This window comes from Enterobacter hormaechei subsp. hoffmannii (genome assembly GCF_001729745.1).
In the GTDB taxonomy this organism is placed as follows: domain Bacteria; phylum Pseudomonadota; class Gammaproteobacteria; order Enterobacterales; family Enterobacteriaceae; genus Enterobacter; species Enterobacter intestinihominis.
In genome coordinates, this window is record NZ_CP017186.1 from 56,473 (window position 1) to 170,911 (window position 114,439).

110 protein-coding genes and 5 tRNA genes (2 of these 115 running past the window's edge) are annotated in these 114,439 nt (G+C 54.3%); 60 read left to right on the forward strand and 55 right to left on the reverse strand.

Annotated elements, in window-relative coordinates; translation table 11 throughout:
• Both BFV65_RS00265 and nlpA read left to right on the forward strand, forming a co-directional pair.
• On the forward strand, positions 1–662 hold the end of the coding sequence (locus tag BFV65_RS00265) for an MDR family MFS transporter (RefSeq protein WP_032626657.1). Its footprint begins 838 nt before the window's first position; the window shows 662 of its 1,500 coding nt (coding positions 839–1,500); its start codon lies off the left edge, out of view; it ends in the stop codon at positions 660–662.
• A gap of 229 nt (positions 663–891) precedes the next feature.
• A complete protein-coding gene (gene nlpA / locus BFV65_RS00270) occupies positions 892–1,692 on the forward strand; it encodes a lipoprotein NlpA (RefSeq protein WP_058677108.1) in 801 nt (266 codons plus the stop codon).
• A gap of 18 nt (positions 1,693–1,710) precedes the next feature.
• On the opposite strand, the gene BFV65_RS00275 is transcribed toward nlpA, so the two are convergent.
• The gene (locus BFV65_RS00275; RefSeq protein WP_058677109.1) at positions 1,711–2,391 is read right to left on the reverse strand and encodes an EAL domain-containing protein; all 681 of its coding nucleotides are present in this window, start codon (positions 2,389–2,391) and stop codon (positions 1,711–1,713) included.
• A gap of 76 nt (positions 2,392–2,467) precedes the next feature.
• Complete coding sequence (locus BFV65_RS00280) at positions 2,468–3,088, reverse strand: LuxR C-terminal-related transcriptional regulator (protein WP_015570093.1); 621 nt, start codon at positions 3,086–3,088, stop codon at positions 2,468–2,470.
• A gap of 569 nt (positions 3,089–3,657) precedes the next feature.
• Between BFV65_RS00280 and BFV65_RS00285 the strand changes: the two genes are divergently transcribed.
• Positions 3,658–4,293, forward strand: a complete 636-nt coding sequence (locus tag BFV65_RS00285) for a LuxR C-terminal-related transcriptional regulator (protein WP_032622107.1) — start codon at positions 3,658–3,660, stop codon at positions 4,291–4,293.
• A 6-nt stretch (positions 4,294–4,299) separates the two neighbouring features.
• Here the strand turns inward: BFV65_RS00285 and BFV65_RS00290 are convergent, their stop codons facing one another.
• From BFV65_RS00290 to BFV65_RS00305, 4 genes are read right to left on the reverse strand one after another with little or no spacing between them, the layout of a single operon-like run.
• On the reverse strand, positions 4,300–5,364 hold the full coding sequence (locus BFV65_RS00290; protein WP_069596117.1) for a fimbrial protein: 1,065 nt from the start codon (positions 5,362–5,364) through the stop codon (positions 4,300–4,302).
• A 15-nt stretch (positions 5,365–5,379) separates the two neighbouring features.
• Positions 5,380–7,872, reverse strand: a complete 2,493-nt coding sequence (locus tag BFV65_RS00295) for a fimbria/pilus outer membrane usher protein (RefSeq protein ID WP_069596118.1) — start codon at positions 7,870–7,872, stop codon at positions 5,380–5,382.
• A gap of 15 nt (positions 7,873–7,887) precedes the next feature.
• On the reverse strand, positions 7,888–8,580 hold the full coding sequence (locus BFV65_RS00300; RefSeq protein WP_063147050.1) for a fimbrial biogenesis chaperone: 693 nt from the start codon (positions 8,578–8,580) through the stop codon (positions 7,888–7,890).
• 52 nt (positions 8,581–8,632) lie between these two features.
• On the reverse strand, positions 8,633–9,217 hold the full coding sequence (locus BFV65_RS00305) for a fimbrial protein (RefSeq protein WP_022646579.1): 585 nt from the start codon (positions 9,215–9,217) through the stop codon (positions 8,633–8,635).
• 373 nt (positions 9,218–9,590) lie between these two features.
• On the opposite strand from BFV65_RS00305, the gene BFV65_RS00310 reads away from it, so the two are divergent.
• From BFV65_RS00310 to BFV65_RS00375, 14 genes are all read left to right on the forward strand, one after another.
• Positions 9,591–10,403 (forward strand): winged helix-turn-helix domain-containing protein, encoded by an 813-nt coding sequence (locus BFV65_RS00310; protein WP_022646580.1) that lies wholly within the window; start codon positions 9,591–9,593, stop codon positions 10,401–10,403.
• A gap of 18 nt (positions 10,404–10,421) precedes the next feature.
• The gene (locus BFV65_RS00315) at positions 10,422–10,892 is read left to right on the forward strand and encodes a FidL-like protein (protein WP_022646581.1); all 471 of its coding nucleotides are present in this window, start codon (positions 10,422–10,424) and stop codon (positions 10,890–10,892) included.
• Positions 10,893–11,119: 227 nt separating this feature from the next.
• Complete coding sequence (locus BFV65_RS00320) at positions 11,120–11,743, forward strand: common pilus major fimbrillin subunit EcpA (protein ID WP_003860995.1); 624 nt, start codon at positions 11,120–11,122, stop codon at positions 11,741–11,743.
• A gap of 45 nt (positions 11,744–11,788) precedes the next feature.
• A complete protein-coding gene (locus BFV65_RS00325) occupies positions 11,789–12,466 on the forward strand; it encodes an EcpB family pilus assembly chaperone (protein ID WP_022646582.1) in 678 nt (225 codons plus the stop codon).
• Between the two features lie 6 nt (positions 12,467–12,472).
• The gene (locus BFV65_RS00330) at positions 12,473–15,067 is read left to right on the forward strand and encodes a CS1-pili formation C-terminal domain-containing protein (protein WP_032622041.1); all 2,595 of its coding nucleotides are present in this window, start codon (positions 12,473–12,475) and stop codon (positions 15,065–15,067) included.
• On the forward strand, positions 15,045–16,643 hold the full coding sequence (locus tag BFV65_RS00335) for a fimbrial adhesin EcpD family protein (protein ID WP_023298989.1): 1,599 nt from the start codon (positions 15,045–15,047) through the stop codon (positions 16,641–16,643). The genes BFV65_RS00330 and BFV65_RS00335 overlap by 23 nt, the downstream gene beginning before the upstream one ends.
• A 6-nt stretch (positions 16,644–16,649) precedes the next feature.
• Positions 16,650–17,303 carry an EcpB family pilus assembly chaperone gene (locus BFV65_RS00340; protein WP_006812468.1) on the forward strand — a complete coding sequence of 218 codons (654 nt, stop codon included), beginning with the start codon at positions 16,650–16,652 and terminating at the stop codon, positions 17,301–17,303.
• A gap of 73 nt (positions 17,304–17,376) precedes the next feature.
• The gene (locus BFV65_RS00345; RefSeq protein WP_022646586.1) at positions 17,377–17,571 is read left to right on the forward strand and encodes a hypothetical protein; all 195 of its coding nucleotides are present in this window, start codon (positions 17,377–17,379) and stop codon (positions 17,569–17,571) included.
• Between the two features lie 23 nt (positions 17,572–17,594).
• Positions 17,595–17,780, forward strand: coding sequence for a hypothetical protein (locus BFV65_RS00350; RefSeq protein WP_001196016.1), 186 nt, complete (start codon positions 17,595–17,597; stop codon positions 17,778–17,780).
• A 67-nt stretch (positions 17,781–17,847) separates the two neighbouring features.
• Entirely contained in the window at positions 17,848–19,944 is a 2,097-nt protein-coding gene (locus BFV65_RS00355; RefSeq protein WP_069596119.1) for a peptidase domain-containing ABC transporter, read from the forward strand.
• Entirely contained in the window at positions 19,941–20,690 is a 750-nt protein-coding gene (locus tag BFV65_RS00360; RefSeq protein ID WP_069596120.1) for a hypothetical protein, read from the forward strand. Before BFV65_RS00355 ends, BFV65_RS00360 begins: the two co-directional genes overlap by 4 nt.
• Before the next feature lie 6 nt (positions 20,691–20,696).
• Entirely contained in the window at positions 20,697–21,947 is a 1,251-nt protein-coding gene (locus BFV65_RS00365; protein ID WP_023298992.1) for an HlyD family secretion protein, read from the forward strand.
• Positions 21,948–22,070: 123 nt separating this feature from the next.
• Entirely contained in the window at positions 22,071–22,523 is a 453-nt protein-coding gene (locus BFV65_RS00370) for an STM2901 family protein (protein WP_032646726.1), read from the forward strand.
• Positions 22,523–22,840: a DUF1493 family protein gene (locus BFV65_RS00375; RefSeq protein ID WP_023298994.1), complete on the forward strand. Its 318-nt coding sequence runs from the start codon at positions 22,523–22,525 to the stop codon at positions 22,838–22,840. The genes BFV65_RS00370 and BFV65_RS00375 overlap by 1 nt, the downstream gene beginning before the upstream one ends.
• A gap of 24 nt (positions 22,841–22,864) precedes the next feature.
• Here BFV65_RS00375 and BFV65_RS00380 read toward each other — a convergent pair whose 3' ends face one another.
• From BFV65_RS00380 to BFV65_RS00400, 5 genes are all read right to left on the reverse strand, one after another.
• Entirely contained in the window at positions 22,865–23,347 is a 483-nt protein-coding gene (locus tag BFV65_RS00380) for an Hcp family type VI secretion system effector (RefSeq protein ID WP_023298995.1), read from the reverse strand.
• Between the two features lie 262 nt (positions 23,348–23,609).
• A complete protein-coding gene (locus tag BFV65_RS00385) occupies positions 23,610–24,698 on the reverse strand; it encodes an AAA family ATPase (protein WP_023298997.1) in 1,089 nt (362 codons plus the stop codon).
• 145 nt (positions 24,699–24,843) lie between these two features.
• Entirely contained in the window at positions 24,844–25,803 is a 960-nt protein-coding gene (locus tag BFV65_RS00390; protein ID WP_063147053.1) for a YbgA family protein, read from the reverse strand.
• 102 nt (positions 25,804–25,905) lie between these two features.
• Positions 25,906–26,316, reverse strand: a complete 411-nt coding sequence (uraH, locus tag BFV65_RS00395; RefSeq protein WP_017383647.1) for a hydroxyisourate hydrolase — start codon at positions 26,314–26,316, stop codon at positions 25,906–25,908.
• A 99-nt stretch (positions 26,317–26,415) separates the two neighbouring features.
• The gene (locus BFV65_RS00400) at positions 26,416–27,141 is read right to left on the reverse strand and encodes a MerR family transcriptional regulator (protein ID WP_022646597.1); all 726 of its coding nucleotides are present in this window, start codon (positions 27,139–27,141) and stop codon (positions 26,416–26,418) included.
• A 117-nt stretch (positions 27,142–27,258) separates the two neighbouring features.
• On the opposite strand from BFV65_RS00400, the gene BFV65_RS00405 reads away from it, so the two are divergent.
• Positions 27,259–27,783, forward strand: coding sequence for a lipocalin family protein (locus tag BFV65_RS00405; protein ID WP_022646598.1), 525 nt, complete (start codon positions 27,259–27,261; stop codon positions 27,781–27,783).
• A 1-nt stretch (position 27,784) separates the two neighbouring features.
• On the opposite strand, the gene BFV65_RS00410 is transcribed toward BFV65_RS00405, so the two are convergent.
• Genes BFV65_RS00410 through BFV65_RS00435 form a run of 6 tightly spaced genes read right to left on the reverse strand, consistent with a single transcriptional unit; the run spans position 27,785 to position 33,820 of the window.
• Positions 27,785–28,792, reverse strand: a complete 1,008-nt coding sequence (locus tag BFV65_RS00410) for a fimbrial protein (RefSeq protein WP_069596121.1) — start codon at positions 28,790–28,792, stop codon at positions 27,785–27,787.
• Positions 28,792–29,310 (reverse strand): fimbrial protein, encoded by a 519-nt coding sequence (locus tag BFV65_RS00415; RefSeq protein ID WP_022646600.1) that lies wholly within the window; start codon positions 29,308–29,310, stop codon positions 28,792–28,794. Before BFV65_RS00415 ends, BFV65_RS00410 begins: the two co-directional genes overlap by 1 nt.
• Positions 29,301–31,826, reverse strand: coding sequence for a fimbria/pilus outer membrane usher protein (locus BFV65_RS00420; protein WP_069596122.1), 2,526 nt, complete (start codon positions 31,824–31,826; stop codon positions 29,301–29,303). Before BFV65_RS00420 ends, BFV65_RS00415 begins: the two co-directional genes overlap by 10 nt.
• Positions 31,827–31,849: 23 nt before the next feature.
• Positions 31,850–32,527 carry a fimbrial biogenesis chaperone gene (locus BFV65_RS00425; protein ID WP_022646602.1) on the reverse strand — a complete coding sequence of 226 codons (678 nt, stop codon included), beginning with the start codon at positions 32,525–32,527 and terminating at the stop codon, positions 31,850–31,852.
• A gap of 53 nt (positions 32,528–32,580) precedes the next feature.
• Positions 32,581–33,165 carry a fimbrial protein gene (locus BFV65_RS00430; RefSeq protein WP_022646603.1) on the reverse strand — a complete coding sequence of 195 codons (585 nt, stop codon included), beginning with the start codon at positions 33,163–33,165 and terminating at the stop codon, positions 32,581–32,583.
• Positions 33,166–33,217: 52 nt separating this feature from the next.
• A complete protein-coding gene (locus BFV65_RS00435) occupies positions 33,218–33,820 on the reverse strand; it encodes a helix-turn-helix domain-containing protein (RefSeq protein ID WP_022646604.1) in 603 nt (200 codons plus the stop codon).
• A gap of 834 nt (positions 33,821–34,654) precedes the next feature.
• Here BFV65_RS00435 and BFV65_RS00440 point away from each other — a divergent pair.
• From BFV65_RS00440 to BFV65_RS00450, 3 genes are all read left to right on the forward strand, one after another.
• Entirely contained in the window at positions 34,655–35,443 is a 789-nt protein-coding gene (locus tag BFV65_RS00440) for a winged helix-turn-helix domain-containing protein (protein WP_069596123.1), read from the forward strand.
• 1 nt (position 35,444) lies between these two features.
• Entirely contained in the window at positions 35,445–35,924 is a 480-nt protein-coding gene (locus BFV65_RS00445) for a YqeJ family protein (RefSeq protein WP_022646606.1), read from the forward strand.
• 242 nt (positions 35,925–36,166) lie between these two features.
• A complete protein-coding gene (locus BFV65_RS00450) occupies positions 36,167–37,048 on the forward strand; it encodes a GlxA family transcriptional regulator (protein ID WP_069596124.1) in 882 nt (293 codons plus the stop codon).
• 64 nt (positions 37,049–37,112) lie between these two features.
• Here the strand turns inward: BFV65_RS00450 and BFV65_RS00455 are convergent, their stop codons facing one another.
• Together BFV65_RS00455 and BFV65_RS00460 are read right to left on the reverse strand one after the other, a co-directional pair.
• Positions 37,113–37,412, reverse strand: a complete 300-nt coding sequence (locus BFV65_RS00455; RefSeq protein WP_069596125.1) for a helix-turn-helix domain-containing protein — start codon at positions 37,410–37,412, stop codon at positions 37,113–37,115.
• Positions 37,413–37,535: 123 nt separating this feature from the next.
• Entirely contained in the window at positions 37,536–37,877 is a 342-nt protein-coding gene (locus BFV65_RS00460) for a SymE family type I addiction module toxin (RefSeq protein ID WP_038415015.1), read from the reverse strand.
• Between the two features lie 136 nt (positions 37,878–38,013).
• On the opposite strand from BFV65_RS00460, the gene BFV65_RS00465 reads away from it, so the two are divergent.
• Both BFV65_RS00465 and BFV65_RS00470 read left to right on the forward strand, forming a co-directional pair.
• Complete coding sequence (locus tag BFV65_RS00465) at positions 38,014–38,205, forward strand: toxin-antitoxin system HicB family antitoxin (RefSeq protein ID WP_063137887.1); 192 nt, start codon at positions 38,014–38,016, stop codon at positions 38,203–38,205.
• A 40-nt stretch (positions 38,206–38,245) separates the two neighbouring features.
• Positions 38,246–39,811: an SIR2 family protein gene (locus BFV65_RS00470; protein WP_069596126.1), complete on the forward strand. Its 1,566-nt coding sequence runs from the start codon at positions 38,246–38,248 to the stop codon at positions 39,809–39,811.
• Between the two features lie 11 nt (positions 39,812–39,822).
• Here BFV65_RS00470 and BFV65_RS00475 read toward each other — a convergent pair.
• Positions 39,823–39,917: transfer RNA gene (locus tag BFV65_RS00475), tRNA-Sec, on the reverse strand.
• Positions 39,918–40,205: 288 nt separating this feature from the next.
• On the opposite strand from BFV65_RS00475, the gene BFV65_RS00480 reads away from it, so the two are divergent.
• Together BFV65_RS00480 and yicI are read left to right on the forward strand one after the other, a co-directional pair.
• Complete coding sequence (locus BFV65_RS00480; protein WP_048966544.1) at positions 40,206–41,597, forward strand: glycoside-pentoside-hexuronide family transporter; 1,392 nt, start codon at positions 40,206–40,208, stop codon at positions 41,595–41,597.
• Positions 41,598–41,609: 12 nt separating this feature from the next.
• Positions 41,610–43,928 (forward strand): alpha-xylosidase, encoded by a 2,319-nt coding sequence (gene yicI / locus BFV65_RS00485; RefSeq protein WP_069596127.1) that lies wholly within the window; start codon positions 41,610–41,612, stop codon positions 43,926–43,928.
• A gap of 129 nt (positions 43,929–44,057) precedes the next feature.
• Here the strand turns inward: yicI and BFV65_RS00490 are convergent, their stop codons facing one another.
• Both BFV65_RS00490 and xanP read right to left on the reverse strand, forming a co-directional pair.
• Positions 44,058–45,752: an AsmA family protein gene (locus BFV65_RS00490; RefSeq protein WP_063137884.1), complete on the reverse strand. Its 1,695-nt coding sequence runs from the start codon at positions 45,750–45,752 to the stop codon at positions 44,058–44,060.
• A gap of 118 nt (positions 45,753–45,870) precedes the next feature.
• A complete protein-coding gene (gene xanP / locus BFV65_RS00495) occupies positions 45,871–47,262 on the reverse strand; it encodes a xanthine/proton symporter XanP (RefSeq protein ID WP_015570053.1) in 1,392 nt (463 codons plus the stop codon).
• 225 nt (positions 47,263–47,487) lie between these two features.
• Here xanP and gltS point away from each other — a divergent pair, with 225 nt between their 5' ends.
• Complete coding sequence (gltS, locus tag BFV65_RS00500; protein WP_006812438.1) at positions 47,488–48,690, forward strand: sodium/glutamate symporter; 1,203 nt, start codon at positions 47,488–47,490, stop codon at positions 48,688–48,690.
• Between the two features lie 3 nt (positions 48,691–48,693).
• Here gltS and recG read toward each other — a convergent pair whose 3' ends face one another.
• Genes recG through gmk form a run of 5 tightly spaced genes read right to left on the reverse strand, consistent with a single transcriptional unit; the run spans position 48,694 to position 54,560 of the window.
• Complete coding sequence (gene recG / locus BFV65_RS00505) at positions 48,694–50,775, reverse strand: ATP-dependent DNA helicase RecG (RefSeq protein WP_069596128.1); 2,082 nt, start codon at positions 50,773–50,775, stop codon at positions 48,694–48,696.
• Positions 50,776–50,778: 3 nt separating this feature from the next.
• Positions 50,779–51,468 carry a tRNA (guanosine(18)-2'-O)-methyltransferase TrmH gene (trmH, locus tag BFV65_RS00510; RefSeq protein WP_032622047.1) on the reverse strand — a complete coding sequence of 230 codons (690 nt, stop codon included), beginning with the start codon at positions 51,466–51,468 and terminating at the stop codon, positions 50,779–50,781.
• A gap of 4 nt (positions 51,469–51,472) precedes the next feature.
• On the reverse strand, positions 51,473–53,587 hold the full coding sequence (gene spoT, locus BFV65_RS00515; RefSeq protein ID WP_022646616.1) for a bifunctional GTP diphosphokinase/guanosine-3',5'-bis pyrophosphate 3'-pyrophosphohydrolase: 2,115 nt from the start codon (positions 53,585–53,587) through the stop codon (positions 51,473–51,475).
• A gap of 19 nt (positions 53,588–53,606) precedes the next feature.
• A complete protein-coding gene (gene rpoZ, locus BFV65_RS00520; protein ID WP_000135058.1) occupies positions 53,607–53,882 on the reverse strand; it encodes a DNA-directed RNA polymerase subunit omega in 276 nt (91 codons plus the stop codon).
• Between the two features lie 54 nt (positions 53,883–53,936).
• Positions 53,937–54,560: a guanylate kinase gene (gene gmk, locus BFV65_RS00525; RefSeq protein WP_006177710.1), complete on the reverse strand. Its 624-nt coding sequence runs from the start codon at positions 54,558–54,560 to the stop codon at positions 53,937–53,939.
• 251 nt (positions 54,561–54,811) lie between these two features.
• On the opposite strand from gmk, the gene ligB reads away from it, so the two are divergent.
• Positions 54,812–56,482, forward strand: a complete 1,671-nt coding sequence (gene ligB / locus BFV65_RS00530; protein WP_032626596.1) for an NAD-dependent DNA ligase LigB — start codon at positions 54,812–54,814, stop codon at positions 56,480–56,482.
• A gap of 2 nt (positions 56,483–56,484) precedes the next feature.
• On the opposite strand, the gene BFV65_RS00535 is transcribed toward ligB, so the two are convergent.
• Positions 56,485–57,102 carry a trimeric intracellular cation channel family protein gene (locus BFV65_RS00535; protein WP_023299016.1) on the reverse strand — a complete coding sequence of 206 codons (618 nt, stop codon included), beginning with the start codon at positions 57,100–57,102 and terminating at the stop codon, positions 56,485–56,487.
• 205 nt (positions 57,103–57,307) lie between these two features.
• Positions 57,308–58,171, reverse strand: a complete 864-nt coding sequence (locus BFV65_RS00540) for a YicC/YloC family endoribonuclease (RefSeq protein ID WP_003860907.1) — start codon at positions 58,169–58,171, stop codon at positions 57,308–57,310.
• A 125-nt stretch (positions 58,172–58,296) separates the two neighbouring features.
• Between BFV65_RS00540 and rph the strand changes: the two genes are divergently transcribed.
• Positions 58,297–59,013 (forward strand): ribonuclease PH, encoded by a 717-nt coding sequence (gene rph, locus BFV65_RS00545; protein ID WP_015570044.1) that lies wholly within the window; start codon positions 58,297–58,299, stop codon positions 59,011–59,013.
• 66 nt (positions 59,014–59,079) lie between these two features.
• A complete protein-coding gene (gene pyrE, locus BFV65_RS00550; protein WP_023305206.1) occupies positions 59,080–59,721 on the forward strand; it encodes an orotate phosphoribosyltransferase in 642 nt (213 codons plus the stop codon).
• An 82-nt stretch (positions 59,722–59,803) separates the two neighbouring features.
• Here the strand turns inward: pyrE and slmA are convergent, their stop codons facing one another.
• From slmA to coaBC, 3 genes are all read right to left on the reverse strand, one after another.
• Complete coding sequence (gene slmA / locus BFV65_RS00555; protein WP_003860901.1) at positions 59,804–60,400, reverse strand: nucleoid occlusion factor SlmA; 597 nt, start codon at positions 60,398–60,400, stop codon at positions 59,804–59,806.
• Between the two features lie 121 nt (positions 60,401–60,521).
• Positions 60,522–60,980, reverse strand: a complete 459-nt coding sequence (gene dut, locus BFV65_RS00560) for a dUTP diphosphatase (RefSeq protein WP_032626594.1) — start codon at positions 60,978–60,980, stop codon at positions 60,522–60,524.
• Positions 60,958–62,169 carry a bifunctional phosphopantothenoylcysteine decarboxylase/phosphopantothenate--cysteine ligase CoaBC gene (coaBC, locus tag BFV65_RS00565; RefSeq protein ID WP_087878399.1) on the reverse strand — a complete coding sequence of 404 codons (1,212 nt, stop codon included), beginning with the start codon at positions 62,167–62,169 and terminating at the stop codon, positions 60,958–60,960. The genes dut and coaBC overlap by 23 nt, the downstream gene beginning before the upstream one ends.
• Positions 62,170–62,342: 173 nt before the next feature.
• On the opposite strand from coaBC, the gene radC reads away from it, so the two are divergent.
• From radC to mutM, 4 genes are all read left to right on the forward strand, one after another.
• Positions 62,343–63,008, forward strand: a complete 666-nt coding sequence (gene radC, locus BFV65_RS00570) for a RadC family protein (protein ID WP_022646621.1) — start codon at positions 62,343–62,345, stop codon at positions 63,006–63,008.
• A 217-nt stretch (positions 63,009–63,225) separates the two neighbouring features.
• Positions 63,226–63,462 (forward strand): 50S ribosomal protein L28, encoded by a 237-nt coding sequence (gene rpmB / locus BFV65_RS00575; protein ID WP_002436699.1) that lies wholly within the window; start codon positions 63,226–63,228, stop codon positions 63,460–63,462.
• Positions 63,463–63,484: 22 nt separating this feature from the next.
• A complete protein-coding gene (rpmG, locus tag BFV65_RS00580; RefSeq protein ID WP_003024094.1) occupies positions 63,485–63,652 on the forward strand; it encodes a 50S ribosomal protein L33 in 168 nt (55 codons plus the stop codon).
• 72 nt (positions 63,653–63,724) lie between these two features.
• Complete coding sequence (gene mutM, locus BFV65_RS00585; protein WP_003860879.1) at positions 63,725–64,534, forward strand: bifunctional DNA-formamidopyrimidine glycosylase/DNA-(apurinic or apyrimidinic site) lyase; 810 nt, start codon at positions 63,725–63,727, stop codon at positions 64,532–64,534.
• 2 nt (positions 64,535–64,536) lie between these two features.
• Here mutM and coaD read toward each other — a convergent pair whose 3' ends face one another.
• The 7 genes from coaD to rfaQ form a co-directional block, all read right to left on the reverse strand.
• Positions 64,537–65,016 (reverse strand): pantetheine-phosphate adenylyltransferase, encoded by a 480-nt coding sequence (coaD, locus tag BFV65_RS00590; RefSeq protein ID WP_069596129.1) that lies wholly within the window; start codon positions 65,014–65,016, stop codon positions 64,537–64,539.
• Positions 65,017–65,019: 3 nt separating this feature from the next.
• Positions 65,020–65,790, reverse strand: coding sequence for a glycosyltransferase family 2 protein (locus tag BFV65_RS00595; RefSeq protein ID WP_022646623.1), 771 nt, complete (start codon positions 65,788–65,790; stop codon positions 65,020–65,022).
• Positions 65,790–67,064, reverse strand: coding sequence for a lipid IV(A) 3-deoxy-D-manno-octulosonic acid transferase (gene waaA / locus BFV65_RS00600; protein WP_003860874.1), 1,275 nt, complete (start codon positions 67,062–67,064; stop codon positions 65,790–65,792). The genes BFV65_RS00595 and waaA overlap by 1 nt, the downstream gene beginning before the upstream one ends.
• Positions 67,065–67,130: 66 nt before the next feature.
• Positions 67,131–68,120, reverse strand: coding sequence for a glycosyltransferase (locus BFV65_RS00605; RefSeq protein ID WP_023299021.1), 990 nt, complete (start codon positions 68,118–68,120; stop codon positions 67,131–67,133).
• Positions 68,121–68,131: 11 nt separating this feature from the next.
• Entirely contained in the window at positions 68,132–69,232 is a 1,101-nt protein-coding gene (locus BFV65_RS00610; protein WP_046621790.1) for a glycosyltransferase, read from the reverse strand.
• 2 nt (positions 69,233–69,234) lie between these two features.
• A complete protein-coding gene (locus BFV65_RS00615) occupies positions 69,235–70,362 on the reverse strand; it encodes a glycosyltransferase family 4 protein (RefSeq protein ID WP_023299023.1) in 1,128 nt (375 codons plus the stop codon).
• Positions 70,359–71,429, reverse strand: a complete 1,071-nt coding sequence (gene rfaQ / locus BFV65_RS00620) for a putative lipopolysaccharide heptosyltransferase III (protein ID WP_081330534.1) — start codon at positions 71,427–71,429, stop codon at positions 70,359–70,361. Before rfaQ ends, BFV65_RS00615 begins: the two co-directional genes overlap by 4 nt.
• Before the next feature lie 150 nt (positions 71,430–71,579).
• Here rfaQ and BFV65_RS00625 point away from each other — a divergent pair, with 150 nt between their 5' ends.
• Complete coding sequence (locus BFV65_RS00625; RefSeq protein WP_023299025.1) at positions 71,580–72,533, forward strand: polysaccharide deacetylase family protein; 954 nt, start codon at positions 71,580–71,582, stop codon at positions 72,531–72,533.
• Positions 72,534–72,559: 26 nt separating this feature from the next.
• On the opposite strand, the gene BFV65_RS00630 is transcribed toward BFV65_RS00625, so the two are convergent.
• The 6 genes from BFV65_RS00630 to rfaD form a co-directional block, all read right to left on the reverse strand.
• Positions 72,560–73,771, reverse strand: coding sequence for an O-antigen ligase family protein (locus BFV65_RS00630; protein ID WP_023299026.1), 1,212 nt, complete (start codon positions 73,769–73,771; stop codon positions 72,560–72,562).
• Positions 73,759–74,658, reverse strand: coding sequence for a glycosyltransferase family 2 protein (locus tag BFV65_RS00635; protein ID WP_023305212.1), 900 nt, complete (start codon positions 74,656–74,658; stop codon positions 73,759–73,761). Before BFV65_RS00635 ends, BFV65_RS00630 begins: the two co-directional genes overlap by 13 nt.
• A 5-nt stretch (positions 74,659–74,663) precedes the next feature.
• Positions 74,664–75,773 (reverse strand): glycosyltransferase family 9 protein, encoded by a 1,110-nt coding sequence (locus tag BFV65_RS00640; protein WP_023299027.1) that lies wholly within the window; start codon positions 75,771–75,773, stop codon positions 74,664–74,666.
• A gap of 3 nt (positions 75,774–75,776) precedes the next feature.
• A complete protein-coding gene (gene rfaC, locus BFV65_RS00645) occupies positions 75,777–76,760 on the reverse strand; it encodes a lipopolysaccharide heptosyltransferase RfaC (RefSeq protein ID WP_069596130.1) in 984 nt (327 codons plus the stop codon).
• A 3-nt stretch (positions 76,761–76,763) separates the two neighbouring features.
• Positions 76,764–77,810 carry an ADP-heptose--LPS heptosyltransferase RfaF gene (gene rfaF / locus BFV65_RS00650; RefSeq protein WP_022646633.1) on the reverse strand — a complete coding sequence of 349 codons (1,047 nt, stop codon included), beginning with the start codon at positions 77,808–77,810 and terminating at the stop codon, positions 76,764–76,766.
• A gap of 79 nt (positions 77,811–77,889) precedes the next feature.
• Positions 77,890–78,870 (reverse strand): ADP-glyceromanno-heptose 6-epimerase, encoded by a 981-nt coding sequence (gene rfaD, locus BFV65_RS00655; RefSeq protein ID WP_022646634.1) that lies wholly within the window; start codon positions 78,868–78,870, stop codon positions 77,890–77,892.
• Positions 78,871–79,085: 215 nt separating this feature from the next.
• Between rfaD and kbl the strand changes: the two genes are divergently transcribed.
• Positions 79,086–80,282: a glycine C-acetyltransferase gene (gene kbl, locus BFV65_RS00660; RefSeq protein ID WP_015570030.1), complete on the forward strand. Its 1,197-nt coding sequence runs from the start codon at positions 79,086–79,088 to the stop codon at positions 80,280–80,282.
• Positions 80,283–80,291: 9 nt separating this feature from the next.
• The gene (gene tdh, locus BFV65_RS00665) at positions 80,292–81,320 is read left to right on the forward strand and encodes an L-threonine 3-dehydrogenase (RefSeq protein ID WP_017383610.1); all 1,029 of its coding nucleotides are present in this window, start codon (positions 80,292–80,294) and stop codon (positions 81,318–81,320) included.
• Positions 81,321–81,347: 27 nt separating this feature from the next.
• Here tdh and BFV65_RS00670 read toward each other — a convergent pair whose 3' ends face one another.
• Positions 81,348–82,262, reverse strand: a complete 915-nt coding sequence (locus BFV65_RS00670) for a hypothetical protein (protein ID WP_023305215.1) — start codon at positions 82,260–82,262, stop codon at positions 81,348–81,350.
• A gap of 15 nt (positions 82,263–82,277) precedes the next feature.
• Entirely contained in the window at positions 82,278–83,483 is a 1,206-nt protein-coding gene (locus BFV65_RS00675; protein ID WP_023305216.1) for a glycosyltransferase, read from the reverse strand.
• Between the two features lie 206 nt (positions 83,484–83,689).
• On the opposite strand from BFV65_RS00675, the gene BFV65_RS00680 reads away from it, so the two are divergent.
• Positions 83,690–84,490 carry a glycosyltransferase family 2 protein gene (locus BFV65_RS00680; RefSeq protein ID WP_069596131.1) on the forward strand — a complete coding sequence of 267 codons (801 nt, stop codon included), beginning with the start codon at positions 83,690–83,692 and terminating at the stop codon, positions 84,488–84,490.
• 11 nt (positions 84,491–84,501) lie between these two features.
• Here the strand turns inward: BFV65_RS00680 and BFV65_RS00685 are convergent, their stop codons facing one another.
• Genes BFV65_RS00685 through gpmM form a run of 3 tightly spaced genes read right to left on the reverse strand, consistent with a single transcriptional unit; the run spans position 84,502 to position 88,275 of the window.
• Positions 84,502–85,434 carry a divergent polysaccharide deacetylase family protein gene (locus tag BFV65_RS00685; protein ID WP_045308207.1) on the reverse strand — a complete coding sequence of 311 codons (933 nt, stop codon included), beginning with the start codon at positions 85,432–85,434 and terminating at the stop codon, positions 84,502–84,504.
• Positions 85,435–85,437: 3 nt separating this feature from the next.
• Entirely contained in the window at positions 85,438–86,697 is a 1,260-nt protein-coding gene (envC, locus tag BFV65_RS00690) for a murein hydrolase activator EnvC (RefSeq protein WP_236724051.1), read from the reverse strand.
• A gap of 33 nt (positions 86,698–86,730) precedes the next feature.
• Positions 86,731–88,275: a 2,3-bisphosphoglycerate-independent phosphoglycerate mutase gene (gene gpmM, locus BFV65_RS00695; protein WP_017383605.1), complete on the reverse strand. Its 1,545-nt coding sequence runs from the start codon at positions 88,273–88,275 to the stop codon at positions 86,731–86,733.
• A 248-nt stretch (positions 88,276–88,523) separates the two neighbouring features.
• On the opposite strand from gpmM, the gene BFV65_RS00700 reads away from it, so the two are divergent.
• The 5 genes from BFV65_RS00700 (at position 88,524) to cysE (ending at position 91,633) form a co-directional block, all read left to right on the forward strand.
• The gene (locus BFV65_RS00700; protein ID WP_003860840.1) at positions 88,524–88,955 is read left to right on the forward strand and encodes a rhodanese-like domain-containing protein; all 432 of its coding nucleotides are present in this window, start codon (positions 88,524–88,526) and stop codon (positions 88,953–88,955) included.
• Between the two features lie 11 nt (positions 88,956–88,966).
• A complete protein-coding gene (gene grxC, locus BFV65_RS00705; protein ID WP_003860837.1) occupies positions 88,967–89,218 on the forward strand; it encodes a glutaredoxin 3 in 252 nt (83 codons plus the stop codon).
• A gap of 31 nt (positions 89,219–89,249) precedes the next feature.
• Positions 89,250–89,717 carry a protein-export chaperone SecB gene (secB, locus tag BFV65_RS00710; RefSeq protein WP_003860835.1) on the forward strand — a complete coding sequence of 156 codons (468 nt, stop codon included), beginning with the start codon at positions 89,250–89,252 and terminating at the stop codon, positions 89,715–89,717.
• On the forward strand, positions 89,717–90,736 hold the full coding sequence (gpsA, locus tag BFV65_RS00715; protein WP_006812398.1) for an NAD(P)H-dependent glycerol-3-phosphate dehydrogenase: 1,020 nt from the start codon (positions 89,717–89,719) through the stop codon (positions 90,734–90,736). Before secB ends, gpsA begins: the two co-directional genes overlap by 1 nt.
• A 75-nt stretch (positions 90,737–90,811) precedes the next feature.
• Positions 90,812–91,633 (forward strand): serine O-acetyltransferase, encoded by an 822-nt coding sequence (cysE, locus tag BFV65_RS00720; RefSeq protein WP_022646641.1) that lies wholly within the window; start codon positions 90,812–90,814, stop codon positions 91,631–91,633.
• Positions 91,634–91,687: 54 nt separating this feature from the next.
• Here the strand turns inward: cysE and ppiC are convergent, their stop codons facing one another.
• A complete protein-coding gene (gene ppiC, locus BFV65_RS00725) occupies positions 91,688–91,969 on the reverse strand; it encodes a peptidylprolyl isomerase PpiC (RefSeq protein WP_006812396.1) in 282 nt (93 codons plus the stop codon).
• 85 nt (positions 91,970–92,054) lie between these two features.
• Between ppiC and rep the strand changes: the two genes are divergently transcribed.
• Positions 92,055–94,079 (forward strand): DNA helicase Rep, encoded by a 2,025-nt coding sequence (gene rep / locus BFV65_RS00730; RefSeq protein ID WP_022646642.1) that lies wholly within the window; start codon positions 92,055–92,057, stop codon positions 94,077–94,079.
• A gap of 52 nt (positions 94,080–94,131) precedes the next feature.
• Here the strand turns inward: rep and gppA are convergent, their stop codons facing one another.
• A complete protein-coding gene (gene gppA / locus BFV65_RS00735) occupies positions 94,132–95,616 on the reverse strand; it encodes a guanosine-5'-triphosphate,3'-diphosphate diphosphatase (protein WP_069597080.1) in 1,485 nt (494 codons plus the stop codon).
• A 6-nt stretch (positions 95,617–95,622) separates the two neighbouring features.
• Complete coding sequence (rhlB, locus tag BFV65_RS00740) at positions 95,623–96,891, reverse strand: ATP-dependent RNA helicase RhlB (RefSeq protein ID WP_022646644.1); 1,269 nt, start codon at positions 96,889–96,891, stop codon at positions 95,623–95,625.
• 144 nt (positions 96,892–97,035) lie between these two features.
• On the opposite strand from rhlB, the gene trxA reads away from it, so the two are divergent.
• From trxA to BFV65_RS00825, 17 genes are all read left to right on the forward strand, one after another.
• A complete protein-coding gene (trxA, locus tag BFV65_RS00745) occupies positions 97,036–97,365 on the forward strand; it encodes a thioredoxin TrxA (RefSeq protein ID WP_006812392.1) in 330 nt (109 codons plus the stop codon).
• Between the two features lie 341 nt (positions 97,366–97,706).
• Positions 97,707–98,966 (forward strand): transcription termination factor Rho, encoded by a 1,260-nt coding sequence (gene rho, locus BFV65_RS00750; protein WP_001054528.1) that lies wholly within the window; start codon positions 97,707–97,709, stop codon positions 98,964–98,966.
• A 242-nt stretch (positions 98,967–99,208) separates the two neighbouring features.
• Positions 99,209–100,312 carry a UDP-N-acetylglucosamine--undecaprenyl-phosphate N-acetylglucosaminephosphotransferase gene (wecA, locus tag BFV65_RS00755; protein ID WP_001050933.1) on the forward strand — a complete coding sequence of 368 codons (1,104 nt, stop codon included), beginning with the start codon at positions 99,209–99,211 and terminating at the stop codon, positions 100,310–100,312.
• Between the two features lie 13 nt (positions 100,313–100,325).
• Positions 100,326–101,372 carry an ECA polysaccharide chain length modulation protein gene (gene wzzE / locus BFV65_RS00760; RefSeq protein WP_022646646.1) on the forward strand — a complete coding sequence of 349 codons (1,047 nt, stop codon included), beginning with the start codon at positions 100,326–100,328 and terminating at the stop codon, positions 101,370–101,372.
• Positions 101,373–101,428: 56 nt separating this feature from the next.
• Entirely contained in the window at positions 101,429–102,559 is a 1,131-nt protein-coding gene (gene wecB / locus BFV65_RS00765) for a non-hydrolyzing UDP-N-acetylglucosamine 2-epimerase (RefSeq protein WP_032626559.1), read from the forward strand.
• Entirely contained in the window at positions 102,556–103,818 is a 1,263-nt protein-coding gene (gene wecC / locus BFV65_RS00770; RefSeq protein WP_023299034.1) for a UDP-N-acetyl-D-mannosamine dehydrogenase, read from the forward strand. Before wecB ends, wecC begins: the two co-directional genes overlap by 4 nt.
• The gene (rffC, locus tag BFV65_RS00775) at positions 103,815–104,492 is read left to right on the forward strand and encodes a dTDP-4-amino-4,6-dideoxy-D-galactose acyltransferase (RefSeq protein ID WP_046621722.1); all 678 of its coding nucleotides are present in this window, start codon (positions 103,815–103,817) and stop codon (positions 104,490–104,492) included. The genes wecC and rffC overlap by 4 nt, the downstream gene beginning before the upstream one ends.
• A gap of 4 nt (positions 104,493–104,496) precedes the next feature.
• A complete protein-coding gene (gene rffA / locus BFV65_RS00780; protein WP_032608214.1) occupies positions 104,497–105,627 on the forward strand; it encodes a dTDP-4-amino-4,6-dideoxygalactose transaminase in 1,131 nt (376 codons plus the stop codon).
• Position 105,628: 1 nt separating this feature from the next.
• A complete protein-coding gene (gene wzxE, locus BFV65_RS00785) occupies positions 105,629–106,879 on the forward strand; it encodes a lipid III flippase WzxE (protein WP_023305222.1) in 1,251 nt (416 codons plus the stop codon).
• On the forward strand, positions 106,876–107,955 hold the full coding sequence (locus BFV65_RS00790; protein WP_023305223.1) for a TDP-N-acetylfucosamine:lipid II N-acetylfucosaminyltransferase: 1,080 nt from the start codon (positions 106,876–106,878) through the stop codon (positions 107,953–107,955). The genes wzxE and BFV65_RS00790 overlap by 4 nt, the downstream gene beginning before the upstream one ends.
• Positions 107,952–109,304, forward strand: coding sequence for an ECA oligosaccharide polymerase (wzyE, locus tag BFV65_RS00795; RefSeq protein WP_017693948.1), 1,353 nt, complete (start codon positions 107,952–107,954; stop codon positions 109,302–109,304). The genes BFV65_RS00790 and wzyE overlap by 4 nt, the downstream gene beginning before the upstream one ends.
• A gap of 12 nt (positions 109,305–109,316) precedes the next feature.
• Positions 109,317–110,057: a lipopolysaccharide N-acetylmannosaminouronosyltransferase gene (gene wecG, locus BFV65_RS00800; protein WP_022646653.1), complete on the forward strand. Its 741-nt coding sequence runs from the start codon at positions 109,317–109,319 to the stop codon at positions 110,055–110,057.
• Positions 110,058–110,254: 197 nt separating this feature from the next.
• Complete coding sequence (gene thrP, locus BFV65_RS00805) at positions 110,255–111,640, forward strand: bifunctional threonine/serine APC transporter ThrP (RefSeq protein WP_023305225.1); 1,386 nt, start codon at positions 110,255–110,257, stop codon at positions 111,638–111,640.
• A 102-nt stretch (positions 111,641–111,742) separates the two neighbouring features.
• Positions 111,743–111,819: transfer RNA gene (locus BFV65_RS00810), tRNA-Arg, on the forward strand.
• A 67-nt stretch (positions 111,820–111,886) separates the two neighbouring features.
• Positions 111,887–111,962: transfer RNA gene (locus BFV65_RS00815), tRNA-His, on the forward strand.
• A gap of 21 nt (positions 111,963–111,983) precedes the next feature.
• Positions 111,984–112,070 (forward strand) — tRNA-Leu (locus BFV65_RS00820).
• 44 nt (positions 112,071–112,114) lie between these two features.
• Positions 112,115–112,191, forward strand: a tRNA-Pro gene (locus BFV65_RS00825).
• 539 nt (positions 112,192–112,730) lie between these two features.
• Here BFV65_RS00825 and hemY read toward each other — a convergent pair.
• Positions 112,731–113,930 carry a protoheme IX biogenesis protein HemY gene (gene hemY, locus BFV65_RS00830; RefSeq protein WP_032622057.1) on the reverse strand — a complete coding sequence of 400 codons (1,200 nt, stop codon included), beginning with the start codon at positions 113,928–113,930 and terminating at the stop codon, positions 112,731–112,733.
• 2 nt (positions 113,931–113,932) lie between these two features.
• On the reverse strand, positions 113,933–114,439 hold the final stretch of the coding sequence (hemX, locus tag BFV65_RS00835) for a uroporphyrinogen-III C-methyltransferase (RefSeq protein WP_022646657.1). 687 nt of this gene lie beyond the right edge of the window; only the last 507 of its 1,194 coding nucleotides appear in the window; its start codon lies off the right edge, out of view — the gene reads right to left on this strand; it ends in the stop codon at positions 113,933–113,935.

Consider the following 114,439-nt stretch of genomic DNA (forward strand, 5'->3'; position numbering starts at 1 on the left):
TTATCATCGGCATGTCCCTGTTTGGCTCGGTAACGTTCCTGCCGCTCTATTTACAGGTGGTGAAAGACGCCACGCCAACGCAGGCCGGCTTGCAGCTGATCCCCCTGATGGGCGGGCTGTTGCTCACCTCCATCATCAGCGGGCGCATCATCAGCCGCACCGGGAAATACCGTCTGTTCCCGATCCTCGGCACGCTGCTCGGCGTGGTGGGGATGGCGTTACTGACGCGCATTTCAATCACCTCCCCAACCTGGCAGCTGTACCTGTTTACCGGCGTGCTGGGCATGGGGCTGGGACTGGTGATGCAGGTGCTGGTGCTGGCGGTGCAGAACAGCGTGTCAGCCGATCAATACGGCGTAGCGACCTCTGGGGTGACGCTGTTCCGTTCCATTGGCGGGGCGATTGGCGTTGCGTTGTTTGGCGCGGTGTTCACCCATATTCTGCAATCAGGGCTGATCGACAGGCTGCCGGAAGGGGCGGAACTGCCGCGCGAACTTAATCCCGTTGCCATTCACCATCTGCCTGATGCCCTGCGTCTGGACTATCTGGATGCGTTCGGCTCGGCTATCCATGCGGTGTTTATGCTGGCGGCGGGGATTATGGTGCTGGCGTTTGTGCTGTCGTGGTTTTTGCGCGAAGCGCCGCTGCGTCGGCAGGCGTGAGGTTAGCGGTTCTGCTTGCGCCTGGACTACCGTAGCCTGATGCCCATCGCCCGGTGGCGCTACGCTTACCGGGCCTACACTTCGCCCGTTACGTAGGCCGGGTAAGCGCAGCGCCACCCGGCAACAGGCCGCATATAACTTAACCGTCTTACTGATTCCTTTTCGTTTTTTAGCCTGCCGTCTCGTTGTCGATATAGTCTTCAAAACCACTGTCGAAAGGAACTGTCTCGTGAAATTTCAGTTGAGTGCTCTGGTGCTCGCGGCCCTGCTGCTGGCAGGTTGCGATCAAGGCGGCAATGATGCCAAACACATTAAAGTCGGCGTGATTAATGGCGCTGAGCAGGACGTGGCGGAAGTCGCCAAAAAGGTGGCAAAGGAGAAATACGGTCTGGATGTTGAGCTGGTGGGCTTTAGCGGCTCGCTGCTACCCAACGATGCCACCAACCAGGGCGAACTGGACGCCAACGTCTTCCAGCATCGCCCGTTCCTTGCACAAGATAACAAGGCGCACAATTACACGCTGGTCGCCGTGGCCAATACCTTCGTCTTCCCGATGGCGGGTTACTCCCGAAAGATTAAATCGGTGTCTGAGCTGAAGGACGGCGCAACCATTGCGATTCCAAACGATCCCACCAACCTCGGCCGCGCGCTGTTGCTGCTGCAAAAAGAGAAGCTGATTACCCTTAAACCGGATGTGGGCCTGCTGCCGACGGCGCTGGATATTACCGCGAACCCGAAAAACTTACAGATTATGGAGCTGGAAGGGGCGCAGTTGCCGCGCGTGCTGGACGATCCGAAAGTGGATGTGGCCATCATCAGTACCACCTATCTTCAGCAAACGGGGCTGTCTCCGGTACATGACAGCGTCTTTATTGAGGACAAAAACTCGCCTTACGTGAATATAGTGGTCACGCGTGAAGACAACAAAGACGCCGAAAACGTGAAGGAATTTATCCAGTCCTATCAGTCGCCGGAAGTGGCGAAAGCGGCAGAGACCCTTTTTAACGGCGGTGCGGTGCCGGGCTGGTAAGCCACGGTAAGCTGGCCCTCACAGCGTTACGCGGGCATCGGTGCGGCTTTCGGGCCACAGAAAACCCTGGCCAGACTGTGCGCCAGACGTGCGGGCGCGCGCCAGATCCCGCGAATTCTCGATGCCTTCGATAAGAATTGATTGCGCGATACCTGCCCTGACCTCCTGCACAAACGGGGCAAGCGGCGCGCGCTCGCGCAGCGCTGAACGGTCAATTTTTACCCCATCCAGCGGCAGCGCAAGCCGCGCGAACGCCTCAGCCAACTCCCGGGTTAAATCGTCCAGCCAGATTTGCCATCCCGCCTCTTTTAACCGAACAAGCGTGGCATGAAGACGATGTTGCTCAGCCTTACTCAGCCGTGTGATGGTGAGAGGATCCTGAATTTCAATCGTTAACCGCTGCTGATGGCGTAACGCCAGCAACAACCGGATAGCGCGTTCGTCGAGAAGGTGTTCTGCCGGAAGGTTTAGCCAGTAAGCGTCCCGGACGGGTATCTGTAACAGGGTGTTGGCCTGCCAGAAGAAGATTTGCAGCGCGCTGCGCGAAGGCAGAGAAGCAAACAATATCTCCAGATTGACGTTATGGATCTCCACGAGAACTTCATGCGCGAACACCTGGCCCGAATGAAGATCGACAAGCGGCTGGAATCGCAGCCCTGAGATACGTTGCAACAGGGGAGAGGGAAGAACGGTATACATGGAACAGCCTTCAGGAAATGAAAAAAAGGTTCCCGCGGACACGGGAACAAAAGGCAAACGACACACGGTCAAATTCTTAATTCAGGATCCAGCGAATGCTCTGGTAAAACGAGGGGCCACGCACGGCCTTAAGCTTGTTCATGGCGTTGTTTTTATAAAAGTAAACCAGCCTGACGTTACACCCCAGCTGACGGGCGATTTGCTTGGTTTTGAGATTACAGGAATAGCCGCGCAATACGCTGGCCTCCTCGCTGGACAGCCTCGCCGGGGTGCGTAAGCGGGTAGTCATGCCTACGTTGTAACGACCAGACTCTTGCGGCGTCTGGCTCATCAGTATTTGCCACAGCGCTTTGATATCCCCCAGGGAGACTCTTTTGCTGATTACCCCATCAACATGTTTGAATTTCAAATAGCCGGCGGATAACGAATAGATATAGATCTTCGCCGTCACTTGTTTCTGTTTAATACAGAGAATGTCGTCATTCGTCGTCACCCGGAAATGACGCGTATTCAACGGATCATAAATGATGATATCAAAGAGTTGTTCACTCATAGCAAGTTCTTCGATATGGGTAAACCCATGGAAAATAACGTCGTGTTTTTCATCAGGCTCACGCTTTCCGAGCGATTGCAGGCCAATCATCGTGAATTCGCAGCTGTCAACAACGGCAACGTGAATTGTTTTTTTATTTTGCATTGGCATTCTCCTTTCGCTGAGTAAACAGTCCATATAAGAGAAAATGGCGGTTCGCACTCTCTTATTAAAAGAATGGCGAGCACTTTTTAAATAACGCGATGCGATGGCATCAATGTAAGCCAATACAAACCGTCGAGTAAAGCCGATGCCAATTATTAGAGGAAGATAAAATTGAAAAATGGTTTTAATGGTATATGCAATTGTTTTAATCTTCTAATAATATTCATGCCAGATTTTTATTCTGTGAATGGGCGGTTAATAAGCATCAGAAGGTTGATTGATGGGGTTTATCCACCGTTTTTTCAGTGGTTTACTGCTATTCCTGAAAGAAAAATTGTGATCGCGGCAGGGTTATCGACAAGGCTTTATCTGCAAGAGGAAACGGCGTGCAGAATAAAATAGAATTTTTTCTATAAATTTAATGTCCTTGTTCAGATTTTTAAGCCTGAGAAGGATAAAATCCTGGCGCGAAGAGGTTGTGAGTGGTGAGTACATAAACTATTATCATTTTCCTCCGGTCACGAGAATTTAGAAAAGACATGAATAATACTGAACGTATCGTAAGGGTAATGGTGTTTTACAAAATAAATATATTTAAAGAGATAATATTCCGGGCGCTCCATGATCTTTTACCCGATTACGTACTGAACATTACTCAGGTCGATTCCACTGAACAGGCGCTGGCGGCGGTCGCGGATAATAACGTGGATGTTTTCTTCACTGAATTTAATTATCTGCTTAATCATAAAGAGTGGAGTGCGGAGGTCAGCAGCCGTTTTACATCTTTATGTAAAACCCATCACGTCAGGCGTGTTCTGTTGGTGCCCGAGCTGCCTTACGGGCTGTTAAAAAAAGTTCTGGAGATGAAATTTGAATTAACCATCAGTCAGCAGGATGAATTGACTGAACTGAAAAAGGAATTACCCGCGTTGCTCATGGCGGACGGGCAAACACCGTCGATCTCTTCGTGGCTCAGGCGGGTAATGCGGTCCGGTTCCCGGGCGCGCTCCATCCTCTCGGCCAGAGAGTGGGAGGTGCTCCATCTTATCGTGGAAGGATTTTCAACGACGGAGATTGCCCGTCATCGAAACCGTTCGGTCAGTACCATTGCGACGCAGAAGCACAATGCGATGAAAAAGCTGAATCTTTCCAACCACAGCGAACTGATTAAGTATGTGCAAGCGGTTGGAAAGATGGAGAAATAGCTCACATCAGGGATAGATAATATTCAGCGTAGCCGATGTATTGATCTTACCCTGGCTCACCTGGGCGGGCGCCCACACATAATAGTACGCCGCCATCGGAAGGTTGAAATGTTCGTCCAGCGCCGCGCCAGCCGCCACGCTGAAAATCATCGTGGCGTTGCCACGGCTGGTGGTTGAGGTAGAGAAGGTCACCGGCGTTTGCGGGGCGTCACGTTTTATCAGGCGTAGCCCCACGCCCTGCGCCGCGCTACTGCTGCTGTCGATCAGCACTGAGCTGTCGGTTGAGAGCAGCTGCGTGCTGGACAGAAACATCTCAATTGCCCGATCGGAATTGCCGTTAACCCCGACGTTCTGACAGCTCATGTTCAGTGAGAAAGGCGTCAGCCCCGGCTGTGAGGATGCACTGAGCTGGGGAATGCCGAGCGTCGGCAGCGCTACGGTCAGCCCCGCATTATCAAAGGAACAGGTAGTCAGTTTTGGCGCGTATTTGATGATCATCGGCTGACCAAACATATCCCGGTTGTCGTAAGGCCACTTGAACCCGCTGAATAACCACTGCGCTATCTTGATGACCTGATTGATTGGCCAGGTGATGATTTCCCAGAAGGATAGCCCACTCATGTCGCTGACGAACAGAACGTCGCTCATGTTCGCTGTATCCCCCGTCAGGGTGGTGCCGCTCTGGTTAACGAGGGTGAAGCGAACCGTAAACGGTGTGTTCAGCTCAGACGCCGTATGGCTACCGCTGGCAGTCAGGGTTTTATTGGCCGGGGGATTGGTGATCTCCGCCCGCACCATATACTTGTTATTGCTGAATCCGAGGATGGTCGCGTATTTGCTGTCGGTCGAGAGGATCGGCGTGTAAGAAAATTCACTGTTACCCGTCGTACAGTTGAATGAGCCGCTGTACTGGGTGCTGAAGCTGCCGGTCCATGTGGGCGTGGCCGGGCTCAGCTTATCCGATAAATCAATGGTAATCGGTGTGCCATAAACGATGCTGCTGCCGGAGCAGGTGGCATAGCTCATCCCACTAATGCTGGAGAGGATCAGGAATATGAATGATCGTAACATTTTGATAATCCGTAATTAATGGCAAACCGCTGAGGGGCTGTTCAGCCCCCAGGCTGGGGCGGAGATTTCGCACTTCCCGCCGCGGAGATGCACGTTGAGCGCGCGTGGCGGCTGTTCAGCGCGGATATACAGTACGCTGGCCTGGCCGACATACCCGACAGATTCACCGTGTTCATCAAGCACTTCAGTGCCAAAAGGCAGCGGTTTGCCGTCGGCACGCGTCGCATGAAGTACCCATGACTGGCGTTTGTCGGTTTCGAAGCGGATATAGCTCACCGCCCCGTCGTAAGGGGCCACGTTAGCCATGTTGCCGATCACCTCCGCGCCAGCGCTGTTTTCCGTTTGCGATAACGTAATGGCGTTTTTGCGATACGGGGTGGCGTAAGGCACCAGCGCCACGCCATCGCGGTTCGTCATAATGCTTTCATCGCCGTTCACCATCAGTCCCTCCGCTTTTGGCGCATCGACGATAGTCATGGTTGTGCCGGTTTCGTTTGAGGCGAGAACGTGCCACGGGTAGGCCACCAGGCTTCCCCGTCCGCTGAGCCCGGTCTGGCGGTAGTCGGAGGATTCGCTGTAAGAGCCACCGAGTGTCGCGAAGTTCGAACGGTACGCGGCGTTAACGCTTGCCGCATTTTTACCCCCCCGCGCATTACTGCCGGAGAGGGTGTAGCTCAGTCGGTTCGACGCCAGCGCGTTCCCGCTCATGCTGATATTGCTCTGCTCGTAATGCGAATCGCTGGCCGTCAGGCTGGAGGTGATCCAGGCATTATTATCAAACAGCGAGAACGGCAGGCTGAGGGAGAGGTAAAGGCGCGTCTCTTCTTCACTGTCCCTGTTCCGTACCCGGCTGGCCGACAGGGTATAGCTGGCGCGGCCGATGGCGTTGGAATAGCCCATCTGGTATTCGCGCGTGGTTTGCTTTGAGTTCCAGTAATCGCGCTGTGTGCCGGAGACAAATACCGTGCCCCAGTTATTGAGCAGGCGCTGATTAAGGTTAAGCGTAAAGGTATTCTTGGGCTGCGCCGTGCGCAGGGCATCCCAGGTGCTTAGCGACATGTCGGGCGCAACGCCAAACCGATCTTCATAGTCGTCGTACTGCGCTCTCAGGCGCTGATACCCTTCGCGCGAATAGAGCGCGTCGCTGAAGCTGTAATAGCCTTTAGTGGAATAGCGATAGGCCGCCAGGGTGAAGTTGGTGGCGGTGGTATCGATAAATTTGCTGTACGACACGCGATAACTCTGACCGCTGCTGGTGCGATCCTGTAGGGTGGTTTTGGCGTGGGTGACATCAAACGAGACCGCGCCAAACGGAAGGTTCCACCCGGTACCGACAAGCCCGGCCTGGTAGTTATCGCTAATAATCGTCCCGGTATACCCGGTGATGAGGTTATTAAACCCGTAGCGCAGCGTGGCCTGCATGAATGCGGGTTCGGCATCGAGCGTGTTCTGGTGCACTTTACCCGCCACCACGCTGTACTGACTCACCCCTTCTTTTAGCATCCCGGGCACGGCGGAAAACGGCACCGTGAAGGACTGCTGTGAACCGTCCGCTTCACGCACCACCACCAGCAAATCGCCCGCAGAGCCGGTAGGCTGAATGCTGTCGAGGGTAAACTGGCCCGGCGGTACGTTCTCCTGATAGATCACGTTGCCATTCTGGATAACTTTCACCAGGGCGTTCGTCCGTGCCACGCCGTGAACCACCGGTGAAAAACCCTGCTGTGAATTTGGGCGCATCTTCATGTCCGACGCCAGCGACACGCCGCGCACGCGCAGGGAATCAAACAGATCGCCAGGAATATAAAAGTCACCCAGCGTCAGGTTGGATTTCAGCGAGGCCAGGGGACGGCGCAGGTAGCGGGTATTATTCTGCCAGCGACTCTCTCCGCTGGCCGTTTTCCGCCAGGCGCTGCTGTCGCGAAACTGCCAGCCGAACAGGTTGGCGCCGGAATCCAGCCCGGCATAAAAATCATCATTTGTGTCTTTCGCAGCGCCTTTTGCGCGGGTGTTATACCAGGTCGTGTTCCAAGAGAGCATCAGCGCCGGGATCCCCTCGTCCCAAAACTGGGGGGCAATGTAACCTTCTTCAGTACGCAGCACGGCCGCCTGCGGAACGGTAAGCGCCAGACTCAGGGTGCTGGTATCGGTTTTGACTTCACCGCCCTGAACCAGATCGCGCAGCTGCACCTGCCCGTGCGCAATGGCGGGCGCAGGCACGGACGTGGTGTTGATGCCAAGCGACCGGGCATCTTTCCAGGCAAGGCGGATGTCGTCACGCTGCTCGCCGTAGATGACGGTATAACGTCCCTTCCAGCTGCCGTTTACGTAGATATCCATCTCCTGACTGCCGGCAGGCATGGCGTTGTTTTCGGAAAAGCGAGACAGATCGGACTCACCGGATGCGCCAGCAAGCAGGGAGGGATCAAACGAGACGGCCCCTGATTTATGCGAAAGCAGAAGCGTGCAGACTGCCAGCAGACAGAGTCTGTTTTGTTTCATTTTCATGGTGAGTCTTTCCGATCACTGACTGGTGAAAGTCCGGGTTTTATACGCGCCAAGATCGTCCACATACATCAGCTGGAAGGTCTGTCCGCGATTAACCGTATTTTTTGCGGCGACCGTTAGCTGCCCAAACGGGGAAACCATCGGGGACTCCTGGAGCAATTTCGTTTTACCCAGCGAAATATTGGCGACCGTAATATGGAACGGACTGTTATTTGTAATGCGAAAGCGATCGCCTTCGGCGGCGAGCGTCAGTTTCGCCACCGCGTCATCCAGCGTGCCTTTCAGCGCAGCGGGCCGGTAAAAAAGTTTGATACGGGATTTAATCGCCAGCTGAACGGTATTCTGATTTTGCAGATTTTCAGGTCTGGGCGGAATGTCGAGGACATTCAGGAAAAAGACGGATTCGCGATCCGCAGGCAAGCTGGACGGCAGCTTTTTAATACGAAGCTGTTGGCCATTATGTTCGTTAACTTTTATCACCGGCGGCGACAGCAGAAACGGCACATTGGCTGTTTCCGGCGTGGAATTAATATCACCGTCATCTATCCAGGATTGCACCAGAGCGGGCGCATCGCCCGTATTCATTAACTGGACGATCACCTCTTTGTTATTTTCAGGATAAAGGACACGGGTGCCATTAATGACAATATTGGCCCATGAGTGACCGGTGCTTAGCAGTAAGCCTGCCAGCAAAATTGCCTTGCGCATGATTGCAACCTTAAATACAGGCTCTGCGAAAACAGAGCCTGAATAATCATTATTACAGGTAGGAAATGGTATACGTTACGTTGGAGCTTAACTCGCCCACGGTGGCGGCAGCGGCGTTCGTTTTATAGTAATAAACATCCAGCGTCAGCGTCTCGGAATCTGGCGCGGTCGCTGTACCCATAATATCCGTAGTGTAAGGCTGGTTCAGGGTAATTGGCGTAGACGAACCTGGCTCCACTAACGCAAAACCGACATTACGTGCCACACTGGCATCGCTTTCGTTCACGCTGTTATTCAGCAGGTATTTACCGTCAGTGGAAATATTATCCGCGCTGGAGAAATACACTTTCAGCGGGGTACCGGTTGTTCCGGCTGCTGGTGAACAACCTGAGAACGTCAGCGCAATAGATTTTTTATTCTTAGTGATCAGGCCAACCGTGGTGCCTGCATCTTTTACCGAAATAGGGGAAAGCGCAACGGTAAAGTCCGCGCTTTTACCGCCGTTAATGGTACAGGTTGTATCGGTAATAGCGCCGGTAAAGTTAATGATACCACCCGCTGAATTGTCTGCGGCAACTGCGCTGGTAGAAGCAATAGCGGCGGCCAGCAGTGATACGGTCATGATCGATTTGAACATGATAAACTCCATGAAGATTTGTGTTATTTAAATGAATGTTAATCGGCTACACATGTCCCTGATGTACCGGCTAGACGCATGGCGACTCGGGAGAATGCTTTGACGATATTATGTTGCACTAAAAAAGTACATAACAAAACATTATTCCAACAACTTCTAAAGTTTAAGATTATAATCTTGTGAGTTAGTTTTTTTTAATGTTTTAACCTAAATGCGTTAGTTCGAATATTTTTATTAATGATTTAATAATTGTTAATTAATGAAGCTTTATGAATTCATCTCTCAATTAATATCACGCGACTTGACCATACAAACTTTAGACTTATTATTGCCTGGCAAATGCACATAATTTTAACAATGGCGTAATAATAATATGAAGTATCTCATTGATCTTACAATGCTTTATGAAGTCGACACCGGTATGATCATGATTAATGGAGAGGAAGAGTCATCCATTAAGTTATCTAACCAGGCGGGTCGTCTGCTTTATGAACTTATCATCAATAATGGTAAAACTCTCGACAGAGACGACCTGATAAAGAAGGTCTGGGAGGATCATGGTTTCTCTGGTTCTTCGGTGAGTCTGAATGTTGCCATAAGTGAAATCAGAAAAGCATTTCGTACATTAGGATGCGATCCTTTACTGATAAAAACGATACGTGGCAAGGGATTTAGCCTTGCCGCGCATATTGAACATCACACGGTCAGGCCGCCGGTCGTTTCAACGCTTAGTGAGCAATCTGCCTCTGAAGCATTCGATACGCTAGCGCATAAGAAAGATGCCGATCCGCCTAAACAATTAATATCGCTGCACAGACTCTTTATTTCTCTTTGCACGTTATTACTGATTACCGTTATCGGCACCGCTGTTTTACTGTTGCACCAAAGGGATTCCTATGCCGAGAGCCTGAAAGATTCTGATATGCATCTGCTCGGTAAAGTGGACCGGTGTACGGTATACCTGATCGATAAGAATATGTATCAGCCGCGACAGCACTACTTTAATCACGTAAAAGAGGTCATTGCCAGTCAACATATCGACTGTCAACACCAGGTTGCAGATGCTTACTATTCCAGGTTTAAAAAGTCGCAGATAGAAAATTATTTCCTGGCCATCTGTTATCAGCAGGACAGTATCGACGATTATAAGAACTGCATTTCTTACAGAAGCCTGACCGGGAGTTAAAATATGTCAAGGACTAAAATGAGTGTACTGTTCAGTATCGTACTGGCGCTGTCTGCCATCGCGTTGTTGTGGATCTATTTTACCAGAACGCAGGATGAGGGGTTTGGCTGCCAGTCAGATACCATTTCCTGGAAAACCTATTCCACGGGTGAGTTAACCGATATGTCGCTAACCACGCTTTTCCTGTTTAACAACAAAGATGTTGTGACGGTTATTCATAAAGGCGTACTCAAGAAAGAGGGCAAAAGCTACCTGATTGACAGAAATTACACGCTCAGCGTGGAAAAAGTCGACGGAAGCAATATCTTTTATATTAAGGATAAAAAGCTGAATAAATCTGAAGATGATGCGGCGCCGGATGGCGTTGTAAACGAAATGTTACTTGATAATATCAACTTCTTCTATATTACCCGCGTTAAACCGCACGCCTGGTTAATTAAGGGGCTGGTTTTGCCTGTAATGATGTGTGTGGCTGTTCCGACGTCCTGATATTTCTCTTTATTGAAAAATCGATATTTATCTATTGCTCGGGAAATTGAGTGGTTTACTCAATACGTAACAATAAGATACGAGAGATTTATTTATATTTTTATTGTTATTCTCCGGCGAGTGAATTTTTCTGTATTGCCTCGTTATTTTGCGGCTGTCTATACTCCGCCTCGAAAAAGGGGCTCCCCTTTTTATACACGTGGATTCTTTTTTGAAGGACTAAATAAATGAACAAACTGAACGCTATCGTTCTGGGCTCCCTGTTGTCTGTTTCTGCCCTGAGCGCAGTTAATGCAGCAGAAACGACGGCTTCTGCCACCTGGCAGGCAACCGCGACCAAAGACAGCGAATCCGACCTGGTTGTTACGCCAACGCGTGCTTTGAACTTCGTTTACAGCGCCAATACCAAATCTTTCAACACCGATACCGGTCTGTTTGATGTGGCTATCCGTGGCGATCACTCTACGGCGACCAGCTTCAAACTCGAAGCTATCCTCGACGATTCAAACAACACGCTGTTCAGCGTGGGCGGTGAAGCGACCAAGCTGAAAGTGGGTGCGCGTTGGGGCGGTAACGACCTGGGCTCTATCGGTGGCACCGTGGGGGCGAAATCAACCGCATGGACCACGCTGGTTGATTCTTCTTCTAACACCGGCGTCTCTTCTGGCCTGTGGAACCTGACCACCAGCGCAGGCGCGGCGGCAGATACCGAAATTACCGGCCAGGACAAATTCGTCTTCTACGTTGACTCCGCTCAGGACAACGCGGGTACTGCGAAAGAGTTCAAAGACCTGACCAACAGCCTGTGGGAAGGGACCGTATCTGTTGCGTTCCGCGCAACCTGGGGCTAAGGCCTGATCGATCCAGGGGCGCAAGCCCCTGTTTAGGGAAATAGCATGTTTAACCTCAAATCCGCCTTCTTATTTTTATTATTTATCTCTTCCTCCGCGCTGGCCATTAATGTGGGAAAAGTCACCACCATTATTCCTGCGGATGCTGACTCCACCGCCAAGGAAATAAAAAACGAAGCAGACAGCGTGCGTATTGTTTCTGTTCGCGCACAGCGGATCAGTAGCCCAATGGATGAAGGGATCGTCATTAATCCGGAGAAAGTGGACGAGCTGTTGCTGACGCCCACGCGCATGGTAATGCCCGCCGGTACCAGCAATATTGTCAAATTTTACTATCACGGGAACGCCGATAACAAAGAGCGTTACTACCGCATTACCTTCACGGATGAAGGGGTGAGCGAAGAGGTGGACAGCGGTTCACCAAAAAACGGTACCGGGATGACGCGCGCGGTGGTGAGCACCATTCTGGTGGTTCAGCCCCGTGATAAGAAGATCGACTTCGTCTATGTGGCGGGAAAAATAACGAATAAGGGCAACACCGCTTTTCGCGTCAATGCGACCGGAACCTGCCTGAAGCCGAATCCGGAATCACCGACTACGCCGTGTACCAAAAACTTCTACCTGATGCCGGATACCTCGCGCGCTATCGAGGATATCAACGTTACGGATAACCATTTTCATCTCGGAATATGGGACCTGAAACAGTTCATACCTGTTAAGTAAGGATGCATGGTGAAAAATAAATTAGTGTTGCCGGTGATGATGGCTTGCGCATCCGGCACGCTGCCCGCGCTTGCGCATGCAGCCTCAAGCTCCGTGGTTATCGCTAATTACCGTTTTCCCGACTCGCTTTATGCACTGCTGGAGCAGGGGATCAAAATTCCCGTCTATCTGGTGAATACGCGTCCACACTCAGCACAACAAGGGAACCACGAAGGCACGGCGAGCGAATATGTTCGTATCGGTGACGTGACGCTCTTTGCAAAAGATCTGAAGCTGGGGCTGAGGGACGTTCAGGTCCAGGAGTCTGATAACGGCATTCGTCTGTCAAAAGAGATGAGAACGTTATTGCAGAGCATTAACGACAAGCAGTTTGATGACCAGATGCGCATTCCGGTAAGTACGGGGTCCGCGTTCGAGCTGGATCAGAAAAAAATGCGCCTGTTGCTGAATCTGTCGCAGAGCGACTACGGGGTGAATATTCGCCCGCGTGAGGTGGACATTGATGCGCCGGAGTCTGACGACCTGAGCGGCACGTTCTCCTACAACCTCGGGGCGTATCACACCGAGAGCGGCTACGGTGACAGCTGGTCGTCGGGCTATCTGAACGCAAGAAACTGGATCTCAATGGGCGTTGATCATGTGCTGATCGACGGCTCTGGCTACGTCAACGAGAGCAGCAGCGATACCCAGATGAACGCGGTTATGTGGGAGCGCGACTATCAGGGGATGCGCTACGCCGCGGGCATGCTGAACGGCTGGGCGATGCAGTCTCTGGCGAGCGTCAGCGGGATTTCCGGCGGTGAAGTCTACGGCGTTTCCATGGGCAACCAGGCCAACTCCCGTAAGCGCGATAACACGCTCTCTCTGACGCCTGTGGTGGTCTATTTCCCCACGGCGGGCGAGGCCCGTATTCGTCGTGACGGGCAGCTTATCGGGATTCAGCGCTTTGACGTCGGCAACCATGAAATTGACACCAGCAGCCTGCCCTACGGGATCTACAGCATCGAAGTTGAGGTGGTGAGCGGAAGCCGCACCGTGTCGCGTAGCATGTACACCGTGAATAAGCCGTTCTCCAGCAACGTGTCGGAAACGCTGCGCTGGCAGATGTGGGGCGGGATGTATAGCCGCGATAAATCCGTCGTCAATTATAAAAAATACGCGAAACACAAAAACGAGCAGGACAACACCTACTACTACGATTACGACACCAAACATAAAGACACCATGTCGCTGGTGGGGGCCTCGTTCAGCAAGCGCAGCGGGATGGTCGACTGGAACGCCTCCACCTACATGATGCGGGAACACATCGTCAGCGAGCTGTGGGCCTCCCTGAACCTGACGGGCTATTTCTCGGTGAATACCCAGACCATGGCCGCCTCCGACGGAACGTACCGCGCCAACTACGGCGCGAATCTCAGCCTGCCGTGGCAGATCGGTTCGGTCTGGTACTCCCATGAACAGCTCTCCAGCGGCAAGTTCCTCGATATCTATGAGAGCAAGGGCAACACCTGGGGCGCCTCCTTTAGCCTGCCGTCGTTCGGCCTGCCCTCAGCGGGCAACCTGAGCCTGATGCGTCAGGAGGACGACCTCTATCGCTATAAACGCTATCAGCTGGACTACTCCCAGGGGTTATACGCCGGTCGCTACGGTACGGCGCGCCTGCGGGTGGGGATGTCGCGCAACAAATACGACGGGTATTACGAAGAGAAAGATCGTTACGTGATGCTCGATTTCGCCATACCGCTCGGCAATACCGTGTCGGTTGGCGTTTCCCACAATCGCGATACCGGCACGGCGCTGAACGTCAGCGCCAGCCGCCAGTTTGAAGGCGATTACCTGAAATCGGCCACAGCCAACGTCTCGAAAGCCTTTAACAGCCGCCAGGATCGCAGCGTAAGCGGCGGCGGCAGCGTGAACTTCGACACGCCGTGGAACAGCAACATCCTCAGCGTCCAGAGCGGCATGAGTAAAGGATGGAACTCCACGCTGACCAGTGACGGCAGCGTGGGCTGGTCCAAAGAGGCCATCGCCGCCGGGAAAGGCACCGAAAGCGCAGGGGTGATTGTCAGTACCGGTCTCAAATCTGATGAAGCGCTGACCCTGAAGCTTAACGGCCGGGCAGAACGCATTAAAGGGGATAAAACCTGGCTGTCGCTGCCGGCATACCAGGCTTATGACCTGGAAGTGATGAACAGTGAAACCGGTACGGAAAGCTATGAGATTGGCGCGAATGCGCGTCGCCATATCACGGTTTATCCGGGCAATACCGTGGTGATGAAGCCGCAGGTGAAGAAAATCGTCACCCTGTTTGGCCGCCTTGTGGATGCAAACGGCAATCCGATTGGCGCCACGCAGATCAAAAACCACGTTGGGCTGACCCGGACGGAGAACGACGGACGCTTCGTGATCGACGTTGATAAGAACAACCCTGTCCTGAGTATCGCCACGCCGGACGACAGCGTCTGCGAAGTGCGCCTGGACATTGAGTCTAACCGCGGTGCGCTGTGGCTCGGGGACATCTCCTGCGACAAAGGCGATTTCGTCTGGCAGGAAGCAAAAGGAACGCAGGAACGTGACGATGAAAAAGATATTCGCTCTTAATTTGCTGCTGATGAGCGCGGTGGCCCATGCGCAGGAGCTGCCCTATTTCGCCATTAATAATCCGGACAATAACGGTACGGGAAACAGCGCGGGGCTGTTTAGTCTGAACAGCACCTCGACCGCGTTTTTACACGGTTCGCGTGAGTGGCCGACGCTGAGCGCGAAAACGAATAACGGTATCGCCACTTACATCCCGGACAACAGCTACAGCGGTCCGGCAGGCAGCGCGCTGACCATCGACTTTTCGGTGACCGGTTCCAGCGCCTCTCCGTTCTTTAAAGGGACGGCGTGTTCCTCGTCCTGCGGCAACACGGGGTACACCCCGACGACCCGCTATACCGATACGTCGATGGTGGTCAAGCCGCCGGTGATGGAGCCCGGCACGTCATACGGGCGCTGGGTCCTGGGCGATCCGTTCTTTAACTATCTGCTCAACGCCGCGCCAGGGGATGAAGTGACCATCACCTCCACGCCGCAAATCAGCTCCATCAACAAAGTGACCACCACCAATACGCTTCACAAGGTGGGCACGCTGACCATGACCAACTCCAGGGCGCTCAACCTGGGGATTGACCCGATCAGCGGTGAGGTGACGATAGTCGATGGATCAACGGGGGCCACCTGCACCAAATACACCCGCAACACGGTCTCTGGCGTGCTGTGCGACCTGCTTGAATACACGTTTGTTGGGGAAGATATCTCCGGTTACAACGGGGGGCTGGCGCTCACCTCTTCCCGCGTCAACAGCGTGCTGCAATCGCACATGAACGGCGGCACCGGGCTTGCCGCCGAGCTGACCTTCGATGAAAACACCTGGTACAGTATCTCCGGCGGTATCCTGAGTGATACGCGTGTCCTGGCAAACACCTTCCTCGCGGCGCCGCAGAAAAACGGCGGCAAAGCGTATCTTAAAATATTTTTGCCGAAAGCGTTAATTCTGAGCGTGGCGCAGGCGGGGGACGGCAGCAGCATTGGCAATATCGTCAGCCTGTGCCTGACGCCCGGCAACAGCTCGCTGGCGGCGGATTTCTGCTTCCAGCCGGGGGGCGGCCTGGTGATTAACCCTATTCAGCCGGGGCTGGAGATTACGCCCGACAACCCGGATTACGCCCTCGATCCTGACGGTCTGGGCGGCTCAGGGAAAGGCGCCATCGGCGAAACGCCCATTGAGATCCCCTACACCATCACCTACAGCGGGGCGCAAAAAGATGCGGCGATTGCGGTCACGGTAAAAGTCACCGGGCCTACTCAAAGCCTGAATGGGGTGGACTACTGCGCCTTCAGCGGCAACGGCTTTACGGTTCCCATTCCGGGCAACGTGCTGGTGGGGAAAAGCCAGACGCGCATGGCGCATAACTGTAAAGGCGAGGTATTGTCGATCCCGGCGCCGGCCACCCATGCGGAAGAGTGGGACAAAATGAGTTCCGGCGTGACCGATATGTGGCTCTGGAAAACACCGCTGATCCTCCAGTTCGTTATGGATAATCCGGTATCGAAGACCACCTATGACGGAAATAGCTGGTTTGGCGAAGTGACCGCGCAGGGAAGAATAGATGTTAGCGCATCCTGGAATTAATCAACCATGACTGGAAAATTCCTGGCTATTTTTGCAATAAATTGCTTCATTTCCACAGGGGCAAATGCTTTAATTATCGAAAGTCTGAATATTGATTTTCTTCCCGAAAGAGAAGTTGTTTTTCAGCCGATAAAAAACGATACCAGCGAACGTCAGAATTATACCGTTTCGCTTATTCAGGTAGACGTTCCTAAAGAGAAGGGAAAAGAAACCGAAATAAAAGACGGCGAAGTCATGTATTCGCCTAAGCAATTAACGCTGGGGAGCGGTGAGCGCGCGGGTTTTAAATTTTACTATACCGGCCCGCATGACAACAAAGAGCGATACTATCGCGTAAAATTCACCGAGACGCCGCTCCAGGCAAAGGTCATCACGCGCAAAGGCCAGCGCATCCAGTCGGATGTGGTGGTCTCGCTTGAGGCTATTTTGATTGTCCGTCCATGGACACGACATTTTGATTATGCGTTTAGCAACGGGGTGGTGAGTAATACCGGGAATACCTATTTTAAATATGTTTCCTCGGTCGGGTGCAGTACGCAATACAATAATTCAAAATATATTCCTCCGGGGCAACGGCTGGAAATAGATAATGCCGGGCAGGCTGCAAGACGAATGATTATTTATGGCAATAAAATCATTCCGCTGACCACCTGCCCGTAGCAACCGCTTTCCTTCATAAAAGGAAATTAGCCTTTAGCATCATGCTAAAGATCCATCACTACAGGAGATAAAAATGAAAGCGATTTCATTCGTAGAAGCGAAAGACATTATTGGCGGCGCGTTAAACCCGTTCGCTGGTCTGGTTAAAGGTGCACAGCTGGGTTACGACACTGGCGCCAGCATCATGGGCATGGTTGGCGGTGTGGTTGGCGGAGTTCTGGGTGGCGCAATGGGCTTCCTGGGCGCGCTGGTTGGTAGCTACAACTAATTCACGTTTACAGGAAAAGTATCATGCAAGTTATCGATTTCAAAAAAGCACAGGCCATCATCGGTGGTTGGGATCCGTTTGCTGCCGCTATTCAGGGCGCAAGCGCGGGCTATAACGCGGGCAGCCAGATGTTAGGCGCGCTGGGCGGCACCATCGGTGGCGTATTCGGCCTGGTGGGCGGCTTCATCGGCGGTTTCTTCAGCGCCTAAGCGAGAAGCACGTTGTACGCATGGCCCGCATTGCCGGGCCATTTTTTTATTTCAGCCACGGATCATTATGTTTTCGCTCTTTCAGTATAAAAAACAGGGTAAGACCCCTGTTATTCGCCAGCATGAATTTACCGAATGTGGACTGGCCTGCCTGGCGATGGTGTTGGGGCACTATGACCACCATGTCTCCGTCAGCCAGCTGCGCCGGGAGATTTCCGTTTCCGCCGATGCGGGAACCTCAATGGCGGAATTGTTGACCCTTGCCAGCGATAAAAATATGTCTGGCCGGGTGCTTAAAGGCGAAATCACTGAAATAGAAACGTCTGAGCTGCCGCTCATCGCCTTCTGGCGCGGCAACCATTTCGTGGTCATCGTGAAGATCGACAGCCGCAGCGTGACCGTTCACGACCCGGCCAGCGGCGTGCGTCGTTACCGCCTGAAAGAGGCGGAAAAACTGTTTTCCGGCTATGTGCTTGAGCTTAAGCCCACGCCGTGTTTCGAAAAGAAATCCCCGGATGAAAAGCTCACGCTTGGCCGGTTAGCCAATAAATCTCCGAGCCTGTTCCAGCGCCAGCTGCTGCTGTTTGTGCTCTGTATTTTTACTCTCATCACCATGCTGGCGAGCCCCACCTACGTGCAGCTGATTATGGATGAGGCCATTTCCCGCAGCGACAGCGATCTGGTGATCCTGCTCACCGCGATCTTCGCTATCGTCTTTATCTTTGAAGTCATCGGTAAATTCCTCAAGCAGCTGCTTGAGATCCTGATGCGTAATATTGCCTATGACGATTTAAGCCAGTCCGTGCGCCACTACATGCTGCGCACCCAGACCAGCTGGTTCCGCTCGCGCCCGCCGGGCATCGTGCTGGCTATTGAAAAATCGCTCCACGCCTGCGCGGAGTTCATCAGCAATGGTTACGTGCAAATTCTCTTTTCCAGCCTGATCGCCGTCACCAGCCTGCTGTTTATGCTGCTGTATAACGTCAAAATTGCGCTGCTGACGATGCTGCTGATGGGCGTGTTTTTCCTGATCCGCTTTTCGCTGATCGGCCCCTATCAACGCGCGGTGGATGACTCCATCGAGCGTACCGCCCAGTATGAATCTCTGCTGGTAGAGACACAGAAAGGGATCATTACGCTCAAGGCGAACAATATGGAGCAGGCCCGGGATGCGGTGATGGACAAATCCCAGCGCGAACACATCGCCGGGCTGATGCGTAAAGAGCGGCTGCTGGCCCGCTTTGACGTGGCTTCGCTGCTGGTGATCAATGCCGAGCAGCTGCTGGTGGTCTGCTTTGGCGCGTGGCTGATCCTGGAAGGGCAGATGAGTATCGGGATGCTGTACGCCTATATCAGCTATAAGCGCTATTTTTCCGATGCCATGGTGCAGGTGGCGCAGAAGCTGCTGGACAAAAATGCCCTTAAGGGGCCGCTGGATCGCGTGGGCGACCTGCTGTTTGCCCCCTCTGAAACCAGCCAGTTTGGGAAGCGGATTGTCACCTCGCCGGTCTGTCTGCAATTTGAGGATGTCTCATTTGCTTATCCAGGCCGGGAGGCCACGCTACAGCATATCAACATGACCCTGAAGCAGGGCGAAGAGGCGGTGATTGTGGGCCAGAGCGGGTCGGGAAAAACCACGCTGCTGCGTCTGATCTCCGGCATGTTGCTGTCATCGTCTGGCACGCTGCGGATCAATAAGATCTCCATTGAAGAGTGCGATCTTTCCTCGCTACGCCAGCACATCCGCATTGTCCATGCAGACGATATTCTCTTCACCGGCTCGATTCTGGACAACATCGCCTGCTTTGACAGCGCGCCGGATAAAGAGCAGGTCATCGCCGCGTGTCGGCTGGCGGAAGTGGACCACGTCGTCGCCCGTCTGCCGCACGGTTACGAAACGGAGATGCTGCCGGGGAACACCTTTTTCTCGGCCGGGGAGATGCAGCGTCTGGTCCTGGCGCGCGCCCTGTACAGCCAGCCTAAGCTACTGCTCTGCGACGAAGTGACGGCGAACCTGGATAAGACCACCGCGCAAAAGGTGCTGGCGAACCTGCGTAGCCTGGGGATTGGCCTGGTATTTGTTACCCACTCGCCGGACGTGGTGGGCTGTCAGGGGCGTCTCTATACCATGGAAAACGGCACCCTGCGGGAGAGTGCGCCATGATGTTTCTGCCGCGTCTCTATGCCCGACTCTGCGCGCGCCAGGCCGGACGCACCTTAATGGCAAACCGGATTGCGCAAAACTACAGCCAGTTTATGCCCTGCCCGGAGGCCGATGTGCCGGCTGATTTTCTGCATCAGAACGCCCATGAGCTGAGCGGGTTTAACTTCGTGGAACAGATTTTCCCGCCCGCGCTGTGGGCGCGCAACGTTCGCTTCGATCTGCATGCGTACGTGGCGCAGTGGACGCAGGATCAGGGGTTTTACAGTTCGCCTCGCACCCTGCTTCTGGGCATGCGCTGGGCGGGCTTTGGCCTGATTATGGATGCGCTGCTCGCCACCGCGCCAGATGATGTGCGCTTTCAGTTTATTACCCGTCACCCTGCGCTGCACAAGCTGATGGCCGCACACGATGGACGGCGCGTCGGCTCGTTTTTCGCCCCTCAGCGCCTGGTGACGGTGCTGCTGATGGATGAACGCCTGCCGGATGCGCCACTGTTCCCAATTCAGGCAGGCGATCGCAAGGCGTGGTTAACGGACGTCTCCACGCGGTTTTTATCCCGTTATGGCTACAGCGTCCGAACGCTGCTGCCGGTCTGTTCGCTGCACGCGGTAGAGTTTGGGCTGGAGAGCCAGGCGTATGCGCCAGAGGATTACCGTCTGGCCGCCGCCGACACGCTGAACGCGCTGCGCAAAACCCCCACGCTCTGGAGTGGATGGGACGATCTTTCAGTGATTTATCATGGATGACATATCGTGAAATTAAAAAACCGAAGCCGACAGCGTCGGGCGCTAATCCCGCACCACTTCTCAAAAAGCTATCAAATCAACGCGCCGCGGCTGAAAACCGTGCTGACGCTGTTCATCGCCTTTTTTCTCTGCCTGCTGGTCTTTGCGATTGCTTTCAACTTTTCGGAAACCACGCTGGCACGCGGGGTGCTGATCCCGGCGCAGGGCGATGTGGAGGTGCGCGCCAGAGAGTCCGGAACCCTTGTTGATTTTGCCGTCCGGCCCGGCCAGTACGTGAAGGAAAACGATCCGCTGTTCACCGTGTCGCAGGACTATGGCGGCAAGCAGGGCTCGGTGGTGCAGTTTGACCGCCAGCAGATGGAAGCGGAGAAAAAGCGCAGCGAGCAGCGCATCCAGGCCATTGAGGACTCGATTGCGTCGTATCGCAAAAATCTGGCGCAGCAGCTGGCTCTCACTGACAAGCAGATCGCCGTTTCCCGCGATAAGGTGAAGAAGCTGCGCGCGCTGTTAAAAAACAGCACCGACACCTACGAGGCGTGGAAATCCGTCTCCGGGAAGGGCTATGTCTCCAAAGTGGATCTCGATAAAAGCCATAACGATGTGCTCAATGCACAGCTCAACCTGACGCTGGAGGAGAGCACTATCCTCGAGCTTGAGGCGCGCAAAACCAGCCTGACCGACAGCACCCAGTCGCAAATCGACTCTTTGAGCGAGGAGCAACTGTATGTGAAAAACCGCATCAGCGAAATCGATCGCAACCTGTCCAGCCGGGGGAGCTCCACCATGGCGATGCTGGCCCCTTCTGATGGCTACGTGGTGGCGATTAACTTCCCGCCAGGCCGGGCCATTACGCAAAACAGCGAGGTGGTGGTGGTGATCCGTAAAAATACCGCGGCGACGATGGAGGGGTACCTGTATGTTCCGGCAACGGGGGTGGGGCGCGTGGCGAAAGGCGATAAGGTTAAGCTGCGCTTCGACTCCTGGCCCGTGGACAAATACGGTTCCGTGGAGGCGACGCTGTCCGATTTCTATGAGGTAAACATTGATGCCCATTCGGCGCTGATCCCGCTCCAGGAAGGGCAGAACTACTACCTGGCTAAAGTGCGCGTCCCCTCCTGGTTTACCGACCCGGACAAGAAAAAGCGCATGCTGATGGGCGGGATGACGGTGAACGCCGATATCGTTATCGATCGTAAGCCGCTTATCAATCTGCTGATTGCGCCGCTGGAAAGGGTGCGCAAGCGGTTTATCGATTGACCCGATTTCATTTTGAAGCATTTATGCAGGCACTTTTCTGAATTTAATCAAAGTGGTATTGCCTTGTTATCCTTAACAAATATAAGGGTTTAACCTTTATCTCTTTGATTAATGGATTATGCTATGGACACAGTAGAGGAATCTGGCGGGACGTATTTCTATCACGGGAATGCGAACGTAACCCCACAGGAGCTATTTTTGCTGATATTCGCTGAGGGTCTGGCGAACCATCTGGGCGTAACTGTGGAGACTGCTGCAACAATCCTGGCGGGGCAGCCTATATTACCCAAGCGTAAGGTGTTGGGTGCGTCCGGTTCGCGTACAAGTATCGCGTCCAAGGTAGCGCGTCGCATTTTAAAGGGGGTCCACTTTCCTGAAGGCATGAGAGTGGAGACTATCATCGGTATGGGTAAAACCAGACAGACAAATAAGGTTGGGGCCGTCGTGGGAAGAGCAGTTCCCTTTGTTGGCTATGCCCAGGCGGTAATTATCTTTGCCCTAGTTGCCAGAGAAACCAGAAACAAGTACAACCTCATTGCCCGACCGAAAGATCGGATTGCCTGGACCTATTTCTAATGTTGTTGCCGGATGAGCAGGAATTTTTAGATTACATTACTGAGAACTACAGTGAGCGCAAGCGTCCTGCCCTGAAGGAATGGACCTTCCAGGAGCATTTTAACCTCGTACCTGAAGATCTGGAGGAGATGCTGCTCGACCTTTTCAACCGGTATGAAATTGAGCACAGCAACTTTGTCATGGATAACTACTTTGAGCCCGAGCTTTTTTGGTTCCAGTTTGGGCTAAGAAAGAAGTTTCGAGATCGTCAGTACAAGCCGCTAACGCTCGAAATGATAATTGAGTCTGCCAAAGCGGGGCGCTGGTTGTATGATTAAGGGGCTAAGCGCCCCTTGTGCGTTCTATGCTGACTGGCGTTCGTTCCATGCATCGCTGAAGATAATGTTCCCGTCGTTATGCTTCCAGGTAATCTTCTCGTAACGCAGTTCGACCGTTTCCATATGGTTTTCGTTAGGGTTATCCCCTGGCGCCATTGCCGGTGAAATCGAAACTATTCGCACGCCTTCAAGCAGCATGTTGAAGTATTCCTCTTCCTGACCAGAGTAGTTGATCCGATACCATTTTATTTCTGCTGACACCAGGCTTTGACCTGTCGCAACTGCTTTATAAAGATATGGGCTAGAGCAGTCGAATTCTTTAATGATCAGCATAGGGGAATGCATACGTGTACCGGTTATTTTGCCGGTTGCGTTATCTGTTGGGATCATGAGATTGTGGTGGAACCCTTTAACCTCAATGCTGCACTCTCTGTGCTGAACATCAACTCCGCCTTTGATTAATGCTCCACCGTCGTCCTTAAGCCATAAGTATGCTGGTATAGACATTTCCCTATTTCCTTATTTTGTTGAATAACGTCATTATTGCGCTTGAAAACCCCATACCTATTTTTTCCATCAAGTATGTCAATACGCTCCAGCGTATGTCCGCTATCCGCATGGAAAGGTGAAACCAGATCATGTTTACTCCCAATCGATGTCCTTTTAAGACATTGACCAGGCAGATTTTAACCAAAATAAGGAGTTAACTTATGACGCTTCCAGAAAAGATAAAAAGCGGTTCTCTCAGCACTACCGGTGAGGATGACAATTACCCCAGCCGCTCCATCCGCGTCTCCCCCTCCACCATCGACAGCTGATACAGCGAAAACGATCGGTGCTTCTCAATCAACTGCGCCAGCTCCGGCGAGTGGCTGGTGAGCCAGATCTGCGAGTAGCGGCTGGCCTCGGCAATGAGGCTTGCCAGAGCGGGCAGCATCTGCGGATGCAGGCTGTTTTCCGGTTCGTTGAGGGCGATAAATGCGGGAGGGCGCGGGCTTAGCAGCGCCACCGCCAGGCACAAAAAACGCAGCGTGCCGTCGGAGAACTCTGCCGGTTCCAGCGGTCTGCTTAGCCCCTCGCGCTGCATCATCATGCGGAAGCGCCCGCCGGTGTTGTCGCTGTAAAACACGCAGCCGGGGAAGGCCTGGTCGAGAATGCGCATCAGCAGCAGCTCGTCGCCAATTTCGACAATGGTCTGAAACGCGGCGGCCAGGTTCGCACCGTCGCTGGCCAGCACCGGGGAACGAAAACCCACCTGCGGCGCACGGATCGCCGAGCCGGATGAGACGGAAAACTCATGATAAAAGCGCCAGTTACGCAGGGACTCGCGCATCTGCGACACTTCGGGATAGAGGTGCGGTTCGCCGAGCTGCCCGAACACCGACTCGTTCTCATACAGCGTACCGCTGTGGGTCACTTTTTCGTGATGCACGTTGTTCAGGAAAACCGCCTGATTCTTACGCTTCATCAGCTGTGACGACGGACGACGGTGCTGGCCGCTCAGCCAGATAGCTTCCTCTTTGATCACCGGATCGAGCTGAAACTGTGAGGGATAGGGCAGCTTTTCCACGAACCCGACCTGAAGCTCATATTCATAGGTTTCCGTTTCCACCGCCAGGTTCATGCGCCGCAGCTGATCGCTGCGGGTTTTGCCCGCCCAGAACACTTTCAAAATCCCCCCCTCGTTTGCCAGCGCCTGGGAGAATTGCCCCTGCGCCGCGCTGTGCATCAGGTAAATCGCTTTATAAATATTGGATTTTCCGGTGCCGTTGGGGCCGAACACGATGTTGAGCTGTTCCAGCTCAAGCGACATATCGCGAATTGAGCGGTAGTTCTGAATATGCAGATTTTTGATCATCGGGGTACTCCGCTGTGCATGCTTAACCTGTACAGAATTACAGTATTTTACGCTGAGCGCAAAAAAAAGACGACAGTGAGGGTGTCGTCTAAACGGGGTACAGCTTTGGGCCTCTGTGGGTCAATGGGCCTTCGCTTCTTTCTTATCAGGTAACGGCCAGACGCAGACCCAAATCATCAGGATAGGGATCAAAGTAGTTTTGCGTCATCAGATACCGGTCAGGGTATTCAGCCAGATAATGCTTAAGCAGCGTCAGCGGCGCGAGGATCGGCAGCAGTCCGTCCCGGTAATGCAGGATCACATCACGCAGTTCTCCGCGCTGGCGGCTGTTCAGCTGGTTACGGAAATAGCCCTGTATGTGCATCAGCACGTTAGTATGATTCTTCCGCGAAGCGGGTTTTTTCAGGATATTCATCAGTTTGTCGCGATAGGCCACGAAAAACGCGTCCAGATCGTCCCACTCATGCAGTGATGCCACAAACGGACCAATTTCACGGTAGCCTGCCTGATGGTGCGCCAGAAGCTGAAGCTTGTAGCGGCTGTGAAAGTCCAGCAGGGCACGGCGCGTCAGGCCATTTTTACGCATTACGTTCAGTTCATGGAGAGCAAAAACGCGCTCAACAAAGTTTTCCCGCAGTACCGGATCGTGCAGGCGACCGTCTTCTTCGACGGGCAACCAGGGGAAAGTTTCAAGGAGGGCGGCGGTGAACAGCCCGACACCCTCCTTGCGGCCCCGGTTGCCGTTTTCGTCGTACAGCCGCACACGCTCCATGCCGCAGCTAGGGGATTTTGCACAGACGATAAACCCTGACAGATCGCCGATTTTCAGCAGATAATCTGCCGTAAATGCGGCCATCTTCTGCGTGACGTCATCGTGCGGCGCTTTGCTGAATCGCATTTCTGTCTCGCCGCCAGTGGTCATCACCAGGCGCAGCGCCGGACGAGGCGTGGGCAGGCCGATAGCCATTTCAGGGCATACCGGGCGGAAAGCGACCCACTGCGCCAGCTCATCCATCACAAAGCCCATACGCTTATGCCCGCCGTCAAAGCGAACGGCGGAACCGGTCAAACATCCGCTAATACCCAGCACAGGTTTTGTTGTCATGATGTGCACCTCCCGATCTCATATCTAAAAGTTACACAACAATGCGTATCTGTCCAAGTATTGACGGGATTATTTTTTAATCGTCTTTAAAATCAAGAGCAATCAGCTGCCCTTGTAAGTTGAGTAACCGTACTGGCTGAGCAGAAGCGGGATGTGCAGTTTTTCATTGGTGCGGGTGACGGTGAACAGCACCGGCACTTCCGGGAAGAAGGAGTCTAGCTTTTTGCCGTGGAAGTAATCTGCGGTTTTGAAGGTCACTTTATAGACGCCTGGCGCCATATCCTGATCCTGCGGATAGAGCGATTTAATACGCCCGTCGTGGTCGGTTTTACCGCTGGCAATCGGGGTCCACTTGTCCTGCTCCTGCTTTTCCAGCGTGACGGCCACATCCGCTGGCGGCATACCGGTTTGCTGGTCCAGAACGTGGACGCTCAGGGTGCCTGCCGGGGCGCTGAACGCGGCAGGGGCGAAAGCCATTGTAGCCAGCATCATCAGAGGGAGTGTCTTTTTCATCGTGTTTTCCTGTTGAGTTGTCGGTGACAGGAAAACGTTAGCACTCGCTGCGCGAAAAAATATTCAACTTTTCGTGAAGTTTGCCACAGCAGAAAATAATCAGAGGATAATTACCTCAAGGGAAACCTGCTGCTGCCACTGCGCAACCTGCTTTTTCCGCGCGGCGGTAAGTTTACCGCTGGTAACCAGCAGCCATTTGCGATCCGGGAAAATTTCCGGGGCCAGCGCGGCAGGGGGAACCGGCAGTATGTCGATGCGGTGGCCCTGGCCGGTGCGCGTCAGGGCTTCAAGCCAGATCTCACACGGGTCGTTCAGATGCCAGCCGCTGATGAGGATGTTATCGCCCGGCGCTTTTTTATCGCCCTCAAGGCAAAACGAGGTGTAGGCGATGAGGATGCCGTCGAGGATCTCACGCAGCGTCATGGCGGCGGCGACGTTGGCCGATATCTGGCTGCGCAACGGACGCAGCACGTTAGTGACCAGCTCTGGCCTTGGGTATTCGCGTCCGGCGTCGTAAATCATCTGACGCAGGGATTCAATTTTCCCCTCCTGCAACTTTTGCAGCATGGCCTGTTGCAGGGTTTGCCAGTTATTGGCGCGGCGCGGCACAGGGCGTTCCAGCAGTGATTTTACCTGGCCGATGGGTACGCCTTTTTTAACCCAGTCGAGGATTTTCAGCGCCTGCTGAACGTCCTCATCGCTGTACAGGCGGTGACCGCCGTCCGTACGCTCGGGTTTGAGTAATCCATAGCGTCGCTGCCACGCCCGCAGCGTGGTGGCGGTGATGCCGCTGAGTCTGGCGAATTCGCCGATGGAGTAAGCCATGTCTGCATCCGAAGAGAAGGAGTAGTCTCAATATACTACGAATATTCCCCGACGGGATGAAGCGCCGCACGGGTGCGCTACACTTAACATCCAACCGCGTAAATGAAAGGAGTTCTCATGAGGCTATGGCCTGTCGTTACCGGTGTCGCCATTGCGCTGACGCTGGTTGCCTGTAAATCTCCCACGCCGCCGAAAGGCGTGCAGCCCATTACCGGCTTTGATGCCAGCCGCTATCTCGGCAAATGGTATGAAGTCGCCCGACTGGAAAATCGCTTCGAGCGCGGTCTGGAACAGGTGACCGCGACGTACGGCAAGCGCAGCGATGGCGGTATCAGCGTACTGAATCGTGGCTATGATCCGGTGAAGAACAAGTGGAATGAGAGCGAAGGAAAGGCGTACTTTACCGGCGAACCGACTACGGCTGCGCTGAAGGTATCGTTCTTCGGCCCGTTCTACGGCGGCTATAACGTGATCAAGCTGGACGATAAGTACCAGTACGCGCTGGTCAGCGGCCCGAACCGCGACTACCTGTGGATTTTATCGCGCACCCCGACCATTCCGGAGGCGGTAAAACAGGACTACCTGAATACCGCACGCGATCTGGGCTTCCGGGTCGATCAGCTGGTGTGGGTTAAACACTGACCTACTGATACGAAAACGTAATGCTCGCCAGGGCGTTAGCCGAGCCGGGGACCAGCTCTCCGGTTCGGATGTACTGCGCCTGGAACGGCAGCGACAGCGTTTGTGCTGCGCTGGTGGTCTGGATGAAAAACTGTCCCGTCGTGCCTGCGGCCGAGCTGTCTGGCCCCATCATCAGCGGCCCGGTACCGTTATAGAAAAACTGCACGCCAATGCCGGAGGCTGTGGAGTCCCCGGTCAGCGTCACGACCGACGAGGTATTTGACGGCGTGGTCTGATCGGTCATTACTGCGTTAACCGCCACGTTCTCATCACAGGTCAGGTTGATGTTAAACTCCCCCGACGGTGAAGTGCTGCCTACGCTGGGGAGCGTGTGAATATCAATGGAGCCCAGGTCGACGTTGGCGCTTTTTGTGCCTACCGTGCAGCCGCTTGCCGTCACCGTAATGGTGGTGGGGTTGATGATCACCTGTGCGGTTTTCACTTCGTTGTTATAGGCCGTCAGGATCGCCGCGTTAATGGTCGGGGTCTGGTATACGCCGGATTTCAGCGGAACGCCGGTCTTGATAAACGTCACTTTTGCCGACCAGCCCAGTGCAGTGGCGTACCCGCTTGTCCCATCGGCCGGATAGCTCTGCGTAATGCCCGTCTGCATCGGGACATAGGTGGTGCCGTTATAATCTTTAAGCCCAAGAATGAAGCCGATGCCGGGCACGCCCGTTTCAAATACCATGTAATTTGCGCCATCGAGAATAACCGTGATGCCGGTGGCGGTTATACTGCTGCTCGGCTCCAGCGTCCCTTTGGAGCAGGTAAATACCAGGCCGCACCAGAACACTTCCGAGACGCTCGCAGTGGCGCTCCATTCAGAGCCGATCGTCTTTCCAGGCACGATGGAATCTGCCGGGCCGGACCAGGACATGGGCGTGGGTGAAAGTGTGATATCCGATGTCCAGGAGAGGGCAAGTGCCTGAGACGTCATGAAAAACAGGCCTAAAAACAGTAAACGCATTATTGATACTCCGTCGTCCAGGTCGCCACTGCCGAAACGTCTCCGGCATTGACCGGCGCACCCGTGGCGGCCAGTCGCGCATAGAAGGTCATTTTTACGCTGTCATCCCCCGCCGCGCCGTAAGCAGTGGTTTGGGTGTCCAGCGGGATAAGTACGCTGTCTTTATCCAGAATCTGCACCGCCACGCCGGTCGCGCCGCCGTCAGCGACTTTCAGAAGCTGCGGGTTCTCGTCATCCGGCGTACCGCTGAAGCGGATTTTCACGCCAGCAAAGGTAGGGCCGCACGCTTCAAGGGTGAGCGTGAAGGGCGTTTTGATATTGCTGACTGCCCCCGCCTCGCTAAATTGCTTTACGCCGAGGGTGCCCAGCGGCACGTTTTGCTCCTTCGAATCTTCCGAGACAATACAGGTATTGCCGATCACGTTGCCGGTCACGGAAACCAGCACGTCATAGCCGTGTACGGGGACGGTGATGAACATCAGCAGGATCAGGGGGAGAAACCGGACGGTTACTGACATATGACCTCCTGGGAATACAGCCCGGTGCGGGCCTGATAATTTTTCGGGTTCAACGCATAGCGGATCGTGCAGCGCTGGGCGCTGTCGCGTCCCCATACGGCATGCAATGTTCCCTTCGCTGACAGGCCGGTCAGATACACGCTGCCGCCATCGCCGACGATACCGCTGGCGTTGTCATCCTCTGACGAGACCAGCGTGCCGAAGGGGAGCACGTCTTTAGCGTGATGCACGATAAACATCGCTTTTGCCCCCTGACGCGTGGTGAGGATGGCGCGAACCAGTGCCCCGTCGGTGGGGATTTTATTGGCGATGGCGTTCTCAAGTTCCACGTCATTGCCCACGGTGGTGACATCTAGCGCAACCTGATTAACGCGATACGGCGTGGCGTACGGGATCACCGCATAGCCCAGGCTGTCGGTTTTGATGCCCCTGTGGTTGAGCACGGCGACATGGCTGGCGCCCGGGGCTTTCACCAGGATATTGGTGTTCCCGAGCGGCTGGCTCAGCGTCAGGCCATCCTCATGCAGCACCGCGCCGCCGCTCATCCCGTAGCTGAGGTTGCGGGAGTCACCGGCGTAGCTGTAGCCCAGGTTATAGTCTCCCCACGCGCCCTCGTATTGCAGCGCGGCATCGCCGCCGTAGTGCTGCTGCGCGCTGTAGCGCTGGTTGACGCTATAGAAAAGATTCTCCTGTCCCGGCAGATAACCACTGACACCGGTACTGGCGGTGGTGCCAGCGGGATCCGCATGGGTAGCGGTAAAACGGAGACGGGTCGACAGCGCCGGGTTACCCAGCGGCACCGACAGGGACAACGCGAGGATATTGTCTTTCTTGTTGTCGTACAGGCTAGAGCTACGCTGGGCGCTGATGCCAAGCGACAGATTACGAAACGTTGCGTTCCACGCGAACTGCAAACTTTGCGTGGTTTTTGACGTATTCCAGTAGGTTTGTTGATCCCAGGACAGAGACAGCGCGCCGTATTCGCCCATCGGCTGCGACAACAGCAGCTGATTTTTTGCTTTACGCGACATATGCAGGTTGTAAACCGTGTCGTAGTGAGTGGTGACGGTGCCATCGTCTTCCACGGTCTGTTCTGGCGCTCCGCCCGCCATGCCTTTGTAAGTGGTATCGCTGAGGGTATAAAACCCTGCCGTTGAGTAACGCAGCGAGAAGAAATTGACCCGCGTACCGATATCGTTCAGCAGCTTGCTGTACCGCAGGCGCACCGAGTCACCGGTGTAGCGCTGCTTATCAGCCAGCTGGCTGCGGGCATGGGTGAGGTCGAGGGAGTAGGCGCCAAAGCGGCCGAGATTCTGCCCGATACCGAAGGCCAGGCCGTTGTAGCGATCGGAAAACTGCGCCCCGCCATAAAACGTGAGACCGTATCGCCAGCCCAGGAACAGCTCGCCCTGCGCGAAGGAGGGCGAGATCTGATCGCCCGCAGGGCGGTATTTCCCCGCCCCCAGAGCATATTTGACCTGACCGTTACGCACCAGATTCGGCACGCTGGCAAAGGGCAGGGTGTATTGCGTCTGGCTGCCGTCGCTCTCCTGAATGGTGACCACGAGATCGCCGCCGGAAGAGGTTGGATAGAGATCTTTCAGCACAAACGCCCCCGGCGGAACGGAGGTTTGATAGATAACGTTACCGTTCTGGCGAACCGTCACCGTGGCATTGCTGCGCGCGATGCCGCGCACTTCAGGCGCGTAACCGCTCAGGCTGGCGGGCAACATATTGTCATCGGTCTTCAGGGCAATCCCACGCAGGCCAACGGCGTCAAACACCTGCGATGAGGTGAACGTTTCACCGGCATAAACCTGGGCACGCAGGGCGCGGATATCCCGCTGTAGCCAGGTCTGGACGTGGGTGAGCTCGTTACTCTCTTTGGTCCACGTGGTGAAATCACGCAGCCGCCATGCGCCCAGGTTGGCGCCGCTGTTCAGGCTCACAAACAGCTGTTGTTCCCGCGTGCGCGTCTCGCCCCGGTAGTCATTATTCGCGCCATTGACCACATAGTTCAGCCACGCGGCAGGGATGCCGGATTCCCAGCTCTCCGGGCTGACGTACCCGCGCGGCAGAGCGCGCATCGCGCTTTGCGGTACGGTGAAGTTGAGGGTAAGCGTCCTCTGGTCAAAATCAAACCGGGTATCGGCGAACGACCGGGTTAAAAAAATGCAGCGCTGCGCAGGCGACAGCTCACCCCCTTTCGCCTGACGGCTGTCGATGCCAAGTGCGGCGAATTGCGCAGGCGTAAGGCACGGCAGGGCTTCACCGGCGGTGTTTTCAGCGGCGCGAAACGTGACGTTACCTGTGAACGCGAACTGGGTGTTGATATACACGTTAAGATTGTACTCGCCCGGCGGCAACGCGCTCCCGGCGTTGACCCAGGCGAGATCGGCACTGTTTGCCTGTTCGCCGTTAAGAAACGCAGGATTAAAGTGCAGCTCGCTTTCGGCAGCCACGGCTTGCCGAATCACCAGGGCGATCGCCGTGGCGCACAGGATTTTAATTTTCATGTGGTCACGCCTTACTGTTTTTATTATTGGGACAATGACGTGCGGGTAACGGGCGTCCAGGCCCCATAATCGTTAATCGTCTGGTAGCTCATGCTGCTCGCATGGCTGAAGGTGTCTGCCAGCGTCACGCTGGCTTTCGGCGGCACCATGACGGGCGACACCGGCCTGCCATCAATTTTCAGGTTAATGGTGGTGAGGTAATACGGCGTTGGGTTGGTCAGCGTGACCTTGCCCGCGCGGTAGGCGCCTGCAAGGTTTTTCCATGCCTCTCCTGCGCCTTCCCGAAGCGACTCAGGGCGATAAAAGACCTTGATGCGGTTGGCAGAGGCGAATTGCAGCGAATTGCCGGAACCGTTTTTAACCTGCTGTGGGATAGCTTTGACCGTCATCCAGTACAGCGTTTCGCGATCGGCTGGCAGTGCGTTGCCGCTGAACATGATTTTCACCGCGCTTTCGCTGGCGGGCTTCATGACGTACAGCGGCGGCGTGATGACGAAGTCGTTGGTACGGCTCCCTTTCTCGTCTTCCATCCATGACTGGATCAGGAACGTGGCATCAGGGTGGGTATTTCTTACCTGCATCATCGTCTGCGTCGTCGCGCCTGCGTAGACCAGCCGCGTTGCACCCAACCCCACGCCGCCTGCATACACGGCGGATGAACATAACGTGCCAGCCAGACAAATCCATGTGTTTACGCGCATTGTGCGTCTCCTGAAAGCTGAGTCAGACCCGGCCAGCAGACCGGGCCTGAAGATTACGAATAGGTCACGGTGTAGGTTGCGACCGCGCTGGCATCACCCGCCGTGGCGTTGCCCAGTGGGGAGTAATATTTCGCGCTGAAGTTCAGGGTGTTCGCCCCCGCACGCAGGGGGATCGCTGCTGCCGGCTCACCCAGCCTGACGACGTTGCCCTGTTCATCATAAAGACGGATAGCGACATGCTGCGCCGAGCCCGCGCCGCCGTTTACTCCCGCGGCCAGGCTATTCACATCGGTACTGTCCGGCGTACCGGTGAAGGTGATAGCCACGGTCGTTGCGGCAATGGGGTTATCTTCCGTGGACGCGGAGGTATCGGCGATTTCGCAATCCTCCAGCGTGATGGAGAAGGCTTTTGCGGTACTGGCTTCACTGCCTGCGGCAGCCAGCGTGGCGGTACGCACTTCACCCATGTCGACGTCGATATTCGCGCTACCGGCGCTGATGGCACAGGCGGAGGTCACCACTTTACCGCTAAAGTTAACCGTGCCGCCGCTGGTGGTGGCGGCCAGTGCTGAGCCCGCTGGCAGCAGGGCGGCAATGCTTAATGCCAGCAGAGATTGGCAAGTAAGGCGTGCTTTCATTTCATGGTTCCTTGGTTTTTTTATTACGAGATTTGCTCTGAAAGCGGCAGGTCTAACTGGTTAAAAAGACCAGCAAATCTGTCTTATTCCTGAGCCCGAGTTTTCTTATCGCTGAGCTTTTTAAAGCGCTCACGCGGCGATAAGAAAGTTTCTCCAGTTCTGCGATGTAACGTATATCCAGTCCGTTCCTGAGTTCCTTTAATACCCTCCTTTCTCCAGGCGTCAGCGATAACGCCGCTGGCTGCTTTTGGGGCCGATAATGGCTATCGACCATTTTTGCTAGCTTTATCCGCCACTGATAAACCGTGTTCTGTAGCGAGATATAGGCATCAATATCTTCCCTGGCCCATAACAGGGAATGGGCAGAGGTTGAGTACAGGCAGATAATCACCTCTGGATGCGTGGCTTTGATTTTTTTTAAATATTTCAGTGAGCCATACCCTGTATGGTATTTCTCTGCGCCGGATATAAATAAGATATCGATACGAATCGACGACAGCGCCTTATCCAGTTCCTGATAACCTCCTTCTATGATAATGATGTGAAGGTCGTCGCGGATGCTGCGTAATAACGTTTTAATGCCGTTTCTTGCATAATGATCGCCGCCCATCAATGCAACAGTAATATGCTGTGTTATTTGGTTATTGTTCGTCATGTTATTCCTCGATTTATAATAGTAATCAGGCGAATTATTTATAAGGGTATCGCCAGTATTCTCGAAGCAATGACGTATTGCATAGTGTAGGCCTACTATACGTCGGCCAATAAAGAGGTAATCTGAATTAATCTAAAATTGTATTAATTACTAAGATCGAGACCGGTTACGACGCTTCCCTCTGATTGGTCTTATTCCGCTTCGCTTTCTGTAAATTATGATAGCCGCTATTTTTAATGAAAATTTAGCTTTGATAAATGTTTTGTAAGGAGTTTGTCGTCTGGTGTCAGTGCGGGTGTGAAGTTGCTGACGGGGAATAACAATTTACGAATGTTATCATCGATAAAAACTGATAGAGAGGTGGCTGAAAAGCATACAAAAACCATGTAAATTATTGATATTTGTCAGGTTGAGAAAACTTAAGGCTTAAGAGTACTGAATATTTCAGACACGTATGTCCGTGGCGTACAATGTTTTTTTATGTAGATATTTGTCAATGTCAAGAGGCGATGAGAGCGCCAAAAGGAGAGGCTCTGATAAAAGAGATGCTGTCGATAGTCAGATACTTCTGTGGAGCGGAAATTCACTTCACAAAACATCATAATGAGGATGATCGCGGATGAATCGGCTCTGCAAGCCGCATTCTACAAGGGTTGAGTTCTTATGCAGGTTCAGTGAAGCTTAAGGGATGAAATATAAATTAAGATTTTTCGCCAATGGCGAAGATATACAGCATGCCGTTAATCAGTCACATTAATCCCGACGCGAATGTCATCACATACATGCGGTGACTCAGGTTCAACATCTGTTAACCGGAGAATTCATACTGCCCCTATGCATAAGCATTACATTATAAATAATATCGTCGAATTTCATCCTGCGGCCAGCACGTTACGTGATATCAACAATCCTGACCGTGTGGTTGTGTTAAATTCGCCAGCAGGCCGATGCCTGTTGTTATTAATCGACAGAGCGGGGTCGATTGTCACTCAGCAAGAGTTCCTTGATATTGTCTGGCAAAGCCGCGGCATGCTTGTCTCCTCCAATACCTATTACCAGAACATCTCCATTCTGCGCAAAGGGCTCAAAAAGATTGGTTTTGAAACTGACCCTATCGTTACCATTCCCCGTATTGGGCTGACGCTGGCAAGCGACACGCAAATAACCGTCAGAGAGCCTTCGCCTGTCACGCCTCAACCCGCAGAGGGACAATGTGTGGAGGCGCCAGCGATCGAGGAGGTCTCTGCATCCTCCGCGCCAGCAGCGCCCGTTGCCAGGAAGTCCACGCGCTGGCTGGCTGTCGTTATGGGGCTGTTGATCATCCTGGCCGTGGGAGGCGTGACGGGATATATGAACGCCAGGGAAAACCGTTTTGTTGAGGATTACCGTTTTGCGGCATCCGTCGGGGCCTGTCGCGTTTATCTTGCGAACGACATTCAGACTCACGCTGAACGCGCTTCCGCGCTGACCTATGTAGAACAATTCAAGGCTGAATGCGCGCAATATCCCTGGGTTTACATCAGCTGGTACGCTCTGCTTCCTCGTGCGTCGGTTATTCGCTGCGACCGGCCAATGAAAGAACCGAACCGCTGTATATCTGATTATTTCCTGAAGGATAGCTAGCATGACTCGTTTTCGGCAGATGCTGTATGTCATCGTGACGGGCCTCGTCACGGCAGGCGTGCTGACGGGCTATTACCTGTGGCACCGATCTTACGTTCAGCCTTTTTCATGCCAGGCTAATCTGGTACAGCACCATCCGGATGAGACGCTGACGGTCTGGCTGAATTACACCTTCGACGGGAAATTCGGAACCCTGAGCATGAATGGCCGGGCAAAGAGCGATCCGGGTAAAACCATCGACAGGAAAATTTCCTTTCGGGTGGAGAGAAAAGATCGCCTCTATTTGCTGACGTCAGAAAAAAATATGACGTTCCCGGACGATAATGTAGAAGACAGCTGGCTGGAAAAATATGAACCGCAATTTTTTGTCTATCCGGGCAAGAGTATTTATATGCGTATCAATGAACAACATAATGGTAACTATATCTTTACCTTAGGAACATTACCGACATATGTGTGTCGTGGTTCAAAAAAAGAATGATGTAAACGAGAAAAGCATTATATTTTCCTCCCGTCTCATTTATGCTTGATTTAAAATATCAGGATTATCTTAGAAATATAAAGTGCGACAGATCATGTTGCGATAATGTAATTAATTTTAAATTTGGCAAGTAAATGAAAAGTGTATTTGACTCCTCCGATGGGGGGAAATCAGTACCGGAAAAGTGTCTGCATATTGGGTTGATATTATGGCCCCGTTATTCACTTCTGGCCGTCTCCGGGTTGCTGGAGGCGCTGCGTTATGCAGCGAAAGCTCAGGATAAATTAGCATTTAAAATCAGCCTGATAAGTGAATTCCCTGATATCCCGATTATCAGCAATGCGGGGATTATCATGAGGCCGGATTCTCCCCATGGGCCGCCGGAAAGTTTTAACTACCTTGCTGTTATCGGCGGTGAATTGCAGTATCTGGACTTAGGGTATCAGGGGGATAAAGCGTATCTGGCACATGCCCACCATGCCGGGGTTCCGCTCATTGGCATTGGCACCGGCAGTTTTGTCCTCGCACAGGAAGGATTGCTGAATGAACGACGAGCGTCCATCCATCCTTTCCACCTTGATGCATTTCGGCAGGCTTTCCCGCTGGTTTATGCTGAGCAAGGGTATGATTTCATCGACGATGGCGATGTGCTGACCTGCCCGGGCGGTATTTCCACCCTGACGCTGGCAACTGAGCTTATCCGCGCCCATGCCGGGGATGATATCGCCAGCACCACCTGTCAGCGTTTGTCGCTCGTTCCGCATGAAATTGCCACCCCACGTCCGGCGAATCTTGCGCTTATCCCTGACTCGCGGTTGCGCCGCGCCGTCATGCTGATAGAACAGTTCCTGACCCGGCCGCTCACCACCGCCGGGCTTGCGCGAGAAGTGGCATTGAGTGAACGCCAGCTCAACCGTCTGTTCCACGCAGAATTCGGCAAAACGGCCCGCGAATTTATCCGCAGCGCCAGACTGCGCTATGCTTGCTGGCTGCTGAAGAACTCGCAGCAAAGCGTGACGGATATTGCGCAGCGGATGGGGTTCAGCGACTGCGCGCACTTTATTCGTCATTTTCAGACGGAGTATGGTTGTACGCCTGGGGTGTGGCGCACGTCGCAGAATTAATTTTCTGAGGTGGATGTAAAATGCGGCTTATATAGTTGCGCCATCAACTACAGATACAATCGCGCTAGAGATGAAACGCAACCTGCTTGCCAGTGGGTAGTTCCACGTTAATGCTAAGTTTTCCGCCCATCGCTTCGATGTAACGCTTAAGCGTAGCAATCTTCAGATCGTTTCCACGCTGCTCCAGTTGTGTTACCGCAGGTTGACTTACGCCCATAAGATCGGCGACATGTTTTTGCGAAAGCTGGAGCTCTTCACGCAGAAGTTGCAGACCGGTTTCGAGGAACATTTCCTCTGCCATCTCCTGAATGCGCTGTTGGCTTTCCGATGAGCGTGACGCAATCACTTCATTTAAGGTTTTCACTTGGCTGCCTCGCTGGCAGTTGTTCGATAAAACCGAACAACTGCATTTTCGACCCGTTAACCCTTATCAGAAATACTTCATAAGGGTAATGTCTGTAAGCTCGTAGTATGCCAGAAATAGTCGCTACGCCAGGTGGTTTGTATTTGATTTTGCGAGGTGCTTTCCAGGAAGCTGTGTTTGAATCGCTGCAAGCGCGTCTTCTATCTCGGTGAGCTTTGCCTTCGTCCTTTTATAGTCGTCCTGCAACCTCTGCTCCTGCTCGTTATACGCCACCAGAACGATGCATCCTTTCATGACCTTTACTGTGACCTGCTGTCCGGTATCAAAACCCGCCGCGCGCAGCCACTTTCCGGAAAGGATTATTCTCGGCGTAGATTTGTCGTAAACATTCGGGCGGTATCCCACAATTAACGAATGCTCGGTTCCGGATTGGTCGGTATCTGGGGTAGAATGCGAATCAGCCATAATCAACTCCTTGATAGTTGGTGAGGTTAGCTCTCGTCCGGTATTGCGAGTACCTGGCGAGGGCATTTCAATTTGAGGTTTTCGTATGCTAAGGTACGTACCTCAGTGAAGATATCTTGCTCTTGTAGGTACGTACATGTCAACAGCTAAACGCGACCCTAACAAATCTAAATCCGGAAAAGCACCGACTTTCCAGATTCGTATTACGCCGGAGTTGAAGGCTCAGTTTGAGGCGGCTGCGAAAGCTGAAGGAATGAGTTTGGGTAATTGGTTGAAAACTTTAGGTCGTGATGAGCTGAAACGCAAAGGTATAATCCCTGTGAAGTAATGCCTATTTTGATAACCTAATAATTTATTTGGATTATGAAATGAATAATCTAGAGCTTAAGACACAATTAACAGCAATTTTTAAGTCGCGTAATGCAGGTCCGTTTTTATTTATAGGATCAGGTTTTTCTAGGAGATATCTTGGATTATGTGATTGGAAATCCCTTCTAGAAAAATATTGCATTTTTGGTAAACCGTTCGAATATTATTTGGCTACCGGTGACTCTACTTATCCAACTGCCGCAAGACTTATTGCAGAAGACTTTAATCAAGAATGGTGGCAGGATGCTCGTTTTGCAAGTAGTAGGGAAAAGTTCCATAAGAAGGTAGTTGATAAAACATCCGCACTACGTTTTGAAATTTGTGAATTTTTAACAAATGCACTCGATGTTTCTCTTACTGAAAGTAATTATTACAATGAAATAAAATTGTTATCAAATTTAAATGTTGATGGAATAATTACGACAAACTGGGACTGTTTTTTAGAACAGCTTTTTCCAGATTACAAGGTTTATACAGGACAAAATGAGTTGTTATTCTCAAATCCTCAGTCAATAGCTGAGATTTATAAAATACACGGAAGCGCCCATAAGCCAAAATCACTAATTATGACCGATACTGATTACCATGAGTTTAATTTGAAAAATCCGTATCTTGCAGCGAAGTTAATAACTATTTTTGTTGAGCATCCTGTGGTTTTTATAGGATATTCACTGTCGGATAAAAATATTACGTCCTTGCTTAGCGCTATATCAACATGTATTGGCCCACAAAATGTGGAACAATTGCAGCATAATCTAATATTTGTTGAAAGAGATGAGGGCTTAACTGATTGCTCCATATCAAACACTTATACATCAATTGATGGTGTTCAAATCCCAATAACATTAATAAGGACGGATGACTTCATTCCGATATTTGAATCAATTGATGAAAATAAAAGAAAAATTCCAGCGCGAATTTTGAGATATTGTAAGGAACAGCTTTACAATTTAGTTCAATCTAATGAGCCTGAAAAAAAGATTTGTGTTGTAGATATAGATGAAGTCGAAAAACATGCTGACGTTGAATTTATAGTCGGAGTGGGGGTTGCCGAAGCAAAGAGAAAAGAAATTGAAGTTGGGAATTGTGGTTATACTCAAATTAGCAGCATAGACTTATTTGATGACTTGCTGCATGATAATAAAAGCTATGATCCAAATGGTATTATTGGAAGTGTAATTCCATCAGCGGGTAGATATAGTCCAAATATTGTAGTGTTTAAATATCTTTCCAGTATTGGAATCAAAAATCAAAAAGAATATATAGATTCTGGCTTACCTTTAGATAAATGGGTGAATCGGACAGCTATTAATTATCAATCTTCAAATTATTTGAGGACTTTTGTTAAGAAATTTAAAGATAAAGATACTTTATATATTATTAACCATTCGACACCGGAGTCGGCCGCGATTTATCTCCCTTTCCTTTGGGATAAATTAGAGTTGGATGTAGTGAAGGATTTCCTCGTTCAACATCAAGAGAAACTTAATAATGAAAACTCAAGCTATTCAAGTTATTTTAGGAAGTTAGCATGTTTATACGATAGGCTTACTCATGGTTGGTAGATGAGCATTTTTGGCGGAAGATCACAGGAGTCGAACCTGCCCGGGAGCGCTGGCGCCCCCAACTGGATTTGAAGTCCAGCCACCTCACCGGAGATGACGATCTTCCGCGCCTCGATTGCTACATGGAGGCGGGGCGCATTATAGCTACTTTCAGGCATTTACCACATACCCCACACCACTTTTTTCACCTCTCTTTTGACCTGAATCCCCCTGTTTCAGCTAATTCTTAAGAAAATCCTCAGGTTAGCATTTCGTGCTCATCAACTTTTATCCCGATCACAAAAAACAAGAAACGTAATCTCTTAACCAGAAAACGCAATACCCGCTCCTGAAACAATGGTTTAAAACCAATGCAACCGGTCTCAGCGCCCCCTACAGCGTGAAGGATAAAAATATGAGCGAAGTATTGTCAGTAAAAGAGAAGATTGGCTACGGCATGGGAGACGCCGCCAGCCATATCATTTTTGATAACGTCATGCTTTACATGATGTTTTTCTACACCGATATTTTTGGTATTCCCGCCGGGTTTGTCGGCACCATGTTCCTGCTGGCACGCGCGCTTGATGCGATCTCCGACCCGTGCATGGGGCTGATTGCCGACCGCACCCGCAGCCGCTGGGGCAAGTTCCGCCCGTGGATTTTGTTCGGCGCTATCCCGTTCGGCATCGTCTGCGTGCTGGCGTATACCACGCCGGACCTCAGCCTCAACGGCAAAATGGTTTACGCCGCTATCACCTACACGCTGCTGACCCTGCTCTATACCGTGGTCAACATCCCGTACTGCGCGCTGGGCGGCGTGATCACCAACGACCCGACGCAGCGTATCTCCCTTCAGTCCTGGCGCTTTGTGCTGGCGACGGCGGGCGGCATGCTCTCCACGGTGCTGATGATGCCGCTGGTGAACCTTATTGGCGGGGATGACAAAGCCTTCGGCTTCCAGGGCGGGATCGCCGTGCTGTCGGTGGTCGCGTTCCTGATGCTGGCGTTCTGCTTCTTCACCACCAAAGAGCGCATCCAGGTGCCGCCAAGCACCACCTCCATGCGGGAAGACCTGCGCGATATCTGGCAAAACGACCAGTGGCGCATCGTCGGCGTGCTGACCATCCTCAACATTCTCGCCGTCTGCGTGCGCGGCGGCGCGATGATGTACTACTGCACCTGGATCATGGGCTCGCCGGAAGTGTTCGTCGCGTTCCTCACCACCTACTGCGTCGGCAACCTGATTGGCTCCGCGCTGGCGAAACCGCTCACCGACTGGAAGTGCAAGGTCAGCATCTTCTGGTGGACCAACGCCGCGCTGGCGGTGGTCAGCGTGGCGATGTTCTTCGTGCCGATGCATGCCACCATGCTGATGTTCGGCTTCATCTTCGTTATCGGCGTGCTGCATCAGCTGGTGACGCCGATTCAGTGGGTAATGATGTCCGATACCGTCGACTACGGCGAATGGACCAACGGCAAACGCCTGACCGGCATCAGCTTTGCAGGCACGCTGTTTGTGCTGAAACTCGGCCTGGCGCTGGGCGGGGCGATGATCGGCTGGATGCTGGCAGGCGGCGGCTACGACGCGGCAGCCAAAACCCAGAACAGCGCGACCATCAGCATCATTATCGGTCTGTTTACCCTGGCACCGGCGATCTGTTACGTGCTGAGCGCCATTATCGCCAGGCGCTACTACACGCTGAAAACCCCCTTCCTGACCAAAATCCTGCGCGAGCTGGCGCAGGGTGCGCGCCGCAATCAGCAGGAGTTTGAAAACCTGCCGGTCAGTAAAGAATTGCAGAACTAAGAGGACGTAAGCATGAAAATCAGTGATGGAAACTGGCTTATTCAACCGAGCCTTAACGTGACGTATCCGGTTCAGGTGTTCGACGTGGAGCAGCAGGGCAATGACCTGGTGGTGTACGTCGCGCCGCGTGACGTGCGCGAACGCACCTGGCAGCTCGACACGTTGATGTTCACGGTGCGCCTGTTTGCTCCGCAGGAAGGGATTGTCGGGGTGCGCATTGAGCACTTCCAGGGCGCGCTGAACAACGGCCCGCACTATCCGCTGAACGTTCTGAAGGATGTAAAAGTTGAGATTGAAAACAACGCCGAATTTGCCGAGCTGAAAAGCGGCAGCGTTAGCGTGCGCGTTACCAAAGGCGAGTTCTGGGCGCTGGATTTCCTGCGCAACGGCCAGCGCGTTACCGGCAGCCAGCTGAAAAACAACGGCTACGTGCAGGATACCAACACCGATCGCAACTATGTGTTTGAACGTCTGGATCTGGGCGTGGGGGAAACGGTCTACGGCCTGGGCGAGCGCTTTACCGCCCTGGTGCGCAACGGTCAGACGGTCGAAACCTGGAACCGCGACGGGGGCACCAGCACCGAGCAATCCTACAAAAACATCCCGTTCTACCTGACCAACCGTGGTTATGGCGTGCTGGTGAATCACCCGGAAAATGTCTCGTTTGAAGTCGGCTCCGAGAAAGTGTCCAAAGTGCAGTTCAGCGTGGAAGGGGAGTATCTGGAGTACTTCGTGATCGACGGCCCGACGCCAAAAGAGGTATTAAACCGCTATACGCAGTTCACCGGGCGTCCGGCGCTGCCGCCTGCGTGGTCGTTCGGCCTGTGGCTGACCACCTCGTTCACCACCAACTACGACGAAGCGACGGTTAACAGCTTTATCGACGGCATGGCCGAGCGCGACCTGCCGCTGCACGTGTTCCACTTCGACTGCTTCTGGATGAAGGCCTTCCAGTGGTGCGACTTCGAGTGGGATCCGGTGACCTTCCCCGACCCGGAAGGGATGATCCGCCGCCTGAAAGAGAAAGGGCTGAAGGTCTGCGTGTGGATCAACCCGTACATCGGCCAGAAATCGCCGATCTTCCGTGAGCTGAAAGAGAAGGGCTACCTGCTCAAGCGCCCGGACGGCTCCCTGTGGCAGTGGGACAAATGGCAGCCGGGGCTGGCGATCTACGACTTCACTAACCCGGACGCGTGCCGGTGGTACGCCGACAAGCTGAAAGGCCTGGTGGAGATCGGCGTCGACTGCTTCAAGACCGACTTCGGCGAGCGTATCCCGACGGACGTCCAGTGGTTTGACGGTTCCGATCCGCAGAAGATGCACAACCATTACGCCTACATCTACAACGAACTGGTGTGGAACGTGCTGAAAGAGACGGTGGGAGAAGAAGAGGCGGTGCTGTTTGCCCGTTCTGCCTCCGTGGGTGCGCAACAGTTCCCGGTGCATTGGGGCGGCGACTGCTACGCCAACTATGAATCGATGGCGGAAAGCCTGCGCGGCGGGCTGTCGATTGGCCTGTCCGGCTTCGGATTCTGGAGCCACGATATCGGCGGGTTTGAAAACACCGCTCCGGCGCACGTCTATAAGCGCTGGTGCGCTTTCGGGCTGTTCTCCAGCCACAGCCGCCTGCACGGCAGCAAATCCTACCGTGTGCCGTGGGCGTACGATGACGAGTCCTGCGACGTGGTGCGCCACTTCACCCAGCTGAAATGCCAGCTGATGCCGTACCTGTATCGTCAGGCGGCGCTGGCCCGCGAGTTCGGCACGCCGATGCTGCGGGCAATGATGCTGGAGTTCCCGGACGATCCGGCGTGCGATTACCTCGACCGCCAGTACATGCTGGGGGATTCGATGATGGTGGCGCCGGTGTTCTCCGAGGCGGGCGATGTGCAGTTCTGGCTGCCGGAAGGGCGCTGGACGCACCTGTGGCACAACGATGAAATCGAGGGTAGCCGCTGGCATAAGCAGCAGCACGATTTCATGAGCCTGCCGGTCTATGTGCGCGACAACACGCTGCTGGCGCTCGGCAATAATAACCAGAAGCCGGACTATGCGTGGCACGAGGGGACAGCCTTCCAGCTCTTCAACCTGAGCGATGGCGCAACGGCGGTAAGCGAAGTGCCTGCGGCGGACGGTTCTGTGGTGTTTACGCTGAAGGCGTCACGTCAGGGCGACGTCGTGACCTTTACCGGCGCGGGAGATGCGCAAAACTGGTCGGTGTGCTTGCGCAACGTGCAAAAGGTTGGCGGCGTGAAAGGCGGTTCACATGCGGGCAGCGAGTGGGGTGTGGTGGTGAAAGCCGAGGGGGATGAGGTGGTGGTTCACCTCTGAGCTGGAAAAATGCCCGGTGGCGCTTCGCTTACCGGGCCTACGGTAATTATGCGGTCTGATGCCCTCACCCACGGGGAGAGGGAACCAAAACCTCGTAGGCCGGGTAAGGCGAAGCCGCCACCCGGCTTTTTACTGTGCCGGAGCCACCGCCGACACCATCCCGCGGGTCATGGTCTGTTGCACCTGCTGTTTATCCATATTCACCGCGCTAAGCTTCCCGTTCACCGTCGGCTTCAGCGGCGCATTGGCCTGCACGCTGCCGCTGGCGGTGAGCTGAATATTGCCGTCGCCCGCAATCGGCAGCGCTGGCCAGCCCCACTGCTGCAAGACGTTGAGCGGTACACCGCGCCCGTTCAGGCTCACGGTGGTTTGTCGCTGTGGCAGCTGTGACACGGTGGCGGTCGCTTCCAGGATCCCTTTCTCGGTAAAGGCGCTCAGGTCGGTAATGTTTACCGTTGCGGCGTTGGCATTCAGCGCCAGCGACGGGCGTCGCACGTCGACGCGGTTAAAGGTTGCTGCCGCCCCGTTCAGGGTTGCGTTACCGCCCCACACGCCCCACTTGTGGTCTTGCGCCAGCCGCAGATTAGCGCCATAACCGTCGAGGGAGGTGATCTGCCATGGGAACGCCGGATCGATGTCGATCACCAGGTTGCGGCTCAGGCCGAATTTTTTCAGCGTCACGCTGTTCAGCCATGCCGGGAGCGGATCCATCCACAGCGTTTTCCAGTTTTCCGGAAGCGTATATTCCAGCCCGGCAATGGCAACGTCGTCCAGCACCAGCGCGTTCCCGTCGCGCAGCCAGTTGCCGGAGGTGCGCACCATGCCCCCTTCCCAGCGGGAAGTGAACTGACGCAGCGCAATGCCCTGCGGGGAGAATTCCGCGTTCAGGATAGGATCAAAAAGATGCAGCGAGCCGTAGATAAATTCGCTGGCGTTCATGGATAACCGTCCCTCCTGGCTTTGCCAGTCACCTTTACTCAGGGTGAGGTTACGCAGGCTGAGATCGAGGTCGGTTACCGCCCAGTCTGGCCCCTGTAGACGGGCATCGGTCACTTCCAGCCGCCCAATCTGTAACGAAGGCAGGGTGGAGAGAGGGGCGAAGAAATCCAGCAGCGATTTGTCGCTTTGCAGGCGTATCTCATTCAGACGCAGGGTGTCGATAACCCAGCCACCGTCGGCATTACGCTGAGCCGACCCCGTAAGCGAGCCGCGCGCCATATCGGCACCGATGGTATTCAGCACCACCTCTTTGCCGTTGAGTTGTCCCTGAATCAGCACGTTGTTGGCCGGTATGCCGTTGAGCGTGAGCGACCCGGCGCTCATCTGGATTTGCGCATTTTTCCCCAGTACGTTCCCCGCCTCGGGCTGCCACGGGCTGACGCCACCGGTCACCTTTTGCGCACTGAGATCCCACTCCGTATTCGGGCTGTTAAAGGCCATGTTATTCAGTTGCAGACGATCGGCCTGGAACGGCAGCGGCGCCGTCTGTGGAGATAAATTCAGCGTGCCATCGAACAGGGTGATGGCGTCCATATGCAGCGGGTCGGTGATCTGGCGGCTGCTTAAGCCAATATCCACTTTTTTAGCGACCAGCGTGGCCGGTTTGCCATCTCGTCCGAAGGTAACGTTTTCCAGAAGGATGTGAGAAGGGGATGAAAAGCGGTGATCCATCAGGTCAAAGTTGAGCTCGTAATCGGTATTCACCGTGATCCAGCTGCTGACCTGCGATGCGCCCCAGCGGGTCTGGAGCAGAAAATAAAAGGCGAGCACTACAATGAGCAGGGCTACCAGAAGATAGATAAGCAGCTTTCCAATAAATTTCATGGTCTTCCTTCCCGCGAAACGCACATAAGGGTGTTATGCACGAATTATGCGCAATGCTCAAGGCGGGAATGGTGTAAAGAGATGTCACGGCAGGCATTGACAGCCTGCCGTGTGGGGATCAGTTCTTTTCAGGCGGGAAAATGAGATTCAGCACGATAGCGGTAATACCGCCCGCGGCGATGCCGGAAGAGAGCAGGTTTTTCACCCAGTCCGGGGCAAACTGCAAAATCATCGGCTGCTGGGAGACGCCAAGTCCTACGGCGAGAGACAGCGCAATAATCATGATTGCGCGGCGGTTCAGCGGCTCGCGGGAGACGATACGCACGCCGGAGGCCGCGATGGTACCGAACATGACCAGCGTCGCGCCGCCCAGGACCGGCTCGGGAATGTGCTGTACAAACCCGCTCACCGCCGGGAACAGGCCGAGGACCACCAGCATCAGCGCCACCACGAAGCCCACGTAGCGGCTGGCCACGCCGGTCAACTGGATCACGCCATTGTTCTGGCCGAAGCAGGAGTTCGGGAATGTGTTGAACACCGCCGAGACAAACGAGTTCAGTCCGTTCGCCAGCACGCCGCCTTTCAGACGTTTCATGTACAGCGGGCCGGAGACCGGCTGCTCGGACACGTCGGAGGTGGCAGTGATATCGCCAATGGTTTCCAGCGAGGTGATCATAAAGACCAGCATCAGTGGCAGGAGCAGACTCCAGTCAATGCCCAGGCCGTAGTAGAGCGGCGTTGGCACGGTAATCAACGCGCTGTTGGTTGGGGTGGTGTTTTCCGGCAGCATGCCCAGCGCCCACGCCAGCAGGTAACCGGCCGCCATGGCGATCACCAGCGAAGCCACGCGCAGGTACGGGTTACGCTGGCGGTTAAGCAGAATAATGATCGCCAGCACCACGCCTGCCAGCAGCAGGTTTTTCGGCGCGCCGAAGGTATGGTCGCTCATTGCCGCGTAGCCGCCCCCGATGGAGGTCAGACCCACCTGAATCAGCGACAGGCCGATAATCATCACCACCACGCCGGAGACCAGCGGGGTGATCACCCGGCGCGCAAGGTGCAGAACGCGGGAGATGATCATCTCTGTGCAGCTTGCCAGCATCAGGGTGCCGAAAAGCGCCGCCATCATCGTCGGGACATCTGCGCCGCCGGTTTTCAGTGCCGTACCGCCCATGATCAGCGGCGCCACAAAGTTAAAGCTGGTGCCCTGAATCGACAGCAACCCCGAACCCACCGGACCCCAGGCTTTAATTTGAATGATGGAGGCTACACCGGAAGCGAACAGAGACATACTGATGATGTGTTGCGTATCCTGCGCCGGTAACCCCAGCGCCTGACAAATCAGCAGAGCCGGCGTGATGACCGCAACGAACATCGCCAGCAGATGCTGGCAGGCGGCAAACAGGGTTTGAGGTAGCGGGGGACGATCTTCAAGGCGGTAAATCAGTTCACTGTTTTGCTTCTGCGCAATCGGTTGCGCATCAGCAGACTCCAGAGTGTTAACAGACATCGGCGGCAATCCCACGGTGGAAAAGCGGGCATTTTAGCTGACCACCTGGTAAAAGCAAACGATTGCCAGCAAAAAAAAGAGAGAAAATCTGCCGGTGTGAGCAGGTTTTCTACAACGAACAGGAAAAAAAAATTACACTTTTCGCGCCGGCGGCTCATGACGAGCATCACCCGGCCCAGGATAACGCCGCGTGTGTATGGAACACGCGCATAACAGGAGCCTTTTATGATTCATCTCGATACGTTGTCGACCCTTGTTGCCGCAACGCTGGTTCTTCTGCTTGGTCGCAAGCTGGTACACAGTGTTTCCTTTCTGAAAAAGTACACCATTCCTGAACCTGTCGCCGGTGGATTGCTGGTGGCGCTTGCCCTGCTGGTGCTGAAAAAAAGCATGGGCTGGGAAATTGATTTTGATATGTCCCTGAAAGATCCGTTGATGCTGGCCTTCTTTGCCACTATCGGCCTGAACGCTAACCTCGCAAGCCTGCGTTCAGGCGGCAAGGTGCTGGGCGTGTTTTTGATTGTCGTGGTGGGCCTGCTGCTGATGCAAAACGCCATCGGCATCGGTATGGCGTCGCTGCTGGGGTTGGATCCGCTGATGGGTCTGCTGGCGGGGTCGATTACCCTGTCAGGTGGCCACGGAACGGGCGCGGCGTGGAGCAAGCTGTTCATCGAACGCTATGGCTTTGAAAACGCAACGGAAGTGGCAATGGCCTGCGCGACCTTTGGCCTGGTGCTTGGCGGGCTGATTGGCGGCCCGGTGGCGCGCTATCTGGTGAAACATTCCACTACGCCGGAAGGCAGACCAGACGATGAAATGGTGCCGACCGCGTTCGAAAAACCGGACGTTGGTCGCAGCATCACCTCGTTGGTGATGATTGAAACCATCGCCATGATTGCCATCTGCCTCACCGTGGGCAAAATCGTTGCGCAATGGCTGGCGGGAACGGCTTTCGAACTGCCAACCTTTGTCTGCGTGCTGTTTATCGGGGTGATCCTGAGCAACGGTCTGGCGCAGATGGGTTTCTACCGCGTCTTCGAACGCGCGGTGTCCGTGCTGGGGAACGTCAGCCTGTCGCTGTTCCTGGCGATGGCGCTGATGAGCCTCAAGCTGTGGGAGCTGGCCTCGCTGGCGCTGCCGATGGTGGCGATCCTGGCGGTACAGGCCGTGTTTATGGCGCTGTATGCCATCTTTGTTACATGGCGCATGATGGGCAAAAACTATGATGCGGCGGTACTGGCTGCGGGTCACTGTGGATTTGGTCTGGGAGCGACACCAACGGCCATCGCGAATATGCAGGCGATCACTGAACGATTCGGCCCGTCGCACATGGCGTTTCTGGTGGTGCCGATGGTGGGCGCATTCTTCATTGATATCGTCAACGCGCTGGTCATTAAGCTCTATCTGATGCTGCCGATGTTTGGCTGACCTTCAGGCGTTGGAATACCGTTCGGTTTCCGGCATCCAGCGTTCAATTAACGCTGCCGCCTGTTCGGGGTAGCGTTCATGAATATGACGCGCAAGGCGTTGTACTTCGGGGATCATGGCCTGATCGCGCAGCAAATCCGCCACTTTAAATTCGGCGTTACCCGTCTGACGCGTGCCCAGCAGTTCACCCGGGCCGCGGATCTCCAGATCTTTTTGCGCAATGACGAAGCCGTCATTGCTGTCGCGTAATACCTGCAAACGCATCTGCGCGGTTTTCGACAGCGGGGCTTTGTAGAGCAGCACGCAGTGAGAGGCGATCGCGCCACGGCCCACGCGGCCTCGTAGCTGGTGGAGCTGCGCCAGGCCCAGACGCTCCGGGTTCTCAATAATCATCAGGCTGGAGTTCGGCACATCCACGCCCACTTCGATAACCGTGGTCGCAACGAGTAAGTGCAGCTCGCCCTGTTTGAACGACTGCATCACCGCCTGCTTCTCGGCAGGCTTCATGCGCCCGTGAACCAGACCGACGTTCAGCTCTGGCAGGGCGAGCTTTAACTCTTCCCATGTGGCTTCGGCAGCCTGCGCTTCCAGCAGCTCAGACTCTTCAATCAGGGTGCAGACCCAGTACGCCTGACGCCCTTCCTGCGTACAGGCGTTGCGCACGCGGTCAATGATGTCGCTGCGCCGCGTGTCCGGTATGGCAACCGTGGTCACAGGCGTTCGGCCCGGCGGCAACTCGTCGATGGTGGAGGTATCCAGATCGGCATAGGCCGTCATCGCCAGGGTGCGCGGAATCGGCGTGGCGGTCATGATCAGCTGATGCGGGTGGAAGCCCTGTTGCAGACCTTTCTCCCACAGCGCCAGACGCTGATGAACACCAAAGCGGTGCTGTTCGTCGATAATGACCAGCGCCAGGCCGTTAAACTGCACCTGTTCCTGGAAAATGGCGTGCGTGCCGACAATCATCTGCACCTGCCCGCTGGCAATAGCTTCCTGCTGCGCAAGACGTGCTTTGCCCTTCTGCTTCCCGGCCAGCCAGCCCACTTCGATCCCCAGTGGGGCGAACCAGTTACGGAAATTGTTGGCGTGCTGCTCGGCCAGCAGTTCTGTCGGCGCCATCAGCGCCACCTGCTTGCCGTGGACGATAGCGCGTAAAGCGGCCAATGCGGCAACCAGCGTTTTCCCGGAGCCCACGTCGCCCTGCACCAGGCGCATCATCGGCACATTCAGCGCCATATCGCGTTCGATCTCGGCGGTGACCCGCGCCTGGGCGCCGGTGGGTTTAAACGGCAGTGTGGCCAGCAGCTTATCTTTGAGCTCATCATGCGGGCTTAATGGCTGCGCGTGGAAACGCTGCGCACCGGCGCGCAGGGCCAGCATGCTCAGGTTGTGAGCCAGTAATTCCTCAAGGATAAGACGCCGTTGGGCGGGATGTTTACCGCTTTCTAAATCAACAAGCTGAAGCGTTGGCGGTGGACGGTGCAGGGTGCGCAACGCCTCCGGCAGGCTCATCATGCCCTGCGCTAGCTCCGGTGGCAGCAGCTCGTTAATGGCGCAGGTATCGAGCAGCTCCAGCGCCTGGTCGGTGAGCTTGCGCAGCGTGGCCTGCTTAATGCCTTCGGTGGTTGGATAGACCGGGGTGAGCGTCTCCTGTAGCTCAGGTGAGCTGAGATCGCCTTGCACGCGGTATTCCGGGTGGATCATCTCCGCGCCGTATTTGCCCCGTTTGGCTTCACCGTACGCAAGTACGCGTCGTCCATTGGCAAGGCTGTTTTTCATCGCCGCATTGAAGTTGAAAAAGCGCATGGTGAGAATGCCGGTGCCGTCGCTGATCTGGCAGGTCATCATCCTGCGTCCGCCAAAGGTGATGTTGCAGTTCAGCACTTCCCCTTCAACGGTGGCGTAAATAGCGGGCAGCAGATCGCCAATTTTATAAAGCTGAGTACGGTCTTCGTAACGCAGGGGGAGGTGGAGCAGGAGATCCTGCACGGTGTGCAGGCCAATCTTCGCCAGTTTACTGCTTTGTGCCGCGCCCACGCCCGTCAGGCTGTTGAGCGGTATGGCGTCCAGCAGGCGGCCTTTCATGATTTACCCTGCGTACTGCATGGTGGACCACCACTCGGCATCGGCTTCAATTTCGCCCTGCGCGTTGACGTGGGGGTAAGGCAATTTCTTCTGCTTCGCAACGCGAGCCAGCACCGGATAGCCACCTTCAAACAGCAGGCGCTGCTGCTCCTCTTCCGGCAGCATGCTGTTGCTGCGCTCGTACATTCCGGCATTCTGACGCTGGCGCTGCGCTTCATACAGGATCAGCGCTGAGGCGACCGACACGTTGAGTGACTGGACCATGCCGATCATCGGAATGATGATGTCCCGGTCAGCCAAATCCAGTGCTTCCTGCGTGATCCCCGTTTTCTCCTGGCCCATTAAAATGCAGGTCGGACGGGTGTAATCGATCTCACGGAAATCCACGGCTTTAGCAGAGAGGTTGGTTGCCAGAACCTGCATGCCACGCCCTTTCAGGTGCGAGACCGCTTCACCAATAGTCTGGTGAGTTTTCACGGATACCCAGCTGTTGCTGCCTGCGGCGGTGGAGGCCATGGTACGCATACGTGCGCCTGGCCAGACGGCGTGGACTTCATGCACGCCGACGGCATCTGCGGTGCGAACGATAGCAGAGACGTTATGAGGTTTATGGACCTGCTCCATGCAGACCGTCAGATCAGGCTGACGCCTGGCGAGCATTTCGCAGATTCGCTCGTAACGTGTTGAATTCATAATGCTAGTTTCGGTTACGGGTGACTTTAATGACATCCGGCATCACGCGGATCTTGCGCATAATATTGGCCAGATGTACGCGGTCACGGGCGGTCAGGCGAATAAAGGCGCTGTAAACGCGGCCATCTTTTTCTTCAGTATTCAGGCTCTGAATGTTTGACGAGGCCGTGTTGATCGCTGCCGTCAGGTTCGCCAGTGCACCCTGGTGGTTAAACATATCCACCTTGATTTCAGTGATAAATTCCTGCGCTGTCTCTTTATCCCATTCGACCGCCATGAACTTCTCAGGCTCTTTCTGATAGCCACGGATGTTACGGCAGGATTCGTGGTGGATCACCAGCCCTTTACCCGGGCTGACGTGCGCAATAATCGGGTCGCCCGGGATAGGGCGGCAGCATTTGGCGAAGGTGATGAGCACCCCGTCAGCGCCTTTGATTGGCAGGTGACCATGATTTTGCGCGTTAGCAGGAACGGCTGTCGTTTCGCCCTGTTGCAGGTTCTTCGCCACGACCACGCTCATGGCGTTTCCGAGGCCAATCTCTGCCAGCAGGTCATCCAGCGAGGCGAGCTTCATACGCTCCAGCTCATGCTGAATGTTTTCTGGTGGGATCTCTGCCAGTTTGCGGCTGCCACCCAGCGCGTGATTGAGCAGACGACGCCCCAGGCTAACGGAGTCGTCGCGCTTGAGATTTTTCAGCAGCTGGCGGATTTTTGCGCGCGCTTTTGAGCTCACGACAAAGTTCAGCCAGGCGGCGTTAGGACGTGCGCCCGGCGCGGTAATAATTTCGACAGTCTGCCCGCTGAAGAGCGGCTGCGACAGCGGATAAGGCTGCCTGTCGACGCGGGCACCCACGCAGGCATGGCCGATATCGGTATGCACGGCGTAAGCGAAGTCGACCGGCGTCGCGCCCGCAGGCAGTTCGACAATGCGCCCTTCCGGCGTGAAAACGTAAATCTCATCCGGGAAGAGATCGGATTTAACGCTCTCGATAAATTCAAACGAGCTACCTGCACTCTGTTGCAGCTCCAGCAGGCTCTGCATCCAGCGCTGGGCGCGGATTTGCGCGGTGGTGCTGCTTTCGCCGCCGTGCTCTTTATAAGCCCAGTGCGCCGCGACACCCATTTCCGCCATCTGATCCATGTCTTCGGTACGAATTTGCACCTCAACAGGAACGCCGTGCGGGCCAATCATGGAGGTGTGCAAAGATTGATATCCGTTCGCTTTTGGAATGGCGATGTAATCTTTGACGCGCCCCGGACGTGGCTTGTACAGGCTATGCATCTGCCCCAGCACGCGGTAGCAGGTGTCAGAGTCGTGGACGATGACGCGGAACGCGTAGATATCCATGATCGAGTGGAAACGCTGCTCTTTGAGCACCATTTTGCAGTAGATAGAGTACAAATGCTTTTCGCGACCGCTGACGCGGCACGGAATACCGGCTTCCTGCAAGCGCCCTTCGATTTCAGAGAGGATCTTTTGAATCATCTCTTTACGGTTACCGCGAGCGGCTTTCACCACCTCTTTAATCACGCGATAGCGGTTCGGGTATAACGCTTCAAAACCCAGCTCTTCCAGCTCGGTTTTAATGTGATGAATACCTAAACGGTGCGCCAGCGGACTGTAGATTTCGAGGGTTTCACGGGCGATGCGGCGACGTTTATCCGGGCGAAGTGAGCCCAGCGTGCGCATATTGTGGGTGCGGTCAGCAAGTTTGATGAGAATGACGCGGATATCCTGCACCATCGCCATGATCATCTTGCGAAAGTTTTCGGCCTGCGCCTCTTTCTTATCGCGGAATTTCAGCTTATCAAGCTTAGAGACCCCTTCCACCAGCTCGGCAACGCTTTTGCCAAACAGCTGTTCCATGTCCTGGTAGGTGGCAGGGGTATCTTCAATCACGTCATGCAGCAGGGCGGCCATGAGCGTTTCGTAGTCGAGTTTCATCTCGGCCAGAATACAGGCCACCGCTACCGGGTGCGTGATATAGGGTTCACCGCTTGAACGTGTCTGGCCCTCGTGAGCGTCACGTGCAACGAGATACGCCTGCTGAAGACGCTTAATCTGGTCTTCAGGCAGGTAGGTTTGAATCAGTTGATTCAGGCTTTCAAACAGATACAAGGGCGACCCGCAGGTTTAATTAACGACGACCTTCAGCAATGGCGGTTACGGCCTGCAGTTCTGCGGCTTCCTGCTCTTGCTGCTCCTGGCGCTCACGCACGTCGAGGATCTGGTTGTTGATCAGACCTTCTTCGATTTCGCGAAGTGCAATAACGGTGGTTTTATCGTTTTCTTCCGGTACCAGCGGATCTTTACCGCCTACCTGCATCTGACGAGCGCGACGCGCGGCGACCAGTACCAGGTCAAAACGGTTACCAATTTTCTCTACAGCGTCCTGAACAGTTACGCGTGCCATACTTAAAATGCTCCACAGGTGAAGAAATGACTGGGCATGATACTGAAAGTGGGTTCAGTCTGCCAACAGTTTGGTGATTAATGCGTCATGTCGCTGCTTCTGGCGGCTCATACGCAGACGTTCTGCGCGAAGGATAGTTTTGAGATCGCTCAGCGCGGCATCAAAATCATCATTCACAATAAGGTAATCATATTCCGCGTAATGGCTCATTTCTGCAACAGCCTGTGCCATACGCTTCGCGATAACTTCTTCGCTGTCCTGGCCGCGACCCCGCAGGCGGCGATCCAGTTCATCTTTCGATGGCGGTAAAATAAAGATACTGCGCGAATCAGGCATTTTCTTACGAATTTGCTGCGCGCCCTGCCAGTCGATATCCAGGAACACGTTCACGCCGGTCGCCAGAACCTGCTCAATGGTTTCACGCGAAGTACCGTAGTAGTTACCGAATACTTCTGCGTGTTCAAGAAACGCGTCTCTGCCAATCATCGCTCTGAATTCGTCGTGATTCACAAAGAAATAGTGTTCACCGTGCACCTCACCCGGACGCGGTGCTCGCGTGGTGTGAGAAACAGAAACCTGCGTATCGTACAACGGTTGGGTTTTTAACAGTGCCTGAATAAGGCTGGATTTACCCGCGCCACTAGGGGCAGAAACAATATAAAGCGTGCCTTGAGCCATGAGAGTCTTTTGTATGTGTTAACGAAGAAGTCCTACATACGGGCTTATTATACACGTCGCCGCTGTGTGACGTAGCCTTTGTCACACTTTTTCCCGTGGATGATTAAATTTTGCGTGCCGTTTTCAGGTTTTGTCTGCGGTTTGCAGCAACAAAAAGAAACGCTGGATAACGCCTCGTAAAGCGTAACGTTGCCATTCGCGTCGTTTTTAATACCGGGTTATACCTCCTCCAACGCAAAGGAGGGGTAATAATGTGGCGATGGATAAGCGGGTTTGCGCTGTTGTGGTGTAGCACCGGGTTAGCGGTATGCCCGGTATGGTCGCAGGCAAAAGCAGAAAAGGAAATTGTAGCGCTGAGCGCGCAGATCAAACGCTGGGACGATGCTTACTGGAAGCAGGGAGTCAGTGACGTTGATGACGGGGTTTACGATCAGCTTAACGCGCGGTTGAACCAGTGGCAGCGCTGCTTTGGTCATGTCTCTTCCGAAGAGAGACCGCCACCTCTGACAGGTAGTGTGACACACCCGGTTGCGCATACGGGCGTGCATAAGGTTGCCAGTAAAGCTGAGCTCAGCCAGTGGATGCGAGCCCGGCAACATCTCTGGATGCAGCCCAAAGTGGATGGCGTGGCTGTGACGCTGGTGTACCAGGGCGGGAAGCTTGTCCGGGCCATTAGCCGTGGCAACGGTGTGAAAGGTGAAGACTGGACGGCGCAGGTTCGATCAATCCCCTCTGTTCCGCAAAACCTGTCCGGCCCCCTGGCAAATAGCGTCTTACAGGGTGAACTGTTCTGGATTCATGAAAACCACATCCAGCGTCAGATGGGGGGGATGAACATGCGGGCAAAAGTGGCGGGCGCCATGATGCGTCATAACGATAGCGCACTTCTCAGGCAGCTCGGCGTGTTTATCTGGGCCTGGCCGGATGGACCTAAAGAGATGCAGGTATCTCTGGATGCGTTGTCAAAAGCCGGGTTCACCCTGACGGCGCGTTATACGCTGCCCGCCGCGTCTGTGAATGCGGTCGAAGCGCAGCGTTCAGCGTGGCATACAACAGCATTGCCCTTTGCCACGGACGGCATTGTGGTGCGTTCAGCGGATGAACCCGCGGGCGACGGTTGGTTACCCGGTGAAGGCCGTTGGGTTGTCGCATGGAAATATACGCCTGTCGCTCAGGTTGCTGAAGTGCGAGGGATACAGTTTGGCGTCGGGCGAACGGGCAAGGTGTCCGTTGTAGCCGAACTGGATCCAGTAAAGCTTGATGATAAACAGGTGCGGCGGGTGAGCCTGGGGTCGGTCACACGCTGGCAGCGGCTGGATATTGTTCCCGGCGATCAGGTTCTGATAAGCCTCGCCGGGCAGGGGATCCCCCGATTCGATCGAGTTGTCTGGCGGGGAGCGAACAGGGAAAAACCAGAACCTCCGGCCCTGCAGTACCACTCGCTGACCTGTTTTTATGCCTCACCAGCGTGTATGGAACAGTTCTTTGCCCGGTTGACGTGGCTTAGCTCAAAACAAGGGCTAGGGATCGAGGGGTTAGGCGAGGCGGGCTGGCGAACGCTTCATCAGACGCATCGTTTCGAGCATATTTTTTCGTGGTTAACACTGACGCAGGCGCAGCTACAGTCCACGCCTGGCTTTTCCGCCGGGCGCGGGTTATCGCTCTGGCATCGTTTTAATATTGTGCGCAAACAACCTTTTATTCGCTGGGTCACAGCGATGGGGATCCCGCTGACAAAAGCCACGTTGAATGCGGTTGGGGCGGCGTCGTGGCAGGCGCTGAATCAGCGGAGCGCCGCTGACTGGCAGGCTTTGCCGGGAACAGGTGAAGAGAAGGCGCAGCAGGTCGTTAACTGGCTGCATGCGCCTCCTGTTGATAGGCTGGCAAGGTGGCTGGCTGAGCAGCACATTAACGGGTTCTGACATTAATGCGCGTTGTGCTTGTAATGAAAAACGGGCAGGCCCAGCTTCAGGCGCAATGCCAGCATACGCGCGGTGAAACCAAACAGCAGCGTGGAGATAACCACCACATCGTGGTTGGTGACATAGTGCTGCAAGGCGACATAAAGCACTGCCGCGGCAAAGGAGATGCCGGCGTACAGTTCCTTCTGGAAAACCAGCGGGATACGTTTGCAGAACATATCGCGCAGCACCCCGCCAAACACGCCCGTGATCACCGCCGCAATGGTGGCGATAACCGGGCCTTCACCCATATCGAGAGCAATTTGTGCGCCAATGATGGAAAAAACAATCAGCCCAAGCGCATCCAGCACCAGGAACAAGCGGCGCAGATGAGGCATCACCGGGGCTACAATCGTGGTTAACACGGCTGCCGTTGCCACGATAATGACGTACTCAGGGTTTTTAACCCAGCCGAGCGGATAATGGCCAAGCAGGATATCGCGCACGGACCCGCCGCCGAGCGCAGTGGCCGTGGCAATAATGATCACGCCGAAGGTGTCCATTCGGCGACGTCCGGCGGCAAGCGCGCCGGTCATGGCTTCAGCGGTAATGCCAATAAGATAGAGAATGTGAAGCAGCATAAACCCTCCGGAATGAAGTGGAGGAGGTTAGCGATTTGTGCGCAAGATCACGATTGAGATTTTCTAAGGCGAGGGGATTTGCCCTAAAGCAATTTATCAACGCATGCCAGGCGGGCTTGTGATAAGGCGGGAGACAAAGAAAGTAAGGATAAATATGGATTAGAAAAAGTAATGGGTGATGTGCCAGACACCACCCTGAAAGGTATTACTCGATATTCTGGATCTGCTCGCGCATCTGCTCAATCAGGACCTTCAGTTCAATCGCTGAATTGGTCACCTCTGCATTGATAGACTTAGACGCCAGCGTGTTCGACTCGCGGTTGAACTCCTGCATCATAAAGTCGAGACGGCGGCCTACCGCTTCTTTCTTCTTCAGGATGTTGTAGGTCTCTTTAACGTGCGCTTCCAGACGATCCAGCTCTTCAGCCACGTCTACACGCTGCGCCATCAGCACCAGCTCTTGTTCCAGACGGTTGTTTTCCAGCTGAACTTCCGCCTCTTCCAGTTTGGCGACAAGTCGCTCACGCTGCCATTGCAGCACTTCTGGCATATGCGCGCGCACTTTAGCCACTTCGGCGCTCACGCCTTCAAGGCGTTGCTCAATCATCGCTTTCAGCGCCTGGCCTTCGGTTTCGCGGGCAACGATAAAGTCATCCAGCGTGCCGTCGAGTGCAGCCAGGATTTCAGCGGTAATCGCGTCCAGATCCTGCTCTCCGGCGGCCATCACGCCAGGCCAGCGCAGAATATCAACCGGGTTGATCTCGCCTTCATCGCTTTGCATTTTGACCCAGTTCGCCGCATTAACCAGCTGTTTTGCCAGCTTTTCGTTCAGGATCAGTTCGCCCTGGGCACTGGCATCGGGCTCAAACCGCAAATTACATTCCACTTTCCCGCGGGTCAGACGCGTACGGATACGCTCACGCACCACAGGCTCCAGGCTGCGGAACTGTTCCGGCATACGGAAATATGTTTCCAGATAGCGCTGGTTTACCGAGCGCATTTCCCAGGTAGCGCTACCCCAGCTACCCTTGATTTCACGCCGGGCGTAGGCGGTCATACTGCGGATCATAGACATTCCCGTTTTTAAAGGAGAGATGGGGGGATTATAGCTTTCAGGGGCTTCTCAGGATAGGAATAAGCGTCCTTTATCCGTATAATGCGCAGCCACATTCGTTTCAAGCCGGAGAATCCATCATGCGTCCAGCAGGTCGTAGCGCCAACCAGGTGCGTCCCGTCACCCTGACCCGTAACTATACAAAACACGCTGAAGGCTCCGTGCTGGTTGAGTTTGGTGACACCAAAGTGCTTTGCACCGCGTCCATCGAAGAGGGCGTGCCTCGCTTCCTGAAAGGTCAGGGGCAGGGGTGGATCACCGCGGAATACGGTATGTTGCCGCGCGCAACCCATACCCGTAATGCCCGTGAAGCGGCAAAAGGTAAGCAGGGCGGCCGTACTATGGAGATCCAGCGCCTGATCGCACGTGCGCTCCGCGCCGCGGTTGACTTAAAAACGCTGGGTGAGTTCACCATCACGCTGGACTGCGACGTGATCCAGGCCGATGGCGGCACGCGTACGGCCTCCATTACCGGTGCCTGTGTGGCGCTGGCAGATGCGCTGAACAAGCTGGTTGCCGCCGGTAAGCTGAAAACCAACCCAATGAAAGGGATGGTTGCTGCTGTCTCCGTTGGTATTGTTAACGGCGAAGCGCTTTGCGATCTGGAATACGTTGAAGATTCTGCCGCAGAAACCGACATGAACGTGGTGATGACCGAAGATGGTCGCATCATTGAAGTGCAGGGCACGGCAGAAGGCGAGCCATTCACTCACGAAGAACTGCTCACCTTGCTGGCATTGGCCCGAGGGGGTATTGAATCTATTGTAGCGACGCAGAAAGCGGCGTTAGAAAATTGATTTTAAGGCGACCAATGAGTCGCCTTTTTTTTGCCTGTAAGACTGAAAAGACAAAGGAGCAAATCCATGAAATCGTATCAGCGCCAGTTTATTGAGTTTGCGCTTAACAAGCAGGTACTTAAGTTTGGCGAGTTCACGCTGAAATCCGGGCGTAAAAGCCCGTATTTCTTCAACGCCGGGCTGTTTAATACCGGGCGCGACCTGGCACTGTTAGGCCGCTTCTATGCCGAAGCGCTGGTAGATTCCGGGATTGATTTCGATCTGCTGTTTGGCCCCGCGTACAAAGGCATTCCAATTGCAACCACCACGGCGGTGGCGCTGGCGGAGCACCATGACCGCGACGTACCGTACTGCTTTAACCGTAAAGAGGCCAAAACCCACGGTGAAGGCGGCAATCTGGTCGGCAGTGCGTTGCAGGGCCGCGTGATGCTGGTGGATGACGTGATCACCGCAGGCACCGCGATCCGTGAATCGATGGAGATTATCCAGGCTAACGGTGCAACGCTTGCGGGTGTGCTGATTTCGCTTGATCGTCAGGAACGCGGGCGTGGCGACATCTCTGCTATTCAGGAAGTGGAACGCGATTATGGCTGCAAAGTGATCTCTATCATCACGCTGACAGACCTGATTGCATATCTGGAAGAGAAGCCTGAGATGGCGGATCACCTGGCGGCGGTAAAAGCGTATCGCGAAGAGTTCGGGGTTTAATTGCGTTGCCCGGTGGCGCTACGCTTACCGGGCCTACCTGTTCGTAGGCCGGATAAGGCGAAGCCGCCATCCGGCGATGGCGTTACTGTAATTGTGCTGCCACTAACGGCCAGCGGGCGTCAAAATCGTCCGTTGGTCGATATTTAAACTCGCTGCGCACAAACCGGGAGAGCATCCCTTCGCAAAATGCCAGGATCTGGCTTGCCAGCAGCGTCTCATCCGTATTATATCCCTCACCTTCCCGCATTTTCTTCTCGCGCAGAACCTGACGAAGCTGGGCTTCGATACGCTCAAAAAGCTGGTTTATACGGCCTTGCAGACGATCCTGTTCAAACATCAGCGCGTGGCCGGTAAGAATACGGGTCAGACCCGGGTTACGTTCACCAAAGCCCAGAATCAGCAGCACAATCAGACGCAGACGCGTGCTGGTGTCTTTTTCATCCTTCAGAATCAGGTTGATGCGCGTGATCAGGCTATCTTCGATGAACTCGATCAGGCTGTCGAACATCCGGGTTTTGCTCGGGAAATGACGATACAGCGCCGCCTCTGACACGCCCACAGAGGCCGCCAGCTTGGCGGTGGTGATGCGTTGACTGCCGTCGCTGGATTCAAGCATCAGAGCCAGAGATTGAAGTATTTCTTCGCGACGATTCCTTTTCGCGGTTTGTTTTTCTGCCATGTTACAAAATACCCCTGAAAATAAGCACTTGTCAGGCTGGCAACCACACAGCGACCCGCAAACTGACGTTTGCGGTTTGTTATTGCATTATGGCGCTGTGAGATGCGTGTTTGTCGGGCGGTTATTTGCGCCCGGAATGGCCGAAGCCGCCTTCGCCACGGTCGGTAACGTCGAAGTCTGCCACCAGGTTAAATTCTGCCTGCACCACCGGTACAAACACCATCTGCGCAATACGCTCGCCCGGTTCAATGGTGAAGCTGTCCTGGCCACGGTTCCAGACGGATACCATCAGCTGACCCTGATAGTCAGAGTCGATCAGGCCGACCAGGTTACCCAGCACGACGCCATGCTTATGGCCCAGGCCAGAGCGCGGCAGGATCACCGCTGCCAGTGACGGGTCAGCAATGTGAATCGCCAGCCCGGTCGGGATCAGGGTCGTTGCACCCGGCGCCAGTTCTACGGCGTCATCGAGACAGGCGCGCAGGTCAAGACCGGCAGAGCCGGAGGTGGCATACGTTGGCAGCGGAAATTGCTCGCCAACGCGCGGGTCCAGAATCTTAACGTCGATTTTTTTCATCATAACGGGTAACGATCTCGTCCAGTAATTGTTGGCCCAGGAGTTCTTTGCGCTCAAGCGGTAAGACTTTATCTCCATCCTGCCAGAAAAGGTGCAATGCGTTGCTGTCGCTGTTAAATCCTTGCGTGGACAGCGATACGTCGTTCGCGCAAATCAAATCGAGGTTTTTGCGGGTACGTTTTTGCCGGGCATATTCTTCCACATTATTCGTTTCTGCGGCAAACCCAACAACGTAAGGACGATGAGTTTTCAATGCGGCGACACCGGCAACGATATCCGGGTTCTTCACCATTTTTATTGTTAATTCATCACCTTGCTTTTTAATTTTGGCGTCGGCAATGGTTTCGGCGCGGTAATCAGCAACGGCCGCACAGCCGATAAAAATATGCTGTTGTTGAGCATGCGCCTGTACGGCGGCTTCCATTTCCAGCGCGGTAGTTACATCAATACGCCGCACAAACGCAGGGGTGGTAAGCGACACCGGGCCGCTCACCAGCGTCACGTTCGCGCCGCGTTTGGCTGCCGCGGCAGCAATTGCAAAGCCCATTTTGCCGGAGCTGTGGTTGGTGATGTATCGCACCGGATCCAGCGGCTCGCGCGTGGGGCCCGCGGTAATCATGATGTTGAGATGTTGCAGATCGTTGACAGGCGAGAAATGGGCGGCGGCCATATCAACAATCGTCAATGGGTCGAGCATACGCCCTGGCCCCACGTCGCCACAGGCCTGGCTGCCGCTCTCCGGTCCCCAAATTAGCAGGCCGCGCGAGGCCAGCGTATCCAGATTATGCTGGGTAGCGGCGTTGCGATACATCTGCTGGTTCATTGCGGGTACAACCGCGACGGGCGCAGGCGTGGCGAGGCAAATGGTCGTTACCAGATCGTTCGCCATCCCGGCCGCCACGCGGGCAATTACATCTGCCGTGGCGGGGGCAAGGATAACCAGATCGGCCCATTTCCCCAGCTCAATATGGCCCATTGCGGCTTCGGCTGCCGGGTCGAGAAGGCTGTCGGATACCGGGTATCCCGAGACGGCTTGCAGGCTCAGCGGGGTGATAAAGGCTTTGCCGCCTTCGGTGATCGCGACCCGTACGTCGGCCCCGCGCTCGCGCAAACGGCGCACCAGGTCTGGCGTTTTATAGGCAGCAATACCGCCGCTGACGCCAAGAACGATTTTTTTACCGGCCAGGCTCATCATGATTCTTTCCTGTTGGGTTTCACCAGAGAGCGGGCATTTTATCACAATCCCTAAAACGGGGTGATGATGTCCTTAATTCACTTTGCGAGGCGCTACGCAAGAACGAAACGCCAGCGTCGAGCCCCGAATTTGCCTGTGGCAGCATAATGGCAAACAGAAGGAGGCCGGGCATGGAAGAGACTGAACTGCTGCTACCGCGTGAAAAAATGCTGCGCCATGGCGTCACGTTGTTAAAGGACGACGAGCTGCTGGCGCTCTTTTTACGCACAGGCACGCCGGGGAAAACGGTATTTACGCTGGCGAAAGAGCTGATAGAGCATTTCGGCTCACTGTATGGATTGTTGACCGCCGAGCTGGAGGCGTTTACGCACGTTGAGGGTATTGGCGTGGCGAAATATGCCCAGTTACGGGGCATTGCCGAGCTGGCCCGGCGATTTTACAACGTGCGTATGGAGGAAGAAGACCCGATCCTCACCCCCGATATGACCCGCGAATTTCTGCAAAGCCAGCTTTCCGATCTGGAGCGGGAGATCTTTATGGTGATCTTTCTCGACAATAAAAACCGGGTACTGAAACATACCCGCCTTTTTTCGGGAACATTGAGCCACGTTGAGGTGCATCCGCGTGAAATTGTGCGGGAAGCGATAAAAGTGAATGCAGCCGGCGTGATCCTCGCGCATAATCACCCCTCTGGCTGTGCAGAACCAAGCAGAGCTGACAAAGCAATTACCGAACGTATTATCAAATGCTGTCAATTCATGGACATTCGTGTGCTGGACCATCTGATAATTGGCCGCGGAGAGTACATTTCTTTTGCCGAACGTGGCTGGATTTAGGCCTTTTCTCGCGATCCATCGGGATCTTTGTCTGTTCGGGACTTGAGCACACCGCCGAGTCAGCGTATACTACGCCACCTTTGAGAATCTCGGGTTTGGCATTTGGGCCTGGCAATCGAGAGTTCAATAGAACTATGCGATGACCGGGCTGTAAAGCCTGACGAGGCGCCGATACCCCATACGAAGCTCGAGCTAATTTGATTTTTGGAGAATAGACATGTCCCGAGTCTGCCAAGTTACTGGCAAGCGTCCGGTGACCGGTAACAACCGTTCCCACGCACTGAACGCGACTAAACGCCGTTTCCTGCCGAACCTGCACTCTCACCGTTTCTGGGTTGAGAGCGAGAAGCGTTTTGTCACCCTGCGCGTATCTGCTAAAGGTATGCGTGTAATCGATAAGAAAGGCATCGATACAGTTCTGTCCGAACTGCGTGCCCGTGGCGAAAAGTACTAAGTACTTAAAGAGGAAATAAATCATGGCTAAAGGTATTCGCGAGAAAATCAAGCTGGTTTCTTCTGCTGGTACAGGTCACTTCTACACCACCACGAAGAACAAACGTACTAAGCCGGAAAAACTGGAACTGAAAAAATTCGATCCAGTTGTACGCCAGCACGTACTGTACAAAGAAGCTAAAATCAAATAATTTTAGTCTCCTTGTATTGAAAAACCCCGCATCTGCGGGGTTTTTTGCATTCTGCATCTCAACGGAGGAACCATGCCTGAATTACCTGAGGTAGAGACCAGCCGCCGCGGCATTGAGCCCCATCTGGTTGGCGCGACTATTCTTCATGCTGTCGTTCGCAACGGGCGTCTGCGCTGGCCGGTGTCCGATGAGATCCACGCGTTAAGCGATAAACCCGTCCTGAGCGTACAGCGCCGCGCGAAATACCTGCTGCTGGAGCTGCCTGACGGCTGGATCATTATCCATCTGGGCATGTCGGGAAGCCTGCGCATCCTCACCGAAGAGTTGCCTGCGGAAAAGCACGACCACGTTGATCTGGTGATGAGTAACGGCAAGGTGCTGCGTTACACCGACCCGCGTCGCTTTGGTGCATGGCTGTGGACCAAAGAGCTGGAAGGGCACAACGTGCTGGCGCATCTTGGACCTGAGCCGCTCTCAGAGGCGTTTAACGCAGATTATCTCAAAGAGAAGTGCGCGAAAAAGAAAACCCCGATTAAACCCTGGCTGATGGATAACAAGCTGGTCGTGGGCGTGGGGAATATCTATGCCAGCGAATCGTTGTTTGCCGCCGGGATCCATCCCGATCGGCTGGCCTCTTCGCTGTCTGCGCAGGAGTGCGAGCTGCTGGTCAGAGTGATTAAAGCGGTACTGCTGCGCTCAATTGAGCAGGGCGGGACGACGCTGAAGGATTTTCTGCAAAGCGACGGGAAGCCGGGCTATTTTGCGCAGGAGTTGCAGGTTTATGGTCGTAAGGGGGAACCGTGCAGAGCATGCGGGACGCCGATTATTGCCACGAAGCACGCTCAGCGCGCCACGTTTTACTGCCGTCAGTGCCAGAAGTAGGGTTACTTTAACTTTTCCATCAACGCCTGGTGGACGTTAACCGGCAGAAAGTGGGTAACGTCCCCGCGATGGCGCGCCACCTCTTTCACCAGCGAAGAAGAGATGAAGGACCACTCTTTGGAGGGCATCAGGAATACGCTCTCCAGCTCCGGCATCAGATGGCGGTTCATGTGCGCCAGCTGCATCTCATATTCGAAGTCTGCTACCGCGCGAAGACCGCGGATCAGGATATTGGCCTGCTGGGCACGGGCAAAGTTTGCCATCAAATCGCTGAATCCGACGACCTCAACATTCGACAAATGCGAAATCGCATCGGTGGCAAGCAGCACGCGTTCGTTCAGGTCGAACATCGGCTTTTTGCTCGGGCTGGCGGCAATGGCCAGAATCACTTTGTCGAACATACACGCCGCACGGGTGATGATATCAAGATGACCGTTAGTGATCGGATCGAAGGTACCCGGATAAATCGCTTTTGTGCTCATGGCTCACGTTTTCTCTGAGTAGCCGCGGTTCAGCGCCCACAGCTCGGTGTATTTGTTGAAAGTATACTGGGCATTCACTACCGCCAGTAACCAGCCCTGTTTGCCGTCCAGCACGCCGCCACGTAGCAGCAGCGTTTTCAGAAACGCGCCCAGCGTGTGGGTGAAGATGCCGGTCAGCGTGGCCTTCTTGCCGCGCGCATGCCGCTCCTGTGCCCAGGCGGTGGCATAGTTCAGCTGTTTCCGCTGGAAGCTGGCGAAATCGCGGCAGGTCAGATGAAGCAGATCGCCCGTTAGGGGGATGACCTGAGCGTTATCGCAGGCCAGAGACTCATGGACCAGGTTGTCGTTGTACTGATAACGCTCGCGGGCATAGAGGCGCATCACGCGGTCGGGGTACCAGCCGCTGTGGCGCATAAAGCGGCCCAGGAAATAGTTACGACGCGCGATACTGTAGACCGCGCCGGGCTGTGGCGCGGCAAGCACCGTTTGAATGGCCTGTCGGAGTTCCGGGGTGACGCGCTCATCGGTATCGATCATCAACACGTAATCGCCCGTGGCGTAACTCTGCGCACGCTGACGCTGAATACCGTAGCCCTGCCAGTCGGTGTCGGTAAAGACTTTTGCCCCGGCTGCACGGGCAACGTCCGCCGTATTGTCCGTACTTCCGGAATCGAGAATGACGATTTCGTCAGCCCAGGCAACAGAGGCCAGGCAATCCGGAAGCAGGTCGGCGGCGTTTTTGGCGATCATCACGACCGACAGACGCGTTGACATTAGTGGCTCCGCTGCGGCAGGTAAGGTTGCAAAAGTTGCAGCAGACGGGTCAGTGCGCCCTGGTTCTGATGCAGGACTTCAACGGCGTGACGACCGTACCACAGGCGGTAATCTTCGTCAGTCAGAAGGGTTGAGACCTCTTTGACCACCGAGTCCGCATCGGTCACGGTGATTAAGCCATCGGCTTGCTGCAATTTCGCGCAGATATCTTTGAAGTTAAACGTGTGTGGACCCATCAGCACGGGAATGGCGTGGGCTGCCGGCTCCAGCGGGTTATGACCACCGCGCTCCACCAGGCTTCCGCCAACGAAAGCAAGATCGGCGATCCCGTACAGCAGCATCAGTTCGCCCATCGTATCGCCAATCACCACCTGCGTGCTGCCAGAGGGGATTTCGCCGCTGCTGCGCAGGGTGAAGCTGAAACCGCCTTTTTGCACCATCTCCCGGGCATCTTTAAAACGCTCAGGATGGCGAGGAACCAGAATCAGCAGTAAATCAGGGAATTTTTCCAGCAGTTGGCGGTGAGCCTGAAGAATAATGGCTTCTTCGCCGTCATGGGTGCTGGTAGCAATCCAGACCTGGCGACGCGGCGCCCACTGACGACGCAGCGTTACCGCACGGGCGGCGAGTTCAGGGGTGACGGAAATATCGAACTTCAGGCTACCCGTGACCGCAAGCTGGTTGCGCTTCAGGCCGAGGGCGATAAAGCGCGCGGCATCTTCTTCGTTCTGCGCGGCGATCAGCGTAATTTTGCTGAGCAGGCGACGCATAAATTTACCCAGCTTGCCGTACCCTTTCGCCGAGCGTTCCGACAGACGCGCGTTGGCGATAACCAAAGGAATTTTACGGGCATGCAGGGCGGAAATCATATTCGGCCACAGTTCAGTTTCCATGACGATCACCAGTTTAGGGCGAACGGTATTCAGGAAACGGTTCATGGCGCAGGGGAGATCGTACGGCAGGTAGACGTGATGCACGTCTTTACCGAAGGCAGACATCACGCGCTCTGAGCCGGTTGGCGTCATCGTGGTGACGGTGATGGGCAGTGACGGATAACGATGGCGTAAGGCACGCACCAGTGGAATGGCGGCCAGCGTTTCCCCAACTGACACGGAATGCAGCAGAATACCGTCCGGCGCCACTTTATTGCGGCAGTAGCCATAGCGTTCGGCCCAGCGTTTACGGTACGCAGGCGCTTTACGGCTACGAAGCAACAGTCGCAGCCACACCAGTGGCTGAATGATGTAGAGCAGGGCGGTATACAACAATTCCAAGCGATTATCCGTTTTTTTAGTTTCGGCCGGGAAATTCTAAGCATTTAAGCGTGCTAAAGCTATCTCTTATGCCAGATACCGTTTTAAACGGAAGTAGCGTCGGCCCAGGCGCCAGCGCAAACGCGGGCTTTTGGCACTTTTCCAGATGAGCTTCCAGATCCCGGTGTCGAAGAACTCTTTGATTATCATTGATTTCTTCGCTTCATCCTTCATGTTGTCGAAGGTATGAATAATTCCCAGACCCTCTTTGGCGATTTGCCAGTGACAGGCCGGGATATTTTTCACTTTATCCGGGTAGCGCTGGTTAATGGCATCTAGCATCTTCAGGATCTTCATGTAATGGCGCGCTGAGCGAATCAGCGTGTCGTCATTATCCGGGGTGTGCGATACCGAGGCGGAGTGAATGTAGTAGTCGTAAAAGCGTTCGCTGGTGTACTGAACGCGTTCTGCAGCAAGCAGCACCTCAGTCGTCCACGGGATATCCTGATGGCGCAGGCCAGGCTCGAAACGGAAGCCGTGCTGACGAATAAAATCGTGACGATAGATATTCAGCCAGGTCACATGCAGGAACTTACGTGAATCCAGCGCCTTTTTTAACCATGCCGCGCCATTCATGACGCTCGTTGAGGCGAGCTTATCTTCAGGGAAGATAGGGCGAGACGGTTTTTTGTTATTTTCCCAGACGTAGTTGCCATTGCAGGTGGCGACATCCAGGTTCTGTGTGACGGCCATATCCAGCAGACGCTGGTACATGCCGGGTTTGAAGACATCATCAATATCCGGGAAAGAGAGATATTGGCCGGTCGCAACGGCCAGGCCGGTATTACGCGCGATGGACACGCCCTGATTAGGTTGTTCAATAACCTGCATCTGTGGCAGCTGTTCGCGCCATTTTTCGACAATCTGCATCGAGCGGTCAGTGGAGCCGTCATTCACGATGATGACTTCCATACTGTCGATATGTTGATTTACAAGGCAGGTAAAGAACTGATCGAGAAAAGCTTCACCGTTATAAACGGCAACCACCACGCTTAATAAAGGCGCTGAATTTTGCATATGAAACCTGATTATTTTTGGTTGTCGACCAAAGCAATGTATTGCTGGCAAATGGCGTTGATACCGAACGATGCGATCGTTTCGCGATCAACAACCGGCGGAGAGGCATACAGTTCTGCCAGTGTTTTCGCCAGTGATTCGTCGGTTAACGCGGTCAGACCACGCGCCAGAGGGCCAGTAAGGATCTCAGCAGGGCCGCCAGGGCAGTTTGTACTCACCGGTGGGGTCTGACAGATAATGGACTCTACCAGTACATTACCAAAACCTTCGCAGTCGGAACTTAACACTAAAAGGCGTGCACCTTTGATCCACGGATAAGGATTGGTTTCAAACGGGCGGAAGACGATCTTGTTTTCAATTCCCAGCTTAGCGGCAAGCTGTTTGAGCTGGTTAATTTTCACGTCAGAGCCTTTGCCCATCAACACCAGCGATGCGTCAATCTTGCTCATCGCAAACGCCCGCAGCAGCCGGTCGTGACGTTTGTGCTCATGAAAACGGCCAACGTGGATAATGTAATTCTGCCCCTGCATCTCAAAGGGCGCTTCCGCCAGACGCTGAATTTCAGGGATATCAAACGGGTTATGGATAACCGCTTTGCGCCGCAGGGGGATCGCGAGTACTTCAGACAGATCGTGCAGCACGGCGCCGGATACCGCCACCACGTTGCGGTTTTCATAGGTATGACGAATTTTATAATGCTTAAACCAGCGAGAAAGCCCGCTGCGATGGCGCAAATAGGAGAAGGAGAACATCCCGTGTACGCAAAACCAGACCTTATCGCGATCCAGCACGCGGCTGTGCGCCACGATACGGTCGGTTTTATGCAGATGCGAGAAGACGACGTCAAATTTACCGCTGCGTTCTGCCTGCTCAATGGCGCGATCCAGCAAACGGGCGCGACGCGGGATCTCGGTCAGCTTCCGCCAGGGTTTTTTACAGGTATCCTGCACGACCTGAAAATCGATGCCTTCCGGAATGGCGTAGTCGCACACCTTCCGTAAGGAGAAAAGGGTGACCTGATGCCCCAGTTCTGTCAGTCCGCTGGAGAGGGTGAGAACCGTTTTTTCGGCTCCTCCACCGGGTAAACCATCAATAATCATTAGGATGCGCATTATTAATCCAGTAATTTTTGATAAAGCGAAATAAGCTGACTTGATAGTTTTTCAGGGGTTGCTTCTCTAACGCGTTCACGCGCCGCAAGCCCCATATTGTTATTTTTTTCCAGTGAAGGGATGGACATGACGGCCTCCTTCAATGTGTGGATATCAAGTGCATCACAGTAAAACCCGTTCTGGCCTTGCTCAATAAATTCTGAACCACCGCAACTCTCTGACGTAATGACGGGCAATCCACAGGCCATTGCTTCAAGTATGACGTTAGGGAAAGGATCATACAGCGTCGGCAGCAGTAAACCATCAGAAAGCTGATAAAATGGCAGCGTCTCTTTTTGCATCCCCAGGAAACGGATTTGCCCCTCACAGCCTAATGAACGGGCGAGGTCGCGATAACGGCTTTCCGCTTTATCCTGACCGACCACAACCAGCCACGCCGATGTTCCTGCTATAGCCTGAATAGCGCTTGCCAGCCCCTTGCGTTCAAACCCTGAACCCACGAAGCAGAAAATGACGGCATCAGCGGGTAAGCCAAATTGCTTACGCAGTACAGCGCGCTGCCTCTCTTCTGCCGGAACGAAGCGGCGGGAATCTATTGAATTATAAATCACATGTATCTTTTTTGCGTCAATATCAAAGTCTTCGACGATTTCGCGCTTGATCATCTCCGCATTACAGATAACGGCTTTCAACTCGGGAGCCTGGTACATTTCACGTTCGGCGTTCATCACGTAGCGGTGATAGCGATCGTGCATGAGCAGCTTCGCGCGCCAGGCGGGAAGAATACGCGTACGCTGTAGCAGCCAGCGTCGATGTACACCATCTCCGGCGCGGTAAATATCGCAGCCCGGAATACGTTCGTGGCTCTGTACAATATCAAACTGCTGTTGCTGCCACAGCGCGCGCGCGGCGTGTGCAAAGCCGCGTTCACGGCTGATGCGGCCCCACTTTCGTGGATCGCAGATATGAATATGCCAGTCGTCCTGCTTTTCGCCCTGCCACTCGCGGGTGATGACGTTGAGCTCAAGATTTTGATTGCTCAGCGCGGTGAGTGCCCTAGAGACAAAACGTTCTGCTCCCCCATCCGGCCGATATTTTTGGCGCACAATGGCCAGACGATGAAGCTTCATTGCAGGTATCTCCTTGCGGCGGAGACGACAGCATCAACGGGGATGGCGTCGAGATAACGTTCCGTCGTTTTTGTATCAATGGCGTCAGGGTTGGGAAGCGGGCCGTAGTTACCAGCCCAGATGACCTCGCCGTTAACCTGCCATGGCGACCAGAACGTCAACTTTGATGGGCCAAACAGCGCCACGCAGGGCGTCTGAAGGGCGGCGGCCATGTGCATGGGGACGGAGTCAACGCCAATGAACAGGGCTGCGTGATCGATAAGCGAGGCCAGCTGGCGCAGGGTTAACTGCCCTGCCAGCGATACAACACCCGTCTGCGGGGAGGCGGCAAGAATGCGGTCAATCATCGCCAGCTCTTTCTTATCCGGTCCCGCCGTAAGGACGATAGTGTGGCCGTCCTGCTGCAATGCGGCGATAGTTTGCGCCATTTTGCCTTCGTCCCAGCACTTAAAGAACCAGCGTGAAGTGGGTTGAATAACGATATAGCGTTCCCCCACGCCCTTTTGTGTCAGCTTGTGATGAGCATGGTTCCAGTCATCCGCGCTGTAAGCCATGGTGACGGCGGGTCTGGCGGCAACGGGTAATGGTTTCAGTATGGACAGGTTTTGTTCAACGGTATGCAGGTTCTGATGGCTGGCGACCGAGACCAGTTCACTGTGACAAAAACGCCAGAAGGCATTATTGCGCTTGTTAAAAGCGAACCCGAGCCGAACCGGTGCGCCGGTGAAGCGGGTAACCAGCGCGCTGCGCCACTGATCGGCAAGATTGATCACCAGATGATAATGCTGAGCGCGTAAAGCACGAAGCAACTGCCACTCTTTTTGCAGGTGCTTTAGCGTCCCCAACTGCTTCCATTTACGATCGATACCATAGATCGTACCGATTGCCGGATGCGCGGCGAGCATGTCTCGCGTCTCTTCATAGAGAAGCACGTCGATTTGGGCTTCAGGCCATTTCTGGCGCAATGAATTGATGACGGGGGTGGTGAGTAACATGTCACCATGATGGCGAAGTTTAATCAGTAAAATGCGCAAATCAGGCGTGTCAGGTAAGTTATTCATCATCATCTTATCGGCGTTGTACTGTTGGCAATTCTAATAGACCTGGTAACGACTTGCACTCTTTCTCCATAATGTCAGGAATTTCCCTGGAAGGGTTTACTCCTGCTTTCGGGCGTGCGTAACATAGCGCTAACTATTTTGTCTTGCGGACTCATTATGAAAAAACCAGCGTTTATCATCACGATCGATACAGAAGGGGATAATCTCTGGCAGAACCACCGGGTCATCAAAACGGAAAACGCGCGCTACCTGGCGCGGTTTCAGACGCTTTGCGAGCGTTTCGGCTTTAAGCCTGTCTGGCTCACCAATTACGAGATGGCCGTCGAACCGGTGTTCATTGAGTTCGCGAAAGAGGTCATAGCCCGGGGGCAGGGCGAGGTAGGAATGCATCTCCATGCCTGGAACAGCCCTCCGGAGCACGATCTGACCGGTGATGACTGGCGCTGGCAGCCTTATCTGATTGAGTTTTCAGACGAGGTCATGCGTGAGAAAGTGCTGTTCATGACCCGCTTACTGGAAGAGACTTTCCAGACAAAAATGCTCAGCCATCGCGCCGGGCGCTGGGCATTCGACAGCCGTTACGCCCGGTTACTGATTGAGCTGGGGTATCAGGTAGATTGTTCCGTTACGCCGCGCGTGAACTGGCGCAACGCGAAAGGTGCCCCGCAGGGTAATGGCGGAACGAATTACCAGCATTTTCCCGATCGCGCCTACTTTTTGGACGTAGACGACATTTCCCGGCCGGGAAACAGCCTTCTCCTCGAAGTGCCAATGAGCATCCAGTATAAACACCCGGCATGGCTGAATTCCCTGAAGCAGGGTTACGATCGTCTGCGCGGTAAATACCGTTCTCCGTCAGTTAACTGGTTACGCCCGGCCGGCGGTAACGCGGAGGAGATGATTAAGGTGGCGCAGCAGTGCCTGTCTCAGGGAAATGACTACGTAGAGTTCATGCTGCATTCGTCGGAATTTATGCCTGGCGGGAGCCCTACTTTTAAAGACGAGGCCGCGATTGAGGGGCTTTATCAGGATCTGGAGCAGCTCTTTACCTGGTTATCAGATAAGACCGTGGGGATGACGCTGGCGGAGTTTTACCAGTACAAAAAATAGTTATGCCCGCCAGGCGGGCATATTTGTTAATGCTGCTTTGTTTGGGTGAAAGGTGTACTTAATGCAAACAAAACCATAAAGAAGATTAAGGCTTCTGAACTGAGCAGTATGACATCCGTCAGTCCATACAAAAGCAAAAGTAGCATCGAGGTTAGCAGCAGTGCGTTTCTGTTTCGTAGGGCATACACAATCATCGAAACGAAGAAAAAGAGCATAACCGCCACGCCGGGGATCCCCTGCAATGAATATTTCTCTATAAATTCATTATGCAGGTGGACTTTGATGTACACGAGCGCGGTAGCAAGATGTGGATGACCGTCTTTTATATACTGCCGTGTCCACGTTTCACGCTCTTCAAGTGATTGCCCCAACGGATGTGCAAGACCATTCTCGATCCCGACAGTCCACATCGAAAAACGTGCGCCCAGTGACGTGCGGTCATAGCCTTGCTGATATTTCTCAACTTCAATTTGGGTTTGCGTTATTTTCGGTGCAATCAACGGTTTGTAGCTTACGACGACAATGCCGGCCACAATGCATAAAAAGATGAGAGTGGATTTGAGATGAATTTTTCTGAAATGATATAGCGTGAGCACTATCGCCAGAAGCAGATATAAACCCATCGCAGCACGGGTACCCGTCAACAGTATGACGAAGTAAGAGATTAATATAGTGAAACCCGCGACAACATACAGCTTCACGTTCTGCTGAAGGTAAAGACTGTATACGAAAGCCAGTGACAGGACAGAATAAACATAGGCTGAAACGGTGGCACGGTTAATTGCCATCTCAACGCGAGTCATACCTTGCGAGGCCTGCCACAAGCCATATCCTGTGGCGAGCACAAACCCTAAGGCCGCTGCGTAGAAGAAAAATTTCCTGAAGTTGTCTTTATCAATGTAAAACTTAAAGCGGTCAATATAGAAAATCAGGATACTCGCTAAAATTAACTTTTTGCTTGCGCCTAGATAGTCGCTGTAAAGATTGAGTCCCTCGTTATGATACTCATAGATTAAGTACCAGCCGAGGTTAAGTAACCCAATCAGCAAAATGGGCAGCGCTATAGTAAAAGGTCGAAGAGTGATTTTTTTATATTCGAAAGCCAGGCCAATAATACTGACGTAAATAGCAATATAGAAAAACTCTCTTTGCTTCCCTGAACTGACTAATGCCAGCATCAAAGAGATGAGGCTCAAAGCAATCGTCAGTTGATATAGCCGTGGTTTTATTTTTTCCATAACGCCTCAATAACCCTTTTTTTGTAGCTAAAACGAACATCGGTGGACAGGAAAAAAGACAATGTGTACATGGCCTTTACGCGTTGTTTCACGAGTTGCAATTGTTGGTCTGTAAGACAGGACCGATGGTTGCTGTAAATATCAAACCAGTGGCAATTGACAAGATGCCTGTAGCTTGACGGAAATGTTCTTTCCATCTGTAACGTGCATTCGACAAGCGTTGAAATTTTGCTGGCGTCCAGACTGCTCGACAAACTGTCGCGACGCTTGACGTAATAATAATGCCCCTGGCGTTGATAGACTATTTTGCTCGACTGCATCAACATTCCGGGGAAGACAGCGAAATCCTCATAACATAACATTGGAGGAATAGGGTTGCTCTCGTACAGGCTACGATGAATAAACTGGCCAATGAGATGCGCCTGAAAGTCTTTATGGCGTAAGAAACGAGCGACTGCTTCATGTTGTGACAATGGCACAGGGTTGAATCCCTGCCAGTCTGAAGTCATTTTCCGGGGATCGCGAATCTCAAGCAAACGTGTCAGTAACATATCCGGACGTTGCGCTTTCAGAAAGGTAATTGCGTCCCTGAGGCTGCCCGGCTTTAAGCAATCGTCACTGTCGAGCATCGTAATATATTCACCGGATGCCAGTGCGACAGCACTGTTTCGTACCCGGCCGACGTTACGAAAGTTCACGGTGCGCGTTATGATCTGAGGAAATTTAGGTGACCACTCTTCAATTATTGCCTGCGTGGTATCCTCAGAACTGTCATTAAAAATAATAATTTCAGTGTCTTGAACGGTGGCTGCCAGCAGGCTTGAAAGCGTGGCATGCAGCGTAGCTTCAGCGTTATGCGCAGCAATAATGACGCTTAAAAAAGCCATAAAAATTAGTTTCCTTGAGCGTCGGTAGCGCTAGCCAGTGAGCGGGCTTTGGGTAATGTACGGATAAACTGCTGAAGATCGTGTAACGCGGAGTCAGTGACAGAGAATAGTGCTTCCCGTTCTTGCGGGAAGTAATAGCGCGTTTCAAACACATAAGAACAAATGTTGTCGTCATTCCCGATCAGCAACACATTGCCAAGCGGACGTTGTTCATAGTGACAACACGGACCAAACAGCAGGACTACCGGAACGCCAACGGCGTCTGCGATATACACATTCCCCGAGTCAGACGCGATATAACAGTCCATCTTAGAAATGGCCCAGGGAAGCTCTTCCAGCGAAATTTTGCCAATAAGATTGATAAAATTAGGGATTTCACCGTAAAGGCGGGTGATATCGTCCATCCACGACTGTTCATTTGGCGCGCCGAAGACATAAAACTCGCAGGGTAAATCAGCGAGTTGATCAACAATCCGCTTCCAGATAACCGGAGGAACGGTTTTGGCTTTATTGCCCGCCGCAATACTGATGCCGATGCGGATAACGTCAGGTTTATCAAGAGTGGCCGGCCAGGTCGTCGGTTTAAAGAGCGGCTTTGTGGCGTGCTTGGGAGAGTCTTGCCATGTGAGTGCGCGGTCGGCCAGTTTCAGGTAGTTCGTCACCGAAAGCGTTTTTTTGCCATGCTCAACGGTACCGTCAGCCGCAAGATAGAAAATCCCGTGATACCACCTGCGCGTGTAAATGGTTAAAAATTGTTTGTTTTTAGCATTGCAGACGGCGGCAAAAAAGAGGTTCACGCTGTTGGGTTGTAGCAGGTAGACGTTGTCGTAGCGGTTCATGATCCTGCACGCGAAGCACAGTTTACGCCACAGGTTGCGCTTATGCTGCTCAATAAAATAGATCTGCTCGATAGTCTCATCATGCTTCGCCAGCGCACCAACGCTGCGACTGACCAACACATCGCTTTTTTGCAGATATGCCAGTAGAGGTGTCGCATTAATAAAGTCACCGATTTTGGCTGTCTGAATGACAAGGTTTTTGCCCGTGTCTTTTCGAAACAGCTTCCGGAGGAGTTTCACCGGAAAGAGTAAAATCAGCAGAAATACATAACTCATGGGTTAAATATCCCTGTTGGAAAGCCGATGGCTGCCCTGTAAAAATGAAAAAATAGCATCTGCGCTAATATCCTTCGTTTGTTGCGTAGGGCTGACCATCTGATGCTGGTTTTTACCGTAACCCCCGATCAACCCCGGATCGGTCGGGCCGAAAATCGTGATATTAGGACGATCCAGTGCGGCGGTTAAATGGCTTAACCCTGTATCCACAGAAACGACGGCGTTAGCACCCGCCAGCTGTGCGGCAACTTGCGCCAGCGTGAGTTTGGGTAACACCTCAACGTGGGAAAAGCCTGCTGCCAGACGTTCCGCTCGCTGTCGCTCATGTTCAGCGCCCCACGGGAGTTTAATATGGATACCGCAAGGTTGCATTAGTTCAATCAGCCTTCTCCAGTGCGTTTCCGGCCAGTGCTTATCGTCGCGCGTTGTGGCATGCAGGAACACCAGATACGGTTCGGCATGCTCCTCCGTCTCGTGCAAAAAATGCTGTGCAATAGCGTAGTCACCCTGGGCTTCAGGTTTTGCATAGCCCAGGCTTTTCGCGAACAGCTCGCGGGTACGTTCCACGGCGTGCTGCTGCTTCGCAATATGGTGGCGACGATTATAGAACAGGCTCGCCAGCGGTTCGCGGGCGGTTTGCCAGTCCATGCCGTGCTTTACGCCGTGCGCCAGACGCGTGACCAGCGCGGCGCTTTTCACCAGGCCCTGAGCGTCAATGATCGCGTCGTAATGCCGGGCCTGCACTGCTTCGCGGAAGGCTTTACGTTCGGCTTTAATCGGTGCGGAGAACCATGCTTTGCGCCAGCGGCGAATGGCCACCGGGATCACGCGGTCAACCGCTTCGTGCCAGGTGGGGATCTGCGCGAAGCCTTCTTCCACCACCCAGTCAAAACGAATGCCGGGAATGGCCCGCATCGCGTCCGTCAGTGACGGCAGCGTATGCAGCACATCGCCCATCGAAGAGGTTTTAACGATCAATACCCGCATTCGTTATCCTTCTTCGCTCAACAGAAGTTCGTTGAGCTCTTCGAGAACGCGCTGCGGCGTAATGTCGATCAGGCTCTGGTGGTAGCCTTCTGCGGCATCACCTTTACGTACCTTGTGGTAGCCGGTGATCAGGCGAATTACGCGCGCTTTGTGCGACAGCGGCGGCGTGAAGTCCGGGCTGCTCGGGCCATACAGCGCCACCAGCGGACGATCCAGCGCGGCGGCGACGTGCATCAGGCCAGAGTCGTTGCTGACAACGGCTTTACAGGCGGCAATCAAAATAACCGCCTGCTCGAGCTGCGTTTCCCCGGCCAGGTTTCGGCACCAGGCCTGTTGCTCGGTGCTGAGCGTGGCGAGAATTTCATTGCCCGCCTCGTGATCTTTCGCTGAGCCAAACAGCACAATTTGATGGCCTTCGTCGATCAGCTGTTTCGCCAGCTCTGCGTAGTGATAGTGCGGCCAGCGTTTTGCCGGACCAAACTCCGCGCCGGGGCAGAAGCCAATCATCGGGCGTTCGGACGAAATGCCAAACGCGTTGCAGGTGTGGGATTTCTCCCCGTCGCTTACCTGGAGCTGCGGCCACAGTAGCGGCTGCGGCAGATCTTTCGCGCTGCGCATCACGCCTTTGTCGTAGGCCAGCGCCACGTAGCGTTCTACCATCAGCGGCCAGGCCTCTTTATCCAGCACCCGGGCGTCGTTAAGCAGGCCGTAGCGCATTTCACCGCGCCAACCGGTACGGTGCGGGATGCCCGCAAAGAAGGGCACAAGAGCGGATTTGAAGGAGTTTGGCAGGACATATGCGCGATCATAGCGTTTCTCGCGCAGGCTATGGCCGAGTTTGCGGCGTTCACCGATTTCCAGCGCCCCGTGGCCGAGCGGCATCGGGATCGCCTCGTTCACTTCCGGCATACGCGATAACAGCGGACGGCACCATGCGGGTGCCATCACGTCGATTATCGCCTGGGGATAACGCGCCTTGAGCGTGCGATAGAGACTTTGCGACATCATCATGTCGCCCACCCAGGACGGGCCGATCACCAGTATTTTCATTCACTTCATCCTTCAAGCTGTCTCTGCGTTGGCTGCCTGCGTTCACTCCAGTCACTTACTTTTGTAAGCTCCCGGAGATTCACTTAGTTGCCGCCTTGATACCGCTCGAATGATTTTGTGAATTTATATCGCGGTCACGGTTCAGCCAGGCCATATATTCCGTTACGCCTTCGGCAACGGTCTTGAACGGCTTGTCGTAGCCTGCGGCGCGCAGGTTAGTCAGGTCCGCCTGGGTGAATGCCTGGTAGCGGCCTTTCAGCTTATCCGGGAACGGAATGTACTCGATGCTGCCTTTCTTATGGTAAGCCAGCGTCGCGTCTGCCACCGCCTGGAAGGATTCCGCGCGGCCTGTGCCCAGGTTGAAAATGCCGGACACGCCGTTTTCCAGGAACCACAGGTTCACTGCCGCCACGTCGCCTACGTAGACGAAGTCACGCTTAAAGCCGTCGCTGCCTTCGAACAGTTTCGGACTTTCGCCGTTATTTAACTGGGTGTTCAGGTGGAACGCCACGCTCGCCATGCTGCCTTTGTGGCCTTCGCGCGGTCCGTAGACGTTGAAGTAGCGGAAGCCGACAATCTGAGAGTTGGCTTCTGGGAGGATCTGACGCACGTACTCATCAAACAGGAATTTGGAGTAACCGTAAACGTTCAGCGGCTGCTCATACTCGCGGGATTCGATGAAATCTGAAGTGCGTCCACCGTAGGTTGCCGCGGAAGAGGCGTACAGGAACGGAATTTCACGCTCCAGGCAGTAGTGCAGGATCTCTTTGGAGTACTGATAGTTGTTGTCCATCATGTACTTGCCGTCCCACTCGGTGGTGGAGGAACAGGCCCCTTCGTGGAAGATGGCTTCGATCTCGCCGAACTCTTCACCCGCCATAATCTGGATAAGAAAGTCTTCTTTATCCATGTAGTCAGCGATGTTCAGATCCACCAGGTTTACGAACTTGGTGCCGTCTTTCAGGTTGTCCACCACCAGGATGTCGGTGATGCCTTTGTCATTGAGGGCCTTAACAATATTGCTGCCGATAAAGCCCGCGCCGCCGGTAACGATGATCATAACTGTAACCTTTGAAGTGTGGAGTCCGGGGAACATCCCGAACGCTAATCTCTTTATCATATCATCACAATGCCCGGTCTTCAGCCATTCACCGATATGCAGCAGGGGTACACGTGATTTATGCTGCAAAAACGAGAAGAGATACGGCGTCATCTCGTCATGAACTATTGGTTTGGGTAATATGTGCCAAAATTTGCCGAGTCTGGAGAATTGCAATGCGTGGTGATTTTTACAAACAGTTAAACAGCGACCTCGACACCGCACGTGCGGAAGGGTTGTTCAAAGAAGAGCGTATTATCACGTCTGCCCAGCAGGCGGACATCACCGTTGCCGACGGCAGCCATGTGATCAACTTTTGCGCGAACAACTATTTAGGTCTTGCGAATCACCCTGAGCTGATTGCCGCGGCGAAAAACGGCATGGATACCCACGGCTTCGGCATGGCCTCCGTTCGCTTTATCTGCGGTACCCAGGACAGCCACAAGCAGCTTGAGCAAAAGCTGGCGAACTTCCTCGGAATGGAAGACGCGATTCTGTACTCCTCCTGCTTCGACGCCAACGGCGGTCTGTTTGAGACCCTGCTCGGTGCAGAAGACGCGATTATCTCCGACGCCCTGAACCACGCCTCCATCATCGACGGTGTACGCCTGTGCAAAGCGAAGCGTTTCCGCTACGCCAACAACGACATGGTTGAGCTGGAAGCCCGCCTGAAAGAGGCCCGTGAAGCCGGTGCCCGCCACGTGCTGATCGCCACCGACGGCGTGTTCTCCATGGACGGCGTGATCGCCAACCTGAAAGGCGTGTGCGATCTGGCGGATAAATACGACGCGCTGGTAATGGTGGATGACTCTCACGCGGTTGGCTTTGTCGGCGAAAATGGCCGCGGCTCCCACGAATACTGCGACGTAATGGGCCGCGTAGATATCATCACCGGTACGCTGGGCAAAGCGCTTGGTGGCGCGTCTGGCGGCTACACTGCTGCGCGCAAAGAGGTGGTTGAGTGGCTGCGTCAGCGCTCCCGCCCGTACCTGTTCTCCAACTCCCTGGCGCCGGCGATTGTGGCCGCCTCTATTAAAGTGCTGGAGATGGTGGAATCCGGGGCTGAGCTGCGCGACCGCCTGTGGGCTAACGCCCGCCTGTTCCGTGAAAAAATGAGTGCCGCAGGATTCACCCTGGCCGGCGCTGACCATGCGATCATTCCGGTGATGCTGGGTGACGCGGTTGTCGCGCAGAAATTTGCTCGTGAGCTTCAGAAAGAAGGGATTTACGTGACCGGGTTCTTCTTCCCGGTGGTACCAAAAGGTCAGGCGCGTATCCGCACCCAGATGTCTGCGGCGCACTCGCCTGAACAAATTGAACGTGCGGTGGAAGCCTTTACCCGCATCGGCAAACAGCTGGGCGTAATTGCCTGAGGACGTGTGATGAAAGCGTTATCCAAACTGAAAGCGGAAGAAGGGATTTGGATGACCGACGTGCCGGAGCCGGAAGTCGGTCATAACGATCTGCTGATCAAAATTCGTAAAACCGCCATCTGCGGTACTGACGTTCACATCTACAACTGGGACCAGTGGTCGCAAAAAACCATTCCCGTGCCAATGGTTGTCGGCCACGAATATGTCGGCGAAGTGGTCGGCATTGGCCAGGAAGTGAAAGGCTTCAACATTGGCGACCGCGTCTCCGGTGAAGGCCACATTACCTGCGGTCACTGCCGCAACTGTCGCGGTGGGCGTACGCACCTGTGCCGCAACACCGTCGGCGTGGGCGTGAACCGTCCGGGCTGCTTCGCGGAATACCTGGTGATCCCGGCGTTTAACGCGTTCAAAATCCCGGACAATATCTCTGACGACCTGGCCTCCATCTTCGACCCGTTCGGCAACGCGGTACACACGGCGCTCTCCTTTGACCTGGTGGGTGAAGACGTGCTGGTCTCCGGCGCGGGCCCAATCGGCATTATGGCGGCAGCCGTGGCGAAGCATGTGGGTGCGCGCAACGTGGTGATCACCGACGTGAACGAATACCGCCTGTCGCTGGCGCGCAAAATGGGCGTCACCCGCGCGGTGGATGTCTCGAAAGAGAGCCTGACAGACGTGATGGAAGAGCTGGGCATGACCGAAGGTTTTGACGTGGGTCTGGAGATGTCCGGCGCGCCACCCGCGTTCCGCACCATGCTCGACACCATGAACCACGGTGGTCGTATCGCGATGCTGGGTATTCCGCCGTCAGATATGTCCATCGACTGGAACAAAGTCATCTTCAAGGGGCTATTCATTAAGGGCATCTATGGCCGCGAGATGTTTGAGACCTGGTACAAGATGGCCGCGCTGATCCAGTCTGGTCTGGATCTGTCCCCGATTATCACTCACCGTTTCTCCATCGATGAGTTCCAGCAGGGCTTTGACGCGATGCGTTCCGGCCAGTCAGGGAAAGTGATCCTGAGCTGGGATAAATAATGAAAAAGGGGCCAGCGGCCCCTTTTTTTACTGATTCTTTTTCTCTTCGTCCGTCAGGTAACGCACCTTGCGGGTGTAATCCTGACCTTTGAACAGCAGCTTATTATCCGGTGATTCCAGATACTTCTGCCATTCGGAAAGCGGGAAACCGCCGTGCGCGCCAATCACCTCTTTCGGCACAACGGCTTCCTGTCCGCCGATCTTCTTGGAGACCGGCCAGTTCATCCAGTCGCCCAGGTTAACCGTTTTTACATCCAGCATGTCCAGCAGCGCAGCGAGCGGCAGCTGATCGGTCGGCGGCTGCGTATCGTCCATCAGCTCCCAGGTATCCTGGAACAGCGTCAGCCACAGCGGGCAGATACGGCGCCAGGTCTTTTTGGTGGCGGCAAGAAACGCGCCGTTAACGTGATCGACCAGATACGGACGCACCGTTTCTTTATAATATGCCGGCACTTTCTCCGCTGGCGCGCCGTCCAGCTTGGCAATCATTTTGCCCTGACGGAAGCTGGAGTAGATGTGCATATCCGCCATGTTGATCTCTGGCATTTTAAGCAGGTTGAGATCGGAGTCGATCATCAGCACACCTTCACCGCGCGCCTGCAACGGAGCGTTAAGCTTCACCAGACGACTGAGGTAGATCTGCTTATAGCGGTAACCTTCTTCACGTTTTGGAAGCGTGAGGGTAACAACGCGGGTTTTTGGCGGCAGTTCGCCGAAAGCGGATTCAGGCTGATCGCTGACGATAACAATCTCGCTGACGTCAGAGGCATAACGCTCTGCAAAGGTCGCTGACAATAACGCCTCTTCGACGAAATCCGCGCCCGTACACGGGATCACAATGGAATCAACCGCAACGAGATCGCGCGTGACCGGAAGGGAAGCGTAAGGAATGTTATGACGCCCGGTAATGTGGCGGTAGCGAGCATTCAGGAATTTAAACATGTTCTTCTCGTTTGGTTATTGCGCGCCAAGAACGGCCTCGACACCGTTAACATAGCTTTCAATGGCATACATGTTGCAGACATTCTGGTGTGCGGCAGCGGCGAGCCGGGCGCGCAGAGCAGGATCCTGCCAGATATTATCCAGATGTTGAGCAAGTTGCGACACGTCGCTCCAGGGAAACAGCAGGCCGGTCGACTCATGATCGATCAATTCTGCCGTGCCGGTCACCTTTGAACCAATCACGGGAATATTCAGCAGCATCGCCTCCAGCACGACGCGGGGCAAGCCTTCGCTCTGCGAGGCCAGAATAAATGCGTCAAAGGTGGCGAGATAGTCAAAAGGCGTGTTCTGGAAACCGGTAAAAATGACGTGCTCAGCAATACCTGATGCATCAGCTTGTGCAGCCAGCGCGCCGCGTTCAGCTCCTTCACCAACCAGCACCATTTTCCATTTTGCCTGCGGGTGTCTCTGGCTGAACTGTGCCAGCGCCTCCAGCGTGTGGTGGTTGGCCTTACGAGGGATTAACGAGCCAATGCTGCCGAATACAAACGTATCGTCTTCAATATTCAGTCGCTGGCGCATCGCGCATCGGTCCGGCAAAGGCTGATGGATGTCGATGGCATTGCTGACCGTGGTACACAGCTCTGGCCGGACGCCATGCTGAAGTAGCACGCGTTCAACGCCGTGCGAGACGGCAATGATTTTTGTGGCATGGGCATTCACCAGCTTCACCAGCGGCGGGGTCAGCACTGGTTCAATCCGGCAGTGCTGGATTATCCGTGCACGCAGGTTTGCGCCCGCCAGATACCCTTCTTCATTAGAGCCTGGCTGGTTGTTCATATACAGCGTATCGAATCCACCTTCCCTGAAAATGGTCTCGATCTTGCTGACGTTGGGCCGGATACGCCACAGGGTATCAATATGCCGCGTAAATGCTTTGCGCGCCGAACGCGAGAAAAACAGCAGACCACGTCCCGCTTCTTTCAGGAGTTTTGCCCATGCCGGTTGCTTACGTTGAGGGATAACGAGTAATGGGATCCCAATGCTGTTGAGCACCTGGCCTATCGTTTGACCTTCAGCACGACTATAATCACTGTAAAAACAACAGGTAATGTCGAATTTGTCGCGGTTGATTCGCTTCAGAAGCTCAAGCATACTGTTGGTACCTCCCCCCCATTCTTTGCCTGTGTCCAGGAGGAGGATTTTACGTTTTTGCGGCATGTCTGAATCCGTATGCTACCCTTCATCTGACCGCATTATAAAGAATTTACTGAAATAAAATAGATTTTTTGTATTTCTTTGTCTTTTTATAAGGAAAGGTTTTAAACGCGCTTATTTTAAAAGTGCGATTTAAGACTTTAATCGCCTCTTCTCAATTCGATAGTATTAGCGCAAAAATTTTATGTTGTTTTTGAGAGAGTGAGAATATGTTTAAAATAACGGTTTGCTTATTAACGTTTAACTCCGAAAGAACGTTGCACGATGTTATTCCTCCTCTTTTAAAAATAGCGGATGAATTCGTTGTAGTTGATTCCGGCAGTACAGACGCAACGATATATATTTGCCAGAGTTATGGATTGTCGCCCATATTCAAAAAATATAGCTGGCACGGCGAGCAGATGAACCATGCCATATCCCATGCGCACAACGACTGGGTGCTGTGCATGGACAGTGACGAAATACTCGATCAAGAAACCGTTGGTGCTATTTTAAAATTAAAAATGGGCGATGAACCCGAATCGGATATGGCGTGGCGGATATGTCGTCACTGGTTTGTTCTGGGAGAAAATGTCCGAACGATTTATCCAGTCTCATCTCCGGATTATCCGGTGCGTCTTTTTAACCGTACGCAGTCGCGATTTAATAACCGGCCAGTAGACGATCAGGTTGAAGGTTTTCTCCGTTCTGAACGTATTCCTGGCTATGTCAGACATGATACGTTTTATTCACTGCATGAACTTTTCAATAAATTAAACGGATATACCACTCGCCTGGTTCAATATCAGACGATACGTCCCTCTCTTGGTCGCGGCGCGATCAGCGCTATCGGCGCATTTTTCAAATGGTATCTGTTTAGCGGTGCGTGGCGTCAGGGCAAAGTGGGTGTGGTGACAGGGTTTTATGCCACGGCGTACAGTTTTTTGAAGTATTTCAAGGCCTGGTATCAGGATCGAGAAAAGAAAGAGTCCGTTGCAAAAGAGCAGTCGAACTCTTATCTGGCAGAATAGGCGTTAGCCGATCAGGCTTTTTTTCCCCAACCCTGCCACTGTTGCTGGACGTATTTAACCAGCGTACTGCTGCTGATGCTTTCGCCAATCACCGTGAAGAAGCGGGTTGCATAGACCGGTTCAGGCGGCTGTTTCAGCGTGCAGTTCTTCACGCCGCGGAATGGATTACGCGGCTGCGTTGCGGGTGGTTGCGCGCTACCCGGACGGGAAGTATCCACCTGAGGTTCATTGAGCAGATCGCTCGGACGCACCAGCGTGATATCGGCGGGTAAGCCCGGCAACATTTGCTGCAAAACGCGAACGGTAGACGGATGCGGATGCCCAATGGCAATCGCCGAACCGTTACGGCGCGCCAGCTGTACCGCGCGGTTGAACTGCACGCGGATATCCGCTTCGTTCTGGGAGTCATCCAGGAATACTTTGCGCTTGATGACTTTTACACCCGTCCCCTGAGCGGCACGCATCGCCTGGCTATTGCCGATGGTCATGCTGTCGAGGAAATAGAGATTGTAACGCTCCAGGGCCTGCATCACTTTCAGCATACCGTACAGGCTGGAGGTCATCGCGCTGCCCATATGGTTATTCAAACCCACGGCATACGGCACTTTATTGTACGCATCGCGGATGATGCGATCGATCTCGTCGCTGCTCATGTCCGGGCGCAGGGTATCTTTTTCCAGCGGCTGCTTGCTGAGGGGGGCCATCGGCAGATGGATGAGGACCTGATGGCCGCCATTGTGCGCTTTGGTCGCCATTTCATGCGCGTGAGGCGCATTAGGCAGGACGGCGACAGAGATGGCTGGCGGCATCGCCAGCACCTGATTTTCATAGTGTGGTCGATAACCGAAGTCATCAATCACAATCGCGAGTTTGCCTGCATAAACCGGTGCAGCCAGCGCCAGTGCGCTGACTACGGAAACAACAATTCGACGAAATTGAAGCAAAACCTATCTTCCCAACCACGGCTGTGGATTGACCGCCTGACCCTGACGACGAATTTCGAAATAGAGTGACGGGCGGCCCTGACCGCCACTGCTGCCCACAAGGGCAATGGGTTGACCCGCGCGCACCTGGGTGCCAACGCTGACCAGCGCGCTCTGGTTGTAGCCGTAAAGACTCATATCGCCTTTACCGTGTTCAACCACCACCACGAGCCCATAACCCTGTAGCCAGTCGGCCAGGATCACGCGGCCATCGGCGATGGCTTTCACTTCGCTACCTTCAGACGCACCGATAACGATCCCCTTCCAACGTAGCTCACCCTGCAACTGTTCGCCATAGCGATGCAGGATCGTACCGCGAACGGGCCAGTAAGTCTGACCACGCGGGGAGCCGAGGCCGCCGGTACGCGACATCAGGGAACGTTCATTTTCAGTCGGTTTGTAGGTGGTGCCTTTCCGGGAGGCTTCCTGCTGCTTATTACGCACCGCCTGCGCTTCGCGCGCTTCTTTTTCGGCGCGCGCTTTGGCCGCGGCTTCTGCCCGGGCAATGCTGTTACGCAGTCTGGATTCGTTGGCGCGCATTACGCTCAGTTGGCTTTGTCCTGCCTGGATAGAGGACTCCAGCCCGGCGAGCGTCTTCTTACGCTCATTGCGCGCCTGCTCAAGCTTCTCCTGCTGCGCCTGCTGTTCGTAGAGCAGCGTTTGCTGCTGGCTCTGCTTCTCTTCCAGCTCGGCTTTTTGCGTGGTGACTTCTTCGCGCGTCTGTTTCAGCTGCGCAATGGTCTCCTGACGAGCCTGGTTGAGATAGCCGAAATAGGCCTGTAAACGCTGACCGCGCTGGCTCTCTTCACCGCTGAGGATCAACTGAAGGCCTGTGTGCTCACCCTGGCGGAAAGCGGCATCAAGCTGTGCAGCAAGGTTCCGCTCCTGGGCATCGCGCTGACGCTCCAGTTTCGCAATCGACGCGTTCATTTCATCGATTTGCTTATTAAGCTGGGCAAGGGTGTTTTGTGTTTCACGCAGCTTACGCGCGGCGGCGGAAATAGCCTCTTCCTGCTTTTTAAGCTGGGCAAGCAGGGCAGAGCGCTGCTGCTGCTGCTGGCGTACCACACGCTCTTTGGCGGCGATATCGGCCTGAATGGATTTGAGCTGGTCGCGGTCATCCGCGTGGGCAGATGCGGCGCACAGCAATACGCCAGCGCTGAGTGCGCTGGCGCAAAGCAGAGGTCTGACTGATAACCGAAACGGCTTCACGACCCATGTGATTGAAAAAATCGCCTTTCCCCTCATGGGGAGCGATTATTCCACGATGAACAGCGGCTTGCCAGTCATCTCTTCAGGGATTTCCATACCCATCAGCGACAACATGGTTGGCGCGATGTCGGAAAGCTTGCCGCCTTCCACTGCTTTCACTGACTTATCACCTACATAAATCAGTGGAACAGGCAGGTTGGTATGGGCGGTATGCGCCTGACCGGTTGCCGGGTCACGCATCTGTTCTGCGTTACCGTGGTCAGCGGTGATCAGCAGCTGGCCGCCCACGGATTCAACCGCTTTCGCGACCTGCTCAACGCAGTGGTCCAGCGCTTCAACCGCTTTAACGGCAGCTTCCATCACGCCGGTGTGGCCCACCATGTCGCCATTCGGATAGTTACAGATGATGGTGTCGTATTTACCGCTTTCGATCGCGGCCACCAGTTTTTCGGTCAGCTCCGCAGAGCTCATTTCTGGCTGGAGATCGTAAGTGGCGACTTTCGGCGAGTTAATCAGGATGCGGTCTTCGCCTTTAAACGGCTCTTCTACGCCGCCGTTAAAGAAGAAGGTCACGTGCGCATACTTCTCAGTTTCGGAGATGCGCAGCTGCGTTTTATCGTTTTTCGCCATCCACTCGCCGAAGGTATTTTCCAGGGAAGCGGGTGGATACGCGCATGGGGCTTTGATATCCGCTGCATACTCGGTCAACTGGATGAAATCGATCTTCGCCACTTTCTTACGGGCGAAACCGTCGAAATCGCTGTTGACGAAGGCGCGGGTGATTTCGCGCGCGCGGTCAGCACGGAAGTTCATGAAGATCAGCGCATCGCCATCTTCCATAGCGGCATCGGCCTGGCCTTCAGCGCGGATCACGGTTGCCTTCACAAATTCGTCGTTTTCATCACGCGCGTAAGCCGCTTCCAGGCCTTCAACGGCGGTCGGGAACTGGAACTCGCCTTTTGCCAGGGTCAGCAGATCATAGGCTTGCTCAACGCGGTCCCAGCGGTTGTCGCGGTCCATGGCATAGTAACGGCCAACGATGGATGCCACGCGGCCTTTGCCCAGTGCGGCAAATTTATCTTCAAAGGCTTTCAGAGAACCTTTTGCGCTGCGTGGCGGCGTATCGCGACCATCCAGGAAGGCGTGCAGATAGATTTTTTCCGCACCGCGCTCGGCGGCCAGCTCAACCATCGCCATGATGTGATCTTCGTGGCTGTGCACGCCGCCTGCAGAGAGCAGGCCCATAATGTGCACGGCCTTGCCTGCGGCAACGGCTTTATCTACCGCTCCGGTGAGCGTTGGGTTGGCAAAGAATGTACGTTCTTTGATTTCAACGTCCAGGCGCGTCAGGTCCTGATAAACGATACGGCCTGCGCCCAGGTTAACGTGACCCACTTCAGAGTTGCCCATCTGACGATCCGGCAGGCCGACTTCCAGACCAGACGCATCAATCAGGGTGTGGGGACGTTTTGCCCATAGCGCATCCATAACCGGGGTTTTGGCGTTGAAAATGGCGTTATCCTGTTGATCTTCACGGTAGCCATAGCCATCCAGAATCACCAGTACCATAGGTTTTTTAGAAACCGACATTGCGACAACCTCATGCTCAAGAGACAAAAAATTTGCGTAATTTTACTACAGCTGAATCGATAAAATAGCCGCAGAAGATCAAAGAAAGCGCGGGGGCAAGGCTGTACTCAGGCCATTTTGAGGCTTTTTTTACGTGGCATGCCGCAGAAAATAGATTAGCTTTATGTCGCTGGCTGTATTTGCCACAGCGCACAGGTATACTCCTGTCCTGGTTTTTTTAATCACTTAGTCGGGAGTTGTTACCCCCCATGCAAGAAATTATGCAATTCGTTAGCCGCCACCCGGTTCTGAGCATCGCGTGGATTGGCCTGCTGGTCGCTGTACTGTTCACCACATTTAAGGGACTGACGTCTAAAATTAAGGTGATCACCCGCGGTGAAGCGACACGTCTGATCAACAAAGAGGACGCCGTGGTTGTCGATCTGCGTCAGCGCGACGATTTCCGCAAGGGCCATATTGCAGGTGCTATCAACCTGCTGCCAGCGGAAATTAAAGCGAACAACATTGGTGAGCTGGAGAAGCATAAAGCCCAGCCGATTATTGTTGTTGACGGCACTGGCATGCAGGCGCAGGAATCTGCCAACGCACTGCATAAAGCAGGCTTTGAAAACGTAACGGTGCTGAAAGAAGGCATCTCCGGCTGGAGCGGGGAGAATCTTCCTTTAGTGCGCGGTAAATAAGGAGTTAAGTGATGGCCAATATTGAGATCTACACCAAAGCAACGTGCCCGTTCTGCCACCGAGCGAAAGCGCTGCTGTCCAGCAAAGGCGTAACGTTTAAGGAACTGCCGATTGATGGTGACGCGATTAAACGCGAAGAGATGATCCAACGCAGTGGTCGCACAACGGTTCCACAGATTTTTATTGATGCGCAGCACATTGGCGGCTGTGATGACTTGTATGCGCTCGACGCCCGCGGTGGACTCGATCCGCTGCTGAGCTAGAGACTTTAGGACAATTAAAAAGGGTTTTTCCATGTCAGAACAAAACAACACCGAGATGACTTTCCAGATCCAGCGCATCTACACCAAGGATGTCTCTTTCGAAGCGCCAAATGCGCCGCACGTTTTCCAGAAAGACTGGCAGCCAGAGGTTAAACTTGATCTGGATACCGCATCCACCCAACTGGCGGATGACGTGTATGAAGTCGTACTGCGTGTCACCGTGACCGCCTCCCTGGGCGAAGAAACTGCATTCCTGTGCGAAGTCCAGCAGGGCGGTATCTTCTCTATCGGCGGCATCGAAGGTAACCAGATGGCGCATTGCCTGGGTGCATACTGCCCGAACATCCTGTTCCCGTATGCGCGTGAATGCATCACCAGCCTGGTTTCTCGCGGTACATTCCCGCAACTGAACCTTGCGCCAGTCAACTTTGATGCGCTGTTTATGAACTATCTACAGCAGCAGGCTGGCGAAGGTGCCGAACAACATCAGGATGCCTGATGAGCACTGTTAATGCGTCAATGACTGTGATCGGTGCCGGCTCTTACGGCACCGCTCTTGCCATCACACTGGCAAGAAATGGTCACGACGTGGTCCTGTGGGGCCACGATCCAAAACATATCGCGACGTTGCAACACGACCGCTGCAACGTGGCGTTTCTCCCGGACGTTCCGTTCCCTGACTCACTGTATCTGGAAAGCGACCTCGCGACCGCGCTGGCGGCCAGCCGCAATATTTTGATTGTGGTGCCAAGCCATGTGTTTGGCGAAGTCCTGCGTCAGATTAAGCCGCTGATGCGTGCGGATGCGCGTATTGTGTGGGCGACGAAAGGGCTGGAAGCGGAAACCGGACGTCTGTTGCAGGACGTTGCCCGCGAAGCGCTGGGAACAGCGATCCCGCTGGCGGTGATCTCCGGGCCGACATTCGCCAAAGAGCTGGCTGCGGGCTTGCCGACGGCGATCTCGCTGGCGTCCACCGACCAGGCATTTTCCGACGATCTTCAGCAACTGCTGCACTGCGGCAAAAGCTTCCGCGTGTACAGCAACCCTGATTTTATCGGCGTACAGCTGGGCGGCGCGGTGAAGAACGTCATTGCCATCGGGGCCGGGATGTCTGACGGCATCGGCTTCGGCGCGAATGCGCGTACGGCGCTGATCACCCGTGGCCTGACCGAAATGTCACGCCTGGGAGAAGCGCTGGGCGCCGATCCGGCCACCTTTATGGGAATGGCTGGGCTGGGCGATCTGGTGTTGACCTGCACCGACAACCAGTCGCGTAACCGCCGCTTTGGCATGATGCTCGGACAGGGTAGCGATGTCAAAAGTGCGCAGGAGAAGATTGGTCAGGTGGTTGAAGGCTATCGCAATACCAAAGAAGTTCGCGAATTGGCGCATCGTTTCGGTGTCGAAATGCCAATAACCGAGGAAATTTATCAGGTATTGTATTGCGGAAAAAATGCGCGCGAGGCAGCATTGACCTTATTAGGTCGTGCGCGCAAGGACGAGCGCAGCAGCAATTAGCCGGGAAGTATCGTCACCTGAATGACCCAGCCAGCGCAGAACTGGCTGGTCATTAACTATCGTCTGGAGCAAGCAATGCCGTGTGAAGAACTGGATATCGTCTGGAATAATATTAAAGCCGAAGCCCGAGCGTTGGCCGACTGTGAGCCCATGCTGGCCAGTTTTTATCACGCGACGCTACTCAAGCACGAAAATCTCGGCAGCGCCCTGAGCTACATGCTCGCCAATAAACTGGCTTCCCCTATCATGCCTGCTATCGCTATTCGCGAGGTGGTGGAAGAGGCCTACGCTGCCGATCCGGAAATGATTGCTTCTGCCGCCTGCGATATTCAGGCCGTGCGCACGCGTGACCCGGCGGTGGATAAATACTCCACGCCGCTGCTGTATCTCAAAGGCTTCCACGCCTTACAGGCGTACCGCATCGGCCACTGGTTATGGAATGAGGGACGCCGCGCGCTGGCCATCTTCCTGCAAAACCAGGTTTCCGTGACCTTCCAGGTCGATATTCACCCGGCGGCGAAAATTGGCCGCGGGATCATGCTCGATCACGCCACCGGCATTGTTGTCGGTGAAACGGCGGTGATCGAAGATGACGTGTCGATTCTGCAATCCGTTACGCTGGGCGGTACCGGTAAAACCAGCGGCGATCGCCATCCGAAAATTCGTGAAGGGGTGATGATTGGCGCGGGTGCTAAAATCCTTGGCAATATTGAAGTCGGACGCGGCGCAAAGATTGGCGCGGGATCGGTTGTGCTCCAGCCTGTACCGCCGCACACCACCGCCGCTGGCGTCCCGGCGCGCATCGTCGGTAAGCCAGACAGCGATAAACCGTCGATGGATATGGATCAGCACTTTAACGGTATTCACCACACCTTCGAATACGGCGACGGTATCTGAACGCTGGAACACTCAAATAAAAAAGCCCGGTGAGTTAATGCACCGGGCTTTTGATTAGTTGCGGTATAACACTTTGATAATGTGATAGCCGAACTGCGTATGCAGTGGGCCGGTTGGCTCCAGCACCGGGCAGGAGAAGACCACTTTATCAAACGCCGGAACCATCTGGCCCTGGCGGAACTCGCCTAAGTCACCACCGCGTTTGCCTGACGGGCAAATCGAGTGTTTCTTCGCCAGTTTGCCGAAGTCGGCGCCGTTTTTAATCTGTTCGAGCAGATCCTGTGCCAGTTTTTCTTCTTTAACAAGGATATGCAGTGCTGCTGCTGTTTTTGCCATGATCGTGCCTTGAGTCAACGAGTTTACGATCGGTATACTACCACGCGTTTTTCCTCCTCTCCCGACTTTCATTGAGTGATCATTTATGCGTTTAAACCCCGGACAACAACAAGCTGTCGAATTCGTCACCGGACCCTGCCTGGTGCTGGCGGGAGCGGGATCCGGTAAAACACGCGTGATCACCAACAAAATCGCCCACTTAATTCGGGGTTGTGGATACCAGGCGCGCCATATCGCGGCGGTCACCTTTACCAACAAAGCGGCGCGTGAGATGAAAGAGCGCGTCGGCCAGACGCTGGGCCGTAAAGAGGCGCGCGGGCTGATGATCTCCACCTTCCACACGCTGGGTCTGGATATCATCAAGCGCGAATACGCGGCGCTGGGAATGAAGTCCAACTTTTCGCTCTTTGATGACACCGACCAGGTGGCGCTGCTCAAAGAGCTGACGGAAGGGCTGATCGAAGATGACAAAGTGCTGTTGCAACAGCTGATCTCAACGATCTCGAACTGGAAAAACGACCTGATGACGCCGGCCCAGGCTGCGGCAAGTGCCAAAGGCGAGCGTGACCGCATCTTTGCCCACTGCTATGGCCTGTACGACGCGCATATGAAAGCCTGCAACGTACTGGATTTCGACGATCTGATCCTGCTGCCGACGCTGCTGCTTCAGCGGAATGAAGAGGTGCGCGAGCGCTGGCAGAACAAAATTCGTTACCTGCTGGTGGATGAATACCAGGATACCAACACCAGCCAGTACGAGCTGGTGAAGCTGCTGGTAGGACAGCGCGCGCGTTTTACCGTTGTAGGCGATGACGATCAGTCGATTTACTCATGGCGTGGCGCACGTCCGCAAAACCTGGTGCTGCTGAGCAAAGACTTCCCGGCGTTGCAGGTGATTAAACTGGAGCAGAACTACCGTTCTTCCGGGCGTATCCTGAAGGCGGCGAACATCCTGATTGCCAACAACCCGCACGTCTTTGAGAAGCGCCTGTTCTCTGAACTGGGTTACGGGACCGAGCTGAAAGTCCTTAGCGCCAATAACGAAGAGCACGAAGCGGAGCGCGTAACCGGCGAGCTGATTGCCCATCACTTCGTCAACAAAACTGAATACAAGGATTACGCGATCCTCTATCGCGGAAACCACCAGTCGCGCGTCTTTGAAAAGATGCTGATGCAGAACCGCATCCCCTACAAAATCTCCGGCGGTACGTCGTTCTTTTCGCGTCCGGAAATCAAGGATCTGCTGGCCTATCTGCGCGTGCTGACCAACCCGGATGACGACAGCGCTTTCCTGCGCATTGTAAATACGCCGAAGCGCGAGATTGGCTCTGCGACGCTGCAAAAGCTGGGTGAATGGGCGATGACCCGCAACAAAAGTCTGTTCACCGCCAGCTTCGATATGGGGCTGAGCCAGACCCTGACCGGGCGCGGCTATGACGCCTTAACCCGCTTTACCCACTGGCTGGGTGAGGTGCAGCGTCTGGCAGAGCGCGAGCCCGTGGCGGCAGTACGCGATCTGATCCACGGCATTGATTACGAATCCTGGTTGTATGAAACCTCCGCCAGCCCGAAAGCGGCAGAAATGCGCATGAAAAACGTTAACCAGCTCTTCAGCTGGATGACCGAAATGCTTGAAGGATCTGAGATTGACGAGCCGATGACCCTGACGCAGGTGGTCACCCGCTTCACGCTGCGCGATATGATGGAGCGCGGCGAGAGTGAAGAAGAAGCCGATCAGGTCCAGCTGATGACGTTGCATGCCTCGAAAGGGCTGGAGTTCCCGTATGTCTATCTGGTGGGGATGGAAGAGGGCCTGCTGCCGCACCAGAGCAGCATTGATGAAGATAACGTCGACGAAGAGCGCCGTCTGGCCTACGTGGGGATCACCCGTGCGCAGAAAGAGCTGACGTTTACGCTGTGCAAAGAGCGCCGTCAGTATGGTGAGCTGGTGCGCCCGGAGCCGAGCCGTTTCCTGCTGGAGTTGCCTCAGGACGATCTTATCTGGGAGCAGGAGCGTAAAGCTATTACCGCTGAAGAGCGGATGCACAAGGGTCAAGCCAACGTGGCGAACATACGCGCCATGCTGGCGAAAGCCAAAGAGAAAGGATAACAATTTTGTAGGCCGGGTAAGGCGAAGCCGCCCCCCGGCACGCTTCAAAGGGTCACTTCACATCAAGCGCCCAGTGCACATAGCTCTGCCACTGGCACTCCTGCTCGATCAACTCTGCTCCAAGCGGATGATTTTCTAGCCAATTTTCCGGCAGCGTCAGCGTCAGTTTTTCATCGTCTGCCACCAGCGTAATGGCCGGGAGGAGATCGTCGCGACGCCGGCTGGCAAACAGAATCGCCAGACGAAGTAAGCGGCAGAGATGTTCGGCCACGCGCGGCGGTACAGCGTTTTGCTGATGGAGTGAAGAGAGGTCAACGGCGTTGGTTTGATTCAGCAGCAGGGTCGCGAGCAATTTTTTCTGCGCGGGAGTGTAGCCCGGCAAATCGAGATTACGCACCAGCCAGGCTGCGTGTAGCGGCGCTTGCTTGTACTCAACGCTAAGCCCAATTTCATGCAACGCACACGCACTTAGCAGCAAATCGCGGCTTAACGGTTCGATATCCCAACGTGATTTAACCTGATCCGCAAAGAGCGATGCCAGTTGGCCCACTCGCTGCGCCTGATCGGTATCCACAATAAAGCGGCGCTGGACGTTACGTAGCGTACGGCTTCGAATGTCCTGATCCACCGAAAGATGCAGCATCCCATAGACCAGACCTTCGCGCAGTGCGCCGCCTGCCAGGGTCATGCACTGGATGTTTAGCTCGGTGAAAATGGCGATGAGAATGGCTAGCCCGCTGGGGAAGACCAGCGCACGTTCGAGCGTCAGCCCTTCAATTTCCAGCTCTTCCAGACGACCACATTGAATGGCGCGCTGTTTAAGCTGCTGGAGTTTAGCAAGCGTGATCCGCTCATCCATCCCCTGCGCCATCATGATTTCCTGCAACGCCTGTACAGTTCCTGACGCCCCAACACACACTTTCCAGCCGTGGTAGCGCAGTTCGTCCATGACCGGACGCAGCACTTCACGCGCGGCATTTTCAGCCTCGTCGAAGTTTTCTTGCGCGAGATTGCGGTCAGTAAAGTAGCGCTCAAGCCAGGTTACGCAGCCCATCGACAGACTGAACAGCGAGGTCGCCTGGGCACCTGTGCCGGTCACCAGTTCAGTACTCGCTCCGCCAATATCCACCACCAGACGGCGATCGTCGCCCCCGGTAGTGTGCGCCACGCCCTGATATATCAGACGCGCTTCTTCTTCACCGCTGATGACTTGCACCGGGCAGCCGAGAATTTCCTGCGCTTTGGCAATAAAATCGACGGCATTAACCGCCAGACGGAGCGTCGCGGTCGCGACAACGCGGATTTGGGCATGCGGTATGTCCTGCAGACGCTCTGCAAAGAGGCGCAGACACTGCCAGCCACGTTCCATGGCTTCGGGAGAGAGGTGATTATCGCTGCTCAGGCCCGCCGCCAGGCGGACCTTGCGCTTGATGCGCGTCAGCGTCTGTATGCTTCCCGCCACCTCGCGTACAACCAGCATATGAAAACTATTCGAACCGAGATCAATTGCCGCATAGAGCGAGGTGGAACTGAGCATCATTTTTTAACCTGAACGACGACGATTACGCGGCGCACCGCCGGAACGACGCGGGCCATTACCGGTACGTGGACGTGTGAGGCGCTTAGGTGGCGGCAGTTCGCTCATCAGCGCGTCCGGATTGTATTTACTCTGTGGAATAGAGTGACCGATATAGGTCTCAATGGCCGGAAGGTTCAGCGCATACTCTTCACATGCAAGGCTGATGGAGTGACCGCTTGCGCCGGCACGACCGGTACGACCGATACGGTGTACATAGTCTTCACAGTCATCTGGCAGGTCATAGTTAAAGACGTGCGTCACGGCTGGAATGTGCAGGCCACGGGCCGCCACGTCGGTCGCGACCAGAATATCAAGGTCGCCACGAGTAAATTCGTCGAGAATGCGCAGGCGTTTTTTCTGCGCCACGTCGCCGGTCAGCAGGCCCACACGGTGACCATCTGCCGCCAGGTGGCCCCAGATATCTTCACAGCGGTGTTTAGTGTTCGCAAAGATGATCGCGCGATCCGGCCACTCTTCTTCGATCAGGGTTTGCAGCAGGCGCATTTTCTCTTCATTAGAAGGATAGAAGAGCTCTTCTTTAATGCGGTGCCCGGTTTTCTGCTCCGGTTCTACTTCCACATATTCCGCATTGTTCATCTGCTCGAATGCGAGTTCACGTACGCGGTATGAAAGGGTTGCGGAGAACAGCATGTTCAGACGCTGGTTTGCCGCAGGCATACGGCGGAACAGCCAGCGGATGTCTTTAATGAAGCCCAGATCGTACATGCGGTCTGCTTCATCCAGCACCACGACCTGGATTGCGCCGAGGTTGATATGGTTCTGTTTAGCGTAGTCGATAAGACGGCCGGTGGTCCCAATCAGGATATCTACGCCGCTTTCCAGCACTTTCAGCTGTTTATCGTAGCCGTCGCCGCCATAGGCCAGGCCAAGTTTCAGGCCAGTGGCTTGCGCCAGGGGTTCAGCGTCTGCGTGGATCTGTACCGCCAGTTCTCGCGTCGGGGCCATAATTAGCGCGCGCGGCTGGTTAACTTTGCGGTCTGCAATCGCTGGGTGAGAAAGTAAATAATGAAACGTTGACGTTAAAAACGCCATCGTTTTGCCAGTACCGGTTTGCGCCTGCCCTGCAACATCACGACCGGCCAGCGTCAGCGGCAGGGCGAGAGCCTGAATGGGCGTGCAGTTATGAAACCCTTTAGTTTCAAGGGCTTCGATCACCTTTGGGTGCAGGGCGAAGTCGGAAAACTTCTGTTCTGTTAAATGTGTTTTGCTCATAGTGTGGTAGAATATCAGCTTACTATTGCTTTACGAAAGCGTATCCGGTGAAATAAAGTCAACCTTTAGTTGGTTAATGCGACATCATCACGTCGTTGGTGGAGACAAAACCAACGTACCAGGCTTATTCCTGTGGAGTTATATATGAGCGATAAAATTATTCACCTGACTGACGACAGTTTTGACACGGACGTACTTAAAGCTGACGGGCTGATCCTCGTTGATTTCTGGGCTGAATGGTGTGGTCCTTGCAAAATGATCGCTCCGATTCTGGATGAAATCGCTGACGAATATCAGGGCAAACTGACCGTTGCCAAGCTGAACATCGACCAGAACCCGGGCACCGCGCCAAAATACGGTATCCGTGGCATCCCGACCCTGCTGCTGTTCAAGAACGGTGACGTGGCGGCGACCAAAGTGGGCGCACTGTCCAAAGGTCAACTGAAAGAGTTCCTGGACGCTAACCTGGCGTAAGGTTTCTCCGCTGAGCGTCCAGAGCGCCTAATTAATGGTGAGCTCTGGACGCCCGGCTTTAGTCGTGCTAAGTTAGCTATGACTACGTTTTAAACATATCTTGTTGTTTGAATCTTGTTTTACCCGATACTTCCCGTTGTTAACTTAAACAGTGCGTGAAGTTGCTAGATTCCGGGCTTGTCACTCAATCCGTCTTGTCGTTTCAGTTCTGCGTTCTTTCCCTGTGACCAGACAGCGAACAGACATGAGGTGATGGCCGCTAAACAGGCATGGATGACCCTGCCATACCATTCACAACATTAAGTTCGAGAATCACCCCGAGTTTAAGAACCCACACCATTATGAATCTTACCGAATTAAAGAATACGCCGGTTTCTGAGCTGATCACTCTCGGCGAAAATATGGGACTGGAAAACCAGGCTCGTATGCGCAAGCAGGACATCATTTTCGCCATCCTGAAGCAACACGCTAAGAGTGGCGAAGATATCTTTGGCGACGGTGTGCTGGAGATACTGCAAGACGGATTTGGTTTCCTCCGCTCTGCAGACAGCTCCTACCTCGCCGGCCCTGACGACATCTACGTATCCCCTAGCCAAATCCGCCGTTTCAACCTCCGCACTGGTGACACCATTTCAGGTAAGATTCGTCCTCCAAAAGAGGGTGAACGCTACTTTGCGCTGTTGAAGGTTAATGAAGTCAACTACGACAAACCGGAAAACTCCCGCAATAAGATCCTGTTCGAGAACTTAACGCCGCTGCACGCGAACTCTCGTCTGCGTATGGAGCGTGGTAACGGGTCTACTGAAGACTTAACCGCTCGTGTGCTGGATCTGGCATCGCCAATTGGTCGTGGCCAGCGTGGTCTGATTGTGGCGCCGCCAAAAGCCGGTAAAACCATGCTGCTGCAAAACATCGCGCAGAGCATTGCTTACAACCATCCAGACTGTGTGCTGATGGTGCTGCTGATTGACGAACGTCCGGAAGAAGTGACCGAGATGCAGCGTCTGGTGAAAGGGGAAGTGGTTGCGTCAACCTTCGACGAGCCTGCTTCCCGCCACGTTCAGGTTGCGGAAATGGTTATCGAGAAGGCGAAACGCCTGGTTGAGCACAAGAAAGACGTGATCATCCTGCTCGATTCCATTACCCGTCTGGCGCGTGCCTACAACACCGTGGTGCCGGCTTCCGGTAAAGTACTGACCGGTGGTGTGGATGCCAACGCCCTGCATCGTCCGAAGCGTTTCTTCGGTGCGGCGCGTAACGTGGAAGAGGGCGGTAGCCTGACCATTATCGCGACGGCGCTGATCGATACCGGCTCCAAAATGGACGAAGTTATCTACGAAGAGTTTAAAGGTACAGGCAACATGGAACTGCACCTTTCTCGTAAAATCGCAGAAAAACGCGTCTTCCCGGCGATCGACTACAACCGTTCCGGTACCCGTAAAGAAGAGCTGCTTACCACTCAGGAAGAGCTGCAGAAAATGTGGATCCTGCGCAAAATCATCCATCCAATGGGCGAAATCGACGCAATGGAATTCCTCATTAACAAACTGGCGATGACTAAAACGAACGACGATTTCTTCGACATGATGAAACGCTCGTAACGCAAATAATCCCAGTAAACGCCACGTTTTTACGTGGCGTTTTTTATTTATGGACTATACGCTATTACCACACACTCCCAATTTTGACCGGTCGGTGCGACAATAAGAAGGTTTGCACAGTCAAAGAAATAATTGATTGAAAAACATACAAAGGGAGTTGTGATAAGCCTTCTTTAATCCTTCTGAGGCAGAGGCTTCATGGTTATACTTCCGGGACTAACATTTGTTGAGAGCAATCCATTGTGAATCTACTCACTGCAGTAACTGAGCTGATCAGTATTTTTTTATTCACAACCTGTTTTTTGTTCATTGCGCGCAAGGTAGCAAAAAGAATTGGGTTAGTGGACAAACCGAATTTCCGTAAACGTCATCAGGGGCTTATTCCGCTGGTGGGCGGCATTTCGGTATACGCAGGCATCTGTTTCACATTCGGGATCGCGGATTACTATATCCCCCATGCCGCACTCTACCTGGCATGTGCCGGTGTGCTGGTACTGGTTGGCGCCCTTGATGATCGTTTTGATATCAGCGTGAAGTTCCGCGCGACGGTGCAGGCGGCCATTGGCATCATTATGATGGTGGTGGGCGGCCTCTATCTCAGAAGCCTGGGCTACGTGTTTGGTCCCTGGGAGCTGGTGCTTGGGCCGTTCGGCTTCTTCCTCACGCTGTTTGCCGTGTGGGCGGCTATCAACGCCTTTAACATGGTTGATGGCATAGACGGTCTGCTCGGTGGGCTGTCCTCTGTTTCGTTTGGCGCAATCGGCATCATTTTATGGTTTGACGGCCAGTACAGCTTGTCAATGTGGTGCTTTGCCATGATTGCCGCCATTCTGCCTTACATCTGCCTGAACCTGGGTGTGTTAGGGCGTCGCTATAAAGTCTTTATGGGCGATGCGGGCAGTACCCTGATTGGCTTTACGGTAATCTGGGTCCTGCTGGAGACCACGCAGGGTAAAACGCACCCTATCAGCCCGGTAACGGCTCTCTGGATTATCGCCATCCCGCTGATGGACATGGTCGCTATTATGTACCGTCGTCTACGTAAAGGGATGAGCCCGTTTTCTCCCGATCGGCAGCATATTCATCATCTGATTATGCGCGCCGGCTTCACGTCTCGTCAGGCGTTTGTGCTGATTACGCTAGCGGCTGCTATTCTGGCTGCGATTGGCGTTGCCGCGGAATACGCTCATTTCATTCCTGAATGGGTAATGTTGGTATTATTCTTGCTAGCATTTTTCATGTACGGTTACTGCATCAAGCGTGCATGGAAAGTCGCGCGTTTTATTAAACGTTTAAAACGCAGGATGCGTCGGAACAGTGGCAAAAACACAACATTAACTAAGTAAAACCGGGACTATGATGACTCAACCGTTGGCGGGAGCGAAATCAGTGGGCACTGAGAACGAGCTGGATATTCGTGGTTTGTTTCGAGTGTTATGGCAGGGCAAACTGTGGATTGTGGGGATTGGCCTGGGGTTCGCGCTGTTAGCGCTTGCCTACACCTTCTTTGCGAAACAAGAGTGGAGCGCCACGGCGATCACAGACCGACCAACGGTGAATATGCTTGGAGGCTACTACTCCCAGCAGCAATTCCTGCGTAATCTTGATATCAAGGCCAATCTGGCGACCCCGGATCAGGCCTCGGTGATGGATGAGTCCTACAAAGAGTTTGTGATGCAGCTGGCGTCGTGGGATACACGTCGCGATTTCTGGTCCCAGACAGACTACTACAAGCAGCGCATGGTCGGTAACAGCAAAGCGGATGCCGCGCTGCTGGATGATTTAATCAACAACATTCAGTTTATGCCTGGCGATGTGCTCCGTAACGTTAGCGACAGCGTGAAGCTGATTGCGGAAACGGCGCCTGACGCCAATAACCTGTTGCGTCAGTACGTTGCTTTTGCCAGCCAGCGTGCGGCCAGTCATCTGAATGACGAGCTGAAAGGCGCCTGGGCTGCGCGAACTATCCAGATGAAAGCGCAGGTCAAACGTCAGGAAGAGGTCGCTAAGGCCATCTTCGCCCGTCGCGTGCATAATATTGAGCAGGCGCTGAAGATTGCGGAACAGCACAATATTTCCCGTAGCGAAACGGATGTTCCGGCTGACGAACTCCCTGATTCAGAAATGTTCCTTCTTGGTCGCCCAATGCTTCAGGCACGTCTGGAAAATATCCAGGCCGTTGGCCCTGACTTTGACCTTGATTACGACCAAAACCGCGCCATGCTCAATACGCTCAACGTCGGTCCAACGCTGGACCCGCGTTTTCAGACCTATCGTTATTTAAGAACGCCTGAAGAGCCTGTAAAACGCGATAGTCCGCGTCGCGCATTCCTGATGATCATGTGGGGGATTGTGGGCGCACTGACTGGCGCTGGCGTAGCGTTATTGCGTCGCCGCACAAACTAAGAACGCCGTCTACGATGAAGGCTGTGGCCTTCATCGTCTAATCGAAGAGAATCGATGTGAAAGTACTAACCGTATTTGGCACCAGGCCGGAGGCCATCAAGATGGCGCCTCTGGTTCATGCGCTGGCCAGAGATCCTGATATTGAAGCGAAAGTGTGTGTGACTGCCCAGCACCGTGAGATGCTCGATCAGGTCTTAACCCTCTTTTCTATCGTCCCGGATTACGATCTCAATATAATGAAACCGGGACAGGGACTGACGGAAATCACCTGCCGTATTCTGCAAGAATTAAAGCCTATTCTGGAGTCGTTCAAGCCGGATGTAGTGCTGGTGCACGGCGACACCACCACTACCGTGGCAACCAGCCTGGCCGCGTTCTATCAGCGTATCCCCGTTGGTCATATTGAAGCGGGTCTGCGTACCGGCAATCTCTATTCCCCGTGGCCGGAAGAGGCCAACCGTACGCTCACCGGTCACCTGGCGATGTACCATTTTGCGCCAACCGAGAACTCACGCCAAAACCTGCTGCGCGAAAATATCAGCGACAGCAAAATCTTCGTTACCGGCAATACGGTCATTGATGCGCTGATTTGGGTGCGTGACCGCGTGCTGGCTAACAGCGAGCTTCAGGCAGAACTCGCTGCGCGCTATCCGTTCCTGAACAACGGCAAGAAAACGATTCTGGTGACGGGACACCGCCGCGAAAGTTTTGGCCGTGGCTTTGAGCAAATCTGCCACGCGCTGGCTGAAATCGCCGCGCAGAATGAGGATGTGCAGATTGTCTATCCGGTGCACCTTAACCCTAACGTCAGCGAACCGGTCAACCGTATCCTGGGCCACGTGGAAAACGTGCTCCTGATAGAGCCGCAGGACTATCTGCCATTTGTCTGGCTGATGAACCACGCCTGGCTGATCCTGACCGATTCTGGCGGCATTCAGGAAGAGGCGCCTTCCCTCGGTAAGCCGGTACTGGTGATGCGCGAAACCACTGAACGTCCGGAAGCGGTCACTGCCGGTACCGTGCGTCTAGTGGGAACGGATCCGCGTCGTATTGTCGAAGAGGTCACGCGCTTACTGCATGACGAAGAAGAGTATCAGGCGATGAGCCGTGCCCATAACCCGTACGGGGACGGGCAGGCTTGTGGACGTATTTTGCACGCACTTAAACACAATCGGGTAACGCTATGAGTTTTACTACCATCTCTGTTGTTGGTCTCGGCTATATCGGGCTGCCTACTGCGGCGGCCTTTGCCTCTCGTCAAAAGCAGGTTATTGGCGTAGATATCAACGCGCACGCGGTAGAAACCATCAACCGTGGCGAAATTCATATCGTGGAGCCTGATCTCGATCGTGTGGTGAAAAAGGCGGTGGACGGTGGCTTCCTGCGCGCCAGCACCACGCCGGTAGAAGCCGATGCGTACCTGATTGCGGTGCCTACGCCCTTTAAAGGCGATCATGAGCCTGACATGGTTTACGTCGAGGCGGCGGCAAAATCCATTGCGCCTGTGCTGAAGAAAGGAGCACTGGTTATCCTTGAGTCCACTTCACCTGTTGGGGCAACCGAGCAGATGGCACAGTGGCTGGCCGAGGCGCGTCCCGATCTCAGCTTCCCCCAGCAGGCGGGCGACCAGGCCGATATCAACATCGCCTACTGCCCTGAGCGCGTACTGCCAGGCCAGGTGATGGTGGAACTGATTAAAAATGACCGCGTGATTGGCGGCATGACCCCAGTCTGCTCCGCGCGCGCCAGCGAGCTGTATAAGATCTTCCTTGAAGGCGAATGCGTGGTGACCAACTCCCGCACCGCCGAGATGTGCAAACTGACCGAAAACAGCTTCCGCGATGTTAACATTGCATTTGCGAATGAACTGTCGTTGATTTGCGCCGATCAGGGGATTAACGTCTGGGAACTTGTTCGCCTTGCCAATCGTCACCCACGCGTGAACATCCTTCAGCCGGGGCCGGGTGTGGGTGGGCACTGTATCGCTGTCGATCCGTGGTTTATCGTGGCGCAGAATCCGGAACAGGCACGCCTGATTCGCACCGCGCGCGAAGTAAACGACCACAAACCGCACTGGGTTATCAACCAGGTGAAAGCCACGGTGGCGGATTGCCTCGCCGACAGCGGTAAACGTGCCAGTGAGCTGAAAATTGCCTGCTTTGGTCTGGCATTCAAACCGAATATTGACGATCTGCGCGAAAGCCCGGCAATGGAAATTGCCGAAACGATCGCAGCCTGGCACAGCGGTGAAACGCTGGTGGTTGAGCCGAATATTCATGCGTTGCCGGCAAAACTTGCCGGTCACTGCACCCTTACCGCACTGGATGACGCGCTGGCGACGGCGGATGTGCTGGTGCTGCTGGTGGATCACAATGCGTTTAAAGCGGTCTCCGCTGATGCCGTGCGTCAGCAGTATATTGTTGATACTAAGGGCGTTTGGCGTTGATTACTCTCAACGGCGTGCTGGAGTCCCTTGAGTGGGAAAGCGTATTTTTTTCGCTCCCCTCAGCGATAGTGCGTCTGCGCGATAACGCTCCTGCGTTGCAGGACGCAGACTTCAGCGCCTGGCAGCGCGTACAGGCTAAGATCCCGGCGGACCGCGCCGATCTGCTGGACGCGCTCCAGCAGCACGGATTCCGGCTGGTCGAGGGCGAGGTTGATCTCTCTGTTACCGTGGCCCGCCACGGCTCACCGGGCGCGGAAATTGCAACGGAGCAGGATATCCCCGCGCTGCGCAAGATGGCGGCGCTGGCTTTCGCTCAAAGCCGTTTCCGGGCGCCCTGGTATGCGCCCGATGACAGCGGCCGCTTTTATGCCCGGTGGATAGAGAATGCGGTTAAAGGCACGTTTGACCACGTCTGTCTGGTGTTCCGTACTGCCGGTGGGCAGATTCAGGGTTTTGTTTCGCTTCGCAGGCTCAACGAGCACGAGGCGCGCATCGGTTTGTTAGCCGGGCGCGGCATGGGCGAAAAACTCATGCAGGCGGCGCTGCACTGGGCGGAGCAACAACAGGTATCGACGCTGCGGGTCGCAACCCAGATGGGCAACACCGCTGCGCTTAAACGTTATATTGCGAGTGGTGCCAGCATTGACGCCACCGCCTACTGGTTATACAGGTGACAAGATGATTCCATTTAACGCGCCTCCCGTTGTGGGCACTGAACTTGATTACATGCAGTCGGCTATGGGCAGCGGCAAGCTCTGTGGCGACGGTGGTTTTACCCGTCGCTGCCAGCAGTGGATGGAGCAACGTTTTCACAGTGCCAAGGTGCTGCTGACGCCGTCCTGTACCGCATCGCTCGAAATGGCCGCGCTGCTGCTGGATATTCAGCCCGGCGATGAAGTGATCATGCCGAGCTACACCTTCGTCTCCACGGCGAACGCGTTTGTCCTGCGCGGGGCGAAAATCGTGTTTGTGGATATCCGTCCGGATACTATGAACATCGACGAAACGCTGATTGAAGCGGCGATCACCGACAAAACGCGGGCGATTGTTCCGGTGCATTACGCGGGCGTGGCCTGTGAAATGGACACCATCATGGCCATCGCCAAAAAGCACAACCTGTTCGTGGTGGAAGACGCCGCGCAGGGCGTGATGTCCACCTACAAAGGTCGCGCGCTGGGAACCATCGGTCATATCGGTTGCTTTAGCTTCCACGAAACCAAAAACTACACCGCAGGCGGCGAAGGCGGCGCGACGCTGATTAACGATCGTGCCCTTGTGGAGCGTGCGGAAGTGATCCGTGAAAAAGGGACCAACCGCAGCCAGTTCTTCCGCGGTCAGGTGGATAAATACACCTGGCGCGATATCGGCTCAAGCTACCTGATGGCGGACTTGCAGGCCGCGTATCTCTGGGCGCAGCTGGAAGCGGCAGAGCGAATCAATCTGCAACGCCTCTCCCTGTGGCAAACCTACTACGACGCGCTGGAGCCGCTGGCTAAAGCCGGACGTATTGAACTGCCGACCATTCCGGCAGACTGCATCCACAACGCCCACATGTTCTATATCAAGCTGCGCGATAACGACGATCGCAGCAAGCTGATTGCCTGGCTGAAAGAGGCGGAAATTATGGCGGTATTCCACTATATTCCGCTGCACTCCAGCCCGGCTGGCGAAGCCTTCGGGATGTTTGCCGGTGAAGACCGCTACACCACCAAAGAGAGCGAACGTCTGCTCCGCCTGCCCCTGTTCTACAACCTCGCGCCGGTGAACCAGCGTACGGTGATCAATTCGCTTCTGAGTTATTTCGCCTGATATGTCTCTGGCAAAAGCGTCGGTGTGGACGGCAGCGTCCACGCTAGTAAAAATTGGCGCCGGGTTACTGGTCGTCAAGCTGCTGGCCGTCTCATTTGGTCCGTCAGGCGTTGGGCTGGCAGGGAACTTCCGCCAGCTGGTCACGGTGCTTGGCGTGCTGGCAGGTGCCGGGATATTCAATGGCGTCACCAAATACGTCGCGCAGCATCATGACGATGCCGAAAAGCTTCGCACGGTGGTGGGCACCTCCTCTGCTATGGTGCTGGGCTTCTCTACGTTGCTGGCCATCGTCTTTTTGCTGGCGGCGGCACCTGTTAGTCAGGGACTGTTCGGACACACGCACTATCAGGGACTGGTGCGCCTGGTGGCGTTCGTTCAGATGGGCATCGCCTGGGCGAACCTGCTGCTGGCGCTGATGAAAGGCTTCCGTGATGCCGCCGGGAATGCGCTGGCGCTGATCCTCGGCAGCATTATCGGTGTTATCGCCTACTACTTCTGCTATCGGCTGGGCGGCTATGAAGGCGCGCTGCTGGGGCTGGCGCTGGTGCCTGCGCTCGTTGTCGTTCCGGCAGCGTTTATGCTGATGCGCAGAGGCAATGTCCCGCTGAGTTACCTGAAACCGCAGTGGGACAAGATGCTGGCGGGGCAGCTAGGAAAGTTTACCCTGATGGCGCTCATCACTTCGGTAACGCTTCCCGTGGCTTACGTGATGATGCGAAACCTGCTGGCAGCGCATTACAGCTGGGATGAAGTGGGGATCTGGCAGGGCGTGAGCAGCATTTCAGATGCTTACCTCCAATTTATTACGGCTTCCTTTAGCGTCTATTTGCTGCCAACCTTATCGCGCCTGACGTCCAGGCAGGATATTACCCGCGAGATTTTTCGCGCCCTGCGTTTCGTGTTGCCGGCCGTTGCGATCGCCAGCTTTACCGTCTGGTTACTGCGTGATTTCGCCATCTGGCTGCTGTTTTCAGCGAAGTTTACCGCCATGCGCGATCTGTTTGCCTGGCAACTGGTCGGCGATGTGCTGAAAGTGGGGGCATACGTTTTCGGCTATCTGGTGATTGCGAAGGCTTCGCTGCGGTTGTATATCCTGGCAGAGATCGGCCAGTTTGCGCTGCTAACGGCATTTTCTCACTGGCTGATCCCCACCCACGGTGCGCTGGGGGCGGCGCAGGCCTATATGGCAACTTATATCGTTTATTTCGCTGCCTGTTGCGGCGTATTTTTACTTTGGCGTAAACGCGCATGACTGCACTGATACACATACTGGGATCGGATATCCCGCATCATAACCAGACCGTTCTGCGGTTCTTCAACGATGAACTGGCATCCGGCACGCCCGATGCGCGTGAGTTTATGGTCGTTGGATGCGATAACGGCCTGAGCGCGGCGTGTCCGGCATTGCATATCACCTTCTGGCCAGACAAAGCGGCGCTGACGAAGGCCGTGGTTGCTAAAGCCAAAGCGGATCGAAGCCAACGTTTCTTCTTCCATGGACAGTTCAATACCGGACTGTGGCTGGCGCTGTTAAGCGGCGGGATCAAACCTTCTCAGTTCAGCTGGCATATCTGGGGAGCGGATCTCTACGAAGTCTCCCGTGGCTGGAAGTTCCGACTTTTCTATCCGCTGCGTCGTCTGGCGCAGGCGCGCGTGGGCTGCGTTTTTGCTACCCGAGGCGATCTCAACTATTTTGCTAAACAGCACCCGAAGGTTCGCGGGGAGCTGCTCTATTTCCCGACCCGTATGGATCCGGCGCTGAACACCATGGCGAATGACACGGTTCGAGAGGGCAAGCTGACCATCCTGGTGGGGAATTCCGGCGATCGCAGTAACGAGCATGTCGCGGCGCTGAGGGCGGTGCATCAGCAGTTTGGCGACACGGTGAACGTGGTGGTGCCGATGGGCTATCCCGCCAATAACGACGCCTACATCGATGAAGTTCGCCAGCAGGGGCTTGCGCTGTTTAGCGCGGAAAACCTGCACATTCTCAGCGATAAGCTGGAATTTGATGACTATCTCGCGCTGCTGCGAAAATGCGATCTGGGCTATTTCATCTTTGCCCGTCAGCAGGGGATTGGCACGCTGTGTCTGCTGATTCAGGCGGGCGTACCCTGCGTGCTCAACCGCGAAAACCCGTTCTGGCAGGACATGGCCGAGCAGCATATTCCGGTGCTGTTTACCTCTGACACGCTTAATGTCGAGGTGGTACGGGAAGCGCAGCGTCAGCTCACGCTGGTGGATAAAAATAGCATCGACTTTTTCAGCCCGAACTACCTCACGCCGTGGCACCGCGCGCTGCGTATTGCTTCAGGAGACAACGCATGAGCCAGTTGCAGTTTAGCGGCTTGCTGGTGGTCTGGCTGCTGAGCACGCTGTTTATCGCCACGCTCACCTGGTTTGAATTCCGGCGGGTACGTTTTAACTTCAACGTATTCTTCTCGCTGCTGTTTTTGCTGACCTTTTTCTTTGGCTTCCCGCTGACCAGCATCCTCGTGTTCCGCTTTGATGTTGGCGTCGCGCCGCCGGAAATCTTGTTGCAGGCGCTGCTCTCTGCGACCTGCTTCTACGCGGTGTACTACGTCACTTATAAAACGCGCCTGCGCGCGGCAAAAGACACCACCCCCCGTCGTCCGCTGTTTACCATGAACCGGGTAGAAACCCATCTGACGTGGGTTATGCTGATGACTATCGCCCTCGTTAGCGTGGCGATTTTCTTCATGCATAACGGCTTTTTACTGTTTAAGTTGCAGTCCTATAGCCAGATTTTCTCCGCCGAAGTCTCCGGCGTCGCGCTCAAGCGTTTCTTCTATTTCTTTATCCCGGCGATGCTGGTGGTCTTTTTCCTGCGTCAGGACAGCAAAGCCTGGCTGTTCTTCCTGGTCAGCACCGTCGCATTTGGCATTCTGACCTACATGATCGTCGGCGGCACCCGCGCCAACATCATTATCGCCTTCGCGATTTTCCTGTTTATCGGCATTATTCGCGGCTGGATCTCGCTGTGGATGCTGGCGGCGGCAGGCGTCTTTGGCATTGTGGGGATGTTCTGGCTTGCGCTGAAGCGCTACGGGCTGAACGTGGCCGGCGACGAAGCGTTTTACACCTTCCTGTATCTGACGCGCGACACCTTCTCGCCGTGGGAAAACCTGGCATTACTGCTGCAAAACTACGACAAGATCGAATTCCAGGGGCTGGCGCCGATTGTTCGCGATTTCTATGTCTTTATACCGACGTGGCTGTGGCCCGATCGCCCCGGCATTGTCCTGAACACGGCGAACTACTTCACCTGGGAAGTGCTGAACAACCATTCGGGTCTGGCGATTTCCCCAACCCTGATTGGCTCGCTGGTAGTGATGGGCGGAACGTGGTTTATCCTGCCTGGCGCGATCGCGGTAGGGCTGATAATAAAATGGTTCGACTGGCTATATACGCTGGGTAACGAAGAGACCAACCGCTACAAAGCCGCTGTTTTGCACAGTTTCTGTTTCGGTGCCATTTTCAATATGATCGTTCTGGCGCGCGAGGGGCTGGATTCATTCGTCTCACGCGTGGTGTTCTTTATGGTCGTTTTCGGACTCTGTCTGCTGCTGGCAAAACTGCTGTACTGGTTGTTTGACAGTGCAGGGCTTGTGCACAGACGTGAGCCACAGGGCAGCACAACGCTGTCGCAAGTCTGAGTAGGGATTATCATGACGGATACAACTTCAGCCCCGCGTTATGCGCTGCGCGGGCTACAGCTGATTGGCTGGCGTGACATGCAGCATGCGCTGGATTTTCTGTTCGCGGACGGGCAGATGAAGTCGGGCACGCTGGTGGCCATCAACGCAGAAAAAATGCTGGCGGTTGAAGATAATGCGGAAGTGAAAAGCCTGATTGAAGCCGCGGAGTTTAAATACGCAGACGGTATTAGCGTGGTGCGTTCAATTCGTAAAAAGTTTCCAGACGCTAATGTGTCTCGCGTGGCGGGTGCTGACCTTTGGGAGCGGCTTATGGAGCGCGCAGGCGCTGAAGGCACGCCGGTATTTTTGATCGGTGGCAAGCCAGAGGTGCTGGCGCAGACCGAACAAAAGCTGCGTAACCAGTGGAATGTTAACATTGTGGGCAGCCAGGATGGCTATTTCAGGCCGGAAGATCGCCAGGCGTTATATGAGCGCGTGCGCGACAGCGGGGCGAAAATTGTCACTGTCGCTATGGGGTCGCCGCGCCAGGAAATACTGATGCGCGATTGCCGTCTGGTCAGCCCGGATGCGCTTTATATGGGCGTTGGCGGCACCTACGACGTCTTTACCGGCCACGTTAAGCGTGCGCCCAAAGTCTGGCAAAATCTGGGGCTGGAGTGGCTCTACCGCCTGCTCTCCCAACCGACGCGTATAAAACGACAGATTCGCCTTCTGCGCTACCTCGCCTGGCACTACACCGGGAAAATGTAATCAATATGCAGCGCGATCTGCTGTTCGCGCTGCAACGCCCCCCGCAAAACTGCTGAGTTTATGTGCAATGCATTCATTTTTTTAATGCATTGTTTGCCATTTGCCAGAATTTAAGAAACCATTCGCTCCGTATTTCAGTACCCCTCAAAACAATACCCGGCAACAAGTCGGGAAACAGCAAACACAACCGAGGAATTATGGCAGAGAAAAAACCGGAGCTTCAGCGTGGGCTGGAAGCTCGACATATTGAACTGATCGCGCTGGGCGGGACTATCGGCGTTGGCCTGTTTATGGGCTCGGCAAGCACGCTGAAGTGGGCGGGGCCTTCCGTCCTGCTGGCGTATATTATTGCCGGACTGTTCGTCTTCTTCATCATGCGCTCAATGGGCGAAATGCTGTTTCTGGAGCCGGTGACGGGCTCTTTCGCCGTTTACGCCCACCGGTATATGAGCCCGTTCTTTGGTTATCTCACGGCCTGGTCGTACTGGTTTATGTGGATGGCCGTGGGGATTTCGGAGATCACCGCCATCGGGGTCTACGTGCAGTTCTGGTTCCCGGAGATGGCCCAGTGGATACCCGCGCTTATTGCCGTAGGGCTGGTGGCGCTGGCGAACCTTGCCGCCGTTCGTCTTTACGGCGAAATCGAGTTCTGGTTTGCGATGATCAAAGTCACCACCATCATCGTGATGATTGTCGTTGGCCTTGGGGTCATCTTCTTTGGCTTCGGTAACGGCGGGCACGCTATCGGTTTTGGTAACCTGACCGGGCACGGCGGCTTCTTTGCGGGCGGCTGGAAGGGCTTTCTCACGGCGCTCTGTATCGTTGTCGCCTCCTATCAGGGCGTTGAGCTGATCGGCATTACCGCAGGTGAGGCGAAAAACCCGCAGGTCACGCTGCGTAGCGCGGTAGGCAAGGTGCTGTGGCGTATCCTGATTTTCTATGTGGGCGCGATCTTCGTTATCGTGACCATTTTCCCATGGAACGAGATCGGCACCACCGGCAGTCCGTTTGTCTTAACCTTCGCTAAGATTGGCATCACGGCGGCAGCCGCCATTATCAACTTTGTGGTGCTGACGGCGGCGCTCTCCGGCTGTAACAGCGGAATGTACAGCTGCGGGCGTATGCTTTACGCGCTCTCGCAAAACAAACAGCTGCCGGCGGTGATGGGTAAAGTCTCCCGCGTGGGTGTACCGGTGGCGGGCGTAGCGGTGTCGATTGTGATTCTGCTGATTGGCTCTTGCCTGAACTACATCATCCCGAATCCGCAGCGCGTGTTTGTTTATGTTTATAGCGCCAGCGTGCTGCCGGGGATGGTACCGTGGTTTGTCATTTTGATTAGCCAGCTGCGTTTCCGACAGGCGCACAAAGAAGCGATCGCCAGCCATCCATTCCGTTCCATTCTGTTCCCGTATGCGAACTATTTGACGATGGCGTTCCTGATTTGCGTATTAATTGGAATGTACTTTAATGAAGATACCCGCATGTCGCTGTTTGTCGGGATGATCTTCCTGGCTGCCGTCACAGCTGCTTATAAACTTTTTGGCCTGGGTCGCCGTGGCTCCGCCCATAAAGTGGAGGAATAAGCGGCAAAATGTGCAAACCATAACCAAACGCGCATTTTTTTCAAAAAAGCACTAGACAGCGGGGTCGGAGGTACGTAATATCCAGCCCCGCAACGGCGCTAAGCGCCCGTAGCTCAGCTGGATAGAGCGCTGCCCTCCGGAGGCAGAGGTCTCAGGTTCGAATCCTGTCGGGCGCGCCATTTTAGTCCCGGCGCTAGAGCTGCGGTGGTCTGAGAAGTAGTCAGAACCGCGTGAAAGAATACAGTGGTGGCTATAGCTCAGTTGGTAGAGCCCTGGATTGTGATTCCAGTTGTCGTGGGTTCGAATCCCATTAGCCACCCCATTATTGAAAGAGTTGTGAATTGCGAAGGTGGCGGAATTGGTAGACGCGCTAGCTTCAGGTGTTAGTGTTCTTACGGACGTGGGGGTTCAAGTCCCCCCCCTCGCACCACGACTTTTAATGAGTTGAACTAAAAATTCAAAAAAGCAGTACATCGGCGAGTAGCGCAGCTTGGTAGCGCAACTGGTTTGGGACCAGTGGGTCGGAGGTTCGAATCCTCTCTCGCCGACCAATTTTGAACCCCGCTTCGGCGGGGTTTTTTGTTTTCTGCGCTTTTTCATCCTGTAGCCATTCCCCGACAACACTCTATACCCTTGTCGCGATTCAGCGACATATAAGCCTTTAATAATAAAGAATTTATTATTTTCTCTCTTAACCTGTCTCCTGGTGACGACAGATTTCCGCCCTTAGCGCGATTTTGTATGGCGTTAGGCGTCTCTTAACAACATAATTTCCTTTTATCTTAAAATGTTGCGCGATGTAAAAGTTATGCGTGTAAACCTGGCACATTACATGCAATAATATGCGTGTAGATGCTCATTCCATCTCTTATGTTCGCCCTACGGCCTCATAAACTCAGGAATGACGCAGAGCCGTTTACGGTGCTTATCGTCCACTGACAGATGTCGCTTCGGCCTCATCAAACACCATGGACATAACGTTGAGTGAAGCACCAAATATGTTGTCTTACAGACCTGTTTTAACGCCTGCTTTTATAGCAGGCGTTTTTTTATGGGTACAAAAAAGGAGGCCATCTGGCCTCCTGGATAATTACTGCTGCGTTCCGTTATTGTGCAGCGTAAGCAGAAGCCCATCACGCCGCATGGCTGCGGCCTCTTCCGGCTTGTGCTGCTTGTCCAGCGAATCAGCAAGCCAGGCGTAATCAAATGCGTCCGGGCGTTGCTTCAGCGCAGCGCGGAAGGCCAGACTCGCCTCCTGCCACTCGCCGTGTTTCATCAAAGACTGGCCAAGCGTACTCCACAGCAGCGGACGATCGCCCACGGTTTTGATCTGCTGGCGCAATGCTTTTTCTATTTGTTCCGGATTGTTGGTTTTCAGACGCGGGATGACCATCACCAGGCGGTCATCATACTGTCGCTTGAGACCGTCGAGAAGGATCTCCTGCGCGGTGTCATGGTCGTCACACTCAATCAGATGTTCTGCCATCGCCACCTGAAGGGGAACCTGCTGGCGCGTTTTGCGGCTCTGGTTTTTCCACCAGGTTTTCAGGCCGTCGCTGCCAAGATCGGCGCGCGCCTGATCCATCAGGCCAATCCAGGCCAGACGCTGAAGTTCATCACGATGTTCATCATCGCCCACGTCGGCTTTCGCCATGGAAGGGATAATGTCCAGCAGCGAACCCCAGGCACCGGTCCGAATGTATGCCTGCTCCGCAAGACGCAGCACTTCCGGATGACGAGGGGTAATTTCCAGCAGACGGTCAACGCCGTGACGTGCGGCATGGTTTTCATTGCGCGCCAGTTGCAGACGAACGCGGGTGATCTCAACGGGAATCGGATCCTTAGTTGAGAGCTCAGATGCGCGTTCAAGATGCTGATTGGCGCGGGCCTCATCGCCTCGCTGTTGCGCCGCCTCAGCGGCCAGCAGATAGTTAACAACCGGCTGTTCTGCATGGTCGGCATTTTTCGACATCAGCTTTTCAACCTGCTGATAGTCGCCTTCGGCCAGCTTCAGCAACGCTTGCTCGGTCTGCTTACGGGCGCGACGGCGCTTACGGCCAACGAACCAGCCGCGCGTGTGAACCCCGGTACGGAAAATCCGACGCAGGATCCATTCCACTGCCAGCAGGACGACCACACCCAGGATCAGGATGATCACCAGCCCTGTCACGCTGGTTTCGACGTTGTAGTTATCGGTCTGGATCAATACGTAACCCTGGTGACCCGCGAGCATCGGTCCCAGTACAATCCCGGCGATCAGCAGGATGAAGAGTAAGAAGACTTTTAGCATCATCACTCTCCTTGCGGCGCGCTTTCAGGCGCTGGCGCGGCGGCAGGTGCTTCAGCCGGGCGCTCTGCCGGAACGCCCGGCTGGGCCAGCAGGTTACGCACGCGCGTCTGCATGATCTTCTCCAGAATCGGCTGGCTTTCCAGCTTGTCCGGCACGTTCATGGTGATGTTTTGCTGGCTCAGCTTGTCGATATCCTCCAGGAACGCGGTCGTGGTTGCGTCATTGGTATCGTAGTAAGCACGTACCCACGTTGAAACGTTATCCAGCGCCTGTTTGTAGGTCTCTTCCTGGTGACGCGGTACGGCCTGAGCAGCCACCAGCAGGCGGGAGCGAATGTTTTCGCGCAGATAAACATCCTGGTTCGGTGCCAGCAGCGGCACGGCGGTTTCATCGCGGCGGCGAATGGTAATAAAGCTGTCCATAAAGTTCTGCCAGCTCTTTTGCAGGTTGATACGCCATTCGCTCAGGGAGCTGGACAGCTCGGTGCCGTCAGAATCCATCGGGGAGTC

What these genes read in the sequence shown, in the direction of transcription:
- trxA (WP_006812392.1), top strand. Translation starts at nt 97,036, where the DNA reads ATGAGCGATAAAATTATTCACCTGACTGACGACAGTTTTGACACGGAC.
- BFV65_RS00490 (WP_063137884.1), bottom strand. Translation starts at nt 45,752, where the DNA reads ATGAAATTTATTGGAAAGCTGCTTATCTATCTTCTGGTAGCCCTGCTC.
- BFV65_RS00675 (WP_023305216.1), bottom strand. Translation starts at nt 83,483, where the DNA reads ATGCCGCAAAAACGTAAAATCCTCCTCCTGGACACAGGCAAAGAATGG.
- xanP (WP_015570053.1), bottom strand. Translation starts at nt 47,262, where the DNA reads ATGTCTGTTAACACTCTGGAGTCTGCTGATGCGCAACCGATTGCGCAG.
- BFV65_RS00635 (WP_023305212.1), bottom strand. Translation starts at nt 74,658, where the DNA reads ATGGCTTTTTTAAGCGTCATTATTGCTGCGCATAACGCTGAAGCTACG.
- gpsA (WP_006812398.1), top strand. Translation starts at nt 89,717, where the DNA reads ATGAGCACTGTTAATGCGTCAATGACTGTGATCGGTGCCGGCTCTTAC.
- wecG (WP_022646653.1), top strand. Translation starts at nt 109,317, where the DNA reads ATGACGGATACAACTTCAGCCCCGCGTTATGCGCTGCGCGGGCTACAG.
- BFV65_RS00480 (WP_048966544.1), top strand. Translation starts at nt 40,206, where the DNA reads ATGAGCGAAGTATTGTCAGTAAAAGAGAAGATTGGCTACGGCATGGGA.
- BFV65_RS00315 (WP_022646581.1), top strand. Translation starts at nt 10,422, where the DNA reads ATGAGTGTACTGTTCAGTATCGTACTGGCGCTGTCTGCCATCGCGTTG.
- BFV65_RS00430 (WP_022646603.1), bottom strand. Translation starts at nt 33,165, where the DNA reads ATGAAAGCACGCCTTACTTGCCAATCTCTGCTGGCATTAAGCATTGCC.
- hemY (WP_032622057.1), bottom strand. Translation starts at nt 113,930, where the DNA reads ATGCTAAAAGTCTTCTTACTCTTCATCCTGCTGATCGCCGGGATTGTA.
- BFV65_RS00680 (WP_069596131.1), top strand. Translation starts at nt 83,690, where the DNA reads ATGTTTAAAATAACGGTTTGCTTATTAACGTTTAACTCCGAAAGAACG.
- BFV65_RS00290 (WP_069596117.1), bottom strand. Translation starts at nt 5,364, where the DNA reads ATGTTACGATCATTCATATTCCTGATCCTCTCCAGCATTAGTGGGATG.
- BFV65_RS00595 (WP_022646623.1), bottom strand. Translation starts at nt 65,790, where the DNA reads ATGTCAACGCGTCTGTCGGTCGTGATGATCGCCAAAAACGCCGCCGAC.
- wzxE (WP_023305222.1), top strand. Translation starts at nt 105,629, where the DNA reads ATGTCTCTGGCAAAAGCGTCGGTGTGGACGGCAGCGTCCACGCTAGTA.
- BFV65_RS00340 (WP_006812468.1), top strand. Translation starts at nt 16,650, where the DNA reads ATGACTGGAAAATTCCTGGCTATTTTTGCAATAAATTGCTTCATTTCC.
- wzzE (WP_022646646.1), top strand. Translation starts at nt 100,326, where the DNA reads ATGACTCAACCGTTGGCGGGAGCGAAATCAGTGGGCACTGAGAACGAG.
- BFV65_RS00375 (WP_023298994.1), top strand. Translation starts at nt 22,523, where the DNA reads ATGTTGTTGCCGGATGAGCAGGAATTTTTAGATTACATTACTGAGAAC.
- rhlB (WP_022646644.1), bottom strand. Translation starts at nt 96,891, where the DNA reads ATGAGCAAAACACATTTAACAGAACAGAAGTTTTCCGACTTCGCCCTG.
- BFV65_RS00440 (WP_069596123.1), top strand. Translation starts at nt 34,655, where the DNA reads ATGCATAAGCATTACATTATAAATAATATCGTCGAATTTCATCCTGCG.
- rph (WP_015570044.1), top strand. Translation starts at nt 58,297, where the DNA reads ATGCGTCCAGCAGGTCGTAGCGCCAACCAGGTGCGTCCCGTCACCCTG.
- gltS (WP_006812438.1), top strand. Translation starts at nt 47,488, where the DNA reads ATGATTCATCTCGATACGTTGTCGACCCTTGTTGCCGCAACGCTGGTT.
- BFV65_RS00425 (WP_022646602.1), bottom strand. Translation starts at nt 32,527, where the DNA reads ATGCGCGTAAACACATGGATTTGTCTGGCTGGCACGTTATGTTCATCC.
- wecC (WP_023299034.1), top strand. Translation starts at nt 102,556, where the DNA reads ATGAGTTTTACTACCATCTCTGTTGTTGGTCTCGGCTATATCGGGCTG.
- wzyE (WP_017693948.1), top strand. Translation starts at nt 107,952, where the DNA reads ATGAGCCAGTTGCAGTTTAGCGGCTTGCTGGTGGTCTGGCTGCTGAGC.
- BFV65_RS00445 (WP_022646606.1), top strand. Translation starts at nt 35,445, where the DNA reads ATGACTCGTTTTCGGCAGATGCTGTATGTCATCGTGACGGGCCTCGTC.
- radC (WP_022646621.1), top strand. Translation starts at nt 62,343, where the DNA reads ATGGAAGAGACTGAACTGCTGCTACCGCGTGAAAAAATGCTGCGCCAT.
- BFV65_RS00640 (WP_023299027.1), bottom strand. Translation starts at nt 75,773, where the DNA reads ATGAGTTATGTATTTCTGCTGATTTTACTCTTTCCGGTGAAACTCCTC.
- pyrE (WP_023305206.1), top strand. Translation starts at nt 59,080, where the DNA reads ATGAAATCGTATCAGCGCCAGTTTATTGAGTTTGCGCTTAACAAGCAG.
- coaD (WP_069596129.1), bottom strand. Translation starts at nt 65,016, where the DNA reads ATGAGCACAAAAGCGATTTATCCGGGTACCTTCGATCCGATCACTAAC.
- rpmB (WP_002436699.1), top strand. Translation starts at nt 63,226, where the DNA reads ATGTCCCGAGTCTGCCAAGTTACTGGCAAGCGTCCGGTGACCGGTAAC.
- BFV65_RS00280 (WP_015570093.1), bottom strand. Translation starts at nt 3,088, where the DNA reads ATGCAAAATAAAAAAACAATTCACGTTGCCGTTGTTGACAGCTGCGAA.
- BFV65_RS00630 (WP_023299026.1), bottom strand. Translation starts at nt 73,771, where the DNA reads ATGGAAAAAATAAAACCACGGCTATATCAACTGACGATTGCTTTGAGC.
- BFV65_RS00390 (WP_063147053.1), bottom strand. Translation starts at nt 25,803, where the DNA reads ATGACAACAAAACCTGTGCTGGGTATTAGCGGATGTTTGACCGGTTCC.
- BFV65_RS00380 (WP_023298995.1), bottom strand. Translation starts at nt 23,347, where the DNA reads ATGTCTATACCAGCATACTTATGGCTTAAGGACGACGGTGGAGCATTA.
- BFV65_RS00535 (WP_023299016.1), bottom strand. Translation starts at nt 57,102, where the DNA reads ATGCTGCTTCACATTCTCTATCTTATTGGCATTACCGCTGAAGCCATG.
- BFV65_RS00465 (WP_063137887.1), top strand. Translation starts at nt 38,014, where the DNA reads ATGTCAACAGCTAAACGCGACCCTAACAAATCTAAATCCGGAAAAGCA.
- BFV65_RS00355 (WP_069596119.1), top strand. Translation starts at nt 17,848, where the DNA reads ATGTTTTCGCTCTTTCAGTATAAAAAACAGGGTAAGACCCCTGTTATT.
- BFV65_RS00400 (WP_022646597.1), bottom strand. Translation starts at nt 27,141, where the DNA reads ATGGCTTACTCCATCGGCGAATTCGCCAGACTCAGCGGCATCACCGCC.
- yicI (WP_069596127.1), top strand. Translation starts at nt 41,610, where the DNA reads ATGAAAATCAGTGATGGAAACTGGCTTATTCAACCGAGCCTTAACGTG.
- BFV65_RS00625 (WP_023299025.1), top strand. Translation starts at nt 71,580, where the DNA reads ATGAAAAAACCAGCGTTTATCATCACGATCGATACAGAAGGGGATAAT.
- gpmM (WP_017383605.1), bottom strand. Translation starts at nt 88,275, where the DNA reads ATGTCGGTTTCTAAAAAACCTATGGTACTGGTGATTCTGGATGGCTAT.
- BFV65_RS00320 (WP_003860995.1), top strand. Translation starts at nt 11,120, where the DNA reads ATGAACAAACTGAACGCTATCGTTCTGGGCTCCCTGTTGTCTGTTTCT.
- BFV65_RS00415 (WP_022646600.1), bottom strand. Translation starts at nt 29,310, where the DNA reads ATGTCAGTAACCGTCCGGTTTCTCCCCCTGATCCTGCTGATGTTCATC.
- BFV65_RS00540 (WP_003860907.1), bottom strand. Translation starts at nt 58,171, where the DNA reads ATGATCCGCAGTATGACCGCCTACGCCCGGCGTGAAATCAAGGGTAGC.
- uraH (WP_017383647.1), bottom strand. Translation starts at nt 26,316, where the DNA reads ATGAAAAAGACACTCCCTCTGATGATGCTGGCTACAATGGCTTTCGCC.
- BFV65_RS00370 (WP_032646726.1), top strand. Translation starts at nt 22,071, where the DNA reads ATGGACACAGTAGAGGAATCTGGCGGGACGTATTTCTATCACGGGAAT.
- rffA (WP_032608214.1), top strand. Translation starts at nt 104,497, where the DNA reads ATGATTCCATTTAACGCGCCTCCCGTTGTGGGCACTGAACTTGATTAC.
- secB (WP_003860835.1), top strand. Translation starts at nt 89,250, where the DNA reads ATGTCAGAACAAAACAACACCGAGATGACTTTCCAGATCCAGCGCATC.
- slmA (WP_003860901.1), bottom strand. Translation starts at nt 60,400, where the DNA reads ATGGCAGAAAAACAAACCGCGAAAAGGAATCGTCGCGAAGAAATACTT.
- BFV65_RS00330 (WP_032622041.1), top strand. Translation starts at nt 12,473, where the DNA reads ATGGTGAAAAATAAATTAGTGTTGCCGGTGATGATGGCTTGCGCATCC.
- BFV65_RS00345 (WP_022646586.1), top strand. Translation starts at nt 17,377, where the DNA reads ATGAAAGCGATTTCATTCGTAGAAGCGAAAGACATTATTGGCGGCGCG.
- BFV65_RS00275 (WP_058677109.1), bottom strand. Translation starts at nt 2,391, where the DNA reads ATGTATACCGTTCTTCCCTCTCCCCTGTTGCAACGTATCTCAGGGCTG.
- coaBC (WP_087878399.1), bottom strand. Translation starts at nt 62,169, where the DNA reads ATGAGCCTGGCCGGTAAAAAAATCGTTCTTGGCGTCAGCGGCGGTATT.
- BFV65_RS00700 (WP_003860840.1), top strand. Translation starts at nt 88,524, where the DNA reads ATGCAAGAAATTATGCAATTCGTTAGCCGCCACCCGGTTCTGAGCATC.
- BFV65_RS00410 (WP_069596121.1), bottom strand. Translation starts at nt 28,792, where the DNA reads ATGCGTTTACTGTTTTTAGGCCTGTTTTTCATGACGTCTCAGGCACTT.
- thrP (WP_023305225.1), top strand. Translation starts at nt 110,255, where the DNA reads ATGGCAGAGAAAAAACCGGAGCTTCAGCGTGGGCTGGAAGCTCGACAT.
- kbl (WP_015570030.1), top strand. Translation starts at nt 79,086, where the DNA reads ATGCGTGGTGATTTTTACAAACAGTTAAACAGCGACCTCGACACCGCA.
- BFV65_RS00300 (WP_063147050.1), bottom strand. Translation starts at nt 8,580, where the DNA reads ATGCGCAAGGCAATTTTGCTGGCAGGCTTACTGCTAAGCACCGGTCAC.
- rfaQ (WP_081330534.1), bottom strand. Translation starts at nt 71,429, where the DNA reads ATGATGATGAATAACTTACCTGACACGCCTGATTTGCGCATTTTACTG.
- rfaD (WP_022646634.1), bottom strand. Translation starts at nt 78,870, where the DNA reads ATGATCATCGTTACCGGCGGCGCGGGCTTTATCGGCAGCAATATTGTT.
- rpoZ (WP_000135058.1), bottom strand. Translation starts at nt 53,882, where the DNA reads ATGGCACGCGTAACTGTTCAGGACGCTGTAGAGAAAATTGGTAACCGT.
- BFV65_RS00350 (WP_001196016.1), top strand. Translation starts at nt 17,595, where the DNA reads ATGCAAGTTATCGATTTCAAAAAAGCACAGGCCATCATCGGTGGTTGG.
- grxC (WP_003860837.1), top strand. Translation starts at nt 88,967, where the DNA reads ATGGCCAATATTGAGATCTACACCAAAGCAACGTGCCCGTTCTGCCAC.
- rep (WP_022646642.1), top strand. Translation starts at nt 92,055, where the DNA reads ATGCGTTTAAACCCCGGACAACAACAAGCTGTCGAATTCGTCACCGGA.
- BFV65_RS00385 (WP_023298997.1), bottom strand. Translation starts at nt 24,698, where the DNA reads ATGATCAAAAATCTGCATATTCAGAACTACCGCTCAATTCGCGATATG.
- BFV65_RS00285 (WP_032622107.1), top strand. Translation starts at nt 3,658, where the DNA reads ATGGTGTTTTACAAAATAAATATATTTAAAGAGATAATATTCCGGGCG.
- BFV65_RS00460 (WP_038415015.1), bottom strand. Translation starts at nt 37,877, where the DNA reads ATGGCTGATTCGCATTCTACCCCAGATACCGACCAATCCGGAACCGAG.
- tdh (WP_017383610.1), top strand. Translation starts at nt 80,292, where the DNA reads ATGAAAGCGTTATCCAAACTGAAAGCGGAAGAAGGGATTTGGATGACC.
- BFV65_RS00605 (WP_023299021.1), bottom strand. Translation starts at nt 68,120, where the DNA reads ATGCAAAATTCAGCGCCTTTATTAAGCGTGGTGGTTGCCGTTTATAAC.
- BFV65_RS00670 (WP_023305215.1), bottom strand. Translation starts at nt 82,262, where the DNA reads ATGTTTAAATTCCTGAATGCTCGCTACCGCCACATTACCGGGCGTCAT.
- BFV65_RS00435 (WP_022646604.1), bottom strand. Translation starts at nt 33,820, where the DNA reads ATGACGAACAATAACCAAATAACACAGCATATTACTGTTGCATTGATG.
- rpmG (WP_003024094.1), top strand. Translation starts at nt 63,485, where the DNA reads ATGGCTAAAGGTATTCGCGAGAAAATCAAGCTGGTTTCTTCTGCTGGT.
- ppiC (WP_006812396.1), bottom strand. Translation starts at nt 91,969, where the DNA reads ATGGCAAAAACAGCAGCAGCACTGCATATCCTTGTTAAAGAAGAAAAA.
- BFV65_RS00420 (WP_069596122.1), bottom strand. Translation starts at nt 31,826, where the DNA reads ATGAAAATTAAAATCCTGTGCGCCACGGCGATCGCCCTGGTGATTCGG.
- BFV65_RS00405 (WP_022646598.1), top strand. Translation starts at nt 27,259, where the DNA reads ATGAGGCTATGGCCTGTCGTTACCGGTGTCGCCATTGCGCTGACGCTG.
- BFV65_RS00615 (WP_023299023.1), bottom strand. Translation starts at nt 70,362, where the DNA reads ATGAAGCTTCATCGTCTGGCCATTGTGCGCCAAAAATATCGGCCGGAT.
- recG (WP_069596128.1), bottom strand. Translation starts at nt 50,775, where the DNA reads ATGAAAGGCCGCCTGCTGGACGCCATACCGCTCAACAGCCTGACGGGC.
- BFV65_RS00360 (WP_069596120.1), top strand. Translation starts at nt 19,941, where the DNA reads ATGATGTTTCTGCCGCGTCTCTATGCCCGACTCTGCGCGCGCCAGGCC.
- ligB (WP_032626596.1), top strand. Translation starts at nt 54,812, where the DNA reads ATGTGGCGATGGATAAGCGGGTTTGCGCTGTTGTGGTGTAGCACCGGG.
- BFV65_RS00610 (WP_046621790.1), bottom strand. Translation starts at nt 69,232, where the DNA reads ATGCGCATCCTAATGATTATTGATGGTTTACCCGGTGGAGGAGCCGAA.
- rfaF (WP_022646633.1), bottom strand. Translation starts at nt 77,810, where the DNA reads ATGAAAATACTGGTGATCGGCCCGTCCTGGGTGGGCGACATGATGATG.
- BFV65_RS00335 (WP_023298989.1), top strand. Translation starts at nt 15,045, where the DNA reads ATGAAAAAGATATTCGCTCTTAATTTGCTGCTGATGAGCGCGGTGGCC.
- trmH (WP_032622047.1), bottom strand. Translation starts at nt 51,468, where the DNA reads ATGAATTCAACACGTTACGAGCGAATCTGCGAAATGCTCGCCAGGCGT.
- gmk (WP_006177710.1), bottom strand. Translation starts at nt 54,560, where the DNA reads ATGGCTCAAGGCACGCTTTATATTGTTTCTGCCCCTAGTGGCGCGGGT.
- BFV65_RS00470 (WP_069596126.1), top strand. Translation starts at nt 38,246, where the DNA reads ATGAATAATCTAGAGCTTAAGACACAATTAACAGCAATTTTTAAGTCG.
- BFV65_RS00325 (WP_022646582.1), top strand. Translation starts at nt 11,789, where the DNA reads ATGTTTAACCTCAAATCCGCCTTCTTATTTTTATTATTTATCTCTTCC.
- rfaC (WP_069596130.1), bottom strand. Translation starts at nt 76,760, where the DNA reads ATGCGGGTATTGATCGTTAAAACCTCTTCGATGGGCGATGTGCTGCAT.
- cysE (WP_022646641.1), top strand. Translation starts at nt 90,812, where the DNA reads ATGCCGTGTGAAGAACTGGATATCGTCTGGAATAATATTAAAGCCGAA.
- BFV65_RS00310 (WP_022646580.1), top strand. Translation starts at nt 9,591, where the DNA reads ATGAAGTATCTCATTGATCTTACAATGCTTTATGAAGTCGACACCGGT.
- BFV65_RS00790 (WP_023305223.1), top strand. Translation starts at nt 106,876, where the DNA reads ATGACTGCACTGATACACATACTGGGATCGGATATCCCGCATCATAAC.
- gppA (WP_069597080.1), bottom strand. Translation starts at nt 95,616, where the DNA reads ATGCTCAGTTCCACCTCGCTCTATGCGGCAATTGATCTCGGTTCGAAT.
- BFV65_RS00305 (WP_022646579.1), bottom strand. Translation starts at nt 9,217, where the DNA reads ATGTTCAAATCGATCATGACCGTATCACTGCTGGCCGCCGCTATTGCT.
- dut (WP_032626594.1), bottom strand. Translation starts at nt 60,980, where the DNA reads ATGATGAAAAAAATCGACGTTAAGATTCTGGACCCGCGCGTTGGCGAG.
- mutM (WP_003860879.1), top strand. Translation starts at nt 63,725, where the DNA reads ATGCCTGAATTACCTGAGGTAGAGACCAGCCGCCGCGGCATTGAGCCC.
- BFV65_RS00295 (WP_069596118.1), bottom strand. Translation starts at nt 7,872, where the DNA reads ATGAAAATGAAACAAAACAGACTCTGTCTGCTGGCAGTCTGCACGCTT.
- rho (WP_001054528.1), top strand. Translation starts at nt 97,707, where the DNA reads ATGAATCTTACCGAATTAAAGAATACGCCGGTTTCTGAGCTGATCACT.